Source organism: Escherichia sp. E2661 (assembly GCF_004745185.1).
Classification (GTDB): Bacteria; Pseudomonadota; Gammaproteobacteria; order Enterobacterales; family Enterobacteriaceae; genus Escherichia.
In genome coordinates this window covers 229,648-344,990 of record NZ_PDIG01000019.1, presented here as the reverse complement: position 1 = coordinate 344,990, position 115,343 = coordinate 229,648, and the positions used below count along the sequence as shown (strand labels likewise).

Sequence of the window (115,343 nt, the reverse complement as noted above, 5' to 3'; positions counted from 1 at the left end):
TCTCGCTTCGAACCAGCGGTTTTACCGCTCGTGGTCACGCCAGACCGCGAAGCAGAATTAAAACAAATTCTCGAACAGGATGACGCAGATAAACGCATCAGTACCGCAGCGTTAATGCTGGCGCGGCAATTTACCTCGCAAATCCAAAAAACGAAAACCTCAAGTCTGTATATCAATCTTAATAACCCCTGTGTCATGCAACTGGTGACGGCCTTACAACAGCATCAGCAGCCAGCGGCAGCATTACGGTTATTAAAATCGCTGAAAGTGATTTTGTGCTCCAGCGGTAATAAAGAACAGCAGTGGGATTTACACCAGGCACTGGAAGATTTTACTCAGGTTATTCCTGTCTTAATTAATCAAGGAAAATAAAATGGATACATGGGAGTGGTACAACAAATATAGTCAGGAGTTGCGCGATGCCGGGCAAGAATATATTCCGCAGCTTATTGATGATTTTTCAGAAAGTGTTTTGCACCTGCAAATAGAAAAATGCGATTCGCTATTGCCGGAAATGAAAGCGCTGAATCAAGTAGCTAAAAATCCGTGGCTGGAAATATTTATCGGTCACTGGGAGATGCGTCATCGCCTGACTAACTATGAAGAAGGCGAAAAAGTGCTGCCAGACGTGGTAGCGCTGTTTGAAAAAGCGCACCGGGAAGAGGCGAAGGATTGCCCGCAATCCATTTGCGTTACCCAGGATTTATCAGCCTGCTACGAAAATATCGATGGTCCAGGCTGGGCGAATGAACGCATGGCAGTATGTGAAGAAACCATTGCGCGCATTGATCCGACCTGGAGCTGCTTTATGTGTTTATCCTGCGAGTATGCCAGTGCACTGGTGGACTCCAACAAAACAGAAGAAGCGTTGGTTTATATCGACAGGCAAATCGAGGCGGTGAAAGCATCGGGGAGTGAATATTTAGAAGCGCTGCTGGCAACACGCGCTGATATTTTGGTTGCCCTTCAGCGCTACGATGAAGCTCGTGAACTGATTGATGAACTGGCAAAAGAGAATGATTACTGGGGCCGTGATCGCATCAATTATCATCTCAAAAAACTGTACATTATGGCGTTATGCGGGCAGGACGAAGAAGTCTGGGAGGAATTGCCGCGTTGGTCAGATCTGACTCCCTATTCGTGGGGCATGTGGGTGAAGATAATCACCGTGTTACTTCCCCGCCATCCAGAAAGAAACAGCTGGCAGTTGGCGCGCATCATCCAACAAATATTGGAACATCGTTCACAGGCCGGAGCGCACCGCAAAGTGGTGAATCTGGCAAAACTGCAAATCACTCTGGCGCTGGAGCGTGAATCCGTCTGGGTGGCCAAAATGGCGATGAAACAGGCCCAACGGCACATGCCGAAATTACGTTCGTTAGTGGGCGTTGATCGCGAGTTTCTCGAACTGAGTGAAAAAATCGCCGCCAAAGAGGCGGAGTTGCTTGCTCGTCCGGTTGTAGAAGTCCCTGAAAATAGCGATGAAGAAACGCAGCCAGATCCAGAAAAAGACGTAGAGATATTCCGTCGCGCTTATCTGAACACGCCAGATGATGCGGAATTGCTGGGCAAACTGGTCAATGCGTTAAACGCCTGTAATGCGATTAATGAGTCGATCGAACTTCTGCAACGCCACGTTGAAAGCCATCTTCAGGAAGATAACGGCCTTTGCTTCGATCTACTGGATCTCTTGCTTAACCGTGGCGATCAGCAAGCGATCGAGCACCTGGCGAAGCTGTATGAACAGGCGGGTCTGCTACATATGGCACTGTGGTTCCGTGCGCGGGTGATCAACCAACAGGAAGACTGGAGTGAACTGGAGTCGATTGGGCAACAGTTGCTGGAAAACGAAAAAGGGCGTGAGTGGGTCGGCGTTTATCGCATGTGTTCCTGGGCAGCACAAAAACAGGAAGCCTGGGAGCGACAGCTGGATTATTTACAGCAATTGCAGCAACTGATGATTAGCCGTGAAGAAGATATTCGTAATCTCCAGTGGGATATCATGGCGACCGCCAGCATCTTACAACAGTGGGATCTGGTGCGTGCTATTGCTGCTGAACTGGAAATCGAACTCACAGAAGGCGAAGGTTTCATCGACGAAAAATGGGGGCTGCTAAACATTCGCTTCCGGGAAAATTACGAATACCGCTATTACTATGCTCAACGCATTGGGCCGGTAACAGCAAGGATTATAGAGCCGACTTACCGGACCGATTATCCGCAACATGTTGATGAAGTTGTGGTATTCGATGCAGAAATGTTGAATACCCGACCTGAAGACGAAGAAGAGCAGAAGAATTTCACGCCACTTTATGGGTGTCTGAAAACCATTATCCCGACCGAGTACGGCGAGTCCTGGTTCTGCGAAGGTGTTATGCCTGGTGAAGAACAGTTTAATGCCTTCCGTGAGGCGCTTCGTGAACGAAACTGGTACTACTGGAGCAACAGTAATGATGACTATGCGTTAACGGACAGTCATCAGGGTGAAGATGCGCAGCCACTTCCCGCATTCTACTTTGTTGTCAGTGCGCCGCGTTTAGTTTCTAAAGGTGATATCGATAAGACCTTGCACGAATTGACCGCTGACTGGGAACATCCGTTGTGCTGGTGGCGTCTTGCCAAAGAAGCAGGCGCGAATGAAGAGAAACATGCTGCTATTGCCGAGCGTTATGGGATGTAGTGCGTGATTAATGGCGGGGGAGATGACACTCCCTCTCGCCAGGGTTGTGCCGTTAATTAAAATAAGTCCTGTGATTTAGAAATTAAATTACAGGACTCATTCATTTTGTGAATATTATCAATTTATTTATAAACAAAACGCGTGTAGTGACATTTTCTTTTTTCATTTATTATATTCACTCTCTTATTTATCTATTTATAAGGCAATTAAATGAAAAGGAATTTATTATCTTCCGCTATTATAGTCGCTATAATGGCCCTCGGTATCACTGGCTGTGATGATAAAAAAACCGAAACAGAAACTCCCCCGCCCGCCAATAGTCAACCTGCCGCTCCCGCTCCTGAAGCGAAACCTACTGAAGCCCCCCGTTGCAAAAGCAGAAGCTAAACCTGAAACACCTGCGCAACCGGTGGTCGATGAACAAGCGGTTTTCGACGAAAAAATGGATATTTATATCAAGTGCTACAACAAGTTACAGATCCCGGTACAGCGCAGTCTGGCGCGTTATGCTGACTGGCTGAAAGATTTTAAACAGGGGCCTACCGGTAAAGAGAGTACTGTTTATGGCATCTATGGCATCAGTGAATCCAATCTCTCTGAGTGTGAAAAAGGCGTAAAAAGTGCTGTGGCGTTAACACCTGCGCTGCAACCTATTGATGGCGTGGCGGTGGGTTATATCGATGCTGCCGTGGCGTTGGGTAATACTATTAACGAAATGGATAAATATTACACTCAGGAAAATTATAAAGACGATGCGTTTGCCAAAGGGAAAACGCTGCACCAGACATTCTTAAAAAATATTGAAGCCTTTGAACCTGTAGCAGAATCTTATCATGCGGCAATTCAGGAAATTAATGATAAGCGCCAGCTTGCGGAACTGAAAAATATTGAACAAAGAGAAGGGAAAACATTCAACTACTACTCTCTGGCGGTCATGATTTCAGCGAAACAAATTAATAACCTGATATCGCAAGATAAGTTTGATGCCGAAGCGGCAATGAAGAAAGTGACTGAACTTGAAACGCTGGTGGCGCAGGCCAAAGACGCGGATAAAGGTGGCATGAATTTCTCGTTCATTAATTCGGCAGATCAATATCAGCTCGAGGCTAAAAAATATGTTCGCCGCGTCAGAGATAAAGTCCCGTACTCTGACTGGGATAAAGAGCAACTTCAGGATGCAAATTCAAGCTGGATGGTCCAGGATTCTTTCCCGAAAGCATTACGCGAGTACAACGAAATGGTCGATGATTATAATCGCCTGCGTTAAACATTTTTGATTTTGCTGATCAATGTAATGTCGGATACGGCAGTGGACATCAGCCTGACCGAGCCAGCGCAACAGACGAGCTGCTAACCGAAGTGGCGGTGTTGTGCGGATACGGGAGTATATCAATTCATAGTACCGGGGCGATGAAGCCCCGGCGTGAGAGATTATTGCCCGTAATAAGCATTGGCCCCATGCTTACGCAGGTAGTGTTTATCCAGCAGTTCGTTTTGCATGGCAGGAAGCTGCGGCGAGAGCTGGCGTGAGAACAGTCCCATATAGGCGCATTCTTCCAGCACCACGGCGTTATGCACCGCATCGGCGGCATTTTTTCCCCAGGCGAACGGGCCGTGAGAATGCACCAGCACCGCCGGAATTTGCGCTGGACTCCTGCCGCGCTCTTCAAAGGTTTCAATGATTACTTCACCGGTCTGGTATTCATACTCGCCGTTGATCTCCTCTGCGGTCATCTGGCGTGTACAGGGGATTGCACCATAAAAATAATCGGCGTGCGTGGTGCCCCAGGCGGGGAGATCCAGCCCGGCCTGCGACCAGATGGTGGCGTGGCGCGAGTGGGTATGCACAATGCCACCGATTTCGGCATAGCGACGGTAGAGTGCCAGATGCGTTGGCGTGTCGGACGAAGGCTTTTTGCTGCCTTCCACCACCTTACCGCTGGCTATCTCAACCACCACCATATCGTCGGCGGTCATCACTTCATACTCGACGCCGGAAGGCTTGATCACCATCCATTGCCGCGTTTCGTCTACCGCGCTGACATTGCCCCAGGTGAACGTCACCAGATGGTGAGCGGGAAGCGCCAGATTTGCCGCCAGCACGTCGGCTTTCAGTTGCTCTAACATAGAAATCCAGCCTCCTGCATACGCGCTTCAATCCACCGCCGTGCCTGAATAATCTCCAGTACCGGCTCGTTGGCTTTTTCGGTCCACATCTCAATCAGAAATGATCCGCGATAGTTCAGTTCATGCAGCGTTTTAAAGATGCCAACGAAATCGACGCAGCCTTCGCCAAACGGCACGTCGCGGAACTGTCCGGGACTTTGCTCGGTAACTGGCTGGGTGTCTTTCAGGTGGATCGCGGCGATACGATCAATGCCCAGTTTCAGTTCGGCGGGAACATCATTGCCCCAGGCGCTAAGATTGCCGACGTCCGGGTAGACGGTGAACCACGGCGAGGCGAGCATCTCGTCCCACTTTTTCCATTTGCTGATGGAGTTCATAAACGCGGTATCCATGATCTCTACCGCCAGCATTACCTGCGCAGCGGCGGCCTGTTCAACCGCCCACGCCAGCCCTTCAGCAAAGCGTTGCTGCGTGCCTTCGTCATGGTCTTCGTAATAGACGTCGTAACCCGCCAACTGGATGGTGCGAATGCCGAGATCGCGCGCCAGGCGAATCGCTTTACTCATGATCTCCCGCGCTCGTTCGCGCACCGCTTCGTCCCGGCTGCCAAAAGGAAAACGACGATGTGCGGACAGGCACATTGACGGAATAGCAGCACCCGTTTCGATCATCGCAGTGACCAGCGAAGCACGTTGTGCGGCGCTCCAGTCAAGGCGTGACAAACGTTCGTCGGTTTCATCCACCGACATTTCGACAAAATCAAAGCCACAGCTTTTTGCCAGCACCAGCCGCTCCGGCCAGGAGAGATCTTTCGCCAGCGCTTTTTCATAAATCCCTAACGGATGATTACGCACGTGCGCCTCCCCAGATAGCGTCGATTTGTGCATGGAAATCGCCAGCTACCTGCGCTGGATTTGCAGCGCCTGCCAGCGCCCGCCCGGCTATAAATGCTTTCACGCGGATCTCTTTAAACAATGGCAGGTCAGCAGGGGTAATCCCGCCAGTAATGGAAAGCTCAAGGCCGATATTAGAAAGCGCTTTCATGCGTGCCAGATCGGCCTCGCCCCACTGTTGCCCGCTGGCCTGCGCGTCACGACCACGATGATAAATCGCCTGCCGCACGCCAATACGATGCCAGTCGCGGGCGTCGTCCAGCGTCCAGTTACCAAACAGCTCTATCTGAATTTCACCGCCGCAGTTCTGCGCCATGGCGTGGCCTTTTTCTACCGTGGCGAGCGGCGCGGCGCAGATGATGGTCATCCAGTTAGCACCTGCGGTAAATGCTTGTTGAGCGAGTGTTTCACCAGCGTCGGCGACCTTCCAGTCAGCAACGATGATTTTGTCCGGGCACTGTTCGCGCAAGGCTTTCACCGCGCCAAGCCCTTCGTTTAAGCAGAGAATGGTGCCCGCTTCAACAATATCGACGCTGTCTTTTAACAGCGTAACGTCGCGCTGTGCGGCCTCAAGTGATGAGTGGTCGAGGGCCAGTTGCAGAAGTGGTCTGCTCATAATGTGTGCTCCTTGATGCGGGTGTGATAACCCTGAAGTGCGGCAATGAGATGCTGATAGCGTTGGTATTTTTGTTGGTAAAGCTGATGCGCGGTCATATCCGGCAGCAGGGTGCGTACCGGGTGCTGTAAGCCTCGTTGGGCTTCGCTGAAATCGCGATAAACCCCGGTGCCGACGCGGGCGGCAAGCGCCGCGCCAAAACAGCCGGTTTCTTCAACCTGCGGCAATTCGATTCGTAAGCCGCTGACGTCCGCCAACATTTGCATCCAGACATCGGAATGCGCCGGGCCGCCAGTGACGCGCAGGGTGTGCACATCAGTAAAACGTTCGCGCATCCGGTTGAGGTGGGTCATATGGCTGAACACCACGCCTTCATAAATGGCCTGCAACAGGTGTGCGCGGGTGTGAATGGCCTGCATCCCGTAGAAACCGCTGGTCATCTCGAGTCCGGCGTTGCTGCCGTACAGGAACGGCAGGAAAAAGAGATCGCCACTGGCTTTCGGCAAGCTGGCAACGGCCTGGTTAATCTCATCAAACGAGATTTCTCCCCACTGTGCGGTAAACCATTCGAGATTGCCGGAAGAGGTGGGGCTGGCTTCGTGAACGATAAATTCACCGTCATTAACGTAGCGGCCATAGACATACGGATGCGCTTCACCGTCACCTAAACCGCTGGTTATACCGCTGGTCACCGCCCAGGTCCCCATCACCGCATTGAGGGTGAATTCGTCTTCGATCCCGGCGCAGAGTGCGGTGGAAACCACATCAAACAGGCCGCCGACAACGGGCGTACCCGCTTTCAGACCGGTCAGGGCGGCTGTCTGGGCGGTGATCTCCCCGCAGATTTCGGCAGATCCGACAACAGGCGGCAGGGCGTGATTGATTTCACCGATCCCCAGCCAGTCGGTGAGGCACGGGTCATATTCCCCAAGACTCATGTTGTAGAGATTGGACTCGGAAATATTGCTCTCTTCGCAACCTTTGACGCCGGTTAAACACCAGCGCAGGTAGTCGTGCGTCATCATCACGCAGCCAATTTGTGTGTAGCGCTCCGGTTCGTGCTCTTTTAGCCAGCGTAACAGCGACACCGGATGCCCGGTCCATAAGGTCTGTCGGGTCAACGGGTAGAGTTTTTCCGGGACGCCATCTTCCTGCCAGCGACGAACGATTCCCATCGCCCGGCGATCCGAGGACAATATGGCATTACCGAGCGGCTTGTTGTTTTTATCCAGCAAAAACAAGCCCTTTCCCTGTGCGGAGATACCGATACCCACTATTTGTTCCCCGCTGACACCGGAATGGGTAAGCAGGGTGCGAATGACAGCAGTGCAGCATTGCCACAGTTCTGCCATATCGCGCTCTGCCCAACCTGGCTGCGGGCTTAATGCGCACAGCGGCAGGCGCTGCACGCCTGCCTCCCGGCCTTCGCGGTCATACAGTCCGGCTTTCAGCCAGCTACCGCCACAATCTAACCCCAGCCAGTATTGCGTCATGGTTTATTGCACCTCATCCACGGCTTTCAGCAGATCGGCGCCCTGCGGAACATCTTTAACAAACATGTCGCGGACTTGAGTACCCAGTGCGTCGCTAAAGGCTTTGCGGTCGAGATCGGTAATCACTTCCACGCCCGCTTCTTTCATGCCGTCGATGATTTTTTGCTGATCTTCGGCGACCAGTTTGCGCTGGTAGTTGCCCGCTTCCTGCGCAGATGAGATCAGCGCTTGCTGGAACTCCGGGGTTAAGCCATCAAACTTCGCTTTGTTGATCACCACCAGAAGCGGGGAATAGGCGTGGTGCGTCAGAGAAAGGTACTTCTGCACTTCGTAAAATTTTGCTGACCAGACAACGTTGATCGGGTGTTCCTGAGCGTCGATAGTGCGCGTTTCCAGCCCGGTATACACTTCGGCAAACGGCATCGGGATAGGGTTAGCGCCAAAAACTTTGAATGCCGCGATATTCATCGGGCTATTGTTGGTGCGGATTTTCAGCCCTTTCAGGTCGGCAGGCGTTTTAACCGGTGCGCGCGAATTGGTAACATCGCGCCAGCCGTTTTCCCAGTAAGCCAGTACTTTCAGTCCTTTACCTTCAAGGGAGACTTTCAGGTCATCACCGACTTTGCCGTCGAGCGTTTTATGCGCGTGAGCGGTATCGCGGAACAGGAAAGGGACGTCGAGCAGGTTGATTATGGGCGAGAGTCCCGTAAAGTTGTTAGAGCCAGACATCTCCATATCAATAGTGCCGCCACGCACGCCGCTGATCATCGCCTGCGCATTACCGAGGGTGCTATCCGGGAACAGTTTTAATTTCAGTTCGCCTTTGGTTTTTTCCTGCAGTAATTCATTAAATTTTTTCGCCGCAATATGTTGTGAATCGGTTTGTGAGGTTTCATAACCGAAACGTAATGATTGTGCCGCCAGAGAAGATGTGCTGAACGCCGCCACTCCGGCAATTAATAATGCGTAGGTTACAGAACGTAATTTCATTATGATTTCCTTTTAACTCATCCATTTAAGAGGAGCGGTAATAAGCTCCGGTATAAAAATAAATAATGCTAACAACATGAATAAAACCATGACGTAAGGCACAACGCCTTTTACCGCATCGTCAAATTTAAGTTTCGCCACGCCGCATACCACGTTAAGAACGTTACCGACTGGAGGCGTAATCAGTGATATTGAACAGTTGATAATAAACATGATGCCGAAATAGACCGGATCTATTCCCGCTTCTTTCACTAATGGCATTAATACAGGTGTAAGAATTAAGACGGTAGGCGTTAAGTCCATTACCGTACTGATCACCATAATAGCGAGCATAATGACGATGAATAATAAGCGAGGCGAATCTACCAACGGTTGTAATAGCTCTGATACCATCATGGGTAATTCGGCGATAGTAATAAGCCATGCAGATACCGCAGCAGAGGCCACCAGGAACATCACCACCGAAGTGGTTTTCGCTGCGTTAATCAGTACATGATAAAGCGTGGAGAAGGTCATTTCGCGATAGACCACCACCGAGACGAACAGGGCGTAGAAGGCGGCAACCGCGCCTGCTTCGGTGGGTGTGAATAACCCCGAACGGAAACCACCAATAATGATAATCGGTAAAAAAAGCGCCCAAATACCGGAAACTAACGATTGCCAGACTTCCTGCAGTGAAGCTTTCGGCTGACAAGGTAAATTCAGTCGTTTTGCCTGCCACCACCAGGTAACCATCAGCGTGACGCCCATCATGATGCCCGGTGCGATGCCCGCCATAAACAGTTTGCTGATGGAGAGTCCGCTGGAGACGCCGAAGATAATGAGCGGAATAGAGGGCGGAATAATAGCTGCAATAATACCGCCAGAACCGATTAGCCCAGCGGCGCGGTTTACCGGATAGTTGGCCTGACGCATCATCGGCACCAGCAGCGCCGCGACGGCTGCGGTATCGGCAACCGCAGAACCGGACAGGCTTGCCATGATCATTGCCGCTAGTACACCAACGTAGCCCAGACCGCCCGGCCTGTGGCCTACCAGCTTCATTGGCAAGTCGACAATACGTTGCGACAGGCCGCCCGCGTTCATGATCTCACCCGCCAGTACAAAGAAGGGAATGGCTAACAGGGAGAAGCTGTCTGCGCCATTTACCAACGTTTGTGCCAGAATTTGCACATCAAAGATATCCATCCAGAACATCAATGAAATGCCGCACAGCAATAATGCCCAGGCGATGGGAACACCAATCGCGATAGCCCCCAACAAACTGACAATAAATATAAGGATTGTCATCGTCAGGCTCCTTGTTGGTTTCGGCTGGGGGTATTTGTGAACTGCCGGTATAAGTGACGTAATTCCAGCATCGCGATAATCAGGCTGGTGGGGATAGCGGCGGCGTACATTAAGCCAACGGGGACACCGAGAATGGGAGATAAGTTGCTCCAGTCCTGCGCTGTTTTTTCTATAGCGCCCCAGGCCAGCCCCAGACACAGCAATAAAATGAGCGTATGGGTTAGCAGCGAAACACGTTGTTGATTAGCAGGTGAGAGTTTTTCGACTAAAAAAGTAACCTGCACATGGCTGTTGTCCATATAAGCAACGATAGCGCCAATAAAGGTTAACCAGACAAATAAAAGCCGGGATAATTCATCAATCGATAATATGCTTGTGTGGAATCCATATCGAAGAATTATATTAATAAAAATAATACAAGACAGTATTGCGATGATGATCGCAAGAATGCCTTCGAGTATCCGTTTCATAACGAGTCCTTCTTGTTATGCAATATGTTTTCATTAATTGATGTTGTTGGTATTCGTAATATTTATTGGAAAACGACTAATCAGACATTCAATGTGCTATTTAAGTGAAACGGATTAACGAGATTCATTCAGAGTGTGAATGCCATTACGTAATATTTCGATTCGATGTTGTACATCAGCCGTCGCATTTATTTCCAGCAGCTTGATGCCAGCAAAATGCAATGTTGACGGTTCTGCTGCATTAAATAACTCGCGAACATGGTCTGTGGTCATCAGGCTTTCTGCACAGAAAGGTGCAAACGGTGCGTGTAAATCCTGCCATTCGCCGTATGTTCCGTTTAGCGTCGTACCAGAGAACATCAACGCGCCGAGTTTCCCGGCCTGTTTTGCCATTTGGGTATGGGTCAGCGGCAACGCTGTATTGCGCCCTTCAATAGCGGAGCGCGCCCAGTTGATACAGATGCTGATGTCATAATCGGCAATAACTTCCAACACATTTTCTAAAGGCAAAAAGCCTTTGCGTGGAGAGGCAGACGTCATGGCATCGCAGTGTTCCAGCACCAGTTTGCACGGCCAGTCCCAACTGACGATTTCTTTCAACGAGCGGGCAAAAGCATCTGTCGCTTGCATAACATTGGGATTCGTTGCTAACGGTGCAGCCTGGATCTCCAGTGCGAGCACTTTATTAGCCTGCAATGAGTTGATTTTATTCAACAAGTGGCGATAGTACGCCACGCAGGCCTGACGCTGCTCTTCATCGCTGGAGGCGAGGCCAAAACCGTTGTTTTCGCTGCGACGACGCATGGTTTCCATCACAGCGGTGACGACAAATTTCCAGCTCTCTGGTGTATGACGGAGTAACCATTGATCGCCAAGAGGATGAAAATTTTCCAGGCAGGGTTGTTCCAGACCGAGAATATCAGGGGTATCTGATAATTGTCGCCAGAATTCCTTCTCTTCCTCTTCACTTCTTTGGTGAAAAGAAGGTGCACAGGGATACGCACCGATAATATAACCGGCATTATTCGCTTTCATTTTGTGCTCCAGTAATAACTTTTTTATAAAGCAGAGAGGGCCACTTTAACCACGATTTTCCGTATTGCCGTTGTGGCATTTTTATTACATGCCGGGCGGTGAACATCCTGCGGGAAGAAAATAGCGTAGCTACCCGGTATCATTTCTATAAATGATTCATATTCACTATTGTGATAAAAAATAATATCGCGCTGCTCTAATAGGGATTCGCTGACTTTATTATTTCCTGTATCAATAGCAATGCCGATTTTCTCTTCACCCCACGCCAGGAACTGGATATCGATATAGCGACGATGCACTTCCGGGCGGTTTTCCACCGCCTCGCGCGTCGTTAAATCGATAATTTGCGCATAAATATTTTTACCGTCGATTTCGACAACGCCCGGCTCCAGGACATTGAAGTTGGTAGCGCGCAGAAAATCGAGCGCCTTTTCAATGGCGGCGGGCAAACGGCACGGGTTAGGTTGCGCGATATGTCCAAAAATCATGGCTTATCTCCTTATAACGCCTGGATTTTTTCCCACACACTGTCATCAACGGTGATGCCGTTACGGCGGTTTTCAGCCAGCAGGGTAGTAAATTCGTGGCCGGGTAAGCGAATGGCCTGGTTTTCATCGGCGCGTTCAGCAGTGGTAACGTAATCCATGATGCGTTGCAGCTTGGCGTCGCGGGTGGTGCCTTCGATCAGTTTGTCTACTTCAATGGCGATAAAGATTTGCGAAATGCCGTATTCGTCGCTGTTATCCTGGGTGACTTCAGCAACCGATGCGCCATCAGAAAGGAGAGTAGCGATCATATCCAGCACAATCGACATGCCCGAACCTTTCCAGTAGCCCATCGGCAAAATGCGGCGATTTTTCTCGATAACGCCAGGTTCTTTGGTCAAATTGCCCTCATCATCAAAGCCACCATCTACCGGGAGCTGACGACCTGCCAGGCGGTTAACTTCTAACATGCCGTAGGAAAACATCGACATCGACATATCGACCATGGTGATCGGCGTGGAAGGAATGGCGACGATCAGCGGGTTGGTGCCGATGCGACATTCTTTTGCGCCCCATGGCGGCATTACGGCGATGGAGTTGGTCCAGCAGATGCCAATGTAGCCTTTCTCCGCCGCCTGCCAGCCATAGCTGCCACCGCGCATCCAGTGGTTGGCATTACGTAACGCCACCAGGCCAATCCCATGATTTGCCGCCAGTTCAATGGCGCGATCCATCATCTTTTTCGCCGTCAGGTTACCGATCGAACGCTGGGCGTCCCACTGCTCAATTGCGCCGAGGCTGGTTATACGTTTGGGTTGGGCGTCAGGAATGATATCGCCATTATCCAGTTGTTGAATGAAGCGTGGGAAACGGTTAACGCCGTGAGAATAAACGCCGGACTCGGTGGTGCGGGCGAACATCTCTGCGCAGGCGTCAGCCGTTTCGCTGTCAACGCCGCGTGAAATTAAGACCCGATTAAAGGCTGCTTTTAACTGCTCAAATGTTACTTTCATCCCTGGCTTCCTTGTTTTTTTTGATCGCTTTTTTGTCTTTAAATTTCAATATGCGAAATTTGATTTCAAATATATCGATCGCGTTTTAACAAAGCAATCCGCGCCGTGAATTTCAAAAATCATTAAAATCAAATGGTTGCAAATTATCTGCCCAGATCGTGAACTATGACACACTTTGCGCTACCATCAGGACGCGACAAAAGGGGAACCTGGACATGGGGAAAAAAGAGGGCGAGATGACGCAAGAAAAAGAAAGGCCAGCCGGAAGCCAGAGCCTATTTCGTGGTTTGATGTTAATTGAGATCCTCAGCAACTATCCAAACGGTTGCCCGCTGGCGCATCTTTCGGAACTGGCAGGTTTAAATAAGAGTACCGTCCATCGCTTATTGCAGGGGTTACAATCCTGTGGCTATGTGACTACCGCGCCCGCCGCAGGGAGTTACCGCCTGACCACCAAATTTATTGCCGTCGGTCAGAAGGCTCTGTCTTCGCTGAATATTATTCATATTGCTGCGCCGCATCTTGAGACGCTGAACATTGCCACCGGAGAAACCATTAACTTCTCCAGCCGCGAAGATGATCACGCTATTTTGATTTATAAACTCGAGCCCACCACCGGGATGCTGCGTACCCGCGCCTATATTGGCCAGCATATGCCGCTCTACTGTTCCGCAATGGGCAAGGTCTACATGGCGTTTGGTCACCCGGACTACGTGAAGTCGTACTGGGGAAGCCATCAGAATGAAATCCAGCCGTTAACCCGCAATACCATTACCGAGCTGCCCGCGATGTTCGACGAACTGGCGCACATTCGTGAAAGCGGAGCGGCGATGGACAGAGAAGAAAACGAACTCGGCGTCTCCTGTATTGCTGTTCCGGTGTTTGATATTCATGGGCGGGTACCGTACGCCGTGTCGATTTCGCTTTCGACATCACGGTTGAAACAGGTGGGGGAGAAAAATCTCCTGAAACCACTGCGTGAAACCGCGCAGGCTATTTCTAATGAGCTGGGATTTACTGTCAGGGACGACCAGGGCGCGATCACATAACGCTTTGGACAAGTGCCAAAACTTTAACATTTCCTTCGTTGGATCAAAGCAGTAGGGACGCGCTCTCTGGCACTCTGCTGTTTTAGTGCAAAGGAGTGATCATGAACCGGTTTATTATTGCGGATGCGACGAAATGTATCGGTTGCCGTACCTGTGAAGTGGCTTGCGCAGTGTCGCATCAGGAAAATCAGGATTGCTCTGCGTTGTCGCCGGGCGAGTTTATTTCGCGAATTCGAGTCATCAAAGACCATACCAGGACCACGGCAGTAGCCTGTCATCAGTGTGAAGATGCTCCGTGTGCGAATGTCTGCCCTGTGGAGGCGATTCGCCGCGAACATGGGCATATCTTTGTTGAACAATCACGTTGTATTGGCTGTAAAAGCTGTATGCTGGCATGCCCGTTTGGTGCGATGGAGGTCGTTTCTTCGCGCAAAAAGGCGAGAGCGATTAAGTGCGATCTGTGCTGGCATCGGGCGACGGGACCGGCCTGTGTTGAAGCCTGCCCGACAAAGGCGTTGCAGTGTATGGATGTCGAAAAAATCCAGCGTCAACGGTTACACCAGCAACCTGTTTGAGATTTTATTCCGGCGATTCTCAACGCCGGAATAGTGCGCTTTGTTTATGCCGGATGCTGCGTAAACGCCTTTTCCGGCCTACAAATTCAATTGATTGCAGAAATTATGTAGGTCTGATAAGCGCAGCGCATCAGGCAATTTTTAATGGCTTTCAGCCCAGGCGCGTTCAATCTCTTCCGCCAGAATCTTCACACCCGCCTCAATTTTCTCCGGCTCTGGTACGTAGTTCATGCGCATACATTGATGCGTATGCGGCCACGGTTTATCCAGCCCTGGGAAGAAGTTGTGGCCTGGCACCATCAGCACGCCGCGCGCTTTCAGGCGCTGATAGAGTTGCTCGGTGGTAATCGGCAAATCCTTAAACCATAACCAGAGGAATATTGCCCCTTCTGGTTTATGAATAAGGCAGCGATCTTCCGGTAAATAGCGGCGAATGATGGCGATAGTCTCCTGAACACGCTGGTAATAGAACGGCTTGATGACCGTTTCTGACAGGCACAGCAGATCGTTACGCTTAATCATTTCACACATTATCGCCGGACCAATGCCGCCAGGTGCCAGACTGATAATGCCGTTCATATTAGTGATGGCGGTGATGATTTTTTCATTGGCGATGATAATGCCGCAGCGCGAACCTGGCAGACCTAGCTTGGAAAGGCTCATGCATAGCACGATATTCGGATTCCACAGCGGGCGCGCTTCGCTAAAGATGATGCCCGGGAACGGGACGCCATAGGCGTTATCAATCACCAGCGGGATCCCGTGCTGATTCGCCAGCGCATCCAGCTTCAGCAACTCTTCATCGGTTATCACATTACCTGTTGGGTTCGTCGGTCGCGAGACGCAAATCATCCCCGTCTCTTCGCCAATGCGCAGATGTTCGAAATCGACGTGATATTTAAACTGGCCCTCTGGCAGTAGTTCGATATTCGGACGCGTAGAGACAAACAGATCCTCTTCCAGCCCGGCATCCGCGTAGCCAATATATTCCGGTGCCAGCGGGAACAGTACTTTTTTGACCCGGCCATCGGCACGGCGTCCGGCAAACAGGTTAAATAAGTAGAAAAAGGCGCTCTGGCTACCGTTTGTTAGTGCAATATTCTGTGGTTCGATATCCCAACCCAGCTTCTCGCGTAACATACCGGCAAGCAGAGACAGCAGCTCCGTTTTCCCCTGTGGCCCATCGTAATTGCACAGCGCATCAGTGGCTTTGCCACTTTCCAGCATGTCGGTTAGCAGCGTCTGGAAATAATCCTGCATTTCCGGGATCTGCGCCGGATTGCCGCCGCCAAGCATAATCGCGCCGGGGGTGCGTAAACCGTCGTTCAGATCTTCCATCAGCAGCGTAATGCCGGAGTGGCGGGTAAATTTGTCACCAAAAAGGGAGAATGTCATAGCGGGATATCTGTCGAACTCTGTAGCAAGGAAGGTAACAATAACGCTACATTTGCCAGGGTGCAAATCACGCTGTTGACGGGGGATTGACACTTTATGCTGTAGTTTTCGATTAGGCTGGTATTTTAGGCTGCGTGGCTTCCCGACGTACTGCCGCACGGGAAGCCGGAAAAGTTACTGTTGCCCCGCCCAGACGACCATTACTTTATCGTCGCCGTGTTCACGGACAAATCCGTACCCCTGTTTCAGCGAAAGCGCCGTTTGTTTGCCTGCGCCAATGGCTGGATGCCGTGCGCGGAACTGACTGATGCGCTGCCAGTGCGCGACGCTGGCGGCAGATTTACCACTGATATCCTGCCAGTTCATATCAGAACGTGTGCCTTGTAGGGGATCAGAACCGGTGGGGCCGAACGGACGCGAGGATTCATCACCATAAAAGATTTGCACTGCACCTGGCGCGAGTAACAATAACTCTGCTGCTTTGTCGTCCCCTTCGCGGAACAAGCGGGTATCATGCGAGGAGAGATAGCTCAACACATTGAAATCTTGCAATTTCTCGGCCATTTGCTGCCAGGTGGTATCCATCTGCGCCAGGCAATCGACCGCTTTCGCCGCCTGTTCCTGATAATCGAAATTGATCATCCCGTCGAATCCGTGGCGATAGTAGTCGCTTTGCATTACGCCATGACCCCAGGCCTCGCCGGTCATCCAGAAAGGTTTGTCATCTAATGCTTTCTCGGGGTTAGCTTTTTTCCATTCGCGAAGTGCGGCGCTGGCCTGCGTTTTCAGTTGCTGCCAGGCGGGCAACTCAACATGTTTGGCGGTATCGACCCGAAAACCATCAATACCGTAGTCGCGGACCCATTGGCTTAACCAGTGGGTTAAGTAATCGCGCGGCGTATAGCCGTCAATGGCTTTGGCGTGGGTATCCGGTTTGTTTTTATAGAACACCGGCAGACCAGAAGCGGTAGTTGATTCGGTTTTGATATCCGGCAAAAAGGCTAGCGACATGGTGAGATCGTCGAATCCAGGATTGTCGTAATCGCCGATATCGGTACGGATCCAGTTTTTCCCCCACCATTTATCCCAGCCTGTTTTGTCGCTGAAATTAATGTAATCGTTGAAGCTATGCCAGGTTTGCCCGGCGGCGGGCTTCCAGTCACTCCAGCGTTCACCCAGCGTTTTTTTTCACTTCGTCACCTGAAAGGTATAACGCGCCAAACTGATACTCCTGCATATCCGCCAGCGTGGCATAGCCGGTGTGGTTCATCACCACATCAAAAATAATGCGGATACCGCGCTGGTGCGCGCTATCAACCAGCGTCCGTAGATCGGCTTCGCTGCCCATATTGGCATCAAGATTCGTCCAGTCCTGTGTGTAATAACCGTGGTAGGCATAATGCGGGAAATCGCCTTTCGTACCGCCGCCGACCCAGCCGTGAATTTGCTCAAATGGGGCGCTTATCCATAAAGCATTGACGCCCAGCTGCTGGAGATAATCCAGTTTGTTGGTCAGGCCGCGTAAATCACCACCGTGGAAAGTGCCAATTTCTTCCATGCCGTCTTTATGACGTCCGTAGCTCTGGTCATTGCTGGGATCGCCGTTTTCGAAACGGTCTGTTAGCACAAAGTAAACCGTGGCGTTATGCCAGTTGAAAGGGGCAGGTGCGTCAGTTTCCGCGCGTTCCAACAGAAGTAAACCATTGCTGGTGGCGGCAGGTTGTAACGTTATTTGGCCGTTCTTCACCGTCGCGATTTGCTGGCTGTAATAATCCCGGACTACCGTACCTTCCGGGAAAGTGCCGCTGACATTAAGCGTCAGTGGTTTTCCATCCCATTTTGGGCATTCGCGGACCTGGTTTGCTACCGGTTCGGCGGTGTTCTGGACCGAAATCATCAACGTTGGTGTGCCGGAGCGGGTATCTATTTGCAGCGTATATTCACCGTTCCTGAACAATCGCCACTGAGGGGGCGTGCTGTCGCAAGGTTTGAGAGAAAGCATCTGATTGAGTTTTATCGCATCCGCAGACTGCCAGCATTGTTGGTTAAAATTTAGCGTCAGCGGTCGCGTACCTTTGGTCAGCTGGGCATGACTAACAAATGTTCCTGCACTTTGTTCAGCAAAGGTGGGAAATCCCTGAGATGTCCAGTCGGCGGCAATGGCAACACTGGGCAGGAGTATCAGAAAACAGGCGGCAAGTTTCATAACGGATGGGTCCTTGTTGCTGCGAATTTCACCAGTTTGCCAGTGATAATACTGGTAAAACTCATCCCTGATGAGGATTGCGCCAGGATGAGACGAAAGGGGGAGTATTTCACCTGAGATTTAAGTTTATTTTTTGCGATAAACCCCACATTTTCTGCGATTTAGCGCCAATCTGAACGGTTAACACGTGACATAGTTTCAGATTTGGACTATTCCTTGGGGTGCTCTTGACAGCTATTTTTGATATGATTTGAGATTCAACTCTCAAATTTGTGAAAAATATAAGGTGTTGGAATGATTAAATCCGACCAGGAGAACTGATGATTTTGACTCCCATACGACGATATGGGGCGATGATTCTTATGTTACTCACTCTGATGTTTTCGAGTGAGGTGTTAGCGAAAACGCACACGACAACAGCGAGTCAAAAAGTCCCACATAACCAAAGCTAGTAATAAACAGGTAAGCAGTAAACAAGAGTATTCTCGCAATAGTGCAAAGAGCAGTTCACTTCCTGATTTGCGAAAATACCCTTCCGGAACACCAAGGAAAAAAGCGTTTCTCCGGACCGTAATGCCTTACATTACCAGCCAAAATGCTGCCACTACGGCGGAACGTAACTGGCTGATTTCAAAACAGTACCAGGGCCAATGGTCGCCTGCAGAGCGTGCGCGTCTGAAAGACATCGCCAAACGCTATAAGGTGAAGTGGTCTGGTAATACACGAAAAATCCCGTGGAATACGCTGCTTGAACGCGTAGACATTATCCCGACCAGTATGGTGGCGACGATGGCTGCGGCAGAAAGTGGTTGGGGGACGTCGAAGCTGGCGCGTAACAACAACAACCTGTTTGGCATGAAGTGCATGAAAGGGCGTTGTACCAATGCGCCGGGTAAAGTGAAGGGCTACTCACAGTTCAGTTCTGTCAAAGAATCGGTGAGCGCCTATGTCACTAACCTGAATACGCACCCGGCTTACGCTTCGTTCCGTAAATCACGTGCACAATTGCGTAAAGCTGATCAGGAAGTCACCGCCACAGCGATGATTCACAAGCTGAAAGGTTATTCAACGAAGGGACAGAGTTATAACAACTACCTGTTCGCGATGTACCAGGATAACCAGCGGTTAATCGCTGCGCATATGTAATTGCATTCCCTCGAGCCTTATCCGACTTGTTGGTCGGATAAGGCTTTTGCTCGCATCAGGTGGTTGTGCTGCGTTACCTGATGCGACGCTGGCGCGTCTTATCATGCCTGGCGGCTTTTCCCCTCCTGCTACAGCAGGACCTCGCTGTTTACATCGCGATACTCTTTCGGCGTTGTGTCATATGCTTTTTTAAATACAGAGTAGAAATATTGCAACGATGGATAACCGCACATTTGCGATATTTCGTTGATTGATAAGGTTGTTGAAATTAGCAGGCTGCGCGCTTTCTCCAGCTTCTCGGCATGAATCATTGCGTGTATGGTTTCGCCCACCTCTTCTTTAAAACGCTTCTCAAGATTGGAGCGTGATATGCCGACAGCGTCCAGCACCTGATCCACTTTAATCCCTTTACAGGCATGATTGCGGATGTAATGCATGGCCTGAATAACAGCCGGGTCGGTCAACGAACGGTAATCCGTAGAACGCCGTTCAATGACGCGTACTGGCGGGACCAAAATCCGCTGCAACGGCATCGCTTCTTTATCTAACAACCGATGCAGAAGTTTTGCCGCCTGATAGCCCATTTGCCGTGCGCCCTGGGCAACCGAAGAAAGCGCGACGCGAGAAAGATAGCGGGTCAGCTCTTCGTTATCGATGCCAATTACGCATAGTTTTTCCGGTACGGGAATATGCAGATGCTCGCAAACTTGCAGAATATGCCGCGCCCGGGCGTCAGTAACGGCAATAATCCCGGTTTGCGGTGGTAGCGTTTGCAACCAGTCGGCCAACCGGTTTTGCGCGTGCTGCCAGTTTTCTGGTGCAGTTTCCAGTCCCTGATAAACGACACCACGGTACTTTTCTTCGGCGACAAGCTGGCGAAAAGCATATTCGCGTTCGGCTGCCCATCTTTTGCCACTCGACTCTGGCAGACCATAAAAAGCAAAGCGGTTAACGCCTTTTTCTTTTAAATGCAAAAATGCGCTTTCAACCAGCGCATAGTTATCAGTGGCAATGTAATGTACGGGCGGATAGCTTTCTGCCAGGTGATACGAGCCGCCAACCCCGACAATGGGGACGTCGACATCAGCCAACGCTTGCTCGATTTGTTTATCGTCAAAGTCGGCAATAACGCCATCTCCTAACCAGTCCTTGATTTTATCAATGCGGGCGCGGAAATCTTCTTCAATGAAAATATCCCATTCCGATTGTGACGCCTGTAAATATTCCCCCACACCTTCTACAACTTGACGGTCATAGGCTTTATTAGCATTGAACAGTAATGTGATTCGGTGACGTTTAGTAAACATGGTTCTTTTCCTGCTGAATCATGCAAAAACTCAAAACCGGCAACACGTTACCGGTTTTGAGAAAATTTTTATCAAAATCAGGAACGGCGTTTGGTTGCGGAGTCCATCCATACTGCCAGCAACAGAATCGCACCTTTGACGATATACTGCCAGAAGGTCGGAACATCCATCATACTCATGCCGTTATCCAGCGAAGCCATGATGAATGCCCCCATCACAGCCCCCGCAACACTCCCTACGCCGCCAGCCAGACTGGTGCCGCCAATCACGCAGGCTGCAATGGCATCCAGTTCGGCGATATTACCGGCAGAAGGCGAGCCTGCACCAAGCCGTGAACTGAGGATTAACCCCGCGATGGCCACCATCAAACCGTTGATAGCAAACACGACAAGTTTGGTGCGTTCTACGTTAATCCCGGAGAGTCGCGCCGCTTCCAGATTGCCGCCAATAGCGTAAATGCGCCGCCCGAAAGCTGTCCTTGTTGCCATAAACATGCCGCCGAGTAACAGCAACGTCAGCAGCAGGACAGGAGTAGGAACGCCACGGTAATCATTCAGTAGCCAGATTGCGCCTAATACGATGATGGCGGTCAAAGCCTGGCGACCGACCACCGCTGTAGATGCCGGAGACTGTAAACCCAAAGCTTGTCGGCGCATTCTTCCACGCCATTGCCAGCCGACAAAAGCCATTAAGCCAAGCGCGCCAATAATGAAACCGGTGCTGGCGGGTAGATAGCTCTGTCCAATTTGTGACATCGCGGCGCTGGTGGGTGAAACCGTCGTACCGTTGGTGATGCCAATGAGGATGCCGCGAAATGCCAACATGCCCGCCAGGGTGACAATAAATGAAGGCACTTTGCGGTACGCGACCCACCAACCATTCCATGCGCCGAGAAGCAGGCCCAGAACCAGCGTCACAATAATGGTGAGTGGCAGAGGCCAGCCTAACCAGACGTCGCAGATAGCGGCGACGCCGCCTAATAGCCCCATCATCGAGCCGACCGAGAGGTCGATTTCGGCAGAAATTATGACGAACACCATCCCTACCGCAAGGATGCCGGTAATCGCGGTCTGGCGTAGCAAGTTGGAGACGTTACGGGCGCTTAAATAGGCGCCGTCAGTAGTCCAGGTAAAGAACAGCATGATGGCGATGATTGCTGCAATCATCACGAAGACTTGTAAATTCAGTGACTTCAGCACAGAGAAGCCACCGGATGTCGGTACGGCTAATTTCACTTCAGACGGATTGCTTTTCGACATGATGTTCGCTCCTCAATGCGGCTTCCATCACCTGCTCCTGAGTCAGGTTATGATTTATCAGGTTGGCTTTTAGTTTTCCTTCATGCATCACCAGTACGCGATCGCTAAGACCAAGTACTTCAGGTAATTCAGAAGAGATGACAATAACGGCGATACCCTGCTGGACGAGTTGGTTAATTAATTTGTAGATCTCGTATTTCGCGCCAATATCGATACCCCTGGTAGGTTCATCAAGAATGAGAATGCGCGGGTTGAGTAACAGACAGCGTGCCAGGATCGCTTTTTGTTGATTGCCGCCGCTTAAACGTCCAATAGCAAGTTCCGGAGACGACGTTTTCACTTTGAGTCGCTGGATAGATTCCAGAATACATTTTTGCTCTGCGGCATCATCAAGCTGGCTAATACCCCCGGTAAATTTGTTGAGTGCGGCGAGGGTAATATTTTTACCAACCGCCATTACCGGAACGATGCCATCACGCTTTCTATCTTCTGGCACCATTGCAATACCCTGGGCGATGGCTTGCTGGCAATTACGAATATCCACTTGTTTGCCATCAATATAGATTTTCCCTTCCCATTGTCCGGGCCAAACGCCAAAAAGGCATTGAATAGTTTCGGTGCGACCAGCGCCGACCAGTCCAGCAATCCCCAGTATTTCGCCACGTTTCAGGGAAAACGAGACATCGTTAACCCGTTTAATATGACGATTAACCGGATGCCATGCCGTCAGATGTTCTATGCGTAATATTTCATCGCCAGTGGTATGTGGTTCGTTTGGGTACAGTGCCGTTAATTCTCGCCCAACCATCATGGTGATAATATCGTCTTCGCTCATTCCGGCTGCATCACGCGTACCTATGTGCTGACCGTCGCGAATAACACAAATTGTGTCGGAAATCGCTTTGACTTCGTTGAGCTTGTGAGAAATATAGATACATGCGATGCCGTGTTGTTGCAGATCGCGAATAATATCCAGTAAAACTGTGGTTTCCAGCTCAGTTAATGAGGCGGTTGGTTCATCGAGAATTAATAAACGCACCTGTTTATTTAGTGCCTTGGCAATTTCAACAAGTTGTTGTTGCCCAAGCCCTAAATCACCAACGCGGGTATCTGGTGAAATGGATAAGCTGACTTGCGCTAACAGTTTCTGACAGCGTAGCGTCATCTGGTCATAATCCATGACCCCATTGCGGGTTATCTCATTGCCAAGAAAGATATTTTCCAGCACGGTCAACTCTTTCACCAATGCTAATTCCTGGTGAATGATGGCAATACCTTTGCGTTCGGTATCGCGGATGTGACTTGCCTGTATTACTTCACCAGCAAAAGTAATTTCGCCTTCGTAACTGCCAAAGGGATAAATTCCGCATAGCACTTTCATTAATGTTGATTTACCAGAACCGTTCTCACCGCAAAGTGAGACGATCTCACCAGCATTTAGCCGCAAACTGACGTTATCTATCGCCTTTACGCTGCCGAAAGTTTTGGTAATGCTCTTCATTTCAAGTAGATAAGACATAACGACTCCACCTAAGCCAATCAGTTCATGCGGCATGGAGAGAAATCACGTCCCCGTTGTCGACAGGGACGTAACGCTTAAAGCTCGCTCTCCTTGTGGAAACCGTCTTTAATCACCGTGTCTTTGATGTTGTTTTTATTCACATCAATAGGTGTCAGTAGGCGGGATGGAACATCTTTCAGCCCATTATTCAGCGTGGTATCTGCTTTAGGTTGTTGATCGTTACCCAGTTCAACGGCAATTTCCGCGGCAGTATTTGCCAGAAGAGTAATCGGTTTATACACCGTCATGGTTTGCGTACCCGCAGCAATACGTTTAATGCCGGCGAGATCCGCATCCTGACCGGAAATGGCGACTTTCCCTGACAAACCTTGCGCGCTTAATGCCTGAATAGCCCCGCCAGCAGTAGCATCGTTAGAAGCAACAACAGCGTCAATTTTGTTATTGTTGGCGGTCAACGCGTTTTCCATAATTTTCAGCGCGTTTTCTGGTAACCAGCCATCAACCCATTGGTCGCCTACGACTTTAATTTTCCCGGAGTCGACGTAAGGTTTTAATACTTTCATTTGCCCGGCGCGGAAAAGCTTAGCGTTGTTATCTACCGGAGAGCCGCCCATCAGGAAATAATTTCCTTGCGGGACGATATCGACCAGCGCTTTTGCTTGTAGTTCACCCACTTTTTCGTTATCGAAAGAAATATAAAAGTCGATATCAGCATCATTAATCATGCGGTCGTAAGCTAATACTTTAATGCCTTCTTGTTTTGCTTCTTTTACAACGTTACTTAATACCTGTCCGTTATACGGAATAATGACAAGAACATCGACTCCCCGGTTAATCATGTTTTCAATCTGCGACATTTGAGTTTCTTCGTTGCCATTTGCAGACTGCACAAATACTTTTGCGCCGAGAGATTCAGCTTTTTTCACGAAAATATCCCGGTCTTTCTGCCAGCGTTCAAGACGGAGATCATCAATAGCCATACCGATTTTGACTTCTTTAGCATGTGCCGCAACGTTGGTTAGCAGAAGTGAGGTGCACAGGGTGAGTAAAATGTTCTTTATTTTCATGGTTCAGAGGCCTTCTTTTGTTAGAGGGTAGCTTTAAAAAGTAACAATCACCGCGTTAAACGTGACCAATTTTTAGCAACTAAATGGGGGAAAACAATTACAGATTTTTATCTTTCGATTACGATTTTTCGTTTATTTCTTGATTTATGACCGAGATCTTATTTTTGTTGGTTAATCGAATTTGTTGCATTTTTCTCTTCGAGTAATTACCCAATTTCATCATTCCATTTTATTTTGCGAGCGAGCGCACACTTGTGAATTATCTCAATAGCAGTGTGAAATAACATAATTGAGCAACTTAAAGGGAGTGCCCAATATTACGACATCATCCATCACCCGCGGCATTACCTGATTATGGAGTTCATTATGCAAGCTTATTTTGACCAGCTCGATCGCGTTCGTTATGAAGGCCCGAAATCCTCTAACCCGTTAGCATTCCGTCACTACAACCCCGACGAATTGGTGTTGGGTAAGCGTATGGAAGACCATTTGCGTTTTGCCGCTTGCTACTGGCACACCTTCTGCTGGAACGGGGCGGATATGTTTGGCGTAGGCGCGTTTAACCGTCCCTGGCAGCAACCTGGCGAGGCGCTGGCATTGGCGAAGCGTAAAGCAGATGTCGCATTTGAGTTTTTCCACAAATTACATGTGCCTTTTTATTGCTTCCACGATGTGGACGTTTCCCCGGAAGGCGCATCGTTAAAAGAGTACATCAATAACTTTGCGCAAATGGTCGATGTGCTGGCAGGTAAACAAGAAGAGAGCGGCGTGAAACTGCTGTGGGGAACCGCTAACTGCTTTACTAACCCACGTTATGGTGCAGGCGCAGCTACGAATCCCGACCCGGAAGTTTTCAGCTGGGCAGCAACACAAGTCGTTACGGCGATGGAAGCGACGCATAAACTGGGTGGTGAAAACTATGTGCTGTGGGGCGGTCGCGAAGGTTACGAAACGCTGCTGAATACCGATTTGCGTCAGGAGCGTGAACAGATTGGCCGCTTTATGCAGATGGTGGTTGAGCATAAACATAAAATCGGTTTCCAGGGTACTCTGCTTATCGAACCGAAACCGCAAGAGCCGACCAAACATCAATATGATTACGATGCCGCGACGGTCTACGGCTTCCTGAAGCAGTTTGGCCTGGAAAAAGAGATTAAACTGAATATTGAAGCAAACCATGCAACGTTGGCGGGTCACTCTTTCCACCATGAAATTGCCACCGCCATTGCGCTTGGTCTGTTCGGTTCTGTCGATGCTAACCGTGGTGACGCGCAGTTGGGCTGGGATACCGACCAGTTCCCGAACAGCGTGGAAGAAAATGCGCTGGTGATGTATGAAATTCTCAAAGCGGGCGGTTTTACCACCGGTGGTTTGAACTTCGATGCCAAAGTACGTCGTCAGAGCACCGATAAATATGACCTGTTCTACGGTCATATTGGCGCGATGGATACGATGGCACTGGCGCTGAAAATTGCAGCACGCATGATTGAAGACGGTGAGCTGGATAAACGCGTCGCGCAACGTTATTCCGGCTGGAATAGCGAACTGGGCCAGCAAATTCTGAAAGGCCAAATGTCACTGGCGGATTTAGCAAAATATGCCCAGGAACATAATCTTGCACCGGTGCATCAGAGTGGTCGCCAGGAGCAGTTAGAAAATCTGGTAAACCATTATCTGTTCGACAAATAACGGCTAACTGTGCAGTCCGTTGGCCCGGTTATCGGTAGCGATACCGGGCATTTTTTAAGGAACGATCGCTATGTATATCGGGATAGATCTTGGCACATCGGGCGTGAAAGTCATTCTGCTCAACGAACAGGGTGAGGTAATTGCTTCGCAAACGGAAAAGCTGACCGTTTCGCGCCCGCATCCCCTCTGGTCTGAACAAGACCCGGAACAGTGGTGGCAGGCAACAGATCGTGCAGTGAGAACGCTTGCGCGACAATATTCTTTGCAAGAGGTTAAGGCGTTAGGTATTGCCGGACAGATGCACGGAGCTACGTTACTTGATGCTCGGCAGCAGGTATTACGTCCAGCGATTTTGTGGAATGACGGGCGCTGTGCGCAAGAGTGCGCTTTGCTTGAAACACGAGTCCCGGATTCGCGCGCTATAACCGGCAATCTGATGATGCCCGGATTTACCGCGCCTAAGCTGCTGTGGGTGCAACGCCATGAGCCAGATATATTCCGTCAGGTAGACAAGGTTTTATTGCCAAAAGATTATTTGCGTCTGCGTATGACCGGAGAGTTTGCCAGTGATATGTCTGATGCGGCAGGCACCATGTGGCTGGATGTCGCGAAGCGTGACTGGAGTGATGTCATGCTGCAAGCTTGCCAGCTGTCCCGTGACCAGATGCCAGCATTATACGAAGGCAGTGAAATTACCGGGACTTTGCTACCCGAGGTGGCAAAAGCATGGGGAATGGCGGCAGTGCCTGTTGTCGCGGGCGGCGGCGATAATGCGGCTGGCGCGGTTGGTGTGGGTATGGTTGATGCCAACCAGGCAATGCTGTCGCTGGGAACTTCTGGTGTTTATTTTGCGGTGAGCGAAGGGTTCTTAAGCAAGCCGGAAAGCGCCGTACACAGCTTTTGCCATGCATTACCACAGCGTTGGCATTTAATGTCGGTGATGTTGAGTGCGGCATCGTGTCTGGATTGGGCTGCGAAATTAACCGGCCTGAGTAATGTCCCAGGCTTAATTGCAGCTGCGCAACAGGCAGATGAAAGTGCCGAGCCAATCTGGTTTTTGCCTTATCTTTCCGGCGAGCCGTACCCCGCACAATAATCCACAGGCGAAGGGGGTTTTCTTTGGCCTGACCCATCAACACGGCCCTAATGAACTGGCGCGAGCAGTGCTGGAAGGCGTGGGTTATGCGCTGGCCGATGGCATGGATGTCGTGCACGCCTGCGGCATTAAACCGCAAAGTATTACCCTGATTGGTGGTGGAGCGCGTAGTGAGTACTGGCGTCAGATGCTGGCGGATATCTGCGGTCAGCAGTTGGATTACCGCACGGGTGGTGATGTAGGGCCTGCACTGGGCGCAGCAAGGTTGGCGCAGATTGCGGTGAATCCAGATAAATCGCTCAGTGAATTGTTGCCGCAACTGCCGTTAGAGCAGTCGCATATGCCGAACGCGCAGCATCATGCCGCTTATCAGCCACGACGCGAAACATTCCGTCGTCTCTATCAGCAACTTCTGCCACTAATGGCGTAAACTTATCCCCCGCCTGACCGGGCAGGGGATAATTCTCGTCTATATATATTATCAATTCATTAATATTTCATATGAATTTATTCTGAAAATCATTTGTTAATGGTGTTTTTCAGTTTTGTCTTTCGTTGGTTAATCGTAATGTATCGTTGGTAGATACGGAGATCATTATGAAAACCTCAAAGACTGTGGCAAAACTATTATTTGTTGTCGGGGCGTTGGTTTATCTGGTTGGGCTATGGATCTCATGCCCATTGTTAAGCGGCAAAGGCTATTTTCTCGGCGTGTTAATGACGGGAACGTTTGGCAATTATGCTTATCTTCGTGCTGAAAAACTCGGGCAACTGGATGACATGTTTATTCGCATCTGCCAGTTAGTTGCGTTAATCACTATCGGTCTGTTGTTTATCGGTGTTTTAAATGCACCTATCAATGCTTATGAAATGGTGATCTACCCCATCGCCTTTTTTGTCTGCTTGTTTGGTCAAATGCGTTTGTTTCGCTCGGCATGAGCAACATAAAGCTCTTACACATTCAGGAATGAAAGGAATACTGTGATGGAAAACAAAATATCAACCTATTCTCCAGCATTTAGCATTGTGTCATGGATAGCGCTTGGCGGCGGTATTGTTACCTATTTATTAGGGCTATGGAATGCGGAAATGCAATTAAATGAAAAAGGATATTACTTTGCTGTTCTGGTGCTAGGACTATTTTCAGCCGCATCTTATCAAAAAACTGTGCGAGACAAATATGAAGGCATCCCCACTACATCCATTTATTATATGACCTGTCTGGTTGTCTTTATCATTTCTGTCGCATTACTGATAGTTGGTCTGTGGAATGCAACATTATTACTCAGCGAAAAAGGGTTTTATGGTCTGGCCTTCTTTTTAAGTTTGTTTGGTGCAGTAGCAGTGCAGAAGAATATTCGTGATGCTGGAGTTAATCCATCAAAAGAAACTGTGGTTGCTCAGGAAGAATATAGCGAATAATCCTTGCAAGCCCGGTCAGTGTGACCGGGCTTTTGCTCAACTTACGAATCTGTTTCGGTCGATTCGTTGCACCAGCACAGAAAGTAATAAGCTTGTGGCCAGCGTGGCGCAGAAGATCCAGATAATATCCAGTATTGGCCAGTTTTTAAGCTCAATCCCCCGGGTACGCAGCGCATGGATAATCAATGCGTGGAACCCGTATATACCTAAAGAATGGCGTGATATCATCCCAAGCCCGGGAACAGTGCGTGTATCCAGCGTATTTTTTACCAGCGTCAGTAACGCGATTGCGCAGAGAAAAACCATCGGTCCGCAATAGAGATACCAGGTATCGGCAAAATTTCCGCGCCACTGTAATTCATATAATGTCCCGCGAGAGATAATAAATACCCCCGCAACAAACAGTACGGCGCTCACCCACGACAGTGATTTATGTTGCGTATCCATCATGCCAATGGCGCGGCCCAACATGCCATACAGGATGTAGTAAAAAGTATCGCCATTGATATATAAGTTAATCGGTAGCCATTCGAAGCCGTCGATCTTCTGTGGCACTGTGTTTGGGTTAGCGATGATGCCAATCACCACCATGAGTACCAGCAACATTTTACCGCTAACGTTTTTTACCTGAACCAGCGGCGAAACCAGATAAATCACCGCAATCGCGAAGAAAAACCATAAGTGATAAAACACAGGCTTTTGTAGCAGGTTTTTCAGCGCTAACTCCACATTGATAGCGGTAAAAAGCGCAATGTAGATCAACGCGATGACACTATAAAACAGCAGACATAAGCCAATACGCAAGAAATGACGCGGTTGGGCGCTACGTTCGCCAAAAAAGAGATAGCCGGAAATCATGAAAAATAGCGGCACGCTGACACGGGAGGCAGAATTTAGAACATTCGCGATATCCCAGGTTATGGGGCTGACGCTATGGGCGTTGGTTACATACCAGGTGGTGGTATGAATCATCACCACCATTAAACAGGCTATCCCTCGCAGGTTATCAATCCAATAAATTTTGGGCTGCATCTGTGTCTCTGTAACTGGTTAAAAAAAGGTCTGACCGATAAATCATTCAGCTGGTGCACTGGAATAATCCGAGTTTTATCTCTACAGCTTATAGAGGCTTGAGGAAATTCGTTAGATTCAGCCACTATACCGATATTAATAATAAGACTCACCTGCAAATAAGACGGTAATTTAATGATGATGAACTATTTCTTTCCAGCAATGGCACTTATTGTGTTAGTGGGATGCTCGACACCGCCACCCGAGCAGAAAGCACAGCGGGTAAAGGTTGAGCCGCTGCGTTCATTGAATATGGAAGCGTTGTGCAAGGATCAGGCAGCAAAACGTTATAACACCGGTGAGCAAAAAATCGACGTCACCGCATTTGAACAGTTTCAGGGGAGCTACGAAATGCGTGGTTATACCTTCCGGAAAGAGCAGTTTGTCTGTTCTTTTGACGCAGATGGCCATTTTTTGCATCTTTCCATGCGTTAAGCCCTGCTTTTTCCCGTTTCGTACTGTATATCTTCCATCCAGCGGGTATACTGATCCCTTCCTTTAAATCCACACGTATCCAGCACGAAATAATATGCAAAAGTTTGATACCAGGACCTTCCAGGGCTTGATCCTGACCTTACAGGATTACTGGGCTCGCCAGGGCTGCACCATTGTTCAACCATTGGACATGGAAGTCGGCGCGGGAACCTCTCACCCAATGACCTGTCTGCGCGCGCTGGGGCCAGAACCGATGGCGGCTGCTTATGTTCAGCCTTCTCGTCGCCCGACCGATGGTCGCTACGGCGAAAACCCCAACCGTTTACAGCACTACTATCAGTTCCAGGTGGTCATTAAGCCATCGCCGGACAATATTCAGGAGCTGTACCTCGGTTCTCTGAAAGAGCTGGGCATGGACCCGACTATCCACGATATCCGTTTCGTGGAAGATAACTGGGAAAACCCGACGCTGGGTGCCTGGGGGCTGGGCTGGGAAGTGTGGCTGAACGGCATGGAAGTGACGCAGTTCACTTACTTCCAGCAGGTTGGTGGTCTGGAGTGTAAACCGGTTACCGGCGAGATCACCTACGGTCTGGAACGTCTGGCAATGTACATTCAGGGCGTAGACAGCGTTTACGACCTGGTCTGGAGCGACGGCCCGCTGGGTAAAACCACCTACGGCGACGTGTTCCATCAGAACGAAGTGGAGCAGTCCACTTACAACTTCGAATACGCGGATGTGGACTTTCTGTTCACCTGCTTCGAGCAGTACGAGAAAGAAGCGCAGCAGCTGCTGGCGCTGGAAAACCCGCTGCCGCTGCCAGCCTACGAGCGTATTCTGAAAGCCGCCCACAGCTTCAACCTGCTGGATGCGCGTAAAGCCATCTCCGTCACCGAGCGCCAGCGCTACATTCTGCGCATTCGCACTCTGACCAAAGCAGTGGCAGAAGCATACTACGCTTCCCGTGAAGCCCTCGGCTTCCCGATGTGCAACAAAGATAAGTAAGAGGCGGCTATGTCTGAGAAAACTTTTCTGGTGGAAATCGGCACTGAAGAGCTGCCACCAAAAGCACTGCGCAGCCTGGCTGAGTCCTTTGCTGCGAACTTTACTGCGGAGCTGGATAACGCTGGCCTCGCACACGGCACCGTTCAATGGTTTGCTGCTCCGCGTCGTCTGGCGCTGAAAGTAGCTAACCTGGCGGAAGCGCAACCGGATCGTGAAATCGAAAAACGCGGCCCGGCGATTGCCCAGGCGTTCGACGCTGAAGGCAAACCGAGCAAAGCGGCAGAAGGTTGGGCGCGTGGTTGCGGTATTACCGTTGACCAGGCTGAGCGTTTGACTACCGATAAAGGCGAATGGCTGCTGTATCGCGCCCATGTGAAGGGCGAAAGCACCGAAGCACTGCTGCCGAATATGGTTGCGACTTCGCTGGCGAAACTGCCGATCCCGAAACTGATGCGCTGGGGCGCGTCTGACGTACACTTCGTGCGTCCGGTACACACCGTGACCCTGCTGCTGGGCGACAAAGTCATTCCGGCAACCATTCTGGGGATTCAGTCCGATCGCGTGATTCGCGGTCACCGCTTTATGGGCGAACCGGAATTCACTATCGACAATGCCGATCAGTATCCGGAAATTCTGCGTGAGCGCGGTAAAGTCATCGCCGATTACGAAGAACGTAAAGCGAAGATTAAAGCCGATGCCGAAGAGGCAGCACGTAAGATTGGCGGTAACGCTGACTTAAGCGAAAGTCTGCTGGAAGAAGTGGCTTCTCTGGTTGAATGGCCGGTTGTTCTGACCGCGAAATTCGAAGAGAAATTCCTCGCGGTGCCGTCTGAAGCACTGGTTTACACCATGAAAGGTGACCAGAAGTACTTCCCGGTGTATGCGAACGACGGCAAACTGCTGCCGAACTTCATCTTCGTTGCCAACATCGAATCGAAAGATCCGCAGCAAATTATCTCCGGTAACGAGAAAGTCGTTCGTCCACGTCTGGCAGATGCCGAGTTCTTCTTTAATACCGACCGTAAAAAACGTCTGGAAGATAACCTGCCGCGCCTGCAAACCGTGCTGTTCCAGCAACAGCTGGGTACGCTGCGCGACAAAACTGACCGCATTCAGGCGCTGGCTGGCTGGATTGCTGAACAGATTGGCGCTGACGTTAACCACGCTACCCGTGCGGGCCTGCTGTCTAAGTGCGACCTGATGACCAACATGGTCTTTGAGTTCACCGACACCCAGGGCGTTATGGGGATGCACTACGCGCGTCACGATGGCGAAGCGGAAGATGTCGCGGTAGCGCTGAACGAGCAGTATCAGCCGCGTTTTGCCGGTGATGACCTGCCGTCCAACCCGGTAGCTTGTGCGCTGGCGATTGCTGACAAGATGGACACCCTGGCGGGTATCTTCGGTATCGGTCAGCATCCGAAAGGCGACAAAGACCCATTTGCGCTGCGTCGTGCCGCACTTGGCGTGCTGCGTATTATCGTTGAGAAGAACCTCAACCTTGATCTGCAAACGCTGACCGAAGAAGCGGTGCGTCTGTATGGCGATAAGCTGACTAATGCCAACGTGGTTGATGATGTTATCGACTTTATGCTCGGTCGCTTCCGCGCCTGGTATCAGGACGAAGGTTACACCGTTGACACCATCCAGGCGGTACTGGCGCGTCGTCCGACCCGTCCGGCAGATTTCGATGCCCGTATGAAGGCGGTATCGCATTTCCGTACCCTGGATGCAGCTGCTGCACTGGCGGCGGCGAACAAACGTGTATCCAACATTCTGGCGAAATCTGACGAAGTGCTGAGCGACCGCGTGAATGCCTCTACCCTGAAAGAGCCGGAAGAAATTAAACTGGCGATGCAGGTGGTTGTTCTGCGAGACAAACTGGAGCCGTACTTTGCTGAAGGTCGTTACCAGGATGCGCTGGTCGAACTGGCTGAGCTGCGTGAACCTGTCGATGCTTTCTTCGATAAAGTGATGGTCATGGTTGATGATAAAGATCTGCGTATCAACCGCCTGACCATGCTGGAAAAACTGCGCGAATTGTTCCTGCGCGTTGCGGATATTTCGCTGTTGCAGTAATAACAGCGTTATTAAATAGCCTGCCACTTGGCAGGCTTTTTTTATCGCTAATAATACAGCTACCTTTAATAATTTTCTGCTGAATAAAAATTATCTCATATATTAATTTCATGATATTTTTTTTAGGATTTTATTAAGGAGAGGAAAGGAATTTATTACGCTAGAATAGCTGCGGGTGCTTGAGACTGTTTGTCTCAGGTATCACCGAAAGGCAGACAGAGAAAAGCCCCACCTGACTATAAATCAAAGTGAGGCTACCCTATGCCTGAACACCATAAGGTTAGCCTCTTACTCGTTGGAAATCAACACAGGAGGCTGGGAATGCCGCAGAAATATAAATTGCTTTCTTTAATAGTGATTTGTTTTACGCTTTTATTTTTCACCTGGATGATAAGAGATTCACTGTGTGAATTGCATATTAAACAGGAGAGTTATGAGCTGGTGGCATTTTTAGCCTGCAATTTGAAAGAGTAAGAGTCTTCGGCGGGAAGTTATTCCCGCCTTTCTTACGGTGTTGGGTATTCTCAATGCACCCTAATTTATTTCTTTGATGAATATTATTTAAAAAATACGAACGGATTTGGCTATTAAATAGGTTTTTAATTGAGAACAGGAATGGTTCGGAGCCTTCATGAATAAACTGCTTTTACTGTTGATAATGCTTTATCAACGACATCTTTCTCCTCGCAAAGGATATCGCTGTGCTTACAGTGTGTTGTACCAAACGCAGGGATGTTCGGGGGCAGTCAAAGAGATTATTCAACAGAAAGGTGTTATTGCAGGCTGGGGCGAGGATACGTCAGCGTTTTGCAGATTGCCGACTTGCGGCACAGACAATCAGGCAGAAGCAACACCTGAACGAGGTTATACGTAAAAAGAAGAATAATGAGTGTAATGATTGTGATTGTTCCGGGTGTGATGGTACGGTCTGTCGTGATTGCCACATCCCGATGCCGGATCTGGATTGTTCCTGGGACTGTTCTTCTCTACATATAAAGCGGTTTTTCCAATAAAAAAATCCCCGCCAAATGGCAGGGATCTTAGATTCTGTGCTTTTAAGCAGAGATTACAGGCTGGTTACGTTACCAGCTGCTGGGCCTTTAGCGCCGCTTTCGATGGTGAAGGACACTTTCTGACCTTCGTCCAGAGATTTGTAACCATCGTTCTGGATAGCAGAGAAGTGTACGAACACGTCTTTAGAGCCATCGTCAGGAGTGATGAAGCCGAAGCCTTTGTCAGCGTTGAACCATTTTACGATACCAGTCATTTTACCGGACATAGTGTATTACCTTTAATAATTAAGTGTGCCTTTCGGCGATATGGCGTGCTTTACAGATTTTGAAGCGTTAAAGGAAATGTGCACTACGAGGGGTATCAACGATAACTCTTGAAGGGACTTGCCTTACTACACTGCTTTAATGGTCTGTACGTCAAACCGTTGATGTGCATTAAGCCACGCATTGGAGGTGGATGCAACAATTATTTTTCAAATTTATGATTAATCGGTCGGAAAGCGGCCCTGTCATCAGGACCGTAAACATCAAAAAAGTTAATAAAACTCTATTCCATCAACTGCTTACTTAATGCTGGATTGGCCTGAATCAGACGCATTAATTTTAGTTCAGCACTGGAAGGCTTCACTCGTCTGGATTCCCATTCCTTTACCATCGCAACGGATACGCCCAAAACACGGGCGAAATCATCAATTTTTAACCCCGTTCCTTTGCGTAATTGCTCAATCTCGGTACAGGGCGTAGGTCTGTGCGTCAGGGCAATCTTCTGTGTTTCATCTTTAAAAACAATTTGTTCCAGGCTGCTCAACAGCTCAAGCATTGGATCTTTATATTCCATTGAAAACTCCTCAAATCACACTGCGGGATCGTGAATTGCATTGAAGCTCATTAAGAATAGTCGGGAAAAACTGACTCAGCGGGAAGCAGCCGGAGTGTGATTCGATTCAGCTTATCAATAACTGTGACTTATAGTTGCCTAACGATATGATTAATGCCGATATATTTCGCAGAATCCCGAATTGTAAAGATTCCGAAAATTTCACTTACCGAAGAGAAGTAAGGTTCTGGCTAAAAAACGCAATAGCAATGCCTGTTTTTAACAATGAAACAACAAATTAACCTTCCTTCATTTTCTACATCATTTTCCCAGGAAGATTATGCATAAAGGGTATCTTGCAAGCTTGTCCTGGACTATCCTTGTCACGTCAGACACGCGTGTGTCGTTGTGCGCTTTTTTTGGGTGAAAGGAGTAAGAAAATGGCGACAGGAAAGTCCTGCTCTCGCTGGTTTGCGCCTCTTGCGGCGTTATTAATGGTAGTTAGCCTGAGTGGGTGTTTTGATAAAGAAGGCGATCAGCGTAAAGCGTTTATCGACTTCCTGCAGAATACAGTGATGCGTAGCGGTGAACGTCTACCAACCCTGACTGCCGATCAGAAAAAACAATTTGGTCCTTTTGTCTCTGATTACGCGATTCTGTATGGCTATTCCCAACAGGTGAATCAGGCGATGGATTCCGGTCTGCGTCCGGTTGTAGACAGCGTTAACGCAATTCGTGTACCACAGGATTATGTCACGCAAAGTGGTCCGCTGCGTGAAATGAACGGTTCGCTGGGTGTATTGGCGCAACAGCTACAAAATGCGAAGTTGCAGGCCGATGCGGCGCACTCTGCGCTGAAACAGACTGATGACCTGAAACCGGTCTTTGATCAGGCATTCACCAAAGTGGTGACGACACCGGCTGATGCGTTACAACCGTTGATTCCGGCGGCACAAACCTTTACACAACAACTGGTAATGGTTGGTGACTATATTTCCCAGCAGGGTACTCAGGTAAGCTTTGTGGCGAATGGCATTCAGTTCCCGACTTCGCAGCAGGCGAGTGAATATAACAAACTGATTGCGCCATTACCGGCACAGCATCAGGCGTTTAATCAGGCCTGGACCGCAGCAGTAACTGCAACCCAATAAAGAGTAAAAGCCCGAGAGATTTTCGGGCTTTTCTTCACGCAGTCGCGGTTATTCCGCGACTTGCGGATTCACGCAGTTCTTCTCGACATTCCCTTGTAACGCATTAATCAAATTATCCACCGCACAGGCGGCCATGCCATAACGCGTCTCATGAGTAGCAGAACCAATATGTGGGACTGCGACGACATTTGCCATTGAGAGCAGCGGTGAATCTACTGACAGTGGCTCTTGTTCGAAGACATCCAGTCCGGCGGCGTGAATTTCCCCTTTCTGCAATGCCGCAATCAGTGCATTTTCGTCAACCACCGGTCCACGTCCTGCATTAATGAAGATGGCGGAGGATTTCATTTTGGCGAATTGTTCAGCGCCAAACAGGTGATGCGTTTCTTCAGTTAGCGGCAGGATCAGGCAAACGAAATCCGATTCTTGTAACAGCGTATCCAGATCGCAATAACGGGCGTTAAAGCGTTCTTCCGCTTCTTTATGGTGGCGGCGAGCGTTATAGAGGATAGGCATGTTGAAGCCAAAGTGCGCCCGTTGTGCCAGTGCCATGCCGATCCGTCCCATCCCGACAATGCCAAGTGTTTTATGATGCACGTCGCTGCCGTACCAGTCCGGGCCAATGCTCGCGGTCCATTCGCCTGCTTTTACGCGTTCTGCTACCTCGACAACCCGACGCGCGGTACACAGCACCAACGCCATCAGCGTATCGGCCACCGTTTCCGTTAATACGGTTGGCGTATGCATTAGCAGGATTTTTCGGGCGGTAAGCGCATCGACATCGAAATTGTCGTAGCCTACAGAGATAGTTGATGTGGCACGCAGTTTCGGCATTTTGTCCAGCAACGCGGCATCAACATTTTCATTTGAACCTAACAAGCCCTCGGCTTCGGCAAAAATTTCCGCGTTTTGCGCGACGGTCTGTGGAGTGAGGTCTGTCACCTGGTGAACGGTGAAATGTGCTTGCAGGCGTTGCAGTAAATCATCAGGTAAGGCTTTGTAGAGGATAACGGGCGGCTTCATGCTTCTCTCCATTCACTGATAAGGCGATCACCTTAGCCTGAAAAATGAAGCAGGAAAACCTAAGAATACCAGGTGATTGAATCACCACCTGGCATGAAAGTGATTACAGCGGGCTTAAGGTAATTTCTACGCGACGGTTTTGGGCTTTGCCTTCTGCGGTGCTGTTGCTGGCGATCGGGTTAGCCGGGCCAAGACCCTGAGTACGAATACGGCTGGCGTCAACGCCCTGGGTAATCAACGCACTGGCAACGGAATCTGCACGCTGCTGCGACAGACGCATGTTCAGGTCATGACCACCAGTGCTGTCGGTGTAGCCAATCACGTTAACCGCCGTTTTCGGGTACTCTTTCAGTACCATTGCAACACCGGTCAGAGTGTTAGCACCTGCTGGTTTCAGAGTGGCGCTGCTGCTGTCGAAGGTCACATTGTTCGGCATGTTGAGGATAATGTTGTCCCCGCTGCGCGTTACGCTAACGCCTGTGCCGCGCATTTTGTCGCGCAGTTTCGCTTCCTGCACATCCATGTAATAGCCAACGCCGCCGCCCAGTGCCGCGCCTGCTGCTGCGCCAATCAGTGCGCCTTTACCACGATCTTTCTTCGAAGAAGAGAGTGCGCCAATGCCCGCGCCAACGAGAGAGCCCAGACCCGCGCCAATAGCAGATTTACCCGCTTCGCGTTCGCCGGTGTAAGGGTTAGTTGTACAGCCAGATACCGCCAGAGCGCCACTCACAACGGCGGCAATAAGATAAACACGTTTCTTCATTGTTAATCCTTAATAACCTTTTTATTCTTTGCCACGGGTTTCGTGGCGGAAGATTATGCCGTGTGAACATGAAGATTATTCCTGGGAATACTCGGAAATTTGTAAGTAATATTTAACTGCTCAATACATCTAACTTTTCAGGAGCCTTCGGTTTGGCCAACTCATCCTCACGTTATTCTGTTCTTACTGCCGCCCACTGGGGACCAATGCTGGTTGAAACCGACGGTAAAACAGTTTTCAGCTCGCGTGGTGCGTTAACCACAGGAATGGAAAACTCCTTGCAGAGTGCGGTTCGCGACCAGGTTCATAGCAATGCGCGGGTGCGATTTCCGATGGTGCGTAAAGGCTTTCTTGCGTCACCAGAAAATCCACAAGGGATTCGCGGGCAGGACGAATTTGTTCGCGTGAGTTGGGATGAGGCACTGGATCTTATTCACCAACAACACAAACGCATTCGCGGAGCTTATGGTTCAGCGTCGATTTTTGCCGGTTCCTACGGCTGGCGTTCAAATGGCGTGCTGCATAAAGCGTCAACCTTGTTACAACGCTATATGGCGCTGGCAGGCGGCTATACCGGCCATCTGGGGGATTATTCGACTGGCGCAGCGCAGGCGATCATGCCGTATGTTGTGGGTGGCAGCGAAGTTTATCAGCAGCAGACCAGTTGGCCGCTGGTGCTTGAACATAGCGATGTGGTGGTGCTGTGGAGTGCTAACCCTCTAAATACACTGAAAATTGCGTGGAATGCATCCGATGAGCAGGGGCTTTCTTACTTTTCCGCACTGCGTGATAGCGGGAAAAAGCTGATCTGCATTGATCCCATGCGATCGGAAACCGTTGATTTCTTTGGCGATAAAATGGAATGGGTAGCACCGCATATGGGAACAGATGTGGCGCTGATGCTAGGGATCGCCCATACGCTGGTGGAAAACTGCTGGCACGACGAAGAGTTTCTGGCACGTTGTACTATCGGCTATGACGCCTTCGCTTCTTATTTACAGGGCGAGAGTGATGGCATAGCGAAAACTGCCGAATGGGCGGCGGAGATTTGTGGTGTTCCGGCAGATAAAATCCGCGAACTGGCGGCTATTTTCCATCAAAATACCACCATGCTGATGGCAGGATGGGGAATGCAGCGTCAGCAGTTTGGCGAGCAAAAGCACTGGATGCTCGTCACGCTGGCGGCAATGTTGGGGCAAATCGGTACACCAGGTGGCGGTTTTGGGCTTTCTTATCATTTTGCCAACGGTGGTAATCCCACGCGCCGTGCTGCGGTGCTTTCATCCATGCAGGGCAGTTTGCCGGGTGGTACGGATGCGGTAGATAAAATCCCCGTTGCCCGTATTGTCGAGGCTCTTGAAAATCCTGGTGGCGCATACCAACACAACGGCATGAATCGTCACTTTCCGGATATACGCTTTATCTGGTGGGCGGGCGGCGCCAATTTTACACATCATCAGGACACTAATCGTCTGATTCGAGCCTGGCAAAAACCGGAACTGGTGGTCATTTCAGAATGCTTCTGGACGGCGGCGGCGAAACATGCCGATATCGTCCTGCCTGCAACCACGTCTTTTGAGCGTAACGATCTCACCATGACCGGAGATTACAGCAATCAGCATCTTGTTCCGATGAAACAAGTCGTGCCGCCGCGTGACGAAGCGCGTAATGATTTCGACGTCTTTGCTGAATTAAGCGAACGTTGGGAGAAGGGTGGCTACGCGCGGTTTACGGAAGGGAAAACTGAGCTGCAATGGCTGGAAACTTTTTATAACGTCGCCCGACAACGAGGGGCAAGTCAGCAGGTTGAATTACCATCGTTTGACGCGTTTTGGGAAGCAAACCAATTCATTGAGATGCCGGAAAACCCAATCAGCGAACAGTTTATCCGGTTTGCTGATTTTCGCCGCGACCCACAGACGCATCCGTTAAAAACGGCCAGTGGTAAGATTGAAATCTTCTCGCAGCGTATCGCGGATTACAGTTACCCGGATTGTCCGGGGCATCCCATGTGGCTGGAGCCGGATGAGTGGCAGGGCAATGCCGAACCGGAACAGTTGCAGGTACTTTCTGCCCATCCCGCACATCGTTTGCACAGCCAGCTAAATTACAGTTCTCTGCGTGAATTATATGCGGTGGCAAACCGTGAACCTGTCACCATTCACCCTGATGATGCACGAGCGCGAGGCATAAAAGAGGGCGACACGGTACGAGTGTGGAACTCGCGCGGGCAAATTCTTGCCGGCGCAGTCATTAGCGAAGGTATTAAACCTGGCGTGATTTGCATTCACGAAGGGGCATGGCCCGATCTGGATTTAACCGCTGGCGGCATTTGTAAAAATGGCGCTGTGAACGTGTTGACGAAAGATCTCCCCAGCTCGCGGCTGGGGAATGGATGCGCGGGTAACACGGCGTTAGCGTGGCTGGAGAAATACACTGGCCCGGAACTGCCACTTACGGCGTTTGATCCGCCTGCCAATCCATAATCCAGGTGGGAAGTTGGGTTTCTTCCTGCCAGGCGCAGTCGACAATATGGAATCCTTGCGCATGGTAGAAATTTATCGCGGGCTGGTTTTTCTGGTAAACCTCCAACAATAAATGGGGATGGCGTTGTTGCACATGTTGCATCAGCGCCTTACCAATACCGCGCCTGACGGCCTTTGGTGCGACAAACATCGCAGCTAAAAATCGTCCTTCCATCACGCTGACAAAACCGAGAAGCTTGCCATCTTCTTCCCACACCCAGTTTTGCGCGTTGGCAAGATAAGCATCACGCACCAGCGGAATGCAGTCACGCCAGTAGCTTTCTTCTATGAAAGGATGTCCCCAGGTTGTACTTTCCAGCCATAATTCAAGGATCGCAGGTAATTCCAAACGTTGCGCTTCTCGAATCATTATTTCCTCCCCGGATGGCAACAGCAGCCAACGACATGATCGTTCACCAGTCCGCATGCCTGCATAAAGGAGTAACAAATCGTCGTACCAACAAATTTGAAGCCGCGTTTTTTCAGTGCTTTGGAAAGTGCATCAGAGGTGGGTGTTGAGGTGGGGATTTCGCTCAACGTTTTGGCTTGTGTCACCTGTGGTTGATGGTTTACGAACGACCAGACAAAGTCGGCAAACGGTTCGCCGTTCTGCTCCATTTGTAGGTATGCCCGTGCATTACCAATTATCGCCTGAATTTTCCCACGATGGCGGATAATCCCGGCATCAAGCACCAGTCTTTCAACGTCCTCTTCCTGCATAGCCGCGACTTTTACCGGATCGAACTGATGAAAACAGGCGCGATAGTTTTCACGTTTTTTGAGAACGGTAATCCAGGATAACCCTGCCTGTTGTCCTTCAAGGCAGATCATTTCGAATAGTTTATTACTATTGGTTTCAGGCACGCCCCACTCATTATCGTGGTAGGCAATATAAAGCGGGTCCTGACTCACCCAGCCGCAACGTTCCATACTTTCCCTCGCTATGTACCAGATCGTAAATATTTCACCCTCTTGTCTTGACGCATCGGTGAAAAAGTCAATATTTAATACAGGGCTAAGATGCCCGACATCCTACATACAATGACAATAATATTGCCGAATTCGGCTCTTCCCTGGAGTCGTGTTAATGATCATAAAAAAATGCGGTGGTCGCTGGCACTTAAGTCTGCTGGCGAGCGTGGTAATCAGTTCTTTTTTTTCTCAACACAGCTTACGCCTGGCAGCAAGAATATATCGTTGATACGCAACCAGGACATACCACTGAGCGTTATACCTGGGATAGCGATCACCAACCGGACTACAACGATATTTTGTCGCAACGTATTCAAAGTAGCCAAAGAGCGCTGGGACTGGAAGTTAATCTGGCGGAAGAAACCCCTGCGGATGTGACCAGCAGTATGAGTATGGGCTGGAATTTTCCTTTATATGAGCAGGTTACAACGGGTCCAGTCGCCGCATTACATTACGATGGCACAACCACCTCCATGTATAACGAGTTTGGCGACAGTACTGCAACACTGACCGATCCGTTATGGCATGCCAGCGTCAGTACGTTAGGATGGCGTGTTGATTCCCGACTTGGCGATTTCCGTCCCTGGGCGCAAATCAGCTACAACCAGCAATTTGGTGAAAATATCTGGAAGGCTCAATCAGGCCTAAGTCGCATGACGGCGACAAATCAGAATGGTAATTGGCTTGATGTGACCGTAGGAGCCGATATGTTGCTTAACCAACATATTGCCGCCTATGCCGCGTTATCCCAGGCGGAGAATAGCGCCAATGATAGTGATTATTTATATACCATGGGCGTGAGTGCCAGATTTTAACGTATTTGTTACAACTATGGGCTACTAATAACAACCATTGCAATGATAGTGTGTGCTAACTGACCAAATAATTATTGCGGTGAATATTTGTCACGTCATTCATTCCTGAACTAAGGCATTTCATGCCGTTTTGATGGCATTTCATGCCGTTTTTTCCCCTGCATAAAATGCACTTCGTTATGTTTGTCGGCAGAGAATTTTCCTTTTTACTACAGCAGGAATACTGCCATGACACCTTCAAACTATCAGCGTACGCGCTGGCTTACCCTTATCGGTACCATTATCACCCAGTTTGCGCTGGGGTCAGTTTATACCTGGAGCCTGTTTAATGGCGCGCTCTCTGCCAAACTGGATGCGCCGGTCAGTCAGGTTGCTTTCTCCTTCGGCCTGTTGAGTCTGGGACTGGCAATTTCTTCTTCTGTTGCTGGCAAGTTACAGGAACGTTTTGGTGTCAAGCGCGTCACAATGGCTTCCGGTATTCTGCTGGGGGTAGGTTTCTTCCTTACCGCGCATTCCAACAGCTTAATGATGCTGTGGTTGAGCGCTGGTGTGCTGGTTGGTCTGGCAGATGGTGCGGGTTATCTGCTGACCCTTTCTAACTGCGTGAAGTGGTTCCCGGAGCGTAAAGGTCTGATCTCCGCATTCGCCATTGGTTCTTATGGCCTGGGAAGCCTGGGTTTCAAATTTATCGACACACAATTGCTGGAAACGGTAGGTCTGGAAAAAACCTTTGTAATTTGGGGCGCGATTGCGCTGGTGATGATTGTCTTTGGCGCGACGTTAATGAAAGATGCGCCGAAACAGGAAGTGAAAACCAGTAATGGCGTAGTAGAGAAGGACTACACCCTGGCAGAGTCTATGCGTAAACCGCAATACTGGATGCTGGCGGTCATGTTCCTCACGGCCTGCATGAGCGGTCTGTATGTGATTGGTGTGGCGAAAGATATTGCTCAGAGCCTGGCGCATCTTGATGCAATTTCCGCGGCCAACGCAGTAACGGTTATTTCTATTGCTAACCTTTCTGGTCGTCTGGTATTGGGCATTCTGTCTGACAAAATCGCCCGTATCCGTGTTATCACCATTGGTCAGGTGATTTCGCTGGTGGGTATGGCGGCCCTGCTGTTTGCACCATTGAATGCAGTGACGTTCTTTGCGGCGATTGCCTGTGTGGCGTTTAACTTCGGCGGCACGATTACTGTGTTCCCGTCACTGGTCAGTGAGTTCTTCGGCCTCAATAACCTGGCGAAAAACTACGGCGTGATTTATCTCGGCTTCGGTATCGGTAGCATTTGTGGTTCGATTATCGCCTCGCTGTTTGGCGGCTTCTATGTGACCTTCTACGTCATTTTTGCCCTGCTGATTCTGTCTCTGGCGCTTTCAACGACCATTCGCCAGCCAGAGATCAGAGTGTTGCGCGAGGTACATGGTTAAGTTTAGCGACAGGTTTTAGATTTGTTCTGAGATTAAAAGGGCCATAAAGCTGGCCCTTTTAAGCGTTCAGTTACCGCATAAGTCTCCTTTCATACTTGTATTTTTGTAAATTTGTGCTTCAAGTACATTCTTTCCCCACACTTTTTCCCTTTGCTGTGGTCTACTTATCAGCGTGTGCAGATTTTCCTTATCTGACGACCTTCGCACTTTTCCCTTGCCTGGCTTGAAAGGCCATTATGCAGGGTGTTATCACCTGTTTTTCCAGGGTTTGTTTGCATGAGATATATCAAAACGATAACGCAGCAAAAGCTAAGCTTTTTGCTCGCTGTCTATATCGGTCTGTTTATGAATTGCGCAGTCTATTTCCGTCGGTTTGACGGTTACGCGCATAACTTCACTTTTCTTAATGGCGTCTCGGCGGTTATCGAACTGGCAGGGACGGTTCTGGCAACCTTCTTCTTTTTACGTTTAATTTCACTCTTTGGCAGAACGGCCTGGAAAGTGCTGGCTTCATTGCTGGTGCTGATTTCTGCCGGGGCCAGCTACTACATGACATTTATGAATGTCATGATTGGCTACGGGATTGTTGCTTCGGTGATGACCACCGACATTGACCTGTCGAAAGAAGTGGTTGGCTGGACGCTTATCGCATGGGTTGTACTGGTGAGTATTATCCCGTTGCTATTTATCTGGATGAACCGCTCACAAGACACTTTCTGGCGTCAACTTTGTACCCCGAAAACTCGCTGGCGTAGTGCGCTTACCGTGCTTTTGGCGGGCTTGTTGGTATGGGGTCCAATTCGTCTGATGGATGTAGTGCAAAAGCGTGCAGACCGTATGGCCGGAGTGGATATGCCGAGCTACGGTGGCGTGCTGGCGAACTCTTATTTGCCTTCGAACTGGCTTTCTGCGTTGGGGCTGTATGCCTGGGCGCAAGTGGATGAATCGTCAGACAATAGGTCGCTGATGAATCCGGCCAAAAATTCACCTATACCCCGACGCAAAATCTCGACGATACCTATGTGGTTTTCATCATTGGAGAAACTACGCGTTGGGATCATATGGGGATGCTGGGCTACGAGCGCGATACCACGCCGAAGCTGGCCAAAGAGAAAAACCTGGTGATGTACCGTGGTTATTCTTGTGATACCGCGACTAAATTATCACTACGCTGTATGTTTGTGCGTGAAGGTGGAACGGAAGATAACCCTCAACGTACGCTTAAAGAGCAGAACGTATTTGCGGTTCTCAAACAGCTTGGCTTTAGCTCTGATTTATACGCCATGCAGAGTGAGATGTGGTTCTACAGCAACACCATGGCTGACAACATTGCCTATCGCGAGCAAATTGCAGCAGAGCCGCGTAACCGTGGGAAAGCGGTGGACGATATGTTGCTGGTCAATGAAATCGAGCGTTCTCTGGAGAAAAAACCAGAAGGTAAGCATCTGATTGTGCTGCATACCAAAGGTTCGCACTACAACTATACTCAACGTTACCCTCGTGAGTTTGCCCAGTGGAAGCCAGAGTGCTATGCCATTGACCGTAAATGCCCACGAGCGCCGATGATTAACTCATATGATAACTCCATCACCTATGTTGATCATTTTATCGACACGGTTATCGACAAATTCCGCGATAAGAAGGCCATTATTTTCTATGCAGCGGACCACGGTGAGTCAATTAACGAGCGTGAGCACTTGCATGGCACACCACGCGAATATGCGCCACCGGAGCAGTTCCGCGTACCGATGATGGTCTGGATGTCGGATAAATATCTGGAGAATCCGGCCAACGCGCAGGCATTCGCGCAGCTGAAAAAAGAGGCGGATATCAAAGTGCCACGCCGTCATGTAGAACTGTACGACACCATTTTAGGTTGCCTTGGTTATACTTCACCGGACGGTGGTATCAACGAAAACAACAACTGGTGTCGAATCCCTGAGGCGAAGAAGGCAGAAGCTAACTAAATGCACTGCTGAGTTTCTCGCCGATCAAAAGGCATTTTGCTATTAAGGGATTGACGAGGGCGTATCTGCGCAGTAAGATGCGCCCCGCATTCGGTGATTGGCGCAGCCTGGTAGCGCACTTCGTTCGGGACGAAGGGGTCGGAGGTTCGAATCCTCTATCACCGACCAATTTAGAAAAACCAGCCTACGGGCTGGTTTTTTGCTTTCTGTGACCCGCTCTAAAGTAGGCCTGATAAGACGCGGTAGCGTCGCATCAGGCAACGGCACCGCACTTATTGTCGGATGCGGCGCGACCGCCTTATCGACCTACACACCACACATTTCCCTGCCAAATTTGCGCCTCATATCTCACTATCCATTAACGGATTTGTGACAGAAACCATTGTCTTTTTTTATATTTGCTTAAATCTTTTTTTGCGTTACTTATGGCTGGCGCTGGCATTTTCCGCTGTGCGTTTTAGCGTTCATGGTATTAATCGCTCAGATATCCACCTTTCCCTCAGATTTTTTTCATTAAATGCATAAAACTTAATCACCAATTGTTGCTAAATATTAAGCTGATTGTTCTGGTTATGTTGGCGTAGCACAAATTTCTCTGCTGCAAATAGTTGTTTGAAGTTTTTTTAATCTTTGTTTGTGGATTCTCACCGTTGGTGTAAATCCCGGTGGGCTGTATTGACGTTTTCACATTCTGTTGACAGATTGTAGGTCACGAGGGGCATTTTATGGAGGATCCGCACTGTAACACTGATGTTAATTAGTACGGCATCCCCACCTCATAACGTTGACCCGACCGGGCAAAAAACAAAAAAGGTCAGGCAGCGACAACCCACTGCAAAGGGTTAAAACAACAAACATCACAATTGGAGCAGAATAATGCGTATTTCCTTGAAAAAGTCAGGGATGCTGAAGCTTGGTCTCAGCCTGGTGGCTATGACCGTCGCAGCAAGTGTTCAGGCTAAAACTCTGGTTTATTGCTCAGAAGGATCTCCGGAAGGGTTTAACCCGCAGTTGTTTACTTCCGGCACTACCTATGACGCCTCTTCCGTACCGCTTTATAACCGTCTGGTTGAATTTAAAATCGGCACCACCGAAGTGATCCCGGGCCTCGCTGAAAAGTGGGAAGTCAGCGATGACGGTAAAACCTATACCTTCCACCTGCGTAAAGGTGTGAAGTGGCACGACAACAAAGAATTCAAACCGACGCGCGAACTGAACGCCGATGACGTGGTGTTCTCGTTCGATCGTCAGAAAAAACGCGCAAAACCCGTACCATAAAGTTTCTGGCGGCAGCTACGAATACTTTGAAGGCATGGGCTTGCCGGAGCTGATCAGCGAAGTGAAAAAGGTGGACGACAACACCGTTCAATTCGTGCTGACTCGCCCGGAAGCGCCGTTCCTTGCTGATCTGGCAATGGACTTCGCCTCTATTCTGTCAAAAGAATATGCAGACGCGATGATGAAAGCCGGTACGCCGGAAAAACTGGACCTCAACCCAATCGGCACCGGTCCGTTCCAGTTACAGCAGTACCAGAAAGATTCCCGTATTCGCTATAAAGCGTTTGATGGCTACTGGGGCACCAAACCGAAGATCGATACGCTGGTCTTCTCTATTACTCCTGACGCTTCCGTGCGTTACGCGAAATTGCAGAAGAACGAATGCCAGGTGATGCCGTACCCGAACCCGGCAGATATCGCTCGCATGAAGCAGGATAAATCCATCAACCTGATGGAAATGCCGGGGCTGAACGTCGGTTATCTCTCGTATAACGTGCAGAAAAAACCACTGGATGACGTGAAAGTTCGCCAGGCTCTGACCTACGCAGTGAACAAAGATGCGATCATCAAAGCGGTTTATCAGGGCGCGGGCGTAGCAGCGAAAAACCTGATCCCGCCAACCATGTGGGGCTATAACGATGACGTTCAGGACTACACCTACGATCCTGAAAAAGCGAAAGCCTTGCTGAAAGAAGCGGGTCTGGAAAAAGGTTTCTCCATCGACCTGTGGGCGATGCCCGTACAACGTCCGTATAACCCGAACGCTCGCCGCATGGCAGAGATGATTCAGGCTGACTGGGCGAAAGTCGGCGTGCAGGCCAAAATCGTCACCTACGAATGGGGTGAGTATCTCAAGCGTGCAAAAGATGGCGAGCACCAGACGGTAATGATGGGCTGGACTGGCGATAACGGGGATCCGGATAACTTCTTCGCCACCCTGTTCAGCTGCGCCGCCTCTGAACAAGGCTCCAACTACTCAAAATGGTGCTACAAACCGTTTGAAGATCTGATTCAACCGGCGCGTGCCACCGACGACCACAACAAGCGCGTTGAACTGTACAAACAAGCACAGGTGGTGATGCACGATCAGGCTCCGGCACTGATCATCGCTCACTCCACCGTGTTTGAACCGGTACGCAAAGAAGTTAAAGGCTATGTGGTTGATCCATTAGGCAAACATCACTTCGAAAACGTCTCTATCGAATAATTAAAAGCCATACAAGACTGATGGCAAAGGCAAAACTGCCTGATGCGCTCCGCTTATCAGGCCTACGAAAATTCTGCAATGTATTGAATTTGCACGATTTTGTAGGCCGGATAAGGCGTTAACGCCGCATCCGGCATAAACAAAGCGCACTTTGTCAACAATCTGTATACCCGGTGGCGCTGTGCCTCTGCGTGCAGCGCCACCCGGCAGCAATACTTCATTCTCTGTCCGGCACGGGCGGGAATTGATTTGTGAGCAATACAGACACGCAGTTCCAGGCTGCGGGTCACTATAGAGAATCCGGGTTATGTTGCAGTTTATTCTCCGACGTTTGGGACTCGTCATCCCCACGTTTATCGGTATTACCCTTCTCACATTTGCCTTTGTCCACATGATCCCGGGCGATCCGGTGATGATCATGGCGGGCGAACGTGGGATCTCCCCAGAGCGTCACGCGCAGCTGCTGGCTGAACTCGGCTTAGATAAACCGATGTGGCAGCAGTATCTCCATTACATTTGGGGCGTTATGCATGGCGATCTAGGCATTTCAATGAAAAGCCGCATCCCGGTTTGGGAAGAGTTCGTGCCGCGCTTCCAGGCCACGCTGGAACTTGGTGTCTGCGCGATGATTTTTGCTACGGCAGTCGGTATTCCGGTCGGTGTACTGGCAGCGGTTAAACGTGGTTCCATTTTCGATCACACTGCGGTTGGCCTGGCGCTGACCGGCTACTCAATGCCTATCTTCTGGTGGGGCATGATGCTGATCATGCTGGTTTCGGTGCACTGGAACCTGACGCCTGTCTCCGGTCGCGTGAGCGACATGGTGTTCCTTGACGACTCCAATCCGTTAACCGGTTTTATGTTGATCGACACCGCTATCTGGGGTGAAGACGGTAACTTTATCGATGCCGTCGCCCATATGATCTTACCTGCGATGGTGCTGGGCACAATTCCGCTGGCGGTTATCGTGCGTATGACGCGCTCTTCGATGCTGGAAGTGCTGGGCGAGGATTACATCCGCACCGCGCGTGCCAAAGGGTTGACCCGCCTTAGGGTGATTATCGTCCATGCGCTGCGTAACGCGATGCTGCCGGTGGTGACCGTTATCGGCCTTCAGGTGGGAACATTGCTGGCGGGGGCGATTCTGACCGAAACCATCTTCTCGTGGCCCGGTCTGGGGCGCTGGTTGATTGACGCACTGCAACGCCGTGATTATCCGGTAGTGCAGGGCGGTGTATTGCTGGTGGCGACGATGATTATCCTCGTCAACCTGCTGGTCGATCTGCTGTACGGCGTGGTGAACCCGCGTATTCGTCATAAGAAGTAAGGGAACGTCATGTCACAGGTTACTGAAAATAAAGTGATTACTGCACCGGTGCCGATGACCCCGTTACAGGAGTTCTGGCACTATTTTAAACGCAACAAAGGCGCGGTTGTCGGGCTGGTTTACGTCGTCATCGTGCTGTTTATCGCGATCTTTGCCAACTGGATTGCGCCGTATAACCCGGCAGAACAGTTCCGCGATGCGCTACTCGCCCCGCCAGCCTGGCAGGAAGGCGGCAGCATGGCGCACTTGCTCGGTACAGATGACGTCGGTCGTGACGTTATGTCGCGCCTGATGTACGGCGCGCGCTTATCGCTGCTGGTCGGCTGTCTGGTGGTGGTGTTATCGCTGATTATGGGCGTTATTCTCGGCCTGATCGCCGGTTACTTCGGCGGCCTGGTCGATAACATCATCATGCGCGTGGTCGATATCATGCTGGCGCTGCCAAGTCTGCTGCTGGCGCTGGTGCTGGTGGCTATCTTCGGCCCGTCGATTGGTAACGCCGCGCTGGCGCTAACCTTCGTTGCCTTGCCGCACTATGTGCGCTTAACCCGCGCCGCCGTGCTGGTGGAGGTGAATCGCGATTACGTCACCGCGTCTCGCGTGGCAGGTGCCGGGGCGCTGCGCCAGATGTTTATCAATATTCTTCCCAACTGCCTTGCACCGCTGATTGTTCAGGCGTCTCTCGGTTTCTCTAACGCCATTCTCGATATGGCTGCTCTTGGTTTCCTCGGCATGGGGGCGCAGCCGCCAACACCGGAGTGGGGCACCATGCTCTCCGATGTGTTGCAGTTCGCGCAAAGCGCCTGGTGGGTCGTGACCTTCCCCGGTCTGGCGATCCTACTGACGGTGCTGGCATTTAACCTGATGGGTGACGGTCTGCGTGACGCGCTCGATCCCAAACTGAAGCAGTAAGAGGTTCGAGATGGCGTTATTAAATATAGATAAATTATCGGTGCATTTCGGCGACGAAAGCGCACCGTTCCGCGCCGTAGACCGCATCAGCTACAGCGTAAAACAGGGCGAAGTGGTCGGGATTGTGGGTGAGTCTGGCTCCGGTAAATCAGTCAGTTCGCTGGCGATTATGGGGTTGATTGATTATCCGGGCCGCGTGATGGCGGAAAAGCTGGAGTTTAACGGCCAGGATTTGCAGCGTATCTCAGAAAAAGAGCGCCGCAACCTGGTGGGTGCCGAAGTGGCGATGATCTTCCAGGACCCGATGACCAGTCTTAACCCGTGCTACACCGTGGGTTTCCAGATTATGGAAGCGATTAAGGTGCATCAGGGTGGCAACAAAAGTACCCGCCGTCAGCGGGCGATTGACCTGCTGAATCTGGTCGGCATTCCCGATCCGGCATCGCGTCTGGATGTTTACCCGCATCAGCTTTCCGGCGGCATGAGCCAGCGTGTAATGATCGCTATGGCGATTGCCTGTCGGCCAAAACTGCTGATTGCCGATGAACCGACTACCGCGCTGGACGTGACCATTCAGGCGCAAATCATCGAACTGCTGCTGGAATTGCAGCAGAAAGAGAATATGGCGCTGGTATTGATCACTCATGACCTGGCGCTGGTGGCGGAAGCGGCGCATAAAATCATTGTGATGTATGCCGGTCAGGTGGTGGAAACGGGTGATGCCCACGCCATCTTCCATGCGCCGCGTCATCCGTATACTCAGGCATTGCTACGCGCGCTGCCGGAATTTGCTCAGGACAAAGAACGTCTGGCATCGTTGCCTGGCGTCGTTCCCGGCAAGTACGATCGCCCGAACGGCTGCCTGCTTAACCCGCGCTGCCCCTATGCCACTGACAGATGTCGCGCTGAAGAACCGGCGCTGAATATGCTTGCTGACGGGCGTCAGTCCAAATGCCATTACCCACTTGATGATGCCGGGAGGCCGACACTATGAGTACGCAAGAGGCCACCTCGCAACAACCGCTGTTGCAGGCTATCGACCTGAAAAAACATTACCCGGTGAAGAAAGGCATGTTCGCGCCGGAACGTCTGGTTAAAGCGCTGGATGGCGTTTCGTTTAACCTTGAACGTGGCAAAACGCTGGCGGTAGTTGGCGAATCTGGCTGTGGTAAATCGACCCTCGGTCGGTTGCTGACGATGATTGAAACACCTACCGGCGGTGAACTGTATTACCAGGGGCAGGATCTGCTCAAGCACGATCCGCAGGCGCAGAAGCTGCGTCGGCAGAAAATCCAGATCGTCTTCCAGAATCCCTATGGTTCGCTGAATCCGCGTAAAAAAGTCGGGCAAATTCTTGAAGAGCCGCTGCTGATTAATACCAGCTTAAGCAAAGAACAGCGTCGGGAAAAAGCCTTGTCGATGATGGCAAAAGTTGGCCTGAAAACCGAGCATTACGACCGCTATCCGCATATGTTTTCCGGCGGTCAGCGTCAGCGTATCGCCATTGCCCGTGGTCTGATGCTTGACCCGGACGTGGTGATTGCCGACGAACCGGTTTCCGCGCTGGACGTCTCGGTGCGTGCGCAGGTGCTCAATCTGATGATGGATTTGCAGCAGGAGTTGGGGCTGTCTTATGTCTTCATCTCGCATGACCTGTCGGTAGTGGAGCACATTGCTGATGAAGTGATGGTGATGTACCTGGGCCGCTGCGTGGAGAAGGGAACGAAGGACCAAATCTTCAATAACCCGCGTCATCCGTATACTCAGGCACTGCTCTCTGCGACGCCGCGCCTGAACCCGGACGATCGCCGCGAGCGCATCAAACTCACCGGTGAACTGCCAAGCCCGCTGAATCCACCGCCGGGCTGCGCCTTCAACGCCCGCTGTCGTCGACGCTTCGGCCCCTGCACCCAGTTGCAGCCGCAGCTAAAAGACTACGGCGGTCAACTGGTTGCCTGCTTTGCTGTTGATCAGGATGAAAATCCGCAGAAGCCAGCGGTATAACCCACCCGATGAGACCGGTTTTCATGCTGGTCTCATGTCAAATATGACCCTCTTGTGCTTTAACTATCACTTATAGATCTTTTGTGACCATTTTTGTTGCCAATGGATTATATATGAGCTAAATTATAATCATTAATAAAAAATGGTTCATTTATGATGCTTAACGAATTTATCTGACCATAAATGATCTTTTTTTTGTCTTTTATCAATTGAAAGGTTCTTTAATGATCTACACGGGGTCACAGAATCTGGCTCAAGAGTTGAAAGCGATCGGCGACCAGCTCCAGGAGTTGCAGAAGAAACTTATCCAGGGGCCGAATATTAGTCAACCACGCCCCCTCCGGACCATTGAGACTCCCCGTCATTTGGGGGAAAAACTGAACGCACGGCGCAAAGAATTGGGCATTGATTTATACACCCTTGAACTACAAACGGGGATCTCAACGTCCACGTTAAAGCGACTTTTTAAGGATCCTGAACAGGTTAAATTCGGCAGTGTGTTTGCGGTGGCGAACGTTCTTGGAGTGAAACTATGCATCGACGAGTGAAAGTGTTGCTCTATGGTCAGGTAGTGGGTGAACTCTCTCAGAACGACAGTGGTTTTTTGTTCCAGTACGCCCCGGATTACCACGGACCGGCAATCTCAATCAGTCTGCCCGTCGCACAGCGTCAGTTTCCCAGTGAGACGTTGCATCCTTATTTTGCCTCACTGGCGCCAGAAGGATGGCTGCGTCAACGCTACAGCCAGATACAGCACCGTGACGAAAACGATCCGCTGGGAATGCTTATTGATAACGGCAAGAATCTGCTGGGGGCAATCCAGATTTTACCTTGGGAGGAATAATGGCGAATTGTCGCATTCTGTTAACGCCGCTGAATGAACGTGACGAACAGCGCGGATATTCGACACAGGGGTTGAAGCGCCTGAGCGGCACTGCAAAATTGAATCCTCGGCTGGGGTTTACGCGAACTCAGTTTGTGCAGGAACTTCCGCGTCAACAAAAAGGGATGAGTATTTCCGGTTACCAGCCCAAATTGCAATTAGTGCTGGATGATGGAGAGTTCCGCGTCGTAGATCATCAGGGAAATTTTATCCTTAAGCCCTCTCCAGCCGACTTTCCCGGTTTGGCCGAAAATGAACACGCAACAATGACATTGATGTCTCGTTTGGGATTTGACGTACCTGTGCATGGCCTGCTGAGTTTTGCACCACAATCAGAGGAGGAGCTTGAATACGCGTTTGTTATCCGGCGCTATGACCGGGATGACAAGGGGCAGCCAGTGCATCAGGAGCAACTTGATGGCGCGATGCAGATTACAGATAAATATGGCAAAACGGGAAATGATAACGAGCAATACGTCAGCTATGAAACGCTGGCCCGATTTTTAATTGCCCATGTTAACGACAACATCGCATTTAAAATCGATCTCTTTCGTCGCATTGTTTACGCCTGGTTGCTGGGTAATAACGACATGCATTTACGAAACTTTGGCTTAGTGTACTCCGATGGTTTGATGCCAGCGTTAGCGCCGGTGTATGACTTTGTTTCTGTCGCTCCCTATCCGGAATATTTTCACTCAAACTATCTGGCGCTGCCGTTATTGATGCGAGAAGAAGGCGGTCGGGAACTGGCTCCTGGATTTGACAGTGGTTATGGCGAGTATATCGGGCAGGACTTTTTTGCTGTTGGGTGAATCGATGGGATTAGCGCCCAGATTGCTGGAAAAAATCTTTCAGGATATACGTAAAGAAAATACCATTGTTATGGAAACGTATGAACAGTCCTTTATGACTCAGGAGCATATCCAGGCTGTACTGAAATGCTATCGACATCGTCTGGGGCTGCTGTGAGCAGCCCCCGTTACTTTTACTCAATCAGCTTCAACAGCGGCGAAAAGCACAGCAAAATGCCATAAAACAGGATAAGCCATGTTTTTAGCCCGCGTAGTTTTTTCAGTTGTGAAACTTTAGAGATCAGGAAAAACGGAATCAGGCACGACACGATGCCATATAACGGGCTTCCTAACTGAAAGAACACCAGCACCGATACACGAAACGAAACCCAAATCGTCAACGTAATGACGATAAAAGCGCAAATTGCCAGAGTCAGCATACGCGAGTTAATTTTCTGGGTATCAATAATTCGGCTTAACAGATTGAGAATAATGCCTTTAATGGCCTCGTGGAAACCGAGGTAAATGCCAAAGAATGCGGTCAGTACGGCAAAGATATTCAGTACCGTAGAGGTGATATGAATGATATGCCCGGGGATCACCTGCGCGGCCAGTGCCAGTGCCGAGATATTTTGTTCAAAGGCAGAAACGGCTTCTTCGTGGCTAATTGAGAAGGTAAACGAAAAGGCAAAAAACAGGATCACCGCGATGAGCGTGATATAGCTAATCCGGTGGGTACGCAGCGCGAGCCGAGTTGCCAGTACTTTATCTGTTTCCCGTTTACGATAGGCAATATTCATCGGGTTAAGCACCTGAATAAATACCGCAGAGAAGAAACAAAATGGAATGGTGAGCAGGACGTCGCGGAAAAATACGGAGGCTTGTGGGAAGGCGGTTATATTGGCGAAATTCCAGTGCGGGATCATCGCAAAACCGAACACGACAATAATGCCGACTTTGACCACCACCATTGGCCCGGAGATCTTAAATAGCAACCTTTCACCACCAGACGCAATCGCCACCAGTACGGTGAAAATAGCGACTTTATAAAGTAGAGATTGTGAAAGATCGGCATCGGTTAAACCGAAGGTTTTCAGGTATGAGGCACTGTCGAAAACCACGGAGAGAGAGTAGATAAAAATCCCGTGGATAATCATCAAAAAGTAGATAACCCCGAGGAAAATTCCCCAGTTTTTGCCCAGGTAATGACTGATAATATCTGTATAGTCATTACAGGAATCACTTTCTGAAAGTGTCTTTAAATAAATGTCCTGCACTATCCAGGTTGCCGGATAAGCAATGATTGCAGCGGTAATAAATACCCAAATCCCCTTCAGGCCAATTTGTACCGGCATCAGCACGGTTCCGGCACCAATCGCCATTCCTATACATAATAAAACCCAGCCGAAGTCGTAGCGCGTAAACGGCAATTTGTGATCGTGTAATGGTTGTGTGTTGTGCTGCATAAAGTCCTGTCCAGAAAGAAGTCAGCCTCGTAAAAATGAATAACCCCAGCTTCTCTTGCGCAACTGGTAGAGAAGTTGAATACGCAGTGTGTAACGAATGAGACAACAGATTCACTGGGGAGATTGCGAGGAGGCGCAATTCTACAAAATTGCGCATTTCACTACCAGTCTGGAGTCAGCTCGGATATGAACTGCAACTATTGTAAACAAAGAAATTAAGCTGGAAGGCATCACGCAGTGAGGAAAATTGCCAGATGCTGACGGTAAAACGCAATCGTAGAATCAGCGGCAAGCCGGAAGGATTCCGGTGAGGCGCAATGTTGCGGGGGCTTTATCCCCGGCGGCATTGGTTGCTGGAAAGAGAAAACCCCCGCACGTTGCAGGTGTACACCTGACAATATGACGGGGGCCATTCTTGAACATCAACAACTCAAGGATAGCCGCGAAATGTTGTCATTACAACAGAGGCGGCTATATGACGCTCGCAGAGTTGAGCATGGCCTTCTGGCACGATTTAGCGGCTCCGGTCATTGCTGGCATTCTTGCCAGCCTGATCGTGAGCTGGCTGAATAAGCGGAAGTAACGTGTCATGCGGGCGTCAGGCTGCCGTAATGGCAATTTGCGCCCGGTCCAGGCCGCAGGGGGAAACTCTACGGCCTTTTTTGTAATTACTGCGGATAAGGCACCCAGTCGCCACCGTTCAGGCGAACATACGGTTTATTTTGATATTGAATGACCACCGCATTCGAGTTCTCGGAAACAGGCGCAGTCTGTGGTAATCCACTAGTGAGTTTTTTCCAGTCAACATTGTCTTCGGTGAAAATCTTGCCATCGAGAACGCGAACCACCAGATCAGAGATTGCCAGGAAGCTGCTTGGTTGGTCGATGACAATTGGCGCGCCTGATGTGGTGTTTTCATGCCGAAGAATTTCACGCCAACCGGTACGTCAGTGATTGCCGGGCTGGGGATATCACGCAAACCAGAAACTTGCATTCTGTCACCTTTCAACGCGCCACCGTGTTCCGGTACTACGACGACCATCACTTTACGACCCGATTTCTCCAGTTCAGTAAAGAAGGCGTCCAGTTCATCAAAGAACTTCTGCGCTCGCGCTTTGTAATCCGCTGTTTTGCTGACGCCCGGATAATGGTTGCCGTCATGCAGTGGAAGCGTGTTGTAGAACGTGGCGCTACGGCTGTTTTTATCTTTTTCGGTAACGTCCAGCCAGCGGTTAAGCACGGCAGTATCGTCATAAACCGGCGAACCATCAAAGCCCAGTAAAATAACCGGCAGATTTGTTTGATCCATCAATTCGGTCTGCATACCGCCGTTTTCGCGAACTTCTTTCAGGAAGCCGCCAAACTGGCCGTTATGTCCCATCATCAGGTGCTGGGTAAAGCCCAGTTTTGACAAGTTATCGAACAGATAGCAGTCATTATTTGCTGGTTGATACAGATTGGTGTGCGATGGCTGACCGCAACTGGCGCGCAGCAGACGAATCGCCGCCGGACCGCTGTATGAGGTTGCAGAGTTGAAATTCTTGAACTCAATATCAAAATGCGACCACAACGGATGTGACATTAATCCGGCAGCTTCAATATCCGACCATGAAAGCGAACAGATATTAATCACCAGAAGCTCAAATGGCTGCGCATCCGCTGGCAGCGCGGATGGGAAGGTCGATTTACGTTTCGCCTCGGCGTTATAGAAATTATTCAGCCAGGCATTGAGGTTTGCGGTTGTCGGTGGTGCAGTTTGCGCTGGCATATCTCCAACTACTGGCGTGCCGCCGGTTGCCGCGACTGTTGCCGCAGCGTTACCGCCCGTCGTTGTTACCGTGGTGGTCGGTTGACCGGCTGGCCACAGGGAGAAACTTGGACCAGCCAGCGTAAGTACGTTCAGCCATACCAGAATGGCGACCACAAAAACGGTGATGCGAATCCATTGCGACAAGAATAACCAGGCCACTAACAAAACAAAGACAGCACCAATCATCTGCCAGTTAATAAAGCGCGTGACCAGATCGATTAAATAATCGGGACTAAAGCCTGCCACTTGTGACCCCTGGCTCATAATACTTTCCGGGCCAGGTAGCCAGGTATCATGCCAGAAGAGGGCAAAGCCGATCGGCAGGGCGATCCAGTGGCGCAGGCGATGCAGGCTGTAGCGCGGAATCGGCATTAGCAAGAATGCGGCAAATACCAGATTGAGTAGTGGGTGGAAGTTGAGATAACCCGCCCACAACAGGCCGAACTTAACCAGAAAATAAAAGTTCCAGCCAGAAAGGCCGCGCCAGTATTGCCAGAGGGAAGAAGGCATAGCGGTATTTTGGGTAAATTGAGTCATTTTTTGGTAGCCCTGGCTTTTTCTGCACGGCGTAACGTACCGGCCGGTTTTACATAACGAGGTTTCGCAAACAACAAACGCAGGGTGTCACGAATGCGCCGTAGGGAATGGCGCGCCAGATAGCCCAGCGGGAAAAAAACAAGCGCACAAACGACAATGATTTCAATGATATCGCTGATGGTCATCATGATGAATGCTCCACAGGATCACTCAACAGTCGCAGCGGTTCCGGTATTCGTCGCCAGTTACGCCCATCATGCTCGGCATTGATTACCGGCATGGAGGCCTGAGTTAAAGGCAGTGGCACCCCCCATTGTTCCGGGGCCAGCAGACGCATTTGCACCAGCTCGGCGCTGATTTGGTCATCTTCAAACCAGACCATGCGGTTAGAGAAAATATCGCCGGTAGGTAACGGGAAAATGTGATTCAACGCCGTATCCAGATCGTTGATCCTGCAGAATGAGAGGAACAGGACCAGTCGATTTCCACCAACGGTCATAATGTCGCCAGTGCGATTTGGACGGCATAGTGTCAGGGCTTGCTCAACGCGAATGCCCGGTACTGGGCGTAAAGCGACCAGCACGCCTTTGCCATGCGCAGGCAACAACGTGTTATTCATCATATTGTTGACCGCCTCACAGAACACATCCCATTTTTGGAAACCGCGTAGTTTCAGCGGCTGGGTCATGGATAGCAGGGTAGTGATATCTTCCGGAACATAGCGGCTGAACTTCTGCCCTTGCACGCTTTCAATCATCGTCAGACAGCGGGAGAGAGGGGCGTTCCAGGGAATAACCATGTTAGCGCCACAGGCCAGTAGCAGGCGTTCATCCGTGGCGCGCAGGCTGGCGGTATTTTCCCGCACGAGGATCTTCATCGCACTACCACGCTGGCGACGCAGGGTATGAATGCTGCGGGCCAGTGGTTCAATTTGCCCATTTTGCTGTAAAGAGAAAACGACGGTTGCAGCCTGTGCAGTCCGGGCTTCATTGAACAGAGTTTCGTTGTTGTCGAACAGTTGCCAGTGTTCTGATAACGGGGGGGCGCCTTCCAGCACAGCAATATTGCTAAGAATGCGTTTTTCATCGCTGCGTGGTTGGATCTCCGCTTCTTCACGCTGAACTAACGTCCAGATACCCTCTTGCTGCTGAACGATGAGTTGCTGACGGGCGCTAACCCCTTTTTCGTTGCACCAGAAGGCGATATCCAGCAGATGTTGATCGCCCTGAAAACGCAAACTGGCGAGGCCAAAAAGAGAACGGTACTCTTCCAGCAACAATGAAAATTGTTTATCGTTATTATTTCCTGGATTAATTACCAGCAGTGAACAATGGTATAATCGGCTCCACTTGTTCATTTTATCCAGCCATGAACGAAGCCGCTCAGTTGGAATGTTTTGCCATGCATTATTGGCACAAACAAGAATGAAAAGATAATTTTCGGGATCAATAGAACATTGTAAATCACGGGGCAAATAGTATAGCCCCTTTTCATGATTTAGCATTGAAAATAATTTTATTTTTTCCGGTCCGTGAGAATCATCTAATTTGAAGGTTTTTTCGGGATCGTTATCCATGCTAATGACCGCGACTTTCGCGGTTTCAGCTTGAGAAGCCATCGTTTGATTCACAAGGCTGATAGCATCTTCTTGACGATCGACGTTAAACCACCAGACGCCGCCTGCTGGCATATGCCGCAACTCATCCCACAAAGATGAGATACCGATAGAGAATACAGGGTCCACAACGTCCCTCAAGTCACCATTTTGTCTGATTATCAGTTTACTAGCGAAAGCTAAGAAATAAACCTACCATTGAAATTAAAACTTATCAGATTTAGCATGTGAATCAATTTAGCAGGCTGGAAGCCTTATGATATCAGTCTTTTCGTTTTTTACTTTCGTTAGTTGCGTACATGAAAGTTAAAAAATGAACGGATTACGTATTGCCGTCTGGCATTATACGGGCAAAATTCTGTCGATTAGAATTGACTGATGCGTGGCGGGTATATTTTATCGAGATTAAGCATAATGAATAACAACGAACAGGATACTCTGCCTGATCCCGCGATAGGCTATATCTTTCAGAATGATATTTTGGCGTTAAAGCAGGCGTTTTCACTGCCTGATATCGATTATGCCGATATTTCTCAGCGTGAGCAGTTAGCAGCGGCGTTAAAACGCTGGCCATTGTTGGCTGAGTTTGCGCAACAGAAGTAGGGGAGTAGTGAATGGCCGTACTGGGATTACAGGGGGTGCGGGGAGGTGTGGGTACAACAACCATCACCGCCGCGTTGGCCTGGGCATTGCAAATGTTGGGAGAAAATGTCCTGGTGGTTGATGCCTGCCCGGACAATTTGTTGCGCTTGTCGTTCAACGTTGATTTTACCCATCGTCAAGGCTGGGCCAGAGCCATGCTGGATGGTCAGGACTGGCGAGATGCCGGGATGCGCTATACCTCGCAGCTCGATCTGCTGCCTTTTGGTCAGTTAACCATTGAAGAGCAAGAGAATCCCCAGCACTGGCAAACTCAGTTGAGTGCAATTTGCGAAGGCTTGCAGCAGCTGCAGGCCAGTGGGCGTTATCAATGGATTTTGATCGACTTACCGCGCGACGCCTCGCAGATAACGCATCAAATCCTGAGCCTGTGCGATCACTCGCTGGCAATCGTTAAAGTGGATGCTAACTGCCATATTCGGCTGCATCAGCAAGCACTGCCTGCTGGCGCGCATATATTGATTAATGATTTCCGCATTGGCAGCCAGGTTCAGGAAGATATTTACCAGTTGTGGTTGCAAAGCCAGCGCCGGTTACTGCCAATGTTGATTCATCGCGATGAAGCGATGGCTGAATGCCTGGCGGCGAAACAGCCGTTAGGTGAATACCGCAGTGATGCGCTGGCGGCGGAGGAAGTTCTGACGCTGGCAAACTGGTGCCTGTTGAACTATTCCGGTCTGAAAAAGCCAGTCGGGAGCGCGTCATGAGTATCTTGACCCGGTGGTTGCTTATCCCGCCGGTCAACGCGCGTCTTATCGGGCGTTATCGGGATTATCGTCGTCACGGCGCCTCGGCTTTCAGCGCGACGCTTGGCTGTTTTTGGCTGATTCTGGCCTGGGTGTTCATTCCGCTTGAACACCCGCGCTGGCAGCGTATTCGCGCAGAACATAAAAATCTTTACCCACATATCAACGCTTCGCGTCCGCGCCCGTTGGATCCGGTCCGCTATGTCATTCAGACTTGCTGGTTGTTGATCGGCGCTTCACGCAGAGAGACGCCAAAACCACGCTGGCGGGCATTTTCTGGCCTGCAGAATATCCGTGGGCGTTACCATCAATGGATGGACAAACTGCCAGAGCGTGTCAGCCAGAACACGCAACATCTTGATGAGAAAAAAGAACTGGGCCATCTGAGCGCCGGAGCGCGGCGTTTTATTCTTGGCGTCATTGTGACTTTCTCGCTGATTCTGGCGCTAATTTGCGTCACTCAGCCTTTTAACCCGTTGTCGCAATTTATCTTCCTGATGTTGCTGTGGGGCGTGGCGCTAATGGTGCGGCGTATGCCAGGGCGCTTCTCGGCGTTGATGTTGATTGTGCTGTCGCTGACTGTCTCGTGTCGCTATATCTGGTGGCGATATACCTCGACGTTGAACTGGGATGATCCGGTCAGCCTGGTATGTGGCTTAATCCTGCTATTTGCGGAAACTTATGCGTGGATTGTGCTGGTGCTCGGCTACTTCCAGGTGGTATGGCCACTGAATCGTCAGCCAGTACCGCTGCCGAAAGACATGTCGCAATGGCCGTCGGTGGATATCTTTGTACCGACCTACAACGAAGATCTCAGCGTGGTGAAAAACACCATTTATGCTTCGCTGGGTATCGACTGGCCGAAAGACAAACTCAACATCTGGATCCTTGATGACGGCGGCAGGGAAGAGTTTCGCCAGTTTGCGCAAAACGTTGGGGTGAAATATATCGCCCGAACGACGCATGAACATGCAAAAGCAGGCAACATCAACAATGCACTGAAATATGCCAAAGGCGAGTTCGTGTCGATTTTCGACTGCGACCACGTTCCCACACGCTCGTTCCTGCAAATGACTATGGGCTGGTTCCTGAAAGAAAAGCAGTTGGCGATGATGCAGACGCCTCACCACTTCTTCTCACCAGATCCGTTCGAACGTAACCTGGGGCGTTTTCGTAAAACGCCGAACGAAGGCACGCTGTTCTACGGTCTGGTGCAGGACGGCAATGACATGTGGGATGCCACTTTCTTCTGCGGTTCCTGTGCGGTGATTCGTCGTAAGCCGTTGGACGAGATTGGCGGCATCGCGGTCGAAACCGTGACTGAAGATGCGCATACTTCTCTGCGTTTACACCGTCGTGGCTACACTTCCGCTTATATGCGTATTCCCCAGGCGGCGGGGCTGGCGACTGAAAGCCTTTCGGCGCACATTGGGCAGCGTATCCGTTGGGCGCGCGGGATGGTGCAAATCTTCCGTCTTGATAACCCGCTTACGGGTAAAGGGCTGAAATTCGCCCAACGGCTGTGCTACGTCAACGCTATGTTCCACTTCTTGTCGGGGATTCCACGGCTGATCTTCCTGACCGCACCGCTGGCGTTCCTGCTGCTGCACGCCTACATCATTTACGCGCCTGCGTTGATGATTGCCCTGTTTGTGCTGCCGCATATGATTCACGCCAGCCTGACCAACTCGAAGATTCAGGGTAAATATCGCCACTCCTTCTGGAGCGAAATCTACGAGACGGTGCTCGCCTGGTATATCGCTCCGCCGACGCTGGTGGCGCTGATTAACCCGCACAAAGGCAAATTTAACGTCACCGCCAAAGGTGGTCTGGTGGAGGAAGAGTACGTCGACTGGGTGATCTCGCGACCGTACATCTTCCTCGTATTACTCAACCTGGTCGGTGTTGCTGTCGGCATCTGGCGTTACTTCTATGGCCCGCCGACTGAAATGCTCACCGTGGTCGTTAGTATGGTTTGGGTGTTCTACAACCTGATTATTCTCGGCGGCGCAGTAGCGGTATCGGTAGAAAGCAAGCAGGTACGTCGTTCACACCGTGTTGAGATGACCATGCCAGCGGCGATTGCCCGGGAAGATGGGCATCTTTTCTCCTGCACCGTTCAGGACTTCTCTGACGGCGGCCTGGGGATCAAGATCAACGGTCAGGCGCAGATTCTGGAAGGACAGAAAGTGAATCTGCTGCTCAAACGCGGTCAGCAAGAGTATGCCTTCCCGACTCAGGTTGCGCGCGTGATGGGTAACGAAGTGGGGCTGCAATTGATGCCGCTCACTACCCAGCAACATATCGATTTTGTGCAGTGTACGTTTGCCCGTGCGGATACATGGGCGCTCTGGCAGGACAGCTACCCGGAAGATAAGCCGCTGGAAAGTCTGCTGGATATTTTGAAGCTCGGCTTCCGTGGCTACCGCCATCTGGCGGAGTTTGCGCCTTCTTCGGTGAAGGGCATTTTCCGTGTGCTGACTTCTCTGGTTTCCTGGGTTGTTTCGTTCATTCCGCGTCGCCCGGAGCGGAGCGAAACGGTACAACCATCGGATCAGGCTTTGGCTCAACAATGATGATAACGCGATGAAAAGAAAACTATTCTGGATTTGTGCAGTGGCTATGGGGATGAGTGCGTTCCCCTCTTTCATGACGCAGGCGACACCGACGACGCAACCACTGATCAATGCTGAGCCAACTGTGCCTGCCCAGGCGGAGCAAAATCCGCAGGTGGGGCAGGTGATGCCAGGCGTGCAGGGCGCGGACGCGCCCATCGTGGCGCAGAACGGTCCTTCGCGCGATGTGAAGCTGACCTTTGCGCAAATCGCGCCGCCGCCGGGCAGCATGGTACTGCGTGGCATTAACCCGAACGGCAGCATAGAGTTTGGTATGCGCAGTGATGAAGTGGTGACGAAGGCGATGCTTAACCTTGAATATACGCCGTCGCCATCACTGCTGCCGATACAGTCACAGTTGAAAGTCTATCTGAACGATGAGTTGATGGGCGTGCTGCCAGTGACCAAAGAGCAGTTGGGTAAAAAGACGTTGGCGCAAATGCCGATTAATCCGCTGTTTATCACCGACTTCAACCGCGTGCGGCTGGAGTTTGTTGGTCATTATCAGGATGTCTGTGAAAACCCGGCCAGCACAACGCTCTGGCTGGATGTTGGACGCAGTAGCGGACTGGATCTGACGTATCAATCACTGAATGTGAAAAATGATCTGTCGCACTTCCCGATTCCGTTTTTCGACCCGAGGGATAACCGTGCCAATACGTTGCCGATAGTTTTTGCTGGTGCGCCGGATGTTGGTCTGCAACAGGCTTCGGCGATTGTTGCGTCGTGGTTTGGCTCCCGTTCTGGCTGGCGCGGACAGAACTTCCCGGTACTCTACAATCAGCTTCCTGACCGCAATGCGATTGTCTTTGCGACCAATGACAAGCGACCGGACTTCCTGCGCGATCATCCGGCAGTAAAAGCCCCGGTGATTGAGATGATCAACCATCCGGAGAATCCTTACGTCAAACTGCTGGTGGTGTTTGGTCGTGACGACAAAGACCTGTTGCAGGCAGCGAAAGGTATCGCTCAGGGTAACATTCTGTTCCGTGGTGAAAGCGTGGTAGTGAATGAAGTGAAACCGCTGCTACCGCGTAAACCGTACGATGCGCCAAACTGGGTGCGAACCGATCGTCCGGTCACCTTTGGTGAGCTGAAAACCTATGAAGAACAGTTACAGTCCAGCGGGCTTGAGCCGGCAGCGATTAATATCTCGCTGAACTTGCCGCCAGATCTCTACCTGATGCGCAGCACCGGTATCGATATGGATATCAACTATCGCTACACCATGCCGCCGGTGAAAGACAGCTCGCGGATGGATATCAGCCTGAACAACCAGTTCCTGCAATCTTTCAACCTGAGCAGTAAACAGGAGGCGAACCGCCTGCTGCTGCGGATCCCGGTGTTGCAAGGTTTGCTGGATGGTAAAACCGATGTCTCCATTCCGGCGCTGAAACTGGGGGCGACCAACCAGTTGCGTTTCGATTTTGAGTATATGAACCCAATGCCGGGTGGTTCGGTGGATAACTGTATTACCTTCCAGCCGGTGCAGAATCACGTCGTGATTGGTGACGACTCTACCATCGACTTCTCGAAGTATTACCACTTCATCCCGATGCCGGATCTGCGCGCGTTTGCTAATGCGGGCTTCCCGTTCAGCCGGATGGCGGATTTGTCGCAAACCATTACCGTGATGCCAAAAACACCAAACGAAGCGCAGATGGAAACACTGCTTAATACGGTGGGCTTTATTGGTGCACAGACGGGCTTCCCGGCGATCAACCTGACGGTGACCGATGATGGCAGCACCATTCAGGGGAAAGACGCCGATATCATGATAATTGGCGGTATCCCGGACAAGTTAAAAGATGACAAGCAGATCGATCTGCTGGTGCAGGCTACCGAAAGTTGGGTGAAAACGCCGATGCGCCAGACTCCGTTCCCCGGCATTGTACCTGACGAAAACGACCGCGCAGCAGAAACTCAGTCCACGCTGACCTCTTCTGGTGCGATGGCGGCGGTGATTGGCTTCCAGTCACCGTATACGACCAGCGCAGCGTAATTGCGTTACTGGCGGATAGTCCACGCGGTTACGAGATGCTCAACGATGCGGTGAACGACAGCGGTAAACGCGCCACTATGTTTGGTTCCGTAGCGGTGATTCGCGAGTCCGGTGTTAACAGCCTGCGCGTTGGCGACGTCTATTACGTCGGTCATCTGCCGTGGTTTGAACGTTTATGGTACGCACTGGCGAACCATCCGATTCTGCTGGCGATACTGGCGGCAATCAGCGTGGTGCTGCTGGCCTGGGTACTGTGGCGTCTGCTGCGCATCATCAGCCGTCGTCGTCTTAATCCGGATAATGAGTAATCGATGATGAAAGTTTTGCGTAGTGGGATCGTGACGATGCTGCTGTTGGCTGCCTTCAGTGTTCAGGCAGCTTGCAACTGGCCTGCCTGGGAGCAGTTCAAAAAGGATTACATCAGTCAGGAAGGGCGCGTTATTGACCCCAGTGACGCACGCAAAATTACCACCTCTGAAGGGCAAAGCTACGGCATGTTCTTTGCCCTGGCGGCTAATGATCGTGCGACATTTGACAACCTACTTGACTGGACCCAGAACAATCTTGCTCAGGGGGCCTTAAACGAACATTTGCCTGCCTGGCTGTGGGGCAAAAAAGAGAACAGTAAGTGGGAAGTGCTGGACAGCAATTCGGCCTCTGATGGTGATATCTGGATGGCCTGGTCGTTGCTTGAGGCGGGGCGATTGTGGAAAGAGCAACGTTATACCGACATCGGCAGCGCATTGTTAAAACGCATTGCGCAAGAGGAAGTAGTGACGGTGCCGGGGCTGGGGTCCATGCTGTTACCGGGAAAAGTCGCTTTGCCGAGAATAACAGCTGGCGTTTGAACCCGAGTTATCTACCACCGACGCTGGCACAGTATTTCACCCGCTTTGGCGCGCCCTGGACTACGTTGCGCGAAACGAATCAACGTTTGCTGCTGGAAACTGCACCGAAAGGTTTTTCGCCTGACTGGGTGCGTTATGAAAAAGATAAAGGCTGGCAGCTGAAAGCTGAAAAAACGCTGATCAGCAGCTATGACGCCATTCGCGTTTATATGTGGGTCGGCATGATGCCAGATACTGATCCGCAAAAAGCACGGCTGTTAGCGCGTTTTAAACCGATGGCGACATTCACCGAGAAAAACGGCTATCCGCCGGAGAAAGTTGATGTCGCTACGGGTAAAGCGCAGGGGCAAGGGCCGGTAGGTTTTTCTGCGGCTATGTTGCCGTTTCTTCAGGACCGTGACGCGCAGGCTGTACAGCGCCAGCGTGTGGCAGATAACTTTCCTGGCAGCGATGCCTATTACAATTATGTGCTGACCCTGTTCGGACAAGGCTGGGATCAACACCGTTTCCGCTTCTCGACAAAAGGTGAGTTATTGCCTGATTGGGGCCAGGAATGCGCAAATTCACACTAAACATCCTCACACTTTCCCTCGGTCTGGCTGTAATGCCGATGGTCGAGGCGGCGCCAACCGCCCAGCAACAGTTACTGGAGCAGGTACGAGTTGGCGAAGCGACTCACCGCGAAGACCTGGTGCAGCAGTCGCTGTATCGTCTGGAACTTATTGATCCGAATAACCCGGACGTCGTTGCTGCCCGTTTTCGCTCTCTGTTACGGCAGGGTGATGTTGATGGGGCGCAAAAACAACTCGACCGATTGTCGCAATTAGCGCCGAGTTCAAACGCTTACAAATCGTCGCGGACGACGATGTTGCTTTCCACGCCGGATGGTCGCCAGGCACTGCAACAGGCACGATTGCAGGCCACCACCGGGCATGCGGAAGAAGCCGTGGCGGGTTACAACAAACTGTTCAACGGGGCGCCGCCGGAAGGTGATATTGCCGTCGAGTACTGGAGTACTGTGGCGAAAATTCCGGCTCGCCGTGGCGAAGCGATTAATCAGCTAAAACGCATCAATGCGGATACGCCGGGCAACACGGGCCTGCAAAACAATCTGGCGCTATTGCTGTTTAGCAGCGATCGCCGTGACGAAGGTTTTGCGGTGCTGGAGCAGATGGCGAAATCTAACGCCGGTCGTGATGGTGCTTCTAAAATCTGGTACGGGCAGATTAAAGACATGCCTGTCAGCGATGCCAGCGTGCAGGCGCTGAAAAAATATCTCTCAGTATTTAGCGATGGCGACAACGTGGCTGCTGCACAATCGCAACTGGCAGAACAACAAAAACAACTGGCCGATCCTGCTTTCCGCGCTCGTGCGCAAGGTTTAGCGGCGGTGGATTCAGGCATGGCGGGTAAAGCTATCCCTGAGTTGCAACTGGCGGTGCGTGCTAACCCGAAAGACAGTGAAGCGCTGGGGGCGCTGGGCCAGGCGTATTCTCAGAAAGGCGATCGCGCCAATGCGGTGGTGAATCTGGAGAAAGCCCTCGCGCTGGACCCGCACAGCAGCAACAACGACAAATGGAACAGCCTGCTGAAAGTAAACCGCTACTGGCTGGCGATCCAACAGGGCGATGCCGCGCTTAAAGCAAACAATCCTGATCAGGCGGAACGGTTATTCCAGCAGGCGCGCAATGTAGATAATACTGACAGCTATGCGGTGCTGGGGCTGGGTGATGTGGCGATGGCGCGCAAAGATTACCCCGCCGCCGAACGTTATTATCAGCAGACGCTGCGGATGGACAGCGGCAACACCAACGCCGTGCGCGGTCTGGCGAATCTTTATCGCCAGCAATCGCCGGAAAAGGCTGAAGCATTTATTGCCTCGCTCTCTGCCAGCCAGCGGCGCAGCGTTGACGATATTGAACGTAGTCTGCAAAACGACCGTTTGTCACAGCAGGCCGAAGCGCTGGAAAAACAGGGCAAATGGGCGCAGGCAGCAGCACTTCAGCGCCAGCGACTGGCACTGGACCCCGGCAGTGTGTGGATTACTTACCGACTTTCGCAGGATCTCTGGCAGGCCGGACAACGCAGCCAGGCTGATACTCTGATGCGCAATCTGGCGCAGCAGAAGCCGAACGACCCGGAGCAGGTTTACGCCTACGGGCTGTATCTCTCCGGTCATGATCAGGACCGGGCGGCACTGGCGCATATCAACAGCCTGCCGCGCGCGCAGTGGAACAGCAATATTCATGAACTGGTGAACCGGCTGCAAAGCGATCAGGTGCTGGAGACTGCGAATCGCCTGCGTGAAAGCGGCAAAGAAGTCGAAGCGGAAGCGATGCTGCGTCAGCAGCCACCTTCCACACGCATTGATCTCACCCTGGCCGACTGGGCGCAGCAACGGCGCGATTACACCGCCGCCCGCGCGGCTTATCAGAACGTTTTTGACGCGCGAGCCAACTAACGCCGACGCCATCCTGGGTCTGACGGAAGTGGATATCGCTGCCGGTGACAACGCGGCGGCACGTAGCCAGCTGGCGAAACTGCCCGCCACCGATAACGCCTCTCTGAACACTCAGCGGCGCGTGGCGCTGGCGCAGGCGCAGCTTGGCGATACCGCAGCGGCGCAGCAGACATTTAACAAGCTGATCCCGCAGGCAAAATCTCAGCCGCCGTCGATGGAAAGCGCGATGGTACTGCGCGATGGTGCGAAGTTTGAAGCACAGGCGGGCGAGCCAAAGCAGGCGCTGGAAACCTACAAAGACGCGATGGTCGCATCCGGTGTGACCACGACGCGTCCGCAGGATAACGACACCTTTACCCGACTGACCCGCAACGACGAGAAAGATGACTGGCTGAAACGCGGCGTACGTAGCGATGCGGCGGACCTCTATCGTCAGCAGGATCTTAACGTCACCCTGGAGCACGACTACTGGGGATCGAGCGGCACTGGCGGATACTCCGATCTGAAAGCGCACACCACCATGTTGCAGGTAGATGCGCCATATGCGGACGGGCGAATGTTCTTCCGCAGCGATTTCGTCAATATGAATGTCGGCAGTTTTTCCGCCGATGCTGAGGGCAAATGGGATAACAACTGGGGTACCTGTACGTTACAAGACTGTAGCGGCAATCGCAGTCAGTCGGATTCTGGCGCAAGCGTGGCGGTCGGCTGGCGAAATGACGTCTGGAGTTGGGATATTGGCACCACGCCGATGGGCTTCAACGTCGTGGACGTGGTCGGCGGCGTCAGTTACAGCGATGATATCGGGCCGCTTGGCTACACCGTTAACGCCCATCGCCGACCTATTTCCAGTTCATTACTGGCCTTCGGCGGACAGAAAGACTCTCCGAGCAATACCGGGAAAAAATGGGGTGGCGTACGTGCCGATGGTGTGGGGCTAAGCCTGAGCTATGATAAAGGCGAGGCAAACGGCGTCTGGGCATCACTTAGCGGTGATCAGTTAACCGGCAAAAATGTCGAAGATAACTGGCGCGTGCGCTGGATGACGGGCTATTACTATAAAGTCATCAACCAGAATAATCGTCGCGTCACTATCGGCCTGAACAACATGATCTGGCATTACGACAAAGACCTGAGTGGGTACTCACTTGGGCAGGGCGGCTACTACAGCCCGCAGGAGTATCTATCGTTTGCCGTACCGGTGATGTGGCGTGAGCGCACGGAAAACTGGTCATGGGAGCTGGGCGCGTCTGGCTCATGGTCGCACTCGCGCACTAAAACCATGCCGCGTTATCCGCTGATGAACCTGATTCCGAATGACTGGAAAGACGACGCCGCTGACCAGACCAATGGTGGCGGTAGCAGCCAGGGCTTTGGCTATACGGCGCGAGCGTTACTTGAACGACGCGTCACATCCAACTGGTTTGTCGGCACGGCGATTGATATCCAACAGGCGAAAGATTATGCGCCAAGCCATTTCCTGCTCTACGTACGGTATTCTGCCGCCGGATGGCAGGGCGATATGGATTTACCGCCACAGCCGCTGATACCTTACGCCGACTGGTAAGTTTTCAGATAGCGCCTCTCTTAATGCCGCTGCGATCGGGTATACTCGGGCGGCAGTCTGGGATTTCCGGGGGAGAGATAATTTGCGCGTTAGTCGTTCGTTAACAATCAAGCAGATGGCAATGGTGGCGGCCGTTGTTCTGGTGTTTGTCTTTTGTTTTTTGCACCGTTTTGCTGTTCCATCTGGTACAGCAGAATCGCTATAACACGGCTACGCAACTGGAAAGCATTGCTCGTTCTGTCCGCGAACCCTTGTCCTCAGCCATCCTCAAAGGGGATATTCCCCAGGCGGAGGCCATTCTCTCCAGCATCAAACCTGCGGGCGTGGTCAGCCGCGCAGATGTGGTGCTGCCTAACCAGTTCCAGGCGCTGCGTAAAAGTTTTATTCCCGAACGCCCGGTGCCGGTAATGGTTACCCGACTGCTCGAACTACCGGTGCAAATCTCGCTGGGCGTCTACTCGCTGGAGCGCCCGGCAAACCCACAACCGATTGCCTATCTGGTGTTACAGGCGGATTCCTTCCGCATGTATAAGTTCGTGATGAGTACGCTCTCAACGTTAGTGACCATTTACTTACTTTTATCGCTCATCCTGACAGTGGCGATTAGCTGGTGTATTAACCGACTGATATTACATCCTTTACGCAATATTGCTCGTGAGCTGAACGCCATTCCACCGCAAGAGATTATCGGCCATCAGCTGGCGCTGCCGCGTCTGCATCAGGACGATGAAATAGGCATGCTGGTGCGCAGTTATAACCTTAACCAGCAACTGTTGCAGCGCCATTATGAAGAGCAGATCGAAAACGCGATGCGCTTCCCGGTGTCGGACTTGCCAAACAAAGCCCTGCTGATGGAGATGCTGGAACAGGTGGTGACGCGTAAACAGACGACTGCGCTGATGATTATCACCTGCGAAACCCTGCGCGACACCGCCGGTGTGCTGAAAGAGGCACAGCGGGAAATCCTGCTACTTACGCTGGTGGAAAAACTCAAGTCGGTGCTGTCGCCGCGCATGGTTCTCGCGCAGGTCAGTGGCTATGACTTCGCTGTTATCGCCAACGGTGTGCAGGAGCCGTGGCACGCTATTACGTTAGGTCAGCAAGTACTCACTATCATGCGCGAGCCTTTGCCGATTGATCGCATTCAACTGCGCCCACACTGTAACATCGGCGTGGCGATGTTCTATGGCGATATCACCGCCGAACAACTTTATGGTCGTGCTATTTCTGCGGCGTTTACTGCTCGTCATAAAGGGAAGAATCAGATTCAGTTCTATGATCCGCAGCAGATGGAAGCCGCTCAACAGCGGCTGACGGAAGAGAGCGATATCCTTAATGCGCTTGAAAATCATCAGTTTGCGATTTGGCTACAACCACAAGTTGAGATGACCAGCGGCAAATTAGTCAGCGCGGAAGTGTTATTGCGTATCCAGCAACCGGATGGGAGTTGGGACCTACCGGATGGGTTAATTGATCGTATTGAGTCTTGTGGACTGATGGTTACCGTCGGTCACTGGGTGCTGGAAGAGTCATGCCGACTGCTTGCCTCCTGGCAGGAGCGCGGCATTATGCTGCCATTATCGGTGAACATCTCAGCTCTGCAACTGATGCACCCGAATATGGTGGCGGATATGCTGGAACTGTTAACGCGCTATCGTGTTCAGCCAGGAACGCTGATTCTGGAAGTGACAGAAAGCCGACGCATTGATGACCCTCACGCGGCGGTGGCAATCCTTCGTCCGCTGCGCAACGCCGGAGTACAGGTGGCGCTGGATGATTTCGGTATGGGCTATTCAGGGTTGCGTCAGTTGCAGCATATGAAATCTCTCCCGGTGGACGTTTTGAAAATCGACAAAATGTTCATTGATGGTTTGCCGGAAGATAGCAGCATGATTGCCGCGATTATCATGTTGGCGAAAAGCCTGAATCTGCAAATCATTGCTGAAGGCGTAGAGACAGAAGCACAACGTGACTGGTTGGCAAAGGCGGGCGTTGGAATTGCCCAGGGCTTCCTTTTTGCACGTCCACTTCCCATTGAAATCTTCGAAGAGAGTTACCTGGAAGAAAAGTAGCTACCCCAAACTGATTACAAAACTTTAAAAAGTGCTGGTTTGTGCGAGCCAGCTCAAACTTTTTAACATTTTTGTTTCAATTATGATCCAGGTACATTTCTGTGATGTTGTCTGGGTGTTATTTTAAGGCCGCAGGTACCCCATAACCTTACAAGACCTGTGGTTTTACTAAAGGACACCCTATGAAAACCTCTCTGTTTAAAAGCCTTTACTTTCAGGTCCTGACAGCGATAGCCATTGGTATTCTCCTTGGCCATTTCTACCCTGAAATAGGCGAGCAAATGAAACCGCTTGGCGACGGATTCGTTAAGCTCATTAAGATGATCATCGCTCCCGTCATCTTTTGTACCGTAGTCACTGGCATTGCGGGCATGGAAAGCATGAAGGCGGTCGGTCGTACCGGCGCAGTCGCACTGCTTTACTTTGAGATAGTCAGTACCATCGCGCTGATTATTGGTCTTATTATCGTTAACGTTGTCCAGCCAGGTGCTGGAATGAACGTCGATCCGGCGAGTCTGGATGCGAAAGCGGTAGCCGTTTACGCCGCGCAGGCGAAAGACCAGGGCATTGTCGCCTTCATTATGGATGTCATCCCGGCGAGCGTCATTGGCGCGTTTGCCAGCGGTAACATCCTGCAGGTGCTGCTGTTTGCCGTACTGTTTGGTTTTGCGCTGCATCGTCTGGGCAGCAAAGGCCAGCTGATTTTTAACGTTATCGAAAGTTTCTCGCAGGTCATCTTCGGCATCATCAATATGATCATGCGCCTGGCACCGATTGGGGCGTTCGGGGCGATGGCATTTACCATCGGTAAATACGGCGTCGGAACACTGGTGCAGTTGGGGCAGCTGATTATCTGCTTCTACATCACCTGTATCCTGTTTGTGGTGCTGGTACTGGGTTCAATCGCTAAAGCGACCGGTTTCAGTATCTTCAAATTTATCCGCTACATTCGTGAAGAACTGCTGATTGTGTTGGGAACATCGTCTTCCGAATCGGCGCTGCCACGTATGCTCGACAAGATGGAAAAACTCGGCTGCCGGAAATCGGTGGTGGGGTTGGTCATCCCGACAGGCTACTCGTTTAACCTTGATGGCACATCGATATACCTGACGATGGCGGCGGTGTTTATTGCCCAGGCCACTAACAGTCAGATGGATATCGTCCACCAAATCACGCTGTTAATCGTGTTGCTGCTTTCTTCTAAAGGGGCGGCAGGGGTAACGGGCAGTGGCTTTATCGTGCTGGCGGCGACGCTTTCAGCCGTTAGGCCATTTGCCGGTGGCGGGTCTGGCGCTGATCCTCGGTATTGACCGCTTCATGTCGGAAGCTCGTGCGCTGACTAACCTGGTCGGTAACGGTGTAGCAACCATCGTGGTCGCTAAGTGGGTTAAAGAACTGGACCACAAAAAACTGGACGATGTGCTGAATAATCGTGCGCCGGAAGGCAAAACGCACGAATTATCCTCTTAATCTCACCACTTATGCCCGCACTCCCTTCCCCGAGTGCGGGTGTTTGCGCATAATTGCCCCCTGTGCCTGAACTTACCACCTGGGTGAGTTCAGGTTTATTTCACTTCTTCCGTGACATTTTTATATTCTTGCGGTCTAACACGAAGTGTTTTCAATGTCATTTAGACTGGCCGACAACGGGCAGTTTTTTATTACCAGGATAGTTGATCAGGGGTTCACATGCAGGGCACAAAAATTCGACTTTTAGCGGGCGGTTTGCTGATGATGGCCACTGCTGGCTATGTGCAGGCAGATGCGCTCCAGCCTGATCCAGCATGGCAACAGGGGACGCTCTCCAACGGTTTACAGTGGCAAGTGCTGACCACGCCCCAGCGTCCCAGCGATCGTGTTGAAATTCGCCTGCTGGTTAATACCGGTTCGCTCGCCGAAAGTACCCAACAGAGCGGTTATAGTCATGCCATTCCCCGCATCGCGCTGACGCAAAGCGGTGGCCTTGAAGCGGCACAGGCACGTTCACTGTGGCAACAGGGGATCGACCCTAAGCGCCCGATGCCGCCGGTGATCGTCTCTTACGACACCACGCTGTTTAATCTTAGTCTGCCAAATAACCGCAACGACTTGCTGAAAGAGGCGCTCTCTTATCTGGCAAATGCCAGTGGCAAACTGACTATCACGCCAGAAACCATCAACCATGCGCTGCAAAGTCAGGACATGGTGGCAACCTGGCCTGCCGACACCAAAGAAGGCTGGTGGCGCTATCGTCTGAAAGGATCAACCTTGTTAGGTCACGATCCTGCCGATCCGCTGAAACAACCCGTTGAAGCAGAAAAGATTAAAGACTTCTACCAGAAATGGTACACCCCGGATGCAATGACGCTGCTGGTGGTGGGGAACGTTGATGCGCGCTCGGTTGTAGACCAAATCAACAAAAACGTTTGGCGAACTGAAAGGCAAACGTGAAACACCGGCTCCGGTGCCGACGCTTTCTCCTCTGCGTGCGGAAGCGGTGAGTATTATGACCGATGCGGTACGCCAGGACCGGTTATCCATCATGTGGGATACGCCGTGGCAGCCGATACGTGAATCAGCCGCACTGCTGCGCTACTGGCGTGCGGACCTGGCCCGTGAGGCGCTGTTCTGGCACGTTCAGCAAGCATTAAGCGCCAGTAACAGTAAAGACATTGGTCTTGGATTTGACTGTCGTGTGCTGTATCTGCGTGCGCAGTGTGCCATCAACATCGAGTCACCAAACGACAAGCTGAACAGCAACCTTAATCTGGTGGCGCGTGAGCTGGCGAAAGTTCGTGACAAAGGTCTGCCGGAAGAAGAGTTCAACGCTCTGGTGGCGCAAAAGAAACTGGAGTTGCAGAAATTGTTTGCCGCCTATGCGCGAGCTGATACCGATATTCTGATGGGCCAGCGGATGCGTTCGTTGCAAAATCAGGTTGTCGATATCGCACCGGAGCAATATCAGAAACTGCGCCAGGATTTCCTTAACAGCCTGACGGTGGAGATGTTAAATCAGGATTTGCGTCAGCAACTGTCGAACGACATGGCGTTAATTCTGTTGCAGCCGAAAGGCGAGCCGGAATTTAACATGAAAGCGTTGCAGGCGGCCTGGGATCAAATCATGGCCCCATCGACTGCGGCTGCCGCCACATCTGTTGCCACGGATGACGTCCATCCTGAAGTGACGGATATTCCACCCGCACAGTAATAAATAACCCGGCAGCGTTTCTTCTGCGCTGCCGGGATTAACGGTAATGAATAAGTTGCCGTGATATACCCGTAGATATTTTTCCAGGCACGGCGGTAGCGTGCAGATAACCATTCATTATTAAAATAAACTTACCGTAGAGTGGGTTTAATTATTTATTAGCTGAATAAATTATACTGGTGCCTCCTGGAAGGAGTGAGTTTATGCTTGTGTTAAAATCACAATCGATTGGATTCAGGATTTCCACAACTTATTTATCTTTAACATATACAGAGTCTGATGGCGTCAACATTAAAGTAGATGCTCTGGAGTTACTATCAGCAGAGAAAGATTATGTTCAAATTGAACTGGTCTTCACTACTGTTGCTGAAGTTAAGTGTGCTACCGTCAATTTTTATGAAGCCAACTATAACAATATTGTTATTAAGAAGGTTGATAGTGCAAATCCGGACTCAGGTATATATCAAGTAATGAATTCTGTACCGCTTGAAGAAAAAGAGAAATTATATGACCCTAAAAAACGGTTGAAGTTAAAACATTATATTATAGTAGGTTATGATAGTTATGTTGAGATTTTAGCTACTGGTTTTCGCTGTATACGTTGCCAGGGAATAGATGGTGTTAAATAATGGCCTATCATATAGGAATATTGAAAATTGAAGAAACTGATAAAGTAGTAAAATATGAATTTGGACCTACATCTTCTGACTATTGTAGATCTGATTACGGCGAGTTCGTGATAGATAAGAGAACGGGTGAGATGACGTTAGTCAGAATGGTTAAAAACGATTCGGCTAATAAATTTTATTTGCAAGCGAGTTTTAAAATTCTGACCTGTTGGCGAAAGGGCTATTTGCCAAAAAATGAGGAGTGGGCTTCTTAATAAGTAACTTTGCAGAATAAGTGAGTTTTCCCATTTTGTGGGCAGTCGTTGATTCTTACACAGTTTATATTATGGGTGCAGAAAAACACGGGGCATAATATTAAATGCAATACCAATACATTATCAACCAGCATAGTTATTGATTTTGAGAATGATATCTATATTGCCAGGTTTACAGTTTGGGATGATTTAAGTTGTATGTCAGAAGTTATGTACGTTGAAACGGGGGATTATAAATTAAATCAGCGAAATAAATTCCATATTTATGATTCGCTAAGAAAGATTTTTGATAATTTCATGGAAACCATACAATAACTTGCGCTAAGAAAATAAAAACATTATGTTTAAATTGATAGCAATCAAAGAAACTCCTTTGGGAGTAAAAGATGACGAAGATCTCTCGGTATCAGAAGCCATATACTCAACCTATACTGATTATACAAACGATATCCTTATGGTGTTTGATAAAGTCGTTTTATGTTTAGATAGAAAAGGAGATATTAGCGATATCTATAATGATATCGTCAATATATTTGAGCAGTTAGAACTGGGTACTAAACAGTTTTTTATGTGTTTTTTATCCAGTACGTTCACTACCCGTTGGGAATTTGAGCATAAAAGCTCAGAGACCATCAATATAACCGCTTATTGGTTTGACGTAAGATATCTTTATGGTATCAACTCGATTATTAAAACTTCCACAATTGAAATCCCAGTATCTGAATTCAAAATACAATGGGGAAATATTATTAAACCAATGGAAAAAGACATTCTTTCGTTAGGTTATGATGAAACGTTAGTAAATTTTTCTTTTTTTAACAACTTTAATTGATGAGTTATTAGTCTGGTTCATCTAAAAATGTAGGTGTTTTTTTTTTGCGACATCAACGGATTTAAAGGAGTATAAATGCGCAACAAAAAACGTATACTATTCTTGCTAACAGTCATTCTTTGCTTAACAGGTCTTTATTCCTGCAACAAAAACTTTCTCTTACTTTGGGATGCCAATAATATTTATGTCAGCACAAGAAATAATATCGATAAAGACAAGGTAAAAATAGAATTCGGCATCAGCGTCAACACGATCAACCGAGAAACGGATGCCGGATTATTTGCTGACAGAGATAAGTATACAGTGCTCTTCGATGGTAGCCTGAAAAACAAGATGATAAACGAATATGGAGAAAATGATTATTTAATTACCTACGATGACCGCTGCTATTTATCATTTCGTCAATTTAAAACCAATCGTCGTCATCAACATGACTATTATTTTGACTTCTTTAACAACAATGGGAATGTCTTCGTCACGGTCGAAATTAAAGGTGAGAACCCGCTTAATTTTACTCGTGGTTTGAATGATATGCGTCAACAGTTTACTTCAAATTATCAGCATAGTTCGGTTCACCCCTGCAAGGCGATTAACGGAGAACGAATATCTACCCGTTCTCCGTCAAAAACCATTATTCCGGCATCGCCTCACGCGGGATAATCGCGCCGCGATACTGAATAACGGTACTTGCGGTCAAATGCCCACGTTTCGCTGCGTCTTCCGCACTGCCGCCTGTCAGACGTACCGCCAGATAACCGGCGCTGAAAGAGTCACCCGCAGCAGTGGTATCGATCACTTTTTCTTTCGGCAGTTTCACCGCCGGAACATCAACTAACGCTTCACCTGCAATGGACACCAGGCAAGAATCCGCTCCACGTTTTACCACTACTTCTTTCACGCCCGCTTTATGGGTGCGCGCAATGACGTCTTCCACCGGTAGTTGACCCCACAGCGCGTCTTCGTCGTCCAGCGTCAGGAAGGCGATATCCGTGCATTCCAGCATTTGCTGATACACCTGCTGCGTCTCTTCTTTGCTGGCCCATAGGCGCGGACGGTAGTTATTGTCGAAAATCACTTTTCCGCCATTGGCGCGGCATTCGCGCAGCAGAGCAAGCAGTTTCTCGCGGCTGGTTGGGCTTAAAATCGCCAGGCTAATCCCGCTAAGGTAGAGATAATCGAATTTCGCCAGCTCTGCGCAAATCGCCGCTGATTGCTCGCTCTCCAACCAGAATTTGGCGGCGGCTTCGTTACGCCAGTAGTAGAACGTACGTTCGCCAGTGTCATCGGTTTCAATGTAGTAAAGGCCCGGCAGGCGGTTTTCCATCCGTTGGGTCAGGGAAGTATCAACGTTCTCGCCGTGCCAGGCGTCCAACATCTGCTGACTAAAACTGTCCGTTCCCAGCGCCGTCACGTAATGAACGGTTAATGCCGCAGGATCGACCTGACGGGCGATGTAGACGGAGGTGTTCAGGGTATCGCCGCCGAAACCGCGCTTAACGTCTGCGCCTTTCTCGGAAAGCTCAATCATGCATTCGCCAATCACGGCAATCTTTTTGGACATAGTCGTGAACCTGATCTGTAAAAAAATTAGCGTTAGTTTGCGCTGTGGTGGTTTGTTGGTCAACTATATTAAAACACTGTTCCATTATTTTTTTGAGCCAGAACGTATTCCTGGACGATTTCGCCGCAGGACGGGCAAATTTAGCCGCTTCGGGCGGTAAAGTTCTGACGTTGCGCGCCGATAACATTTGTCGAGTCCGGGCAGCATCACTTTTAAACACAGGACATCTTCGATGATAAGGCAGGTTATTCAGCGAATAAGCCATCCTGAAGCAAGTATCGAAAGCTTGCAGGAACGACGCTTTTGGTTGCAGTGTGAACGTGCTTACACCTGGCAACCGATTTACCAGACATCCGGTCGGTTGATGGCCGTAGAGCTATTAACGGTCGTTACTCATCCCGAGGATCCTTCGCAACGACTGCCGCCGGATCGTTATTTTGCTGAAATCACCATCAGACATCGTATGGATGTGGTGAAAGAACAGATTGATTTGCTGGCGCAAAAAGCCGTGTTCTTTGTTGAGCATGGCCTGCTGGCATCGGTTAATATCGATGGTCCGACACTTCTCGCCCTACGTCAGCAGCCGGAAATTTTGCGTCAGATTGACCGCCTTCCCTGGCTGCGTTTTGAACTGGTAGAACATATCCGCCTGCCGAAAGATTCAACCTTTGCCTCGATGTGTGAATTTGGCCCGTTATGGCTTGATGATTTTGGCACCGGGATGGCAAATTTCTCCGCGCTAAGTGAAGTCCGTTATGACTACATTAAAATCGCTCGCGAACTGTTTGTGATGCTGCGCCAGTCGCCGGAAGGCCGCACGCTCTTTTCGCAGCTTTTACATCTAATGAATCGCTATTGTCGCGGAGTGATCGTCGAAGGTGTGGAAACGCAGGAGGAGTGGTGCGATGTGCAGAATTCCCCCGCATTCGCCGCACAAGGCTGGTTTCTTTCGCGTCCGGCACCGATAGAAACGCTGGATACGGTGGCTCTGGTGGTGTAGCCGCCTCATTTTCCGCCTGGCTGGACTATCTTTAGGACTGGCCCAGGAAGAATATGAGGAAGCGAACTATGAGCAAGGCAGGCAAAATAACCGCTTCGATTTCAGGGGCTTTCTTGTTGTTGCTCGTCGTGGCGATCATTTTGATTGCGACTTTTGACTGGAATCGACTCAAACCGACCATCAACCAGAAAGTCTCTGCGGAGTTGAATCGCCCGTTCGCTATTCGTGGCGATCTGGGTGTGGTATGGGAGCGGCAAAAACAGGAGACCGGCTGGCGCAGCTGGGTGCCGTGGCCCCATGTACACGCGGAAGACATCATTCTCGGCAACCCGCCAGACATTCCCGAAGTCACAATGGTGCATCTGCCACGGGTAGAAGCAACGCTGGCCCCTCTGGCGCTGCTGACCAAAACGGTCTGGCTACCGTGGATCAAACTGGAAAAGCCCGACGCACGCCTGATTCGCCTCTCAGAAAAGAACAACAACTGGACGTTTAATCTCGCCAGCGATGACAACAAAGACGCGGATGCAAAGCCGTCGGCGTGGTCGTTTCGGCTGGATAATATTCTGTTCGATCAAGGGCGGATCGCCATTGATGACAAAGTCAGCAAAGCGGATCTGGAAATTTTTGTCGATCCATTAGGCAAGCCGTTGCCGTTCAGTGAAGTCAGCGGATCGAAAGGTAAGAACGAGAAAGAAAAGGTGGGCGATTACGTTTTTGGCCTGAAGGCGCAGGGACGTTATAACGGCGAACCGCTCACGGGCACGGGAAAAATCGGCGGTATGCTGGCGCTGCGTGGCGAAGGGACGCCGTTTCCGGTACAGGCTGATTTTCGCTCTGGTAACACCCGTGTTGCTTTTGATGGCGTAGTGAATGACCCAATGAAAATGGGCGGCGTCGATTTACGGCTTAAATTTTCCGGCGATTCGCTGGGCGATCTCTATGAACTGACAGGCGTTCTGCTGCCTGATACCCCACCGTTTGAAACCGATGGTCGGTTGGTAGCGAAAATCGACACGGAACAATCGTCGGTCTTTGATTATCGAGGCTTTAACGGGCGTATTGGCGATAGCGATATTCACGGTTCTCTGGTCTACACCACCGGTAAGCCACGGCCAAAACTGGAAGGTGATGTCGAGTCGCGGCAATTGCGGCTGGCAGATTTAGGGCCGTTAATTGGCGTTGATTCCGGTAAAGGAGCGGAAAAGTCGAAACGGTCTGAACAGAAGAAGGGCGAAAAAAGCGTTCAGCCTGCGGGCAAAGTGCTGCCGTATGACCGCTTCGAAACCGATAAATGGGATGTCATGGATGCCGATGTTCGATTCAAAGGCCGTCGTATTGAGCATGGCAGCAGCCTGCCGATTAGCGATCTTTCTACCCATATCATCCTCAAAAACGCTGACCTACGCCTGCAACCGCTGAAATTTGGCATGGCGGGCGGCAGCATTGCGGCGAATATTCATCTGGAAGGCGATAAAAAGCCGATGCAAGGGCGGGCAGATATTCAGGCTCGTCGACTGAAACTGAAAGAACTGATGCCAGATGTGGAACTGATGCAAAAAACGCTGGGGGAAATGAACGGTGATGCGGAACTACGCGGTAGCGGTAACTCAGTGGCGGCGCTTTTGGGGAACAGTAACGGTAACCTGAAACTGTTGATGAATGACGGGCTGGTGAGCCGCAACCTGATGGAGATTGTCGGGCTGAACGTCGGTAACTACATTGTCGGTGCGATCTTCGGTGATGATGAGGTGCGGGTGAACTGCGCGGCAGCAAATCTGAATATTGCCAACGGCGTGGCGCGTCCGCAGATTTTTGCTTTTGATACTGAGAACGCGTTGATTAATGTTACCGGCACGGCAAGTTTTGCTTCGGAACAGCTGGATTTGACTATTGATCCGGAGAGTAAAGGGATTCGGATTATCACGCTGCGTTCGCCACTGTATGTGCGTGGGACGTTTAAAAATCCGCAGGCTGGGGTGAAAGCCGGGCCGTTGATTGCCCGAGGTGCTGTTGCGGCGGCACTGGCAACGCTGGTGACGCCAGCTGCGGCCTTGCTGGCGCTGATCTCACCTTCCGAAGGGGAGGCTAATCAGTGTCGGACGATTTTATCGCAGATGAAGAAGTGATGATAATTGCCGGATGTCTGACATCCGGCAATTAAACAGATTTAGATTGTTGGCAAAGTGCGCTTTGTTCATGCCGGATGCGGCGTGAACGCCTTATCCGTCCTACAAATCCTTGCAAATTCAATATATTGTATGGAAATTCAGGCCCGATAAGCGTAGCGCATCAGGCTTTTCACTCTTATTACAACGACTGATGTCGCGTCTCATGCGTCAGCAGCAGGGCGATTAACGTCAAGCCAGCCATTGCTGCCAGATATAACCCCACCGCACCTAACCCGTAGTTAGTTTGCAACCAGGCCGCGATATATGGCGCAACGGAAGCCCCGAGAATCGACGCTACGTTGTAAGAGAACGATGCTCCGGTGTAACGCACTTCTGTCGGGAACAACTCTGGTAACAGCGCGCCCATCGGCCCGAAGGTCAGCCCCATCAGGCTTAACCCCAGCAGCAGGAAAGCAAAAACCAGAATAGGATTGCCAGAACCGAGCAGTGGATTAAAGGCGAACAGCGCGAACAGGATGATAAGCGTCGTGATGATCACCATGCTTTTACGCCGCCCAAAGGCATCGGCCAGCAATCCGGCTACTGGTACCATCACGCCAAAACCAATAACTGCCATCATCAGCATCCACAGCACTTCATTGCGCGGCAGGCCAAGCCCAATTGGCGCGGCGGCGGTACTGAAGGTCATAGAGTAGACGGTCATGATGTAAAACAGCGTATAGGTTGCCAGCATGATGAAGGTACCGAGCACCGTGACGCGTACGTGTTTGGTTAACAGAGTACCCAGCGGGATCTTCACCTGCTTTTTCGCTTTAGCGACTTTCTCAAACACCGGTGACTCATGCAGCGACACGCGAACATACAGGCCGATAATGACCAGCACCGCCGAGAAGATAAACGGCACGCGCCAGCCCCAGCTCATAAACTGCTCATCAGTCAGCAGCCAGGAAAGCAGCAGAAAAGTGCCGTTAGCAAAGAAGAAGCCAATCGGTGCGCCCAGCTGTGGGAAGGAGCCGTACAGCGCACGTTTACGCGGTGGTGCGTTCTCGGTTGCCAGCAGCGCTGCGCCACCCCATTCACCGCCTAATCCCAGCCCCTGACCAAATCGAGCCAGTGCCAGCAGCAGCGGGGCGAAAATACCAATCGTGGCGTAGCCCGGCAGCAGACCAATCACCACTGTTGAAATCCCCATCGTTAGCAACGAGGCGACCAGCGTCGCTTTACGCCCAACGCGATCGCCGAAATGACCAAATACGGCAGAACCGATTGGGCGTGCGACGAAAGCGATGGCGAAGGTGGCGAGCGACTGTAGCGTCGCTGCCGCCGGATCGCCCTGCGGGAAGAAGATATGCGGGAACACAATAACGGCCGCAGTGGCGTAAATGTAGAAGTCGAAGAACTCAATGGCCGTGCCAATGAGGGAGGCGACAAGGACTTTATTACGTGAGTTTATCGGCTTGTATTCTTGCTCGTTGTCGAGTGTTGTGGCTGTTGCTTGCATAATCTTTTCTTATTTTTTGGCGAACGAATAGCCATATTACGCACAGCAAAAGTGATATTTCAATGTGTAACAAATCGCGGAAAAGGTTAAAAATCAGGCAAAAAGCGGATAATGTTTAGACGAGTGATTTTTCTTCTATGAAATGCTTCACACAATTTCATAAATGGTGGATAAAACTGGTTTCAGGTTAAATAAAAGTTACCAACTGGATTTATATGCTGGGTTTATGAGTTGGTGTGAAATTGTTGGCTCCCGAAGAGATGGCTGAAGAGGCTCTGGGGAAGAGTTTCAGGTGGTTATGTGCGCATTATAGCCGGATGCGATGCTGGTGCATCTTATCCGGCCTACGGCGAGCCAGGTCGAATAAATTCGTAGGCCGAATAAGGCGTTTACGCCGCATCCGACCTATTTTAATGCTGCGTTTTCCCCGGCATTCGCGGGTCGTCTTTGTATTCGGCGGTGGCAATCCACGCCGCGCAAAACAACGTCAGACGGGCAAAGAAGTAAAAAAAACGCCATCAGCCCCAGCACGGAACCAAATGCCGCGCCAGACGGGGATTTCATCAACGACGGCAGGGTATACGTCATCACGATTTTAATGACTTCAAAACCAATAGCCGCGATGAATGTTCCACGAATCAGCGCCTTTTTACGCGGGCGATGACGCGGAAGACGCCAGAAGATCCAGAAGAAAAGCAGATAGTTAGCGAAGATAGAAATCGCCATGCCAATCAACCGCCACGTCGGTTTCAGCCACTCAATACTGTTAAGGTGCAGGGCGCTAATAATCATTTGCTGCGCCGAACCGGCAACCGAGGTTATTGAAAGCGTGACAATCAGCGCAATCAATAAACCAATTAGTGAAATAAAATCACGCAGATACTTAACCCAAAACTTCTCCTGATCTTGCGGTGAACGTTCCCAAACATCACGCGATTGAGCGCGAATTGCTTCACGCAAATTTCCCATCCAGTTAATCCCGGAATAAAGCGCCACCGCCAGGCCGACAAGCCCTACGGTCGTACGCTGCTGAACGGCGGTGTTGATGGTATTTTTCAATGTGGCCGCCAGCGTCGGATCGCTGATGTTTTGCAGAATTTTGTCGAAGATATCCTGCAGCAGCATCGGATGGGAGGCCAGCACAAAGCCCCCTGCGGCAAACGACACCATCAAAATCGGGATCATCGATAAAAACGAGAAATAAGTGATTGCCGCGCCAAACTGGTTACCCAGCCGATCATTGAAGCGTTCTGTCGCGCGTATCAGGTGCGCGATGATGGGTTGACGTTGGACTTTCCCGGCAGTGGTGGTGACGGTTTCCAACGCCTGACTGACTTTGCTGCCTTTATCGCTATTATCCAGATGTTTAATCGGCTCGTGCTGCAGATCCTGGGTGGGACGTTTGATCTCGTTTTCCTGCGTCATCCGCTCTTTAGTCCTTCTTTCGTTGTCTGTCTTAAAAAGTATAGTCGGTCAGTCCAGGTGCTCTTTGATTACGCCAGCCAGCCACTGCATAAACAGATTTACACGGCGGGAAAGCTCCCGACGCTGGGGATAAACCAGAGAAATGGATAGCGGCTCGGCGCGGTAGTTGGGCAATACTTCAATAAGCCGCCCGGCGCGTAGGGCTTCGCGCACGGCGACTCGGGGGATTTGAATGATACCCAGACCCGCCAGGCCGGCGGCGAAATAGGTTTCGCTACTGTTTACCGTCAACATGCCGCCGGACTTAAACCACTGGACGCCATTACTGGTGGCAACCTCAAAACCTAATGGATGCGCGCCCAAATGCGGCGTGTAATGCACCACCGCGTGCGAAGTCAGATCGTCCACACTTTGCGGATAACCAAAACGCGTCAGATAGTGCGGGCTGGCACAGTTGACCATCGTCAGTTTGCCGAGGGGGCGGGTAATAATACCCTCGTCGGGCAACGAGCCCGTGCGCATCACGCAATCATAGCCATCACGAAGAATATCAATCGCCCGGTCACTGCTACTTAATTCCAGTTCAATCCCTGGGTACTGATGAAGAAATTCTGGCAGGCGCGGCAGCAACAGGTTTTTCGCAATTCCGAGCGGGATATCGACGCGTAATTTGCCGCTGATGCTGGTGGTATCCTGCTGAAACAGGCCGTCCAGTTCGTTGAGATTACTCAACACATCTTTCGCTCGTTGGTAATAGGTCATGCCGTCGGGGGTAAGTTTGACCCGCCGCGTAGTGCGATGCAGCAACTGGGTGCCAAGCTGATGTTCCAGTGCCTGTATCTGGCGCGAAACACTTCCCTTTGGCAAAGCAAAGAAATCCGCTGCACGGGAAAAACTTTCCAGCTCTGCGACCTTAATGAACAACTGCATTGCGTGAATTTTATCCATTTCTTTGACCAATTGTTGTTCACAGCGAAACAGTAATGCGCATAGCGCATTATTTATTGTTTTTTCTAGCATCTAATGCAAGGTTTCACAATGTAGTAATGATTAATCCCGGTATTTTTTAGAAGGAAATGGCTGATAAGCTTCACTGGAAAGGAAAAATAACGCTTGAAAGACTGTCTTTTCAGCAATTTCCTGCAAAATAGTAAATGCAGTATTGGCTTTTCGTGCGCAATTTAATCGTTTTGCGGTCAGGTATTTAGCCAGCTCTCGCGAAAATCACGGTTTATTTGAATGCCTGTCAGACGAAGATATAAGGATTTCCTCAAAAATGTTTTAAATAATGCCCTCGACATGTAATTTCAGGCCGTCAGCTGTAACTATTTATATCGGTAACTATTTTCCACATTGCATATCTGTAGAATGGCTACCGCCAAATGGCGAATTCTTATTTTGCCTCTCGGGTAATACCCTTCCCCTACTTAAGAGTTTTAACGTATCCAGGTGGAGATTCAGTAATGCATATAATCATGTTTGACAGGCAGTCAATATTTATTCACGGAATGAAAATCAGCTTACAGCAGCGTATTCCAGGAGTGAGTATTCAGGGCGTCGATCAGGCAGATGAACTGTGGCAAAAACTGGAAAGCTCCCCTGAAGCCTTAGTCATGCTTGATGGCGATCAGGATGGTGAGTTTTGCTACTGGTTACTGCAAAAAACCGTAGTGCAATTTCCTGATGTTAAAGTGTTGATAACGGCGACGGATTGCAGCAAACGATGGTTACAGGAAGTTATCCATTTTAACGTGATGGCAATTGTACCGCGTGATTCAGCCGTCGAGACGTTTGCATTGGCGGTAAATAGCGCGGCAATGGGAATGATGTTTCTGCCCGGAGACTGGCGAACTACACCGGAAAAAGACACAAAAGATCTCAAATCGCTAAGTGCCCGCCAGCGGGAAATTTTAACTATGTTGGCGGCAGGTGAATCAAATAAAGAGATCGGCAGGGCGCTAAATATCAGTACCGGAACGGTTAAAGCGCATCTGGAGTCGCTTTACCGCCGCCTGGAAGTGAAAAACCGCACTCAGGCGGCGATGATGTTAAATATCGCCTCCTGAAGAGGGTAATTTTATAGCCAGCAGGTTGTTCGTGGCTGGCTGTAAAACTATTACGGTTCGCCGTACAAACCTATCAGGCGCCGTACCACACCGTTGGTCCAGCCAAATCCATCCTGCAACGGATATTCGCCCCCGCCGCCCTCACGGGGAATGCCATCGGCAATATGGTATTTCTCGATCAGTTTGTGGTGTTCCAGGTAAAACTGGTTCACTGTCTTCAGCCAGCTACGCGCGATTTCATCACCCAGATAGTCATCGCCGTACATTTTAAATCCCTGAATCGCCATCCACTGCAATGGCGCCCAGCCGTTGGGTTTATCCCACTGTTCTCCGGTTTCATACTCGCTCGCCAGAATCCCTCCCGGCGTCAGTAAACGGCTACGTACTGCGTTTGCCAGGCGATCTGCCTGTTCGTGATTCGCCATGCCCACGTATAACGGCACAATAGCGGCAGCGGAAAAGAGGGCTAACTGCTCGCGCCGCCAGTCGTAATCGCGGTAGATGCCGTTTTCATCATCCCAGAGATAACGGTTAACTGCATCGCGGCGGGCGCTGGCTTTCTGGCGGAACAGCGTTTCTGTCTCTTTCTCACCTTTCAGCGCCGAGATGTTGGCAATGGCGCTCTCCAGTTTAAACAGGAAAGCATTAAGGTCGATGGGGATGAATTGGGTAGTGCGAATGCTTGCCAGACGGCCCGCGTCACGTAGCCAGCGTGATGAGTAATCCCAGCCAGAAGCGGCACCTGCGCGTAAATCGCGATACACCTCGTTAGGCGGGCGACCGGAGTGTTTCGCGGTTTCCACATCTTCCAGCCAGGATTCATCGCGCGGCGTGTCGCGGTCATCCCAATAACGGTTGAGCAGGGCGCCGTCCGGCATCCGCACCACATGGCGATAGGCCTGATTCGGAATCAGTGATTCTGCGCCGTCCATCCAGAAGGCATATTCCATTTTTAGATGATCAAGGTAACGGCGTGCACCGCGCACACCATCTTCTTCAAATAGCTCCACCATTAACGCAAAAACCGGTGGCTGCGAGCGGCTCAAATAATAGGTGCGGTTGCCGTTGGGGATGTGGCCATAGTTTTCTATCATCCAGGCGAAGTTATCGGCCATGCATTTCAGTAAATCCTCACGCCCGCTCTCTGCCAGCCCCAGCATGGTGAAATAGGAATCCCAATAGTAGGTTTCGCTAAAACGGCCCCCCGGGACAATGTACGATTGCGGTAGCGCCAGCAGGGAAGACCAGGGAATATGATCCTGGGGTTCGCGGGTTAACACCGGCCATAGTTGGTCGATATGCTCTTTCAGTGAGTTTTGCGGGTCCGATACATACTCGCTGGAGTAGACTTCCGGCAGCCAGAAGTGCTTTTCAACAAACTGGCGTAAGTCGAAATCGCGATGACGGCGCACTTTACGATAGCGGATTAAGATATCCAGCGGGTCCATTTTGGGGGCGCAGTCAGGGAAGGTTTTGCTGTCAGGGAAAATTTTCGCCGACTGGACATGCTCGAACAGTTCGAGATAACGATCGGCAGGGGTCAGCGCATCAGAGGCGGGTAGCCCCTCAATCATCTCGGGTTCTGGCTCTGCCTCAATCATCTCATCCAGTTTTAATTCATACGGATCCAGCTCATAGCAGAGATCGACTTCGATCATCCGTTCATCTGGATTAAGGTTTTGAATTTTCTGATTGAGCATAAGGATCCGACCTCCGAAATTCGTCTCTAATTATCGGGCTTTCCTTTAAGGGTAGTCATTCGCTACGGTCGATGGGGGATGAAGTGTGCGGAAGATCACGTTTATTAATGTGTCAAAAAATATAACTCCTTAATATACAAAGAAAATGAGTGATAAACGTTTTTTTTTGCAAAATTTCATTTTCGGAACATTCACGCACTCTATGATAAAAGCAAGTACATCGTTGTTGTTACAAATAAGAGTAGCAGTTATCTGTGTAAGAATGCCGAAGGAAGTAAAATCTATTTGGTAATTAAAGAAATAACAGGCATTCCTCAATTATATATTTGAAATTAATTTGGTAATTTCTGGTGTAAATATTAATAGTGCTCTTTTATTATATAAATAAATCAATTTTATGCTTAGGATTTTGTTATTTAAATTATACCCGTAACCCCTTGCGCCCATTCCAGATAAATCCTACTTTTTTATTGCCTTCAAATAAATTTAAGGAGTTCGAAATGGACCAGAAGCTGTTAACGGATTTCCGCTCAGAACTACTCGACTCGCGTTTTGGCGCGAAGGCAATTTCTACTATCGCGGAATCTAAACATTTTCCGCTGCATGAAATGCGTGATGATGTCGCATTTCAAATTATCAATGATGAATTATTTCTCGACGGTAACGCGCGTCAGAATCTGGCAACTTTTTGCCAGACCTGGGACGACGAAAATGTCCATAAATTGATGGATCTGTCGATCAACAAAAACTGGATCGACAAAGAAGAATATCCGCAATCTGCAGCCATCGACCTGCGCTGTGTAAATATGGTTGCTGACCTGTGGCACGCGCCTGCACCGAAAAACGGCCAGGCCGTTGGCACCAACACCATTGGTTCTTCCGAGGCTTGTATGCTCGGCGGGATGGCGATGAAATGGCGTTGGCGCAAGCGTATGGAAGCCGCAGGTAAGCCGACCGATAAACCAAACCTGGTCTGCGGCCCGGTGCAAATCTGCTGGCATAAATTTGCCCGCTACTGGGATGTCGAGCTGCGTGAGATCCCTATGCGTCCCGGTCAGCTATTCATGGATCCGAAACGCATGATTGAGGCCTGCGACGAAAACACCATTGGCGTGGTACCGACTTTCGGCGTGACCTATACCGGTAACTATGAGTTCCCGCAACCGCTGCACGATGCACTGGATAAATTCCAGGCCGACACCGGTATCGACATCGACATGCACATCGACGCCGCCAGCGGTGGTTTCCTTGCGCCGTTCGTGGCGCCGGATATTGTCTGGGACTTCCGCTTGCCGCGCGTGAAATCGATCAGTGCTTCAGGCCATAAATTCGGTCTGGCTCCGCTGGGCTGCGGCTGGGTTATCTGGCGTGACGAAGAAGCGCTGCCGAAAGAACTGGTATTCAACGTTGACTATCTCGGCGGTCAGATTGGTACTTTCGCCATCAACTTCTCCCGTCCGGCAGGTCAGGTGATTGCCCAGTACTATGAATTCCTGCGCCTCGGTCGTGAAGGTTATACCAAAGTACAGAACGCCTCTTACCAGGTTGCTGCTTACCTGGCGGATGAAATCGCCAAACTGGGGCCGTATGAGTTCATCTGTACGGGTCGCCCGGATGAAGGTATCCCGGCGGTGTGCTTCAAACTGAAAGACGGGGAAAATCCAGGATATACCCTGTATGACCTCTCTGAACGTCTGCGTCTGCGCGGCTGGCAGGTTCCGGCATTTACTCTCGGCGGTGAAGCCACCGACATCGTGGTAATGCGCATTATGTGCCGCCGTGGCTTCGAAATGGACTTCGCTGAACTGTTGCTGGAAGACTACAAAGCCTCCCTGAAATACCTCAGCGATCACCCGAAACTGCAGGGCATTGCCCAGCAGAACAGCTTTAAACATACCTGATAACCGAATGTCACCTGCATGCCAGGAGCATGCGGGTGTAATTCATTCACGGTAAAGAAATATATCCTATAAATAAGAGCAGTGGCGTAATGATCAGAATGCTAATTCTGATCATTTTTTGTTTTTTGGGAAAATCATATAATTGAATAATTTGCAATGTAAATTAAACCTTGTGCAAATTACAATAGAATGCATCAGTTATTATTCATATTCGTTATTATTGCTTATTTTTTTCTCTAACACATTGAAAAATAAGTGACCCGGAACAATGCTTCTAACCACTTAGGATGCTATTCTTTTTTTCATTTAAGCTTTGTTTAAGTCGCGATTTGACTTAGGGTGTCGGCGTGCTACATTAAATACAATAATATGTTTCTGTTATAGTGTATTAATGATGCAATCACTACATGGAACTTGTTTAATTGCGTACGCAAAGCATAAATATATTCTTACCATGCAGAATGGTGAATATCGCTGTTTTAACGGTGGTGATTTGGTTTTTGCGGATGCAAACCAGATTTTAGTTGATAAATGTGCAGAGAATGTCGTCTTTGTCACGAGGGAAACACTTTCATTATTTCTCCCGATGCTCAAGGAGGAGGCATTAAATCTTCATGCCTGTAAAAAAGTTCCTTCGTTAATTGTGCATCACTGTACCCGAGATATCCCTGTTTTTCAGGAAGTTGTACAGCTTTCACAGAGTAAAAATCTCCGCTATGGTGAGGTTTTACGTAACAGGGCATTAATATTCGCGATATTGTCGGTTTTTCTTGAAGATGAACAGTTTATAGCGCTACTCATGAATATCCTACAGCCCAATATGCGAACGCGGGTTTGTACGGTTATTAACCGTAATGTCGCTCATGAATGGTCATTGGCGAAAATAGCCAGCGAGTTATTGATGAGTCCTAGTTTGTTAAAGAAAAAATTACGTGAAGAAGAGACGTCTTATTCGCAACTGCTTACCGAATGTAGAATGCGACGCGCGTTACAACTCATTGTAATTCATGGCTTTTCTATAAAGCGAGTAGCCGTGTCGTGTGGCTATAACAGTGTGTCGTATTTTATTTATGTTTTTCGCAATTATTATGGCATGACACCGACAGAGTATCATGAACGAATAGCTGAAAGAGGGTGTGATAACCATCTGATAATGGATATTTGTGTAGCAGAAAAGTGTTGTCACCATGAAAGGATAGTAAGGTTATAATTGCTTTTTGAAGATAAAAAAAACCCGGCATAGGGGACCGGGAAGAGGATAGTCTGCCGTCTCCAGACTAATAAGCCGTTATAACACTCCATGTTGGCACGGGAAACTTTGTGCTCTCAGTGGGTTAAATATAACTTTTGCTGGAGATAAGATCAGCCAATTTTTTATAAACATAAGCTATACACAAATTTAAGATATATCACGCATGCATTTACTTTTTATGGCTTAACTGATATATGCGCTTATGTATGTGATTACTTTTTGGTCCTACCAATTTTGGCAGTTTTGGATTTTTACAGGAGTCATACATCATTTCATTTGTATACTGAAATTGTAATGGTTGTAGTAATGGAATATAAGGGCTTGTCATGACACACGTTTGCTCAGTGATCCTCACCCGCCGTTCATTTGATATTTATCATGAGCAGCAAAAACTCTATTTGCAAAAAGAGAGTATTCTTTTGATGGACAAAAATATGGTGGAGAATTTTCCTTTTGATGAATCCTATGCCCGCAGACTAGATATCGATGAAAGGATCATTAGCCATTATTTGTACAATATCCGTCTTTCGGGTCGGTGTTTAGGGCTGCATGGTAAAAAACGGTTGTTGGTTAACCCAACACCACCAATGCCGCTGGTCACTGCGATATTTGATAGTTTTGCTCAAGAAGATATTGCGTCCAGGACATTAAGTAATATGCTTTACTTTTCCTGCCTTTCGATGTTTTCGCGAAATAAAGAACTTATTCCCTTCCTTTTTAATAGCATTAGTACCGTTTCAGGTAAAGTTGAACGCATTATTAGCTTTGATATAGCCAAACGTTGGTATCTGCGTGATATCGCCGAAAAAATGTATACCAGTGAAAGCTTAATCAAGAAAAAATTGCAGGATGAAAATACCTGCTTCAGTAAAATATTGTTGGCCTCGCGAATGTCGATGGCCAGACGATTGCTCGAGTTACGACAAATCCCGCTGCCGATGGTCGCAGAAAAATGTGGCTATAGTAGTACGTCGTACTTTATTAATACTTTCCGCCAGTACTATGGCGTAACACCGCACCAGTTTGCGCAACAGTCAACAGGGACCTTTAACTGACGGGATTTCTCATTCGAAAGTCGGTCAGGATCTCCCTCCCACTTCATGTGAAAATCTTTCCTCATTAACTCTGCCGGGTCACCGGCAAGTTTGCTTTCGCAGTTTGCAAAACAGTAAACGTATTTTCAGGAGGAAAAGACGCGGCATGTTCAGGATTATTAAGTTTGCAATTCATACAATTACGGGAATTCTGGTCAGTGTCGTGTTGTTTAAATTGATAACCAACGGTTGGAGCGGGTTCTACTTTCAATGCTGTTTACTGAGTCTGATGTTCCTGGCGGTAAGCTGGCTGTTGAGTGGCGAGTGGTTAGCGGGAAAGAGTAAGGCTGAACCCTCACGCTCAACCTTACTCTCGTTTACGCGTTACGCTTTTTTAAAGCGGGCAAAGAGATGTTCGACCACAACGAAAAAGACCGGAACGAAGTAAATCGCCAGCACCGTTGCTGCAAACATCCCCCCCATAACGCCTGTACCTACTGCGTTTTGCGCACCGGAGCCTGCGCCATGACTGATAACCAGCGGCAGTACGCCGAGAATAAAGGCCAGAGAGGTCATCAGGATTGGGCGTAAGCGCATCCGTGCCGCTTCGATAATCGCTTCCATCGGTGTCTTCCCTTCTTTTTGCATCATCTCAACCGCAAACTCGACAATCAGGATGGCGTTCTTGGCGGAAAGCCCAATGGTGGTTAGCAGACCAACCTGGAAGTAGACGTCATTGCTTAAGCCGCGCAGGTCTGTAGCCAGTAACGCGCCAATTACCCCAAGCGGTACGACCAGCATTACCGAGAATGGAATCGACCAGCTTTCATAAAGTGCGGCGAGGGCAAGGAACACCACGACCAGCGAGATGGCATATAGTGCCGGTGCCTGGTTGGAAGATAACGCTTCCTGATATGACAGTCCGGTCCAGGAGTAGCCAACGCCAGTCGGAAGTTTTGCGACCAGATCCGCCATAAATTTCATTGCGTCACCAGTACTTTTTCCTGCCGCCGCTTCACCTAAAATCTCCATTGCTGGAATACCGTTGTAGCGTTCCAGACGTGGTGAGCCGTAGGTCCATTCTGTTGAAGAATAAGCAGAAAGCGGCGCCATCGTGCCGGAGGCGTTGCGCACATACCATTGGTTGATGTTGTCCGGCAGCATACGGAACGGTGTTCCCGCCTGGACATACACTTTTTTCACTCGTCCCTGGTTAAGGAAGTCGTTGACGTAGCTACTGCCGAAGGCGGTAGAGAGGGTCTGGTTGATATCAGACAATTCCACGCCCATTGCTTCGGCTTTCGCGGCGTTGACGTTCACTTTGAACATCGGCGTATCTTCCAGGCCGTTCGGGCGAACCGCTGTTACCTGATCAGGTGATTGTGCTGCCAGCGACAACAACTCGTTTCTCGCCTGGGTCAGCTTTTCATGTCCCAGGTTACCGTTGTCCAGCAGTTCCATATCAAAACCTGACGCTGTCCCCAGTTCTGCTACCGCCGGTAAGTTGAACGGGAAAATAACTGCTTTATTGATGCGGCTAAGAGCCACCATCGCCCGCTGAATAATCGCGGTCACCGAATTTTCTTCGCCGACGCGTTCAGACCACGGCTTCAGGCTGATAAACGCCAGACCGTTGTTTTGCCCCTGGCCGCTGAAACCAAAGCCGCCAACGGTAAACACCGACTGAACATTATTTTTCTCTTTTGTCAGATAGTAATCGGTCACCTGCTGCAGCACTTTAGTGGTGTTAACCATCGTGGAACCTGATGGTAGCTGTGCAGTGGTCATAAATACCCCCTGATCCTCTTCCGGCAAGAAGGAGGTCGGTGTACGCAGAAACAGCACCGCCATCCCGGCACAAATCAGCAGGTAAACCACCATATAACGACCCGTGCAGCGCAGCAGTGAGCGGGTACTGTCGGTATAGTGTTGAGTTGATTTTTCAAACAGATGGTTAAATCGCACAAATAACGCATTCTGTTTGTGACCGCCTTCTGGAACGGCTTTCAAAATGGTGGCGCAAAGGGCAGGCGTTAGACTCATCGCCACAAACACCGAAAGCAACATGGAGGAGATCAGCGTAATGGAGAACTGACGGTAAATTTCCCCGGTCGCACCGCTCATAAAGGCCATTGGCATAAACACCGCGGAAAGCACAACGGCAATCCCGACCAGCGCACGTTGGATTTGCCCCATTGATTTATGCGTCGCTTCCTTCGGCGGCAGCTTATCTTCTGCTATCACGCGCTCGACGTTTTCTACCACCACGATAGCATCATCAACCAGCAACCCTATCGCCAGCACCATCCCGAACATGGTGAGGGTGTTGATGGTAAAACCGACCGCCGACAAAATCGCAAATGTGCCGAGAATAACGACCGGGACGGCAATAGTCGGGATGATCGTAGCGCGAATGTTTTGTAAAAACAGATACATGACCAGGAAGACGAGGATGATGGCCTCAACCAGCGTTTTGAAAACTTCCTGGATTGAAATTTTAATAAATGGTGTCGTGTCGTAAGGATAAACCGTCTTCAGGCTGGCGGGGAAATAGGCCGATAAACGGTTGAGCTCTGCTTTTACCGCCCGCGAGGTATCGAGCGCGTTTGCTCCGGTAGCCAGTTTGATAGCGATCCCGGCGGCAGGTTTGCCGTTATAGCGCGCTACGGTGGAGTAATCTTCCGCTCCCAGCTCGACGCGGGCAACGTCGCGCAGCAGCACTTGTGAACCATCTTGCTGAACTTTCAGCAGGATTTTGCCAAATTCTTCCGGTGTTTGTAGACGTGTCTGCACAATGATCGAGGCGTTCAGTTGTTGGTCTGCCGCCTGTGGCATTCCGCCCAGTTGACCGCCGGAAATCTGGTTGTTCTGTACCTTGATTTGGGAAATAACATCGGCAGGAACAAGGTTGTATTTATTGAGTTTTTGCGGGTCCAGCCAGATACGCATGGCGTACTCTGAACCAAAGAGCTGCACGCTACCGACACCTGCGGTACGACTTAATGGATCTTTAATATTAGAAGCCACATAGTCTGCAATGTCGTACTGATTGAGGCTGCCGTTTTCAGAGATAAACGCTGCCACCATCAGGATATTGCTGCTCGACTTATTGACGCTAATCCCTTGTTGCTGTACTGCTTCGGGGAGTGATGGCATGGCAAGTTGCAGTTTATTCTGCACCTGAACCTGCGCAATATCGGGCGACGTTCCTGTCTCAAAGGTCAGTGTGATGGACGCATTACCCGCAGCATCACTGGTTGATGACATATACATCAGGCCATCAAGTCCATTCATATTTTGCTCAATCACCTGAGTGACTGAATCTTCTACCGTTTGCGCATCAGCACCCGGATAGGTGGCGCTAACGGTGATGGTCGGTGGTGCAATCTGCGGATATTGCGCCACCGGTAAGTTCATGATCGCCAGCCCGCCTGCGAGCATCAAAATAATGGCAAGTACCCAGGCAAAAACCGGGCGATCAATAAAATAGTTAGCCATGAAAGTCCCCTTAAGCCTGCAACGTTATTGTTTCGATTCGGTGCTGGCGTTTTCCTGGCTGGAGGAAATTGCGCGTGCTTTGATACCTGGGCGAATGCGTTGCAAACCGGAAACGATCACCCGATCGCCAGCTTGCAAGCCAGAAGTGACGACCCACTGGTCGCCGATGGCTTTAGTGGCCTCAATTTCGCGTAACTGCACGACATCATCTTTATCAAGAATGAGCGCCGTTGCTTTGCCCTGGGCGTTATGGGTAACGCCTTCCTGCGGCACCAGTAACACATTCTGGCGACTACCTTCATCCACTAATGCTGTGACGTACATGCCTGGCAGTAAGTCGCCATTTGGATTGGGGAAAATCGCGCGCAACGTGACGGAGCCCGTGGTTTCATCCACCGTCGGGTCAGAGAATTTCAGCGTACCGGTCTGGCTGTAACGTTTACCATTTTCCAGATTGAGCTGTACTGGTGTACTGCCCTGAACCTGTTTGATTTGCCCACTGGCGACCTCTTCTTTCATGCGCAAAAAATCCTGCACTGACTGCGTGAGATCGACATAAATCGGGTCCAGACGCTGTACGGTAACCAGTGAATCCGCCTGGTTAGCGGTAACGAGTGCGCCGACGGTCACTGATGATTTCCCGCTGACGCCCGTAATGGGCGAGGTGACATTCGCGTATCGCAGATTGATGGTCGCCTGCTCAACAGCCGCTTTAGCAACGGTGACATTGGCTTCCGCCTCATTCAGCTGGGTGCGCGCGGTGTCGTAATCCTGACGGCTGACGTAGTTGGTTTTCAGCAACGATGCCTGGCGATTAAAGGTAATGCGGGCATTGCTGGCGGTAGAGAGGGCTTTCGCCAGCGAACCTTTGGCTGAGTTCAGCTCTGCCTGCAAGGGCGCAGGGTCAATCTGATACAACGAATCGCCCTGGTTGACTTTATCGCCCTCGATAAAATTGCGTTTAATGATGATGCCACCCACCTGCGGGCGAATCTCAGCAACTTCATAAGGAACAGTTCTGCCGGGCAATTCGCTCATGACATTGATTGAGCCGGGGGAGAGCGTCACCACGCCCACTTCTGGCGTCATGGCGGCAGCATTTTGCGCTGATTTGTCGTCGCATGCGGTGAGAATTACGCCGCAGAATAACAACGGTATTAACAGTTTTCTTTTTCTGTTCATTTTATTCCCTGAAAATTCGTGAAAAATTACGGATTTTTTGAATGTGTGCGGGGAGAGGCATGAGGGATTTACAGACCTGCGGCATAGTGCAGGCCATGGGGATGTATGCCTGTGATGGCGCATGCAGGCCGAGTGACCAATGTGGTGATTTAGATGGCAAAAAAAATGTTGCCGTTCTGCTGACAGTCTCTGCCTGCGTCCGGGCAACGAATGTTTCTACTGGTGGATACATAAACCAGGGGAATAAGTTCGTTTTTGCTTCTCCTTTGGTTATCACCGGGAGTAATGGAGTCAGCATTTGCATCCCTCGTCATGCCAGCCGTCAATTTCAGGCACTTATCGCTGGGCCACATCAACGCCTTCTTAAAAATAAGAAGAGATCCCCAGAGTCACGATGTCGCTCATACGTCTAAGTTTCAGCTTGTACATAATATTGAATTTCTGGATCTTTAATGTCTGCTGCGAAATTTTCAGTGTTGACGTGATATTACTTTCATTTTTGTTCTTCAGGATTAATTGCATAATTTTGAATTGATTATGCGAGAAACATAATTGAGAATTCTTATGAGGCAAGTGTTTTCCATAAGTAATATCAATCAGATTTTTAATGCTTTCTTTACGGCTGATAAAAAAGATAGGCGACTGACTTTTAAGTTTGCTGATGTGGTAAGGTGCCAGAACAATGATTCTTTCAGCATCTAACTTCTCAAGAAACTTAATCGCTTCTTCATCAAGGATATGATTATGATAGGTATCAATGATCACCTTGAATGGTTTGTTACCTATGCTTTTTATCTCTGACAGGGAATTGATTTTTATCATTTCGTGATTATCTTTCAACTGCAAAAAGCCCTGTAAAAGAAAAGAATCCTTCGTCATGAGAAAAATCATAACTTGCTCCTTAGCCGTCATTGTTTCGAACATGTCATCCTTTTCATTATTTACATCCATGTCCGAATTCGTTGTTCAATATAGTAAACGCCTATAAGAACGTTGCCCTTCGTGAACTAATACGTCTATTAACACTAATCAAAACTTGAGATTTATCCATCACGCACTCCATATATTGATCCTAGGTAACATTCCTGGGTGTTATAAATTTGTTAGTGCTAACAAGAAATTAACAACTCCCATATTTTCACCAAGAATAAGTTATCAATTTAAAGTTTGTGATTTCTGAATGATAAAACTAAAATAAAAAAGTAATCCGATTTAAATATCGAGTCTCCTTGTTTCTACTTAAGCTGGCAATTGGATTGCCAGCTTTCTTTTTAATTTTTCAGGAAAATTAACATCAACTGAATTAATTACCTTCTTATTGAGCCAATGCTTGCAAAATCTTGATTTCATTTTCCCACAGCACTTTTAAACATTAAACCTGACTACAGAAAATATCAGCCATGATAATGTTCGAAATGGCTAATTTGCTGTGAAATTTATAAAACCATAAAGGTTTCAGCGAGTTGTTTAATGAGTCGCACGGTAATTATTTCAACGATGGTTTATGTTTTGCCCTGGTGGCTATATGAAGTGAGAGTGTTACATGCCTCATAGTCACTATGAGTGATTATGAGGCGGTGTGGGAAATACTGTGTCGACGGTCTGATATTGATTATTTTTTAACGAATAAACTAGCGAAGCTAAACAAGCTGGCAGCGCTGAATATTAGTTCTATCCCCACCAGTGTAGAAACTAGTGTTACAGAAACCATTGGCGTTGCACCCAGGAATATCCATGCGATGATGATATCCAGGATACCAATGACTAGTTGTAGCCAGCTGCCTTTCATTGAACGCTGGCGATACCAGCTCATCAAGCGAATAACCCCAGCGACACAAAACAAGCCAGCAATAAACGCCGCAATAGCAAAAATTCCCAGTTCTGGTGCGCGGATGAAGAAATAGCCGATCAACAAATAGGCGACAGCGACAAGGAAGCCGGATAATACAGGCCAGAAATTATGACTCCGGTTGCTGAATAAACCGACAATAAGCGCAATGCCTGAGCAGATTAATAATGCGCCAACGACCGTGCTAAGGATATCGCCAGAGACAAACGGGAAGCTTATACACAGCAAACCGACAATAAACAGTAGCACAGCAATAAACTGGATTGCTCTCCGATGCTTCTTAAGCATATCCAGGTCAAATTTCAAAATTGTTGCCTTATCTATATATAACATAGAACCGCCCTATAAATTTAAGAAGAAAAACCCCTGCTATCAATCTATGCCAAAAATGCATCCAGGAATGCATGTGATTTAATAAAAATTTCCTAATTAATGTGTCCAACACCCATGTAACTTGTTGTATTTAAATAAAAATATCTGATTTTGATATTTTATCTCAACATGACATACCCAAAAAACCAGGTTATAACCTCAATGTCGAAATTGATTCGTGACGGCTCTTTCACTTTATAGTTGAGGATATTACGATGAAAAAAGTATTAGGTGTAATTCTTGGTGGCCTGCTTCTTCTGCCAGTTGTGAGCAATGCCGCGGATGCACAAAAAGCAGCTGACAATAAAAAACCTGTCAACTCCTGGACCTGTGAAGATTTCCTGGCTGTGGACGAATCCTTCCAGCCGACTGCAGTCGGTTTTGCTGAAGCACTGAATAACAAAGATAAACCAGAAGATGCGGTTATGGATGTTCAGGGCATTGCAACCGTAACCCCAGCTATCGTTCAGGCTTGTACTCAGGATAAACAAGCCAGCTTTAAAGATAAAGTTAAAGGCGAATGGGACAAGATTAAGAAAGATATGTAATTCATGGAATGCGTTGCATCGTATTTCCTTGAATATTGAACAGGCAGGAATACCTCGCGTTAAAAGCAGATAATCCTCCTGTTCATATATACTTTATTTGTTGAATGGGTTGTAAAATGAATATTTCATCTCTACGTAAAGCCATGATTTTCGTTGGCGCTGTAGCGGCACTTTCACTGGTTAATGCACAATCTGCACTGGCTGCTAATGAATCTGCTAAAGATATGACTTGTCAGGAATTTATTGACCTGAACCCAAAAGCGATGACACCGGTTGCATGGTGGATGCTGCATGAGGAAACGGTTTACAAAGGTGGTGATACTGTAACCTTAAATGAAACTGATCTGACTCAGATTCCTAAAGTGATTGAATATTGTAAGAAAAATCCGCAGAAAAATTTGTATACCTTCAAAGATAAATTGGCAAATGTCCTGCCGAATTAACAGGAATAAAGCAAAAAGGAGTAGCAAGTTGAGCCATCTTGCTGCTCCTTTTTGCATTTTTATATGACTGCAGAATTTATTATTCGTCTAATCCTGGCTGCTATTGCCTGTGGTGCTATTGGCATGGAAAGGCAAATCCGCGGCAAAGGGGCAGGGCTTCGTACACATGTCTTAATCGGTATGGGTAGCGCCCTGTTTATGATTGTGTCGAAATATGGTTTCGCTGATGTGCTGGCGCTTGATCACGTCGGGCTTGATCCCAGCCGTATTGCCGCTCAGGTTGTCACTGGCGTCGGTTTTATAGGCGCGGGTAATATCCTCGTTCGTAATCAAAATATTGTCGGCCTCACCACCGCTGCGGATATCTGGGTAACAGCAGCAATCGGTATGGTGATTGGTAGCGGCATGTATGAGCTGGGGATTTACGGTTCTGTAATGACCTTGTTGGTACTGGAAGTCTTCCATCAATTAACTTTCCGGCTGATGAACAAGAATTACCATTTACAGCTGACGTTGGTGAACGGTAATACGCTGTCGATGCTCAACTGGTTTAAACAACAAAAAATAAAAACTGATTTAGTTTCGTTGCAAGAAAATGAAGATCATGAGGTGGTTTCCATTGATATTCAGCTTCATGCCACGACGTCGATAGACGACCTGTTGCGATTATTAAAAGGCATGGCAGGGGTGAAAGGCGTTTCAATTAGCTAATCTGTATCGCTATTTATTCGGCAGGAGTACCAGAGCGGTACTCCTGTTGGTTTAATGATCGAGGACGATCAGTGGTGAGTGGTTGGCAGGATCTTTTAGCACGGTAATATCCGCGCCGTAGAGCATAGTCAGCGCCTGCTGTGTCAACACGTCCTGCGGTTTACCATTGGCGATAACCTTTCCTTTTTGCATCAATACAACACGGTCGGCATAGCGGGCGGCAAGATTAAGATCGTGCAATACACAGCAGACGTTGAATTGCCGTTCGCGAACTAACTGGCGTAATAAACGAAACAGATGCTGCTGATGATGAATATCCAGCGCCGACGTTGGTTCATCAAGAAATAACCATTTCGGCGAGGGTATTGCTTCCCAAAGTTGTACCAGCAGGCGCGCTAATTGCACACGCTGTTGTTCACCGCCGGATAATTGCCGATAGTCGCGGTTTGCTAACGCCTGACAGTCGCATAGCGCCATTATCTGTGCCGTTTCATCCCCCTGATTACCGGTACGATGCGGATGGCGCCCCATCTGGATCACTTCTTGTACGCTGAATGGAAACGCCATATGGCTATTCTGACGCATCACGGCCCGGTGTTTCGCCAGTTCGGTAATTGACCATTCATTTAATGGCTTATTAAATAAGCGGCATTCACCGCTATCAGGTTGAAGATAGCCGGTGAGCTGGCGAAGCAACGTAGATTTTCCCGCACCATTAGGGCCGAGAATGGCAACAATTTCCCCGCCGGGAAAAGTCAGCGAGACATTGTCAGTCAGGCGTCGCCCATGAAGGCTATAAACCAGGTTCCGGGCGCTAATCATGCGATCCTCCGGTTGCGCAGAATCAACCACATGAAATACGGACCGCCAAGCAGGCTGGTTAGTAATCCTACAGGCATTTCTGCGGGCTGTACCAGTGTGCGGGCAAGCGTGTCTGCCATCAGTAATAAGCAGGCTCCGGCAAGGGCAGAGCAAGGAATTAGCCAGCGATGATTTGCTCCGGTTGTCATGCGAATCAGATGCGGGATCACCAGGCCTATAAAGCCGATAATGCCGCTTACCGATACGGCAGCGCCAACGAGCAGTGAGCTAATCAACAGTAATTGTTGGCGTTTACGCTTTACGTTCACGCCGAGGTAATGGGCTTCTTCATCACCAAGTTGCAGCAAATTCAGCGTTCCGGCGAGACACGTTGTTGCCATAATGGCGGGCAGAATGAAGGAACTGGCAACCAATAACGTTGGCCATTGCGCCTGACCGAGATTGCCCATCATCCACAACGTGAGTTGTCGTAGCTGTTGCTCATCGCCGATATAGCTCAGTATGCCGATCGCTGCGCCGCACAGGGCATTGATGGCGATACCGGCGAGTAACAATTGCATCATGCTGCCATCGCGATGGCGCTGCGTGATGAGAAAAATGATGGTGCAGACCACTAAACTTCCGGCGATGGCAAACACCATTTGTTCATAAAGCACCAGCACCACGGGGAAGGAAAAGGGCAGCACAATAGCAACGCCGACCATTAATGCCGAACCGCTGCTGACGCCGAGCAATCCAGGGTCAGCCATGGGGTTGCGAAAAAGCCCCTGCATAATTACCCCTGCGGTTGCCAACGCTGCACCTACCAGCACCGCCAGCAAAACCCGTGGTAGACGAATATTGAGCCAGATATCGCGGTATTCCTCATCAAAAAGGGCATCAAAACTGATCTTTAACGCTCCCTGACTGGCACCGAACAGCACCAGAGCTAGCAATAATAGTGATAGCCCCATAAAGACCCTGGAGGAAGAGAGTGAATCCTTGAGCACGCAAAACTCCGTTATGACGTTGCGGCGCGGAGAGTCTGCGCCGCATGGGATTACGCCGGTTTCAGGTCCGGTTCAATCAGACTGTAGATCTGCTTGTTGAGTGCTGGCGCGTTTGCCAGTTCATGAATGTGTGCGGCGACATCGGCACGGTGAACAAAGCCATGACACTCCTGATTTTGTATCCGTTGTGCTTTGCCTGTTGCTGCGCCGTCAAGCAGACCGCCAGGGCGGAGAATGGCGTAGTCTAGCTGGCTGGTTTGCAGCCAGCTTTCTGCCAGTGTCTTTTCGCGCACCGCCTGGCCAAACGCGGCTTTTGCCCGATCCGATAAGAACGGCCAACTATCGCCGCATCCCAAAGAAGTCACCAGAATTATGCGACGGATGCCTGCTTTTTCGGCCTCATCAATCACCGTTCTGTGGGCCAGATAATCCTGTGCGCCGCCCATTGTTGAGATGATAAGTGCTTGCGGACCAGCCGCGCGGCAGGCGGCTGCGACTACGCTGGCATCACAGGCGTCGCCTGTAAAAACCTGTACACCTTGTTGCGCCAGTTGAGCCGCAGCGTCTGCACGGCGAACGACAGCGACGACCGGACGTTGTTCTGCCAGCGCCAGTTCAAGCGTTCTGGCGCCCACACCTTTTCCGCCCGCACCAAAGAGTAGCCAGGGTGTCATCAGGCGTGTTCCTTCAACGATGCTGCCAGAGCATGGAAGGCGCTGACTTGTTCGCTCAGGAGCTGACGATGGTCATCCCTGCCGAGGAAGATTTTCAGCATGGCGCTGCCTTCTTTGTTGAAAAAGAGAATGGATGCGGTGTCCATGCCCATAAATTTACGTTCGATTAAGGCAATATGCGTGCAGTTTTCTGCTTTGATATGCCCGGACATGCCGTGCTTTCCACGCAGATTGAAATAGCCGTGGCGGTGGAAACCCGAAGGCAGTTCGCCGCTAAATTCGAGGATCACATCGGCAGTATGCACCAGCGTGGTGACGTTGCCCCATTCGCAGACGGTATCCCAGACAGTATCGAATTTATCGCCTGACACAACAGTCGGAGAGGGCAGATTTTTCACTACCTCCAGCAGCGTGGTGTTGTATTGTTCGGCGATCGCCTCCAGCGTACCGTCTGGTTCCGTTTTCAAAAATTCCTGTAACGAGACATGGCTCATAAATCACTCCTGTTATGGTTTTTCAAGCGCAATCGCTGGCGCATTAAGTACCTGAATCAGTTCATTAAGAGACTGCAAAATGTTGCTTGCCCAGAAACGACCTTCATTGGTCAATCGCAGGCACGTTGAAGCATCGCGGCTTAAGCCTTTTTGGTGCCACTGGGCCAGTAATGGTGCGAGTTTTTCGGCATGTGGCGTAAGTTCGTCCAGCGGTACACGCGCCGTTTCAATGCCCGATTGCAAGGTATGACGCCACTGCGCGTTACGTTCAGCGTTACGCATGATCATCATCAGCGGTTTTTTGCCTGCCGCGACGGATTCATGCCAGGTCTGCAGATTGCGTTCGTTCATCCAGGAGTAACCATTAATCGAACCACCTGCGCCGGAACCAAAGGCCAGACAATCGGCACCTTGTTTTATCAGCAGGTTATAGAGATTGCGTTCGCGTGTGGTACGGCCCCAGTGGCTGTTACTGATGCAGCGCCAACCGGCATCGTCCATAAAATCACACCCTTGCAGGTAAAGATCGCGACGCTCCGCCGGAGAGGGCACGGTAGTGCGCCCGTTTTCCACGGCTTTGCCCAGTGGCGTGTTGGGCAGGACGTTGAGCGCATAGAGGTCGACGCCGTCAAGACCGATATCGCGGGCAATAGCCAGATCTTCTCCCCAGGTTTGCGCATCCTGACCTGGCAGGCCAAACAGCAGGTCACAGACCACCGCAGCACGGTCGCGTTTGACCAGGCTTTCCATAAACGCAATGGCGGTTGGACCATCCGAGGTGCGGGCCATTTTCTTGCGGATTTTGCTGTTAAACGACTGAATACCAATTGAGAAGCGGTTTGCTCCCGCATCAAGGCAAGCGTCGATTCGGTCAGCGTCAAAATTCAGTACCCGGCCTTCAATGGTGATTTCACAATCGGGTGCCAGTGGTAATTTCTCTCGTAGTGTGGTGATGATTCTTGCCAAATCGCGCGCGGAGAGTGCGGAAGGCGTACCGCCACCGAAATAGACCGCATGGATGGGCGCGGACTGATGCAATACGCTGTCTGCCTCCTGTTCGATTTCTCGAATCAGGGCATCGGTATAATGAGCACACGCATCTTCATTAAAACGATTCTGATAAAAACCACAAAACGTGCAGTGTGTCGCGCAAAAAGGAATATGAAGATAAACCAGTCGCTTACGAGGTGAGGTTGTTTGACTGATCATCTCTTGCCAGGTCTGTGCCAGTTGTTCTTTGGCGACCGGAATGGCCCCACGAAACGGCATCATGGCACGCCTGTCTTTAAATGGCTGGTCACCGTCTAAAGCAAAATGAGGCGTGAGATCCAGGGTGTTTTTCATGTTCATACGTCTGATTTAAATCCGTTTATTGCGGCCAAAGTTGCTGGTGTAAAGACTCAACGACATCAGCAATACGCGGGCCCATTCCCAGAATCAGGTTTTGATCAACGGTGATAATGCGCTGGTTCTTCCAGGCGGCGGTGTGGGTAATTCCGGCAATAGAACGTAGCCGGTTAATATCGCCATCGACCATTTGTGAGGTGACGACAATCACTTCAGGGTTAGCCGCAATCAGCGATTCCGCGCTGTAGCTTTTGTACTGCTGGTGGGTAGCGACGTTTTCTGCGCCGGCAAGCGACAGAATGGCGTCCGCGACGCTGCCTTTACCGGCGACCTGTGGCGTACTTCCGCCTGCGGAGAGAATAAACATGGCTTTAACCGGGGCTTTTTTGGCCGCCACGTTTTGCTGTACTCGCTCCAGGCGTTGGCTGATTTGTGTCACCAGCGCCTCGCCTTGTTCAGGAACCTGTAGCGTTTTTTCCAGTTGGCGAATGTTGGCGTACATCTGCTCAAGGGTGGCTGGTACACGCGGCAGAGTGACGACGTTGACCTTTTGCGCCCGCAGTTGGTCGAGCACAATTTGCGGTCCTGCATCCTGCCAGGTAATTACGCTATCCGGGCGAAGTGACAAAATGCCTTCGCTGCTGAGTTGTTTCCAGTAGCCAATATGCGGCAGTTTGGCGGTTTCTGGTGGATAAGATGTCGTTTCATCGACACCCACCACGCGCTCGCCAGCACCCATCGCGTAGATTAGCTCCGTCAGTGATCCTCCAGCGACCACAATGCGTTCGGCAGCCGTTGCGCTAAAAGCCCAGCTAAGAGCCAGTACTGCCGTAAACAATTTTTTTCGTTTTACCGCAGTCTTCGCGGCAGAGGCCACGGCTGAAATACATAACGTTAGTGGGGAAAAAAGATACGGCCTGTTGGTGATCCTTGGCATCATATGAGAACTCTTATCGAATTGAGAATGATCATGATTATCATTTGAGTTATATATGAAACACAACCGTCGATTCAATACGCAAGGCGTTACAAGCGTATTTATTTTTGATTTTTATCAAGATGCTTCGTCAGCTAACGTTCTTGTTACCGACAAAATTTCAGGGCGGGAAAAAGCTGAGATCTCCGAGATATCGCGGCTTGCAGAGCAAAGAGAAAAGAAAATTATCGCGGTTAACGACAACGTTTCGTTATGAGGTCGTGGGGGACTGCCACAAGAAAAAAATGGTTTTCTGGATACAGGATAGCTTTCATAACCCCCTGTTTATTGTGTTAATGGCGGTTAAAAAAAAGCTTGATCATAAAAAATTGATCGATAATAATTCTCATTATCACGTCTGGCTTTAACAAAATATTGCTATATGGATAACAAAATAATAGCTTTTGCAAGGGATAGCGCACAGCGCTCTTCACTCCAGATGCGGCATATCGCTTTGCCTGACAAAGAGGGCGAATTGTCCAGGATACCAGGCAATTTCACGGAATATAAACGCCTGTTAACTCACCCGGCGAATATTATCGCTTTGAATTGTAAATAAATTTATTTTTCGCCAGCCATCCCGGTATTAATCCAGGTAGCCAGCATTTTTTATTTTCCTCATGGAGAATCGCTATGTCACGTCCGCAATTTACCTCGTTGCGCTTGAGTTTGTTGGCTTTGGCTGTTTCTGCCACCTTGCCAACGTTTGCTTTTGCTACTGAAACCATGACCGTTACGGCAACGGGGAATGCCCGTAGTTCCTTCGAAGCACCAATGATGGTCAGCGTCCTCGACACTTCCGCTCCTGAAAACCAAACGGCGACTTCAGCCACCGATCTGCTGCGTCATGTTCCTGGAATTACCCTTGATGGTACCGGACGAACCAACGGTCAGGATGTAAATATGCGTGGTTATGACCATCGCGGCGTGCTGGTTCTTGTCGATGGCGTTCGCCAGGGAACGGACACCGGACACCTGAATGGGACTTTCCTCGATCCAGCGCTGATCAAACGTGTCGAGATTGTCCGTGGACCTTCGGCATTATTGTATGGCAGTGGCGCGCTGGGTGGGGTTATCTCCTACGATACGGTCGATGCAAAAGATTTATTGCAGGAAGGACAAAGCAGCGGTTTTCGCGTTTTTGGCACCGGTGGCACGGGGGACCATAGCCTGGGATTAGGCGCGAGCGCGTTTGGGCGAACGGAAAATCTGGATGGTATTGTGGCCTGGTCCAGTCGCGATCGTGGTGATTTACGCCAGAGCAATGGCGAAACCGCGCCGAATGATGAGGCTATTAATAACATGCTGGCGAAAGGAACCTGGCAAATAGATTCTGCCCAGGCTCTGAGCGGATTAGTGCGTTACTACAATAACGACGCGCGCGAACCAAAAAATCCGCAGACCGTTGAAGCGTCTGACAGCAGTAATCCGATGGTTGATCGTTCAACGATTCAACGTGATGCACAGCTTTCTTATAAGCTCTCTCCAGTGGGCAACGACTGGTTAAATGCTGATGCAAAAGTTTACTGGTCGGAAGTTCGTATTAATGCGCAAAACACGGGAAGTTCCGGTGAGTATCGCGAGCAGACAACGAAAGGTGCCAAACTGGAGAACCGTTCCACTCTGTTTGCCGAGAGTTTTGCCTCTCACCTGCTGACGTATGGCGGTGAGTATTATCGTCAGGAACAGCATCCGGGCGGCGCGACGACGGGCTTCCCGCAAGCAAAAATTGATTTCAGTTCCGGCTGGCTACAGGATGAAATCACCTTGCGCGATCTGCCGATTACCCTGCTTGGCGGAACCCGCTATGGCAGTTATCGCGGTAGCAGCGACGGCTACAAAGATGTTGATGCCGACAAATGGTCGTCTCGTGCAGGGATGACTATCAATCCGACCAACTGGCTGATGTTATTTGGTTCATATGCCCAGGCATTCCGCGCCCCGACGATGGGCGAAATGTACAATGATTCAAAGCACTTCTCGATTGGTCGCTTCTATACAAACTATTGGGTGCCAAACCCGAATTTACGTCCGGAAACCAACGAAACTCAGGAATACGGCTTTGGGCTGCGTTTTGATGACCTGATGTTGTCCAATGATGCCCTGGAATTTAAAGCCAGCTACTTTGATACCAAAGCGAAGGATTACATCTCCACAACCGTCGATTTCGCGGCGGCGGCAACCATGTCTTATAACGTCCCGAACGCCAAAATCTGGGGCTGGGATGTGATGACGAAATATACCACTGACCTGTTTAGTCTTGATGTGGCCTATAACCGTACCCGCGGCAAAGACACCGATACCGGGGAATATATCTCCAGCATTAACCCGGATACCGTTACCAGCACCCTGAATATTCCGATCGCTCACAGTGGCTTCTCTGTTGGGTGGGTCGGTACGTTTGCCGATCGCTCAACACATATCAGCAGCAGTTACAGCAAACAACCTGGCTACGGCGTGAATGATTTCTACGTCAGTTATCAAGGGCAGCAGGCGCTCAAAGGCATGACCACTACTTTAGTGTTGGGCAACGCCTTCGATAAAGAGTACTGGTCGCCGCAGGGCATTCCACAGGATGGGCGTAACGGCAAAATTTTCGTGAGTTATCAATGGTAATCATCAGCCCCGATATTTCGGGGCATTTATCTGGAAGGAAGAGAGACAATGAACCACTACACACGCTGGCTTGAGTTAAAAGAACAAAATCCCGGAAAGTACGCGCGTGAAATCGCAGGTTTAATGAATATCAGCGAAGCAGAACTGGCATTTGCGCGCGTCACGCACGACGCGTGGCGGATGCGCGGCGATATTCGTGAAATTCTGGCGGCGCTGGAAAGCGTTGGTGAAACCAAATGTATTTGTCGTAATGAATATGCAGTCCATGAGCAAGTTGGCTCGTTCACAAACCAGCATTTGAACGGTCATGCCGGATTAATACTCAACCCGCGCGCGCTGGATTTGCGACTGTTTCTCAATCAGTGGGACAGTGTTTTCCATATAAAAGAAAACACGGCTCGCGGTGAACGTCAGAGTATTCAGTTCTTTGATCATCAGGGCGATGCATTACTGAAAGTTTATGCTACCGACAATACCGATATGGCGGCATGGAATGAGCTTCTGGCACGCTTTACCGTCGAGGAAAATACGCCGCTTGAGTTAACAACGGTTGATGCGCCTGTCGCACAAACCGACGTCGATGCCAGTGTTGTAGAACAAGAGTGGCGTGCGATGACGGATGTCCATCAGTTTTTTACGTTGCTCAAGCGCCACAACCTGACTCGTCAGCAGGCGTTCAATCTGGTGGCAGACGATTTGGCCTGCAAAGTACCTGGTAGTGCGCTGGCGCAAATTCTGGAATCTGCACAGCAGGATGGCAATGAAATCATGGTGTTTGTTGGCAACCGTGGCTGCGTACAGATTTTCACGGGAGTGGTCGAAAAAGTGGTGCCAATGAAAGGTTGGCTGAATATTTTCAACCCGACGTTTACTCTTCATCTATTAGAAGAGAGCATTGCTGAAGCCTGGGTTACCCGTAAACCGACCAGCGATGGCTACGTAACCAGCCTGGAACTGTTTGCTCATGATGGTACGCAGATTGCGCAACTTTATGGTCAGCGTACTGAAGGGGAACAGGAGCAGGCGCAATGGCGTAAACAGATTGCGGCGCTGACGCAGGAAGGCGTTGCTGCATAACGAGTCATTGTCAGGAGGTCTGGCTGTCGCCGGGCCTCTTTATAAATATCAGCTGGAGATTTCAGACCAGATAATCAATATGTTGATGACGTACCAGTTCGTTGATCCGTTTAAGATTGAGGATCATCATAATATTGTGTTTATGGCAGTAGAATGTTTTCAGCGATATTTTGAGTTTCCCCAGAATATCTTCTGTCGTCATTTGATTCGCAATGCAGCTCAGAACCTGATGCTGTTTGCGCGAGAGTGACACGTCCGCTTCTGGTACAGAGCAATAACTGCCATTGAGCAGCGCGACGAAGTCAATAATCGTAATATTTCTCTGGACAAAGGTTACCGGAACTTTCCCCAGACAGCGTTTAATATTAAACGGCGAGAAAACAATGACATGAACAGGCCGCAGGCGTTCAATTTTGTTGAGCATTGATGAGTGGAATACATTATTCATTAATGTATCAATAATCACTAAGGCATTCTGATGCAACGTTAAGTCAATCTCTTTTTCGTTCTGTATATGAACGACATTACCTTTACTTATAATATTTTTCATCGCGGTGAAAAACATGGTGTCTTTGGTAATTATAAGAAACATAACCGACTCCCGTTGCGAACATTAACTTTATAATCAGGTCGCCAAAGGTAATAAAAAGGTCAGGGCTTGTAATTATAGTTATATAGAAATGATTTTATTGAAGATGCAGATATTTGAAAAATATCTGCATCTTTAAACCAAATTATTTCACCAGTTCTGGCGTTACCTGGCTAACTGCATTGGTGTAGTACGGTGCGCCCCAGCCGGGTTCAGGCCAGAATGCGCCGTAGCCGTAATCCCACAAGTTGTAGGTGGTATTGACCACTTCTCTCAAATGCCATACCTGAATCCCCTGCACATTTACGTCAACGAAGTTATATGGGACTTTATTGATAAATCCAGGTTGTTCGCCCTGAATGGTGCCGAGAACGGTGACAAAGTGGTTACGGTAGTTCACTGGGTCAAGGAAGCCGCTTTGTCTGGCGAGCAGTCGCCCTTGATAGTTGGCCTCAATGTCAGGTTTCGCATAGCTATCCAACGGCAATACGGCGATTTCTAGCAACGTATCTGTTTTACCGTTGATAACGTTGATAACCTTCCCGCCGAAGCGTGCCTGTTGGCCAACATACAAATTCGGTTGGTTATGAACAGCAACAAAACTTTTTTGAATATCAGGTTGGTTATTGCCTTTGATATTTTGCGGAATCGAACTACATGCGGCAAGAAAAAATGAAAGGCTGAAGATGAGTGCACCTTTTGTCTTGTTCATGTTACTATCCTTATCAACAAATGTTAAAACCATAATAGATATTTCTTTATAGTTTTCATCTGATTTTCAGGTGATATGCCTGATAGTAACGTAAACCTGTCTGATATTTATATCCTTGCAGATGAGTTCCGGAAAGCATTGATGTGTGATGTTATTATGCGTCTCCTTATAATATGAGATATTATAAGGAGACTCTTATTTCTAATGGCACATGGCGTAAAAATTGTTATTGATGTGATGATAATGGTTTATAAATGTTAGATATGCAAGCCATTCGTAATTTTAACTTTGGGGATCTTCAATTTTAAAACGCTTATTATATGACTCATTTTATCTGTTCATTAAAAAACATTGTTTATCCGTCCTGCGTGGATATCAATAATTTACTGAAATTGCACGATCGAAATTATGTATTTTTTGTCAATAATGAGAGGGCGCAGCCGCCCCCTTTGTTTATTTTAATCGCTTACCCGCATCATCAATCACTTTCTCGCCATCTTCCTTGGTGAACGCGCCTTGTTGCGCATCTGGCAGAATTTCCAGCACGACTTCTGAAGGGCGACACAGGCGAGTTCCCAGCGGCGTCACTACAATCGGGCGGTTAATCAGGATGGGATATTGCAGCATAAAATCAATTAACCGATCGTCAGTAAATTTATCTTCTGCAAGGCCCAGTTCCTCATACGGTTCGACGTTTTTACGCAGCAGCGCGCGTACGGAAATCCCCATATCGGCAATGAGTTTGACCAGTTCATCGCGCGTCGGCGGTGTTTCCAGATAATAGATAATGGTCGGTTCGGTACCGCTGTTGCGGATCATCTCCAACGTATTACGCGACGTGCCGCAGGCCGGGTTGTGATAAATGGTAATGTTGCTCATATCAGTATCTCATTACGATGTGAAAGAGAGGCGTAGCGCCAGCGCGGTCAGCGTCACAAACAGCACAGGCAGGGTCATGATAATTCCTGTACGGAAGTAATATCCCCAGCTGATAGTCATATTCTTCTGCGAAAGTACGTGCAGCCAGAGCAGCGTTGCCAGGCTACCAATCGGGGTAATTTTCGGCCCCAAATCGCAGCCAATCACGTTGGCATAAACCATCGCTTCTTTGATGACACCAGATGCCGTGCTGCCATCAATGGACAACGCGCCAACCAGTACCGTTGGCATATTGTTCATAATAGAAGAGAGGAAGGCGGTGAGGAATCCGGTGCCGAGCGTCGCGGCCCACAGGCCGTTATCCGCCAGCACGTTGAGTACGCCAGAAAGATATTCCGTTAATCCGGCATTGCGCAGGCCATAAACCACCAGATACATGCCGAGCGAGAAGATGACAATCTGCCAGGGCGCACCGCGCAGCACCTTACCCGTATTAATCGCGTGACCGCGTTTAGCGACGACAAATAATATCAGTGCGCCCACAGCTGCAATGGCGCTCACCGGAATGCCGAGCGGTTCCAGGACGAAAAACCCCACCAGCAGAAGCAGTAAAACAACCCAGCCAGTTTTGAACGTAGCAGGATCTTTAATCGCTTCGGTGGGAGATTTCAGCAGCGCCATATCGTAGTTCTGCGGAATATCTTTGCGAAAATAGAGATGCAGCATTACCAGCGTGGCAACAATTGCGGCGATATCCACCGGCACCATCACCGAAGCGTATTCGCGAAAGCCAAGACCAAAGAAATCTGCCGAAACGATATTCACCAGGTTGGAGACAATAAGCGGCAGGCTGGCGGTATCGGCAATGAATCCCGCTGCCATCACGAACGCCAGCGTCGTGCCTTTACTGAACCCTAAAGCCAGCAGCATGGCGATGACAATCGGCGTTAAAATAAGCGCCGCGCCATCATTGGCAAACAGGGCCGCAACGGCGGCACCGAGCAGGACAATCCAGGTAAACAGCAAGCGACCGCGTCCATTGCCCCAGCGTGAAACGTGCAGCGCCGCCCATTCAAAAAAGCCGGACTCATCCAGCAGTAGGCTGATGATAATGACGGCAATAAATGCAGCCGTCGCGTTCCAGACGATATTCCACACCACCGGAATATCGCCCGGATGGACCACGCCCGTAGCTAACGCCAGTATTGCGCCGAGCGTTGCACTCCAGCCGATGCCTAAACCTTTCGGCTGCCAGATAACCAATACGATGGTCAGGACAAAGATAGCGCCTGCCAGTAACATAATGCCTCCCGGATAAAACACATATGAAAATCCATATGTGTTTAGCTAAATTTTTTAACTGCAAATGTTCTTGCTGTCTGCGGAACAATTTTGTCGAGCCAGGTTGCGGACAATCACCTGAACCTTTTCCTGTTCACACCGCCAGGCCTGCTCAATAATTTTCGCCGCCCATGCTGGAATATGCGGCGATAAGCGGTAATGAACCCACTTACCTTGCTTGCGGTCCAGCAATAGCCCGCTTTCACGCAGCAATGCCAGATGGCGGGATATCTTGGGCTGCGACTGATCGAGGGCAGTGCAGAGATCGCAGACGCATAACTCTCCCAGTTCGCTGAGCAGTAAAACGATGCCCAGACGGGTTTCATCGGCAAGAATTTTGAACAGTTGGATGGGTAACAGAAATGACATATTGCGCTCCTGATTGTTGCAGGTAGTGTCTCTCTTCGAAGCGGATAAGTCAAAAACATATATGACTTAACGAATGTGTAAGTGCAGAGGAAGGTAATAGGTGTGAATTTTGAGTTGGCTATTCATTTGAAAGGAGGTCTGAATCAGGACGTAAAAAAACCGACTTCGCGTCGGTTTTTTACTCTTCAGCCTGAGTTGGTGGCTCTGGCTGGAGTGAGAATGCCCACATCTAACGGTTCAATACTATTAGCCAGTGGCTAACATTACAAGCGTTAGCGATTTCTTCAGCTGGCGAAGGGACAGTTTGCTATACATGTTGGTGAAAGAGGATTTATATACTTTCACCGGATTATCGCCGTATTAAGGCTTGTCCGAATCAGGACGTAAAAAAACCGACTTTGCGTCGGTTTTTTTACTCTTAAGCCCAGAGTTGGTGGCTCTGGCTGGAGTGAGATAGCCATCATCTAACGCATCAATGCTAATACCATACTGAAACTATTGCAAGGACATGCTGGTTTTATAACCTGAATATACTGTATGATTATCCAGTTAGCTCTGAGACATTTTCACTCTGGCAATGCGCATAAACGCTTTCAAAGTCCTGGTCAGAAGTACGGGTGGTGCCGTTCACTGATGCTCTGGCCGGAGTGAGATAGTCGTCATCTAACAATGAGACATGCGCCGTGA

Annotated in this window: 88 protein-coding genes, 1 tRNA gene and 16 pseudogenes (2 of these 105 only partly in view); 57 read left to right on the top strand and 48 right to left on the bottom strand. The window is 49.8% G+C overall.

What is annotated here, in order from left to right; translation table 11 throughout:
- The 3 genes and pseudogenes from CRI63_RS11220 to CRI63_RS11210 all read left to right on the top strand — a co-directional run.
- Positions 1-372: the 3' portion of an ATP-binding protein gene (locus CRI63_RS11220; RefSeq protein WP_130223042.1), read on the top strand. It extends 1,464 nt beyond the left edge of the window; 372 of the gene's 1,836 nt are visible here — the last part of the coding sequence; its start codon lies beyond the left edge, outside the window; its stop codon occupies positions 370-372.
- A gap of 1 nt (position 373) precedes the next feature.
- Positions 374-2,680 (top strand): hypothetical protein, encoded by a 2,307-nt coding sequence (locus tag CRI63_RS11215; protein WP_135519562.1) that lies wholly within the window; start codon positions 374-376, stop codon positions 2,678-2,680.
- Between the two features lie 210 nt (positions 2,681-2,890).
- Positions 2,891-3,947 (top strand): annotated as a pseudogene (locus CRI63_RS11210) (YiiG family protein).
- Positions 3,948-4,111: 164 nt separating this feature from the next.
- Here CRI63_RS11210 and araD read toward each other — a convergent pair.
- The 10 genes from araD to yiaK all read right to left on the bottom strand — a co-directional run bounded on the left by araD (position 4,112) and on the right by yiaK (position 13,092).
- Positions 4,112-4,807 carry an L-ribulose-5-phosphate 4-epimerase gene (gene araD, locus CRI63_RS11205; RefSeq protein ID WP_135519560.1) on the bottom strand — a complete coding sequence of 232 codons (696 nt, stop codon included), beginning with the start codon at positions 4,805-4,807 and terminating at the stop codon, positions 4,112-4,114.
- The gene (locus tag CRI63_RS11200) at positions 4,801-5,661 is read right to left on the bottom strand and encodes an L-ribulose-5-phosphate 3-epimerase (protein ID WP_135519557.1); all 861 of its coding nucleotides are present in this window, start codon (positions 5,659-5,661) and stop codon (positions 4,801-4,803) included. Before CRI63_RS11200 ends, araD begins: the two co-directional genes overlap by 7 nt.
- Positions 5,654-6,316 carry a 3-keto-L-gulonate-6-phosphate decarboxylase UlaD gene (gene ulaD / locus CRI63_RS11195; protein ID WP_135519555.1) on the bottom strand — a complete coding sequence of 221 codons (663 nt, stop codon included), beginning with the start codon at positions 6,314-6,316 and terminating at the stop codon, positions 5,654-5,656. The genes CRI63_RS11200 and ulaD overlap by 8 nt, the downstream gene beginning before the upstream one ends.
- Positions 6,313-7,809 carry an L-xylulokinase gene (lyxK, locus tag CRI63_RS11190; RefSeq protein ID WP_135519553.1) on the bottom strand — a complete coding sequence of 499 codons (1,497 nt, stop codon included), beginning with the start codon at positions 7,807-7,809 and terminating at the stop codon, positions 6,313-6,315. The genes ulaD and lyxK overlap by 4 nt, the downstream gene beginning before the upstream one ends.
- A gap of 3 nt (positions 7,810-7,812) precedes the next feature.
- A complete protein-coding gene (gene yiaO, locus CRI63_RS11185; RefSeq protein WP_135519550.1) occupies positions 7,813-8,799 on the bottom strand; it encodes a 2,3-diketo-L-gulonate TRAP transporter substrate-binding protein YiaO in 987 nt (328 codons plus the stop codon).
- 12 nt (positions 8,800-8,811) lie between these two features.
- Positions 8,812-10,089, bottom strand: a complete 1,278-nt coding sequence (gene yiaN, locus CRI63_RS11180) for a 2,3-diketo-L-gulonate TRAP transporter large permease YiaN (protein ID WP_167852309.1) — start codon at positions 10,087-10,089, stop codon at positions 8,812-8,814.
- A gap of 2 nt (positions 10,090-10,091) precedes the next feature.
- Positions 10,092-10,559 (bottom strand): 2,3-diketo-L-gulonate TRAP transporter small permease YiaM, encoded by a 468-nt coding sequence (gene yiaM / locus CRI63_RS11175; protein WP_130223023.1) that lies wholly within the window; start codon positions 10,557-10,559, stop codon positions 10,092-10,094.
- Positions 10,560-10,673: 114 nt separating this feature from the next.
- The gene (locus CRI63_RS11170) at positions 10,674-11,594 is read right to left on the bottom strand and encodes a DUF4862 family protein (protein ID WP_135519546.1); all 921 of its coding nucleotides are present in this window, start codon (positions 11,592-11,594) and stop codon (positions 10,674-10,676) included.
- A 23-nt stretch (positions 11,595-11,617) separates the two neighbouring features.
- Positions 11,618-12,082 carry a YhcH/YjgK/YiaL family protein gene (locus tag CRI63_RS11165; protein WP_135519544.1) on the bottom strand — a complete coding sequence of 155 codons (465 nt, stop codon included), beginning with the start codon at positions 12,080-12,082 and terminating at the stop codon, positions 11,618-11,620.
- Positions 12,083-12,093: 11 nt separating this feature from the next.
- Complete coding sequence (gene yiaK, locus CRI63_RS11160; RefSeq protein ID WP_135519542.1) at positions 12,094-13,092, bottom strand: 3-dehydro-L-gulonate 2-dehydrogenase; 999 nt, start codon at positions 13,090-13,092, stop codon at positions 12,094-12,096.
- 215 nt (positions 13,093-13,307) lie between these two features.
- On the opposite strand from yiaK, the gene yiaJ reads away from it, so the two are divergent.
- A complete protein-coding gene (gene yiaJ, locus CRI63_RS11155; RefSeq protein WP_135519540.1) occupies positions 13,308-14,141 on the top strand; it encodes an IclR family transcriptional regulator YiaJ in 834 nt (277 codons plus the stop codon).
- 101 nt (positions 14,142-14,242) lie between these two features.
- Positions 14,243-14,716 (top strand): 4Fe-4S binding protein, encoded by a 474-nt coding sequence (locus CRI63_RS11150; RefSeq protein ID WP_135519538.1) that lies wholly within the window; start codon positions 14,243-14,245, stop codon positions 14,714-14,716.
- 141 nt (positions 14,717-14,857) lie between these two features.
- Here CRI63_RS11150 and avtA read toward each other — a convergent pair whose 3' ends face one another.
- Positions 14,858-16,111 carry a valine--pyruvate transaminase gene (gene avtA, locus CRI63_RS11145; RefSeq protein WP_135519536.1) on the bottom strand — a complete coding sequence of 418 codons (1,254 nt, stop codon included), beginning with the start codon at positions 16,109-16,111 and terminating at the stop codon, positions 14,858-14,860.
- Positions 16,112-16,285: 174 nt separating this feature from the next.
- Positions 16,286-18,317, bottom strand: a pseudogene (gene malS / locus CRI63_RS11140) (alpha-amylase).
- A gap of 320 nt (positions 18,318-18,637) precedes the next feature.
- On the opposite strand from malS, the pseudogene CRI63_RS11135 reads away from it, so the two are divergent.
- Positions 18,638-19,463, top strand: a pseudogene (locus CRI63_RS11135) (protein bax).
- Positions 19,464-19,591: 128 nt separating this feature from the next.
- Here CRI63_RS11135 and xylR read toward each other — a convergent pair.
- From xylR to xylF, 4 genes are all read right to left on the bottom strand, one after another.
- A complete protein-coding gene (gene xylR / locus CRI63_RS11130) occupies positions 19,592-20,770 on the bottom strand; it encodes a D-xylose utilization transcriptional activator XylR (RefSeq protein ID WP_130210034.1) in 1,179 nt (392 codons plus the stop codon).
- 77 nt (positions 20,771-20,847) lie between these two features.
- On the bottom strand, positions 20,848-22,029 hold the full coding sequence (gene xylH / locus CRI63_RS11125; protein WP_130210036.1) for a xylose ABC transporter permease XylH: 1,182 nt from the start codon (positions 22,027-22,029) through the stop codon (positions 20,848-20,850).
- Positions 22,007-23,548, bottom strand: a complete 1,542-nt coding sequence (locus CRI63_RS11120) for a D-xylose ABC transporter ATP-binding protein (RefSeq protein WP_135405320.1) — start codon at positions 23,546-23,548, stop codon at positions 22,007-22,009. The genes xylH and CRI63_RS11120 overlap by 23 nt, the downstream gene beginning before the upstream one ends.
- 77 nt (positions 23,549-23,625) lie before the next feature.
- Positions 23,626-24,618, bottom strand: coding sequence for a D-xylose ABC transporter substrate-binding protein (xylF, locus tag CRI63_RS11115; RefSeq protein WP_130210040.1), 993 nt, complete (start codon positions 24,616-24,618; stop codon positions 23,626-23,628).
- 366 nt (positions 24,619-24,984) lie between these two features.
- Between xylF and xylA the strand changes: the two genes are divergently transcribed.
- The 4 genes and pseudogenes from xylA to yiaA all read left to right on the top strand — a co-directional run bounded on the left by xylA (position 24,985) and on the right by yiaA (position 28,825).
- Entirely contained in the window at positions 24,985-26,307 is a 1,323-nt protein-coding gene (gene xylA, locus CRI63_RS11110) for a xylose isomerase (RefSeq protein WP_064527882.1), read from the top strand.
- A 70-nt stretch (positions 26,308-26,377) separates the two neighbouring features.
- A pseudogene (xylB, locus tag CRI63_RS11105) lies at positions 26,378-27,833 on the top strand (xylulokinase).
- 167 nt (positions 27,834-28,000) lie between these two features.
- Positions 28,001-28,342, top strand: a complete 342-nt coding sequence (yiaB, locus tag CRI63_RS11100) for an inner membrane protein YiaB (RefSeq protein WP_130210044.1) — start codon at positions 28,001-28,003, stop codon at positions 28,340-28,342.
- 45 nt (positions 28,343-28,387) lie between these two features.
- Positions 28,388-28,825: an inner membrane protein YiaA gene (yiaA, locus tag CRI63_RS11095; protein WP_130216246.1), complete on the top strand. Its 438-nt coding sequence runs from the start codon at positions 28,388-28,390 to the stop codon at positions 28,823-28,825.
- A 36-nt stretch (positions 28,826-28,861) separates the two neighbouring features.
- On the opposite strand, the gene CRI63_RS11090 is transcribed toward yiaA, so the two are convergent.
- Complete coding sequence (locus CRI63_RS11090) at positions 28,862-29,857, bottom strand: acyltransferase (RefSeq protein ID WP_135519534.1); 996 nt, start codon at positions 29,855-29,857, stop codon at positions 28,862-28,864.
- 174 nt (positions 29,858-30,031) lie between these two features.
- On the opposite strand from CRI63_RS11090, the gene CRI63_RS11085 reads away from it, so the two are divergent.
- The 5 genes from CRI63_RS11085 to yidD all read left to right on the top strand — a co-directional run bounded on the left by CRI63_RS11085 (position 30,032) and on the right by yidD (position 34,290).
- Positions 30,032-30,331, top strand: coding sequence for a YsaB family lipoprotein (locus CRI63_RS11085; RefSeq protein ID WP_130216250.1), 300 nt, complete (start codon positions 30,032-30,034; stop codon positions 30,329-30,331).
- Positions 30,332-30,425: 94 nt separating this feature from the next.
- Entirely contained in the window at positions 30,426-31,337 is a 912-nt protein-coding gene (gene glyQ, locus CRI63_RS11080; protein WP_001168544.1) for a glycine--tRNA ligase subunit alpha, read from the top strand.
- Positions 31,338-31,346: 9 nt separating this feature from the next.
- Positions 31,347-33,416, top strand: coding sequence for a glycine--tRNA ligase subunit beta (gene glyS / locus CRI63_RS11075; RefSeq protein ID WP_130216252.1), 2,070 nt, complete (start codon positions 31,347-31,349; stop codon positions 33,414-33,416).
- A gap of 321 nt (positions 33,417-33,737) precedes the next feature.
- Positions 33,738-33,890 (top strand): type I toxin-antitoxin system toxin HokA, encoded by a 153-nt coding sequence (gene hokA, locus CRI63_RS11070; protein WP_130216254.1) that lies wholly within the window; start codon positions 33,738-33,740, stop codon positions 33,888-33,890.
- 157 nt (positions 33,891-34,047) lie between these two features.
- Positions 34,048-34,290 (top strand): membrane protein insertion efficiency factor YidD, encoded by a 243-nt coding sequence (gene yidD, locus CRI63_RS24385; protein WP_240782748.1) that lies wholly within the window; start codon positions 34,048-34,050, stop codon positions 34,288-34,290.
- Positions 34,291-34,482: 192 nt separating this feature from the next.
- Here the strand turns inward: yidD and cspA are convergent, their stop codons facing one another.
- Entirely contained in the window at positions 34,483-34,695 is a 213-nt protein-coding gene (cspA, locus tag CRI63_RS11060) for an RNA chaperone/antiterminator CspA (RefSeq protein WP_000014594.1), read from the bottom strand.
- A gap of 281 nt (positions 34,696-34,976) precedes the next feature.
- Positions 34,977-35,267 carry an HTH-type transcriptional regulator gene (locus CRI63_RS11055; protein ID WP_130237263.1) on the bottom strand — a complete coding sequence of 97 codons (291 nt, stop codon included), beginning with the start codon at positions 35,265-35,267 and terminating at the stop codon, positions 34,977-34,979.
- Positions 35,268-35,686: 419 nt separating this feature from the next.
- Here CRI63_RS11055 and CRI63_RS11050 point away from each other — a divergent pair, with 419 nt between their 5' ends.
- On the top strand, positions 35,687-36,397 hold the full coding sequence (locus tag CRI63_RS11050) for a DUF3053 domain-containing protein (RefSeq protein ID WP_130216260.1): 711 nt from the start codon (positions 35,687-35,689) through the stop codon (positions 36,395-36,397).
- 48 nt (positions 36,398-36,445) lie between these two features.
- Here CRI63_RS11050 and ghrB read toward each other — a convergent pair whose 3' ends face one another.
- Together ghrB and CRI63_RS11040 are read right to left on the bottom strand one after the other, a co-directional pair.
- Entirely contained in the window at positions 36,446-37,420 is a 975-nt protein-coding gene (gene ghrB / locus CRI63_RS11045; RefSeq protein WP_135519532.1) for a glyoxylate/hydroxypyruvate reductase GhrB, read from the bottom strand.
- Between the two features lie 103 nt (positions 37,421-37,523).
- Positions 37,524-38,183, bottom strand: coding sequence for an OmpA family lipoprotein (locus CRI63_RS11040; RefSeq protein WP_000747625.1), 660 nt, complete (start codon positions 38,181-38,183; stop codon positions 37,524-37,526).
- 152 nt (positions 38,184-38,335) lie between these two features.
- On the opposite strand from CRI63_RS11040, the gene bisC reads away from it, so the two are divergent.
- A complete protein-coding gene (bisC, locus tag CRI63_RS11035; protein WP_135519530.1) occupies positions 38,336-40,669 on the top strand; it encodes a biotin sulfoxide reductase in 2,334 nt (777 codons plus the stop codon).
- Here bisC and CRI63_RS11030 read toward each other — a convergent pair.
- Both CRI63_RS11030 and tag read right to left on the bottom strand, forming a co-directional pair.
- Positions 40,638-41,078, bottom strand: coding sequence for an N-acetyltransferase (locus tag CRI63_RS11030; protein WP_130222999.1), 441 nt, complete (start codon positions 41,076-41,078; stop codon positions 40,638-40,640). The two genes, bisC and CRI63_RS11030, sit on opposite strands and share 32 nt — an antisense overlap.
- Positions 41,078-41,638: a DNA-3-methyladenine glycosylase I gene (gene tag / locus CRI63_RS11025; protein ID WP_135519528.1), complete on the bottom strand. Its 561-nt coding sequence runs from the start codon at positions 41,636-41,638 to the stop codon at positions 41,078-41,080. Before tag ends, CRI63_RS11030 begins: the two co-directional genes overlap by 1 nt.
- 157 nt (positions 41,639-41,795) lie before the next feature.
- Between tag and CRI63_RS11020 the strand changes: the two are divergent.
- The 13 genes and pseudogenes from CRI63_RS11020 to CRI63_RS24380 all read left to right on the top strand — a co-directional run bounded on the left by CRI63_RS11020 (position 41,796) and on the right by CRI63_RS24380 (position 54,473).
- Positions 41,796-42,495 (top strand): annotated as a pseudogene (locus CRI63_RS11020) (autotransporter outer membrane beta-barrel domain-containing protein).
- Positions 42,496-42,723: 228 nt separating this feature from the next.
- Positions 42,724-43,926 (top strand): MFS transporter, encoded by a 1,203-nt coding sequence (locus CRI63_RS11015; protein WP_130216272.1) that lies wholly within the window; start codon positions 42,724-42,726, stop codon positions 43,924-43,926.
- Between the two features lie 276 nt (positions 43,927-44,202).
- Positions 44,203-45,893 (top strand): annotated as a pseudogene (eptB, locus tag CRI63_RS11010) (kdo(2)-lipid A phosphoethanolamine 7''-transferase).
- Positions 45,894-45,984: 91 nt separating this feature from the next.
- Positions 45,985-46,061: transfer RNA gene (locus CRI63_RS11005), tRNA-Pro, on the top strand.
- A 708-nt stretch (positions 46,062-46,769) separates the two neighbouring features.
- Positions 46,770-48,378 (top strand): annotated as a pseudogene (gene dppA, locus CRI63_RS11000) (dipeptide ABC transporter substrate-binding protein DppA).
- Between the two features lie 307 nt (positions 48,379-48,685).
- On the top strand, positions 48,686-49,705 hold the full coding sequence (gene dppB, locus CRI63_RS10990; RefSeq protein WP_021550012.1) for a dipeptide ABC transporter permease DppB: 1,020 nt from the start codon (positions 48,686-48,688) through the stop codon (positions 49,703-49,705).
- 9 nt (positions 49,706-49,714) lie between these two features.
- Positions 49,715-50,617, top strand: coding sequence for a dipeptide ABC transporter permease DppC (gene dppC / locus CRI63_RS10985; RefSeq protein ID WP_000084683.1), 903 nt, complete (start codon positions 49,715-49,717; stop codon positions 50,615-50,617).
- A gap of 10 nt (positions 50,618-50,627) precedes the next feature.
- Entirely contained in the window at positions 50,628-51,611 is a 984-nt protein-coding gene (gene dppD / locus CRI63_RS10980; protein WP_135405349.1) for a dipeptide ABC transporter ATP-binding protein, read from the top strand.
- Positions 51,608-52,621: a dipeptide ABC transporter ATP-binding subunit DppF gene (dppF, locus tag CRI63_RS10975; protein WP_130260125.1), complete on the top strand. Its 1,014-nt coding sequence runs from the start codon at positions 51,608-51,610 to the stop codon at positions 52,619-52,621. Before dppD ends, dppF begins: the two co-directional genes overlap by 4 nt.
- Before the next feature lie 224 nt (positions 52,622-52,845).
- Positions 52,846-53,169 carry a helix-turn-helix transcriptional regulator gene (locus CRI63_RS10970; RefSeq protein ID WP_130222989.1) on the top strand — a complete coding sequence of 108 codons (324 nt, stop codon included), beginning with the start codon at positions 52,846-52,848 and terminating at the stop codon, positions 53,167-53,169.
- On the top strand, positions 53,154-53,465 hold the full coding sequence (locus CRI63_RS10965) for a HipA N-terminal domain-containing protein (RefSeq protein ID WP_130210092.1): 312 nt from the start codon (positions 53,154-53,156) through the stop codon (positions 53,463-53,465). The genes CRI63_RS10970 and CRI63_RS10965 overlap by 16 nt, the downstream gene beginning before the upstream one ends.
- A gap of 71 nt (positions 53,466-53,536) precedes the next feature.
- Positions 53,537-54,316, top strand: a complete 780-nt coding sequence (locus CRI63_RS10960; RefSeq protein WP_240782747.1) for a HipA domain-containing protein — start codon at positions 53,537-53,539, stop codon at positions 54,314-54,316.
- A complete protein-coding gene (locus tag CRI63_RS24380) occupies positions 54,303-54,473 on the top strand; it encodes a hypothetical protein (protein ID WP_240726002.1) in 171 nt (56 codons plus the stop codon). Before CRI63_RS10960 ends, CRI63_RS24380 begins: the two co-directional genes overlap by 14 nt.
- A gap of 16 nt (positions 54,474-54,489) precedes the next feature.
- Here the strand turns inward: CRI63_RS24380 and CRI63_RS10955 are convergent, their stop codons facing one another.
- Positions 54,490-55,761, bottom strand: a complete 1,272-nt coding sequence (locus CRI63_RS10955; RefSeq protein WP_135486836.1) for an amino acid permease — start codon at positions 55,759-55,761, stop codon at positions 54,490-54,492.
- A gap of 475 nt (positions 55,762-56,236) precedes the next feature.
- Between CRI63_RS10955 and CRI63_RS10945 the strand changes: the two genes are divergently transcribed.
- Entirely contained in the window at positions 56,237-56,344 is a 108-nt protein-coding gene (locus CRI63_RS10945; RefSeq protein ID WP_074399497.1) for a type I toxin-antitoxin system toxin Ldr family protein, read from the top strand.
- An 85-nt stretch (positions 56,345-56,429) separates the two neighbouring features.
- On the opposite strand, the pseudogene bcsG reads toward CRI63_RS10945, so the two are convergent.
- The 3 genes and pseudogenes from bcsG to bcsE all read right to left on the bottom strand — a co-directional run bounded on the left by bcsG (position 56,430) and on the right by bcsE (position 59,864).
- A pseudogene (bcsG, locus tag CRI63_RS10940) lies at positions 56,430-58,108 on the bottom strand (cellulose biosynthesis protein BcsG).
- Entirely contained in the window at positions 58,105-58,296 is a 192-nt protein-coding gene (gene bcsF / locus CRI63_RS10935; protein WP_130216286.1) for a cellulose biosynthesis protein BcsF, read from the bottom strand. Before bcsF ends, bcsG begins: the two are co-directional and overlap by 4 nt.
- Positions 58,293-59,864, bottom strand: coding sequence for a cellulose biosynthesis c-di-GMP-binding protein BcsE (gene bcsE / locus CRI63_RS10930; protein WP_130210104.1), 1,572 nt, complete (start codon positions 59,862-59,864; stop codon positions 58,293-58,295). Before bcsE ends, bcsF begins: the two co-directional genes overlap by 4 nt.
- A 273-nt stretch (positions 59,865-60,137) precedes the next feature.
- Here bcsE and bcsR point away from each other — a divergent pair, with 273 nt between their 5' ends.
- The 13 genes and pseudogenes from bcsR (at position 60,138) to CRI63_RS10860 (ending at position 78,256) form a co-directional block, all read left to right on the top strand.
- A complete protein-coding gene (bcsR, locus tag CRI63_RS10925) occupies positions 60,138-60,326 on the top strand; it encodes a cellulose biosynthesis protein BcsR (RefSeq protein ID WP_064527810.1) in 189 nt (62 codons plus the stop codon).
- Between the two features lie 11 nt (positions 60,327-60,337).
- Entirely contained in the window at positions 60,338-61,090 is a 753-nt protein-coding gene (bcsQ, locus tag CRI63_RS10920) for a cellulose biosynthesis protein BcsQ (RefSeq protein ID WP_130216290.1), read from the top strand.
- Entirely contained in the window at positions 61,087-63,705 is a 2,619-nt protein-coding gene (gene bcsA / locus CRI63_RS10915; protein WP_130210108.1) for a UDP-forming cellulose synthase catalytic subunit, read from the top strand. The genes bcsQ and bcsA overlap by 4 nt, the downstream gene beginning before the upstream one ends.
- Before the next feature lie 10 nt (positions 63,706-63,715).
- A pseudogene (gene bcsB / locus CRI63_RS10910) lies at positions 63,716-66,054 on the top strand (cellulose biosynthesis cyclic di-GMP-binding regulatory protein BcsB).
- 6 nt (positions 66,055-66,060) lie between these two features.
- Positions 66,061-67,166: pseudogene (gene bcsZ, locus CRI63_RS10905) on the top strand (cellulose synthase complex periplasmic endoglucanase BcsZ).
- A pseudogene (gene bcsC / locus CRI63_RS10900) lies at positions 67,148-70,622 on the top strand (cellulose synthase complex outer membrane protein BcsC). Before bcsZ ends, bcsC begins: the two co-directional pseudogenes overlap by 19 nt.
- A gap of 82 nt (positions 70,623-70,704) precedes the next feature.
- A pseudogene (hmsP, locus tag CRI63_RS10895) lies at positions 70,705-72,694 on the top strand (biofilm formation regulator HmsP).
- 182 nt (positions 72,695-72,876) lie between these two features.
- A pseudogene (dctA, locus tag CRI63_RS10890) lies at positions 72,877-74,164 on the top strand (C4-dicarboxylate transporter DctC).
- Between the two features lie 219 nt (positions 74,165-74,383).
- Positions 74,384-75,881 (top strand): annotated as a pseudogene (locus tag CRI63_RS10885) (pitrilysin family protein).
- 203 nt (positions 75,882-76,084) lie between these two features.
- Positions 76,085-76,510 carry a hypothetical protein gene (locus CRI63_RS10880; protein ID WP_135519521.1) on the top strand — a complete coding sequence of 142 codons (426 nt, stop codon included), beginning with the start codon at positions 76,085-76,087 and terminating at the stop codon, positions 76,508-76,510.
- Positions 76,510-76,764 (top strand): hypothetical protein, encoded by a 255-nt coding sequence (locus tag CRI63_RS10875; protein ID WP_135519519.1) that lies wholly within the window; start codon positions 76,510-76,512, stop codon positions 76,762-76,764. Before CRI63_RS10880 ends, CRI63_RS10875 begins: the two co-directional genes overlap by 1 nt.
- Positions 76,765-77,104: 340 nt before the next feature.
- Positions 77,105-77,596 carry a hypothetical protein gene (locus CRI63_RS10865; protein ID WP_130222965.1) on the top strand — a complete coding sequence of 164 codons (492 nt, stop codon included), beginning with the start codon at positions 77,105-77,107 and terminating at the stop codon, positions 77,594-77,596.
- 75 nt (positions 77,597-77,671) lie between these two features.
- On the top strand, positions 77,672-78,256 hold the full coding sequence (locus CRI63_RS10860) for a hypothetical protein (protein WP_130222963.1): 585 nt from the start codon (positions 77,672-77,674) through the stop codon (positions 78,254-78,256).
- On the opposite strand, the gene kdgK is transcribed toward CRI63_RS10860, so the two are convergent.
- Positions 78,228-79,157, bottom strand: coding sequence for a 2-dehydro-3-deoxygluconokinase (gene kdgK, locus CRI63_RS10855; RefSeq protein ID WP_135519517.1), 930 nt, complete (start codon positions 79,155-79,157; stop codon positions 78,228-78,230). The two genes, CRI63_RS10860 and kdgK, sit on opposite strands and share 29 nt — an antisense overlap.
- A gap of 232 nt (positions 79,158-79,389) precedes the next feature.
- Here kdgK and pdeH point away from each other — a divergent pair, with 232 nt between their 5' ends.
- Together pdeH and CRI63_RS10845 are read left to right on the top strand one after the other, a co-directional pair.
- A complete protein-coding gene (gene pdeH / locus CRI63_RS10850) occupies positions 79,390-80,157 on the top strand; it encodes a cyclic-guanylate-specific phosphodiesterase (protein WP_130222959.1) in 768 nt (255 codons plus the stop codon).
- A gap of 68 nt (positions 80,158-80,225) precedes the next feature.
- Positions 80,226-82,286 carry an AsmA family protein gene (locus CRI63_RS10845; RefSeq protein ID WP_135519515.1) on the top strand — a complete coding sequence of 687 codons (2,061 nt, stop codon included), beginning with the start codon at positions 80,226-80,228 and terminating at the stop codon, positions 82,284-82,286.
- A gap of 181 nt (positions 82,287-82,467) precedes the next feature.
- On the opposite strand, the gene CRI63_RS10840 is transcribed toward CRI63_RS10845, so the two are convergent.
- The 3 genes and pseudogenes from CRI63_RS10840 to CRI63_RS10830 form a co-directional block, all read right to left on the bottom strand.
- Complete coding sequence (locus tag CRI63_RS10840) at positions 82,468-83,790, bottom strand: MFS transporter (RefSeq protein ID WP_130210130.1); 1,323 nt, start codon at positions 83,788-83,790, stop codon at positions 82,468-82,470.
- Between the two features lie 410 nt (positions 83,791-84,200).
- Positions 84,201-85,215 (bottom strand): annotated as a pseudogene (gene yhjD, locus CRI63_RS10835) (inner membrane protein YhjD).
- A gap of 48 nt (positions 85,216-85,263) precedes the next feature.
- Positions 85,264-86,163 carry a LysR family transcriptional regulator gene (locus tag CRI63_RS10830; RefSeq protein WP_205713407.1) on the bottom strand — a complete coding sequence of 300 codons (900 nt, stop codon included), beginning with the start codon at positions 86,161-86,163 and terminating at the stop codon, positions 85,264-85,266.
- A 515-nt stretch (positions 86,164-86,678) separates the two neighbouring features.
- Here CRI63_RS10830 and CRI63_RS10825 point away from each other — a divergent pair.
- Complete coding sequence (locus tag CRI63_RS10825) at positions 86,679-87,281, top strand: response regulator transcription factor (protein ID WP_064527789.1); 603 nt, start codon at positions 86,679-86,681, stop codon at positions 87,279-87,281.
- A gap of 50 nt (positions 87,282-87,331) precedes the next feature.
- Here the strand turns inward: CRI63_RS10825 and CRI63_RS10820 are convergent, their stop codons facing one another.
- Positions 87,332-88,981 carry an alpha,alpha-trehalase gene (locus tag CRI63_RS10820; RefSeq protein ID WP_135487082.1) on the bottom strand — a complete coding sequence of 550 codons (1,650 nt, stop codon included), beginning with the start codon at positions 88,979-88,981 and terminating at the stop codon, positions 87,332-87,334.
- A gap of 500 nt (positions 88,982-89,481) precedes the next feature.
- Here CRI63_RS10820 and CRI63_RS10815 point away from each other — a divergent pair, with 500 nt between their 5' ends.
- From CRI63_RS10815 to gadW, 3 genes are all read left to right on the top strand, one after another.
- The gene (locus tag CRI63_RS10815) at positions 89,482-90,882 is read left to right on the top strand and encodes a glutamate decarboxylase (RefSeq protein ID WP_135381088.1); all 1,401 of its coding nucleotides are present in this window, start codon (positions 89,482-89,484) and stop codon (positions 90,880-90,882) included.
- A 394-nt stretch (positions 90,883-91,276) separates the two neighbouring features.
- Positions 91,277-92,092, top strand: a complete 816-nt coding sequence (gene gadX / locus CRI63_RS10810) for a DNA-binding transcriptional regulator GadX (RefSeq protein WP_135519600.1) — start codon at positions 91,277-91,279, stop codon at positions 92,090-92,092.
- 368 nt (positions 92,093-92,460) lie between these two features.
- Positions 92,461-93,189, top strand: coding sequence for an acid resistance transcriptional activator GadW (gene gadW, locus CRI63_RS10805; RefSeq protein WP_135519508.1), 729 nt, complete (start codon positions 92,461-92,463; stop codon positions 93,187-93,189).
- 363 nt (positions 93,190-93,552) lie between these two features.
- On the opposite strand, the gene mdtF is transcribed toward gadW, so the two are convergent.
- On the bottom strand, positions 93,553-96,666 hold the full coding sequence (gene mdtF, locus CRI63_RS10800) for a multidrug efflux pump RND permease MdtF (RefSeq protein ID WP_135405394.1): 3,114 nt from the start codon (positions 96,664-96,666) through the stop codon (positions 93,553-93,555).
- A 24-nt stretch (positions 96,667-96,690) separates the two neighbouring features.
- Complete coding sequence (gene mdtE, locus CRI63_RS10795) at positions 96,691-97,800, bottom strand: multidrug transporter subunit MdtE (RefSeq protein ID WP_346763493.1); 1,110 nt, start codon at positions 97,798-97,800, stop codon at positions 96,691-96,693.
- Positions 97,801-97,907: 107 nt separating this feature from the next.
- Here mdtE and CRI63_RS24830 point away from each other — a divergent pair.
- Positions 97,908-98,192: pseudogene (locus CRI63_RS24830) on the top strand (hypothetical protein); the annotation flags it as partial.
- A 19-nt stretch (positions 98,193-98,211) separates the two neighbouring features.
- Here the strand turns inward: CRI63_RS24830 and gadE are convergent.
- Both gadE and hdeD read right to left on the bottom strand, forming a co-directional pair.
- Positions 98,212-98,739, bottom strand: coding sequence for an acid resistance transcriptional activator GadE (gene gadE, locus CRI63_RS10785; protein WP_064527778.1), 528 nt, complete (start codon positions 98,737-98,739; stop codon positions 98,212-98,214).
- 721 nt (positions 98,740-99,460) lie between these two features.
- Positions 99,461-100,030, bottom strand: coding sequence for an acid-resistance protein HdeD (gene hdeD, locus CRI63_RS10780; protein WP_130221293.1), 570 nt, complete (start codon positions 100,028-100,030; stop codon positions 99,461-99,463).
- 254 nt (positions 100,031-100,284) lie between these two features.
- Between hdeD and hdeA the strand changes: the two genes are divergently transcribed.
- From hdeA to CRI63_RS10765, 3 genes are all read left to right on the top strand, one after another.
- Positions 100,285-100,617, top strand: a complete 333-nt coding sequence (gene hdeA / locus CRI63_RS10775; protein WP_130209189.1) for an acid-activated periplasmic chaperone HdeA — start codon at positions 100,285-100,287, stop codon at positions 100,615-100,617.
- 116 nt (positions 100,618-100,733) lie between these two features.
- Complete coding sequence (gene hdeB, locus CRI63_RS10770) at positions 100,734-101,060, top strand: acid-activated periplasmic chaperone HdeB (protein WP_130209187.1); 327 nt, start codon at positions 100,734-100,736, stop codon at positions 101,058-101,060.
- 63 nt (positions 101,061-101,123) lie between these two features.
- On the top strand, positions 101,124-101,771 hold the full coding sequence (locus tag CRI63_RS10765) for an MgtC/SapB family protein (protein WP_135519504.1): 648 nt from the start codon (positions 101,124-101,126) through the stop codon (positions 101,769-101,771).
- Positions 101,772-101,822: 51 nt separating this feature from the next.
- Here CRI63_RS10765 and CRI63_RS10760 read toward each other — a convergent pair whose 3' ends face one another.
- The 6 genes from CRI63_RS10760 to shuT are packed head-to-tail and all read right to left on the bottom strand — an operon-like array spanning position 101,823 to position 107,034.
- On the bottom strand, positions 101,823-102,593 hold the full coding sequence (locus tag CRI63_RS10760) for a heme ABC transporter ATP-binding protein (protein ID WP_135519502.1): 771 nt from the start codon (positions 102,591-102,593) through the stop codon (positions 101,823-101,825).
- Positions 102,590-103,582: a heme ABC transporter permease ShuU/ChuU gene (gene shuU / locus CRI63_RS10755; protein WP_217355974.1), complete on the bottom strand. Its 993-nt coding sequence runs from the start codon at positions 103,580-103,582 to the stop codon at positions 102,590-102,592. The genes CRI63_RS10760 and shuU overlap by 4 nt, the downstream gene beginning before the upstream one ends.
- A gap of 50 nt (positions 103,583-103,632) precedes the next feature.
- Positions 103,633-104,256 carry an anaerobilin reductase gene (chuY, locus tag CRI63_RS10750; RefSeq protein WP_135519500.1) on the bottom strand — a complete coding sequence of 208 codons (624 nt, stop codon included), beginning with the start codon at positions 104,254-104,256 and terminating at the stop codon, positions 103,633-103,635.
- Complete coding sequence (gene hutX, locus CRI63_RS10745; protein WP_000020032.1) at positions 104,256-104,750, bottom strand: heme utilization cystosolic carrier protein HutX; 495 nt, start codon at positions 104,748-104,750, stop codon at positions 104,256-104,258. Before hutX ends, chuY begins: the two co-directional genes overlap by 1 nt.
- 12 nt (positions 104,751-104,762) lie before the next feature.
- On the bottom strand, positions 104,763-106,100 hold the full coding sequence (hutW, locus tag CRI63_RS10740; RefSeq protein WP_130260993.1) for a heme anaerobic degradation radical SAM methyltransferase ChuW/HutW: 1,338 nt from the start codon (positions 106,098-106,100) through the stop codon (positions 104,763-104,765).
- Positions 106,101-106,119: 19 nt separating this feature from the next.
- Positions 106,120-107,034, bottom strand: coding sequence for a heme ABC transporter substrate-binding protein ShuT (shuT, locus tag CRI63_RS10735; RefSeq protein WP_135519598.1), 915 nt, complete (start codon positions 107,032-107,034; stop codon positions 106,120-106,122).
- Positions 107,035-107,089: 55 nt separating this feature from the next.
- Between shuT and CRI63_RS23930 the strand changes: the two genes are divergently transcribed.
- The 3 genes from CRI63_RS23930 to chuS all read left to right on the top strand — a co-directional run bounded on the left by CRI63_RS23930 (position 107,090) and on the right by chuS (position 110,766).
- Positions 107,090-107,290: a hypothetical protein gene (locus CRI63_RS23930; RefSeq protein WP_165383523.1), complete on the top strand. Its 201-nt coding sequence runs from the start codon at positions 107,090-107,092 to the stop codon at positions 107,288-107,290.
- A 416-nt stretch (positions 107,291-107,706) separates the two neighbouring features.
- A complete protein-coding gene (gene chuA / locus CRI63_RS10725; protein WP_135519498.1) occupies positions 107,707-109,689 on the top strand; it encodes a TonB-dependent heme/hemoglobin receptor ChuA/ShuA in 1,983 nt (660 codons plus the stop codon).
- Positions 109,690-109,737: 48 nt separating this feature from the next.
- Positions 109,738-110,766, top strand: a complete 1,029-nt coding sequence (chuS, locus tag CRI63_RS10720; RefSeq protein WP_135519496.1) for a hematinate-forming heme oxygenase ChuS — start codon at positions 109,738-109,740, stop codon at positions 110,764-110,766.
- 61 nt (positions 110,767-110,827) lie between these two features.
- Here the strand turns inward: chuS and CRI63_RS10715 are convergent, their stop codons facing one another.
- From CRI63_RS10715 to CRI63_RS23925, 6 genes are all read right to left on the bottom strand, one after another.
- Positions 110,828-111,358, bottom strand: a complete 531-nt coding sequence (locus tag CRI63_RS10715; RefSeq protein WP_130217826.1) for a LuxR C-terminal-related transcriptional regulator — start codon at positions 111,356-111,358, stop codon at positions 110,828-110,830.
- A gap of 142 nt (positions 111,359-111,500) precedes the next feature.
- Positions 111,501-112,067, bottom strand: coding sequence for an outer membrane lipoprotein Slp (gene slp, locus CRI63_RS10710; RefSeq protein ID WP_135487091.1), 567 nt, complete (start codon positions 112,065-112,067; stop codon positions 111,501-111,503).
- 453 nt (positions 112,068-112,520) lie between these two features.
- Positions 112,521-112,946, bottom strand: a complete 426-nt coding sequence (gene arsC, locus CRI63_RS10705; RefSeq protein WP_130217822.1) for a glutaredoxin-dependent arsenate reductase — start codon at positions 112,944-112,946, stop codon at positions 112,521-112,523.
- Positions 112,947-112,958: 12 nt separating this feature from the next.
- On the bottom strand, positions 112,959-114,248 hold the full coding sequence (arsB, locus tag CRI63_RS10700) for an arsenite/antimonite:H(+) antiporter ArsB (protein WP_135519494.1): 1,290 nt from the start codon (positions 114,246-114,248) through the stop codon (positions 112,959-112,961).
- A 54-nt stretch (positions 114,249-114,302) separates the two neighbouring features.
- A complete protein-coding gene (gene arsR / locus CRI63_RS10695) occupies positions 114,303-114,656 on the bottom strand; it encodes an As(III)-sensing metalloregulatory transcriptional repressor ArsR (protein WP_000008961.1) in 354 nt (117 codons plus the stop codon).
- A gap of 541 nt (positions 114,657-115,197) precedes the next feature.
- Positions 115,198-115,343, bottom strand: the 3' portion of a protein-coding gene (locus CRI63_RS23925) for a hypothetical protein (RefSeq protein WP_001297979.1). It continues 28 nt past the right edge of the window; only the last 146 of its 174 coding nucleotides appear in the window; its start codon lies beyond the right edge, outside the window; it ends in the stop codon at positions 115,198-115,200.

Bases quoted from the DNA above. Each gene is read 5' to 3' on its own strand.
- CRI63_RS11215 (WP_135519562.1), top strand. From the start codon at position 374: ATGGATACATGGGAGTGGTACAACAAATATAGTCAGGAGTTGCGCGAT.
- araD (WP_135519560.1), bottom strand. From the start codon at position 4,807: ATGTTAGAGCAACTGAAAGCCGACGTGCTGGCGGCAAATCTGGCGCTT.
- ulaD (WP_135519555.1), bottom strand. From the start codon at position 6,316: ATGAGCAGACCACTTCTGCAACTGGCCCTCGACCACTCATCACTTGAG.
- lyxK (WP_135519553.1), bottom strand. From the start codon at position 7,809: ATGACGCAATACTGGCTGGGGTTAGATTGTGGCGGTAGCTGGCTGAAA.
- yiaO (WP_135519550.1), bottom strand. From the start codon at position 8,799: ATGAAATTACGTTCTGTAACCTACGCATTATTAATTGCCGGAGTGGCG.
- yiaN (WP_167852309.1), bottom strand. From the start codon at position 10,089: ATGACAATCCTTATATTTATTGTCAGTTTGTTGGGGGCTATCGCGATT.
- yiaM (WP_130223023.1), bottom strand. From the start codon at position 10,559: ATGAAACGGATACTCGAAGGCATTCTTGCGATCATCATCGCAATACTG.
- CRI63_RS11170 (WP_135519546.1), bottom strand. From the start codon at position 11,594: ATGAAAGCGAATAATGCCGGTTATATTATCGGTGCGTATCCCTGTGCA.
- CRI63_RS11165 (WP_135519544.1), bottom strand. From the start codon at position 12,082: ATGATTTTTGGACATATCGCGCAACCTAACCCGTGCCGTTTGCCCGCC.
- yiaK (WP_135519542.1), bottom strand. From the start codon at position 13,092: ATGAAAGTAACATTTGAGCAGTTAAAAGCAGCCTTTAATCGGGTCTTA.
- yiaJ (WP_135519540.1), top strand. From the start codon at position 13,308: ATGGGGAAAAAAGAGGGCGAGATGACGCAAGAAAAAGAAAGGCCAGCC.
- CRI63_RS11150 (WP_135519538.1), top strand. From the start codon at position 14,243: ATGAACCGGTTTATTATTGCGGATGCGACGAAATGTATCGGTTGCCGT.
- avtA (WP_135519536.1), bottom strand. From the start codon at position 16,111: ATGACATTCTCCCTTTTTGGTGACAAATTTACCCGCCACTCCGGCATT.
- xylR (WP_130210034.1), bottom strand. From the start codon at position 20,770: ATGTTTACTAAACGTCACCGAATCACATTACTGTTCAATGCTAATAAA.
- xylH (WP_130210036.1), bottom strand. From the start codon at position 22,029: ATGTCGAAAAGCAATCCGTCTGAAGTGAAATTAGCCGTACCGACATCC.
- CRI63_RS11120 (WP_135405320.1), bottom strand. From the start codon at position 23,548: ATGTCTTATCTACTTGAAATGAAGAGCATTACCAAAACTTTCGGCAGC.
- xylF (WP_130210040.1), bottom strand. From the start codon at position 24,618: ATGAAAATAAAGAACATTTTACTCACCCTGTGCACCTCACTTCTGCTA.
- xylA (WP_064527882.1), top strand. From the start codon at position 24,985: ATGCAAGCTTATTTTGACCAGCTCGATCGCGTTCGTTATGAAGGCCCG.
- yiaB (WP_130210044.1), top strand. From the start codon at position 28,001: ATGAAAACCTCAAAGACTGTGGCAAAACTATTATTTGTTGTCGGGGCG.
- yiaA (WP_130216246.1), top strand. From the start codon at position 28,388: ATGGAAAACAAAATATCAACCTATTCTCCAGCATTTAGCATTGTGTCA.
- CRI63_RS11090 (WP_135519534.1), bottom strand. From the start codon at position 29,857: ATGCAGCCCAAAATTTATTGGATTGATAACCTGCGAGGGATAGCCTGT.
- CRI63_RS11085 (WP_130216250.1), top strand. From the start codon at position 30,032: ATGATGATGAACTATTTCTTTCCAGCAATGGCACTTATTGTGTTAGTG.
- glyQ (WP_001168544.1), top strand. From the start codon at position 30,426: ATGCAAAAGTTTGATACCAGGACCTTCCAGGGCTTGATCCTGACCTTA.
- glyS (WP_130216252.1), top strand. From the start codon at position 31,347: ATGTCTGAGAAAACTTTTCTGGTGGAAATCGGCACTGAAGAGCTGCCA.
- hokA (WP_130216254.1), top strand. From the start codon at position 33,738: ATGCCGCAGAAATATAAATTGCTTTCTTTAATAGTGATTTGTTTTACG.
- yidD (WP_240782748.1), top strand. From the start codon at position 34,048: ATGAATAAACTGCTTTTACTGTTGATAATGCTTTATCAACGACATCTT.
- cspA (WP_000014594.1), bottom strand. From the start codon at position 34,695: ATGTCCGGTAAAATGACTGGTATCGTAAAATGGTTCAACGCTGACAAA.
- CRI63_RS11055 (WP_130237263.1), bottom strand. From the start codon at position 35,267: ATGGAATATAAAGATCCAATGCTTGAGCTGTTGAGCAGCCTGGAACAA.
- CRI63_RS11050 (WP_130216260.1), top strand. From the start codon at position 35,687: ATGGCGACAGGAAAGTCCTGCTCTCGCTGGTTTGCGCCTCTTGCGGCG.
- ghrB (WP_135519532.1), bottom strand. From the start codon at position 37,420: ATGAAGCCGCCCGTTATCCTCTACAAAGCCTTACCTGATGATTTACTG.
- CRI63_RS11040 (WP_000747625.1), bottom strand. From the start codon at position 38,183: ATGAAGAAACGTGTTTATCTTATTGCCGCCGTTGTGAGTGGCGCTCTG.
- CRI63_RS11030 (WP_130222999.1), bottom strand. From the start codon at position 41,078: ATGATTCGAGAAGCGCAACGTTTGGAATTACCTGCGATCCTTGAATTA.
- tag (WP_135519528.1), bottom strand. From the start codon at position 41,638: ATGGAACGTTGCGGCTGGGTGAGTCAGGACCCGCTTTATATTGCCTAC.
- CRI63_RS11015 (WP_130216272.1), top strand. From the start codon at position 42,724: ATGACACCTTCAAACTATCAGCGTACGCGCTGGCTTACCCTTATCGGT.
- dppB (WP_021550012.1), top strand. From the start codon at position 48,686: ATGTTGCAGTTTATTCTCCGACGTTTGGGACTCGTCATCCCCACGTTT.
- dppC (WP_000084683.1), top strand. From the start codon at position 49,715: ATGTCACAGGTTACTGAAAATAAAGTGATTACTGCACCGGTGCCGATG.
- dppD (WP_135405349.1), top strand. From the start codon at position 50,628: ATGGCGTTATTAAATATAGATAAATTATCGGTGCATTTCGGCGACGAA.
- dppF (WP_130260125.1), top strand. From the start codon at position 51,608: ATGAGTACGCAAGAGGCCACCTCGCAACAACCGCTGTTGCAGGCTATC.
- CRI63_RS10970 (WP_130222989.1), top strand. From the start codon at position 52,846: ATGATCTACACGGGGTCACAGAATCTGGCTCAAGAGTTGAAAGCGATC.
- CRI63_RS10965 (WP_130210092.1), top strand. From the start codon at position 53,154: ATGCATCGACGAGTGAAAGTGTTGCTCTATGGTCAGGTAGTGGGTGAA.
- CRI63_RS10955 (WP_135486836.1), bottom strand. From the start codon at position 55,761: ATGCAGCACAACACACAACCATTACACGATCACAAATTGCCGTTTACG.
- CRI63_RS10945 (WP_074399497.1), top strand. From the start codon at position 56,237: ATGACGCTCGCAGAGTTGAGCATGGCCTTCTGGCACGATTTAGCGGCT.
- bcsF (WP_130216286.1), bottom strand. From the start codon at position 58,296: ATGATGACCATCAGCGATATCATTGAAATCATTGTCGTTTGTGCGCTT.
- bcsR (WP_064527810.1), top strand. From the start codon at position 60,138: ATGAATAACAACGAACAGGATACTCTGCCTGATCCCGCGATAGGCTAT.
- bcsQ (WP_130216290.1), top strand. From the start codon at position 60,338: ATGGCCGTACTGGGATTACAGGGGGTGCGGGGAGGTGTGGGTACAACA.
- bcsA (WP_130210108.1), top strand. From the start codon at position 61,087: ATGAGTATCTTGACCCGGTGGTTGCTTATCCCGCCGGTCAACGCGCGT.
- CRI63_RS10880 (WP_135519521.1), top strand. From the start codon at position 76,085: ATGCTTGTGTTAAAATCACAATCGATTGGATTCAGGATTTCCACAACT.
- CRI63_RS10875 (WP_135519519.1), top strand. From the start codon at position 76,510: ATGGCCTATCATATAGGAATATTGAAAATTGAAGAAACTGATAAAGTA.
- CRI63_RS10865 (WP_130222965.1), top strand. From the start codon at position 77,105: ATGTTTAAATTGATAGCAATCAAAGAAACTCCTTTGGGAGTAAAAGAT.
- CRI63_RS10860 (WP_130222963.1), top strand. From the start codon at position 77,672: ATGCGCAACAAAAAACGTATACTATTCTTGCTAACAGTCATTCTTTGC.
- kdgK (WP_135519517.1), bottom strand. From the start codon at position 79,157: ATGTCCAAAAAGATTGCCGTGATTGGCGAATGCATGATTGAGCTTTCC.
- pdeH (WP_130222959.1), top strand. From the start codon at position 79,390: ATGATAAGGCAGGTTATTCAGCGAATAAGCCATCCTGAAGCAAGTATC.
- CRI63_RS10845 (WP_135519515.1), top strand. From the start codon at position 80,226: ATGAGCAAGGCAGGCAAAATAACCGCTTCGATTTCAGGGGCTTTCTTG.
- CRI63_RS10840 (WP_130210130.1), bottom strand. From the start codon at position 83,790: ATGCAAGCAACAGCCACAACACTCGACAACGAGCAAGAATACAAGCCG.
- CRI63_RS10830 (WP_205713407.1), bottom strand. From the start codon at position 86,163: ATGGATAAAATTCACGCAATGCAGTTGTTCATTAAGGTCGCAGAGCTG.
- CRI63_RS10825 (WP_064527789.1), top strand. From the start codon at position 86,679: ATGCATATAATCATGTTTGACAGGCAGTCAATATTTATTCACGGAATG.
- CRI63_RS10820 (WP_135487082.1), bottom strand. From the start codon at position 88,981: ATGCTCAATCAGAAAATTCAAAACCTTAATCCAGATGAACGGATGATC.
- CRI63_RS10815 (WP_135381088.1), top strand. From the start codon at position 89,482: ATGGACCAGAAGCTGTTAACGGATTTCCGCTCAGAACTACTCGACTCG.
- gadX (WP_135519600.1), top strand. From the start codon at position 91,277: ATGCAATCACTACATGGAACTTGTTTAATTGCGTACGCAAAGCATAAA.
- gadW (WP_135519508.1), top strand. From the start codon at position 92,461: ATGACACACGTTTGCTCAGTGATCCTCACCCGCCGTTCATTTGATATT.
- mdtF (WP_135405394.1), bottom strand. From the start codon at position 96,666: ATGGCTAACTATTTTATTGATCGCCCGGTTTTTGCCTGGGTACTTGCC.
- gadE (WP_064527778.1), bottom strand. From the start codon at position 98,739: ATGATTTTTCTCATGACGAAGGATTCTTTTCTTTTACAGGGCTTTTTG.
- hdeD (WP_130221293.1), bottom strand. From the start codon at position 100,030: ATGTTATATATAGATAAGGCAACAATTTTGAAATTTGACCTGGATATG.
- hdeA (WP_130209189.1), top strand. From the start codon at position 100,285: ATGAAAAAAGTATTAGGTGTAATTCTTGGTGGCCTGCTTCTTCTGCCA.
- hdeB (WP_130209187.1), top strand. From the start codon at position 100,734: ATGAATATTTCATCTCTACGTAAAGCCATGATTTTCGTTGGCGCTGTA.
- CRI63_RS10765 (WP_135519504.1), top strand. From the start codon at position 101,124: ATGACTGCAGAATTTATTATTCGTCTAATCCTGGCTGCTATTGCCTGT.
- CRI63_RS10760 (WP_135519502.1), bottom strand. From the start codon at position 102,593: ATGATTAGCGCCCGGAACCTGGTTTATAGCCTTCATGGGCGACGCCTG.
- chuY (WP_135519500.1), bottom strand. From the start codon at position 104,256: ATGACACCCTGGCTACTCTTTGGTGCGGGCGGAAAAGGTGTGGGCGCC.
- hutX (WP_000020032.1), bottom strand. From the start codon at position 104,750: ATGAGCCATGTCTCGTTACAGGAATTTTTGAAAACGGAACCAGACGGT.
- hutW (WP_130260993.1), bottom strand. From the start codon at position 106,100: ATGAACATGAAAAACACCCTGGATCTCACGCCTCATTTTGCTTTAGAC.
- shuT (WP_135519598.1), bottom strand. From the start codon at position 107,034: ATGCCAAGGATCACCAACAGGCCGTATCTTTTTTCCCCACTAACGTTA.
- CRI63_RS23930 (WP_165383523.1), top strand. From the start codon at position 107,090: ATGAAACACAACCGTCGATTCAATACGCAAGGCGTTACAAGCGTATTT.
- chuA (WP_135519498.1), top strand. From the start codon at position 107,707: ATGTCACGTCCGCAATTTACCTCGTTGCGCTTGAGTTTGTTGGCTTTG.
- chuS (WP_135519496.1), top strand. From the start codon at position 109,738: ATGAACCACTACACACGCTGGCTTGAGTTAAAAGAACAAAATCCCGGA.
- CRI63_RS10715 (WP_130217826.1), bottom strand. From the start codon at position 111,358: ATGTTTCTTATAATTACCAAAGACACCATGTTTTTCACCGCGATGAAA.
- slp (WP_135487091.1), bottom strand. From the start codon at position 112,067: ATGAACAAGACAAAAGGTGCACTCATCTTCAGCCTTTCATTTTTTCTT.
- arsC (WP_130217822.1), bottom strand. From the start codon at position 112,946: ATGAGCAACATTACCATTTATCACAACCCGGCCTGCGGCACGTCGCGT.
- arsB (WP_135519494.1), bottom strand. From the start codon at position 114,248: ATGTTACTGGCAGGCGCTATCTTTGTCCTGACCATCGTATTGGTTATC.
- arsR (WP_000008961.1), bottom strand. From the start codon at position 114,656: ATGTCATTTCTGTTACCCATCCAACTGTTCAAAATTCTTGCCGATGAA.